General features: G+C 66.1%; 99 protein-coding genes, 4 pseudogenes and 2 riboswitches (2 of these 105 only partly in view). Of the genes and pseudogenes, 39 read left to right on the top strand and 64 right to left on the bottom strand.

Annotation, left to right across the window (positions count from 1 at the left end):
* Positions 1-263, top strand: the final stretch of a protein-coding gene (gene phnN / locus AC3WLE_RS11905; RefSeq protein WP_492356978.1) for a phosphonate metabolism protein/1,5-bisphosphokinase (PRPP-forming) PhnN. Its footprint begins 1543 nt before the window's first position; the window shows 263 of its 1806 coding nt (coding positions 1544-1806); its start codon lies beyond the left edge, outside the window; its stop codon occupies positions 261-263.
* Between the two features lie 43 nt (positions 264-306).
* Positions 307-1299, top strand: a complete 993-nt coding sequence (locus tag AC3WLE_RS11900; RefSeq protein WP_492352024.1) for a tripartite tricarboxylate transporter substrate binding protein — start codon at positions 307-309, stop codon at positions 1297-1299.
* Positions 1300-1457: 158 nt separating this feature from the next.
* On the opposite strand, the gene AC3WLE_RS11895 is transcribed toward AC3WLE_RS11900, so the two are convergent.
* The 13 genes and pseudogenes from AC3WLE_RS11895 to AC3WLE_RS11835 form a co-directional block, all read right to left on the bottom strand.
* The gene (locus tag AC3WLE_RS11895; protein ID WP_492356977.1) at positions 1458-3899 is read right to left on the bottom strand and encodes a TonB-dependent siderophore receptor; all 2442 of its coding nucleotides are present in this window, start codon (positions 3897-3899) and stop codon (positions 1458-1460) included.
* A gap of 10 nt (positions 3900-3909) precedes the next feature.
* A complete protein-coding gene (locus AC3WLE_RS11890; RefSeq protein WP_492356976.1) occupies positions 3910-6078 on the bottom strand; it encodes a TonB-dependent receptor in 2169 nt (722 codons plus the stop codon).
* A 157-nt stretch (positions 6079-6235) separates the two neighbouring features.
* Positions 6236-7252 carry a FecR domain-containing protein gene (locus AC3WLE_RS11885; protein ID WP_492356975.1) on the bottom strand — a complete coding sequence of 339 codons (1017 nt, stop codon included), beginning with the start codon at positions 7250-7252 and terminating at the stop codon, positions 6236-6238.
* A gap of 6 nt (positions 7253-7258) precedes the next feature.
* Complete coding sequence (locus AC3WLE_RS11880) at positions 7259-7768, bottom strand: sigma-70 family RNA polymerase sigma factor (RefSeq protein WP_492356974.1); 510 nt, start codon at positions 7766-7768, stop codon at positions 7259-7261.
* Between the two features lie 216 nt (positions 7769-7984).
* The gene (locus tag AC3WLE_RS11875; protein ID WP_492320685.1) at positions 7985-9130 is read right to left on the bottom strand and encodes a hypothetical protein; all 1146 of its coding nucleotides are present in this window, start codon (positions 9128-9130) and stop codon (positions 7985-7987) included.
* A gap of 514 nt (positions 9131-9644) precedes the next feature.
* Entirely contained in the window at positions 9645-10589 is a 945-nt protein-coding gene (locus AC3WLE_RS11870) for a glycosyltransferase family 2 protein (RefSeq protein ID WP_492320684.1), read from the bottom strand.
* Positions 10582-11814: an O-antigen polymerase gene (locus AC3WLE_RS11865; RefSeq protein WP_492320683.1), complete on the bottom strand. Its 1233-nt coding sequence runs from the start codon at positions 11812-11814 to the stop codon at positions 10582-10584. Before AC3WLE_RS11865 ends, AC3WLE_RS11870 begins: the two co-directional genes overlap by 8 nt.
* A complete protein-coding gene (locus AC3WLE_RS11860; RefSeq protein WP_492352019.1) occupies positions 11807-13075 on the bottom strand; it encodes a flippase in 1269 nt (422 codons plus the stop codon). The genes AC3WLE_RS11865 and AC3WLE_RS11860 overlap by 8 nt, the downstream gene beginning before the upstream one ends.
* Positions 13076-13280: 205 nt before the next feature.
* A pseudogene (locus tag AC3WLE_RS11855) lies at positions 13281-13478 on the bottom strand (nucleotide sugar dehydrogenase); the annotation flags it as partial.
* A gap of 450 nt (positions 13479-13928) precedes the next feature.
* A pseudogene (locus AC3WLE_RS11850) lies at positions 13929-14106 on the bottom strand (IS3 family transposase); the annotation flags it as partial.
* Between the two features lie 46 nt (positions 14107-14152).
* Positions 14153-15382 carry an RtcB family protein gene (locus AC3WLE_RS11845; protein WP_492352018.1) on the bottom strand — a complete coding sequence of 410 codons (1230 nt, stop codon included), beginning with the start codon at positions 15380-15382 and terminating at the stop codon, positions 14153-14155.
* 75 nt (positions 15383-15457) lie between these two features.
* On the bottom strand, positions 15458-16423 hold the full coding sequence (locus AC3WLE_RS11840) for a threo-3-hydroxy-L-aspartate ammonia-lyase (RefSeq protein WP_492320680.1): 966 nt from the start codon (positions 16421-16423) through the stop codon (positions 15458-15460).
* 78 nt (positions 16424-16501) lie between these two features.
* Positions 16502-18136 (bottom strand): methyl-accepting chemotaxis protein, encoded by a 1635-nt coding sequence (locus tag AC3WLE_RS11835; RefSeq protein WP_492320679.1) that lies wholly within the window; start codon positions 18134-18136, stop codon positions 16502-16504.
* Between the two features lie 387 nt (positions 18137-18523).
* Here AC3WLE_RS11835 and AC3WLE_RS11830 point away from each other — a divergent pair, with 387 nt between their 5' ends.
* Both AC3WLE_RS11830 and AC3WLE_RS11825 read left to right on the top strand, forming a co-directional pair.
* A complete protein-coding gene (locus AC3WLE_RS11830) occupies positions 18524-20248 on the top strand; it encodes a serine hydrolase (RefSeq protein ID WP_492356973.1) in 1725 nt (574 codons plus the stop codon).
* A gap of 6 nt (positions 20249-20254) precedes the next feature.
* Positions 20255-20353 (top strand): annotated as a pseudogene (locus AC3WLE_RS11825) (SAM-dependent methyltransferase); the annotation flags it as partial.
* A 37-nt stretch (positions 20354-20390) separates the two neighbouring features.
* Here the strand turns inward: AC3WLE_RS11825 and dmpG are convergent.
* The 17 genes from dmpG to AC3WLE_RS11740 form a co-directional block, all read right to left on the bottom strand.
* Positions 20391-21455: a 4-hydroxy-2-oxovalerate aldolase gene (dmpG, locus tag AC3WLE_RS11820; protein WP_492356972.1), complete on the bottom strand. Its 1065-nt coding sequence runs from the start codon at positions 21453-21455 to the stop codon at positions 20391-20393.
* Between the two features lie 17 nt (positions 21456-21472).
* On the bottom strand, positions 21473-22417 hold the full coding sequence (locus AC3WLE_RS11815; RefSeq protein ID WP_492320676.1) for an acetaldehyde dehydrogenase (acetylating): 945 nt from the start codon (positions 22415-22417) through the stop codon (positions 21473-21475).
* Positions 22418-22441: 24 nt separating this feature from the next.
* On the bottom strand, positions 22442-22660 hold the full coding sequence (thmT, locus tag AC3WLE_RS11810; protein ID WP_492320728.1) for a 2-hydroxymuconate tautomerase: 219 nt from the start codon (positions 22658-22660) through the stop codon (positions 22442-22444).
* A complete protein-coding gene (dmpH, locus tag AC3WLE_RS11805) occupies positions 22657-23445 on the bottom strand; it encodes a 2-oxo-3-hexenedioate decarboxylase (protein ID WP_035816275.1) in 789 nt (262 codons plus the stop codon). Before dmpH ends, thmT begins: the two co-directional genes overlap by 4 nt.
* Before the next feature lie 36 nt (positions 23446-23481).
* On the bottom strand, positions 23482-24264 hold the full coding sequence (gene dmpE / locus AC3WLE_RS11800; RefSeq protein ID WP_492356971.1) for a 2-oxopent-4-enoate hydratase: 783 nt from the start codon (positions 24262-24264) through the stop codon (positions 23482-23484).
* A 9-nt stretch (positions 24265-24273) separates the two neighbouring features.
* Positions 24274-25728 carry a 2-hydroxymuconic semialdehyde dehydrogenase gene (locus tag AC3WLE_RS11795; protein WP_492320674.1) on the bottom strand — a complete coding sequence of 485 codons (1455 nt, stop codon included), beginning with the start codon at positions 25726-25728 and terminating at the stop codon, positions 24274-24276.
* 48 nt (positions 25729-25776) lie between these two features.
* Positions 25777-26712 (bottom strand): catechol 2,3-dioxygenase, encoded by a 936-nt coding sequence (locus AC3WLE_RS11790; protein ID WP_492320673.1) that lies wholly within the window; start codon positions 26710-26712, stop codon positions 25777-25779.
* Between the two features lie 69 nt (positions 26713-26781).
* Entirely contained in the window at positions 26782-27105 is a 324-nt protein-coding gene (locus tag AC3WLE_RS11785) for a 2Fe-2S iron-sulfur cluster binding domain-containing protein (RefSeq protein ID WP_492320672.1), read from the bottom strand.
* 12 nt (positions 27106-27117) lie between these two features.
* Positions 27118-28194, bottom strand: coding sequence for an NADH:ubiquinone reductase (Na(+)-transporting) subunit F (locus tag AC3WLE_RS11780; protein ID WP_492356970.1), 1077 nt, complete (start codon positions 28192-28194; stop codon positions 27118-27120).
* Positions 28195-28231: 37 nt separating this feature from the next.
* The gene (locus AC3WLE_RS11775; RefSeq protein ID WP_492356969.1) at positions 28232-28591 is read right to left on the bottom strand and encodes a phenol hydroxylase subunit P4; all 360 of its coding nucleotides are present in this window, start codon (positions 28589-28591) and stop codon (positions 28232-28234) included.
* A 32-nt stretch (positions 28592-28623) separates the two neighbouring features.
* Complete coding sequence (locus AC3WLE_RS11770) at positions 28624-30144, bottom strand: aromatic/alkene/methane monooxygenase hydroxylase/oxygenase subunit alpha (RefSeq protein ID WP_492356968.1); 1521 nt, start codon at positions 30142-30144, stop codon at positions 28624-28626.
* 35 nt (positions 30145-30179) lie between these two features.
* Positions 30180-30461: an MmoB/DmpM family protein gene (locus AC3WLE_RS11765; protein WP_010810419.1), complete on the bottom strand. Its 282-nt coding sequence runs from the start codon at positions 30459-30461 to the stop codon at positions 30180-30182.
* A gap of 32 nt (positions 30462-30493) precedes the next feature.
* Entirely contained in the window at positions 30494-31489 is a 996-nt protein-coding gene (locus AC3WLE_RS11760) for an aromatic/alkene monooxygenase hydroxylase subunit beta (RefSeq protein ID WP_492352011.1), read from the bottom strand.
* A 50-nt stretch (positions 31490-31539) separates the two neighbouring features.
* Complete coding sequence (locus tag AC3WLE_RS11755; RefSeq protein WP_013952185.1) at positions 31540-31764, bottom strand: phenol hydroxylase subunit; 225 nt, start codon at positions 31762-31764, stop codon at positions 31540-31542.
* A gap of 521 nt (positions 31765-32285) precedes the next feature.
* A complete protein-coding gene (gene poxR / locus AC3WLE_RS11750; protein ID WP_492320666.1) occupies positions 32286-34013 on the bottom strand; it encodes a phenol degradation transcriptional regulator PoxR in 1728 nt (575 codons plus the stop codon).
* 143 nt (positions 34014-34156) lie between these two features.
* Positions 34157-35152: a tripartite tricarboxylate transporter substrate binding protein gene (locus AC3WLE_RS11745; RefSeq protein WP_492320665.1), complete on the bottom strand. Its 996-nt coding sequence runs from the start codon at positions 35150-35152 to the stop codon at positions 34157-34159.
* Between the two features lie 62 nt (positions 35153-35214).
* Positions 35215-36333, bottom strand: a complete 1119-nt coding sequence (locus tag AC3WLE_RS11740; RefSeq protein WP_492320664.1) for a muconate/chloromuconate family cycloisomerase — start codon at positions 36331-36333, stop codon at positions 35215-35217.
* A 111-nt stretch (positions 36334-36444) separates the two neighbouring features.
* Between AC3WLE_RS11740 and AC3WLE_RS11735 the strand changes: the two genes are divergently transcribed.
* On the top strand, positions 36445-37335 hold the full coding sequence (locus AC3WLE_RS11735) for a LysR family transcriptional regulator (RefSeq protein WP_492320663.1): 891 nt from the start codon (positions 36445-36447) through the stop codon (positions 37333-37335).
* A gap of 7 nt (positions 37336-37342) precedes the next feature.
* On the opposite strand, the gene AC3WLE_RS11730 is transcribed toward AC3WLE_RS11735, so the two are convergent.
* Together AC3WLE_RS11730 and AC3WLE_RS11725 are read right to left on the bottom strand one after the other, a co-directional pair.
* Positions 37343-38101, bottom strand: a complete 759-nt coding sequence (locus AC3WLE_RS11730; protein ID WP_492320662.1) for an enoyl-CoA hydratase/isomerase family protein — start codon at positions 38099-38101, stop codon at positions 37343-37345.
* Between the two features lie 77 nt (positions 38102-38178).
* Complete coding sequence (locus AC3WLE_RS11725; protein WP_492352008.1) at positions 38179-39159, bottom strand: quinone oxidoreductase family protein; 981 nt, start codon at positions 39157-39159, stop codon at positions 38179-38181.
* Between the two features lie 241 nt (positions 39160-39400).
* Between AC3WLE_RS11725 and AC3WLE_RS11720 the strand changes: the two genes are divergently transcribed.
* Together AC3WLE_RS11720 and AC3WLE_RS11715 are read left to right on the top strand one after the other, a co-directional pair.
* Positions 39401-40636, top strand: a complete 1236-nt coding sequence (locus tag AC3WLE_RS11720) for a CaiB/BaiF CoA transferase family protein (protein WP_492320660.1) — start codon at positions 39401-39403, stop codon at positions 40634-40636.
* A 55-nt stretch (positions 40637-40691) separates the two neighbouring features.
* A complete protein-coding gene (locus AC3WLE_RS11715) occupies positions 40692-41669 on the top strand; it encodes a Bug family tripartite tricarboxylate transporter substrate binding protein (RefSeq protein WP_492320659.1) in 978 nt (325 codons plus the stop codon).
* 25 nt (positions 41670-41694) lie between these two features.
* Here the strand turns inward: AC3WLE_RS11715 and AC3WLE_RS11710 are convergent, their stop codons facing one another.
* The gene (locus AC3WLE_RS11710; RefSeq protein ID WP_492320658.1) at positions 41695-42381 is read right to left on the bottom strand and encodes a GntR family transcriptional regulator; all 687 of its coding nucleotides are present in this window, start codon (positions 42379-42381) and stop codon (positions 41695-41697) included.
* Between the two features lie 387 nt (positions 42382-42768).
* Here AC3WLE_RS11710 and AC3WLE_RS11705 point away from each other — a divergent pair, with 387 nt between their 5' ends.
* Together AC3WLE_RS11705 and AC3WLE_RS11700 are read left to right on the top strand one after the other, a co-directional pair.
* Positions 42769-42978: a hypothetical protein gene (locus tag AC3WLE_RS11705; RefSeq protein WP_492356967.1), complete on the top strand. Its 210-nt coding sequence runs from the start codon at positions 42769-42771 to the stop codon at positions 42976-42978.
* A gap of 47 nt (positions 42979-43025) precedes the next feature.
* A complete protein-coding gene (locus AC3WLE_RS11700; protein WP_492356966.1) occupies positions 43026-45230 on the top strand; it encodes a phosphocholine-specific phospholipase C in 2205 nt (734 codons plus the stop codon).
* An 83-nt stretch (positions 45231-45313) separates the two neighbouring features.
* On the opposite strand, the gene AC3WLE_RS11695 is transcribed toward AC3WLE_RS11700, so the two are convergent.
* Entirely contained in the window at positions 45314-46285 is a 972-nt protein-coding gene (locus tag AC3WLE_RS11695) for an aliphatic sulfonate ABC transporter substrate-binding protein (RefSeq protein WP_492356965.1), read from the bottom strand.
* A 155-nt stretch (positions 46286-46440) separates the two neighbouring features.
* Here AC3WLE_RS11695 and AC3WLE_RS11690 point away from each other — a divergent pair, with 155 nt between their 5' ends.
* Positions 46441-46806: a glyoxalase superfamily protein gene (locus AC3WLE_RS11690; protein WP_492356964.1), complete on the top strand. Its 366-nt coding sequence runs from the start codon at positions 46441-46443 to the stop codon at positions 46804-46806.
* A gap of 40 nt (positions 46807-46846) precedes the next feature.
* On the opposite strand, the gene AC3WLE_RS11685 is transcribed toward AC3WLE_RS11690, so the two are convergent.
* The 5 genes from AC3WLE_RS11685 to AC3WLE_RS11665 form a co-directional block, all read right to left on the bottom strand.
* Positions 46847-48223, bottom strand: a complete 1377-nt coding sequence (locus AC3WLE_RS11685; protein ID WP_492356963.1) for a DUF1214 domain-containing protein — start codon at positions 48221-48223, stop codon at positions 46847-46849.
* A 177-nt stretch (positions 48224-48400) separates the two neighbouring features.
* Positions 48401-50197, bottom strand: coding sequence for an ATP-binding response regulator (locus tag AC3WLE_RS11680; RefSeq protein ID WP_492356962.1), 1797 nt, complete (start codon positions 50195-50197; stop codon positions 48401-48403).
* Entirely contained in the window at positions 50194-50883 is a 690-nt protein-coding gene (locus tag AC3WLE_RS11675) for a LuxR C-terminal-related transcriptional regulator (RefSeq protein ID WP_492320651.1), read from the bottom strand. The genes AC3WLE_RS11680 and AC3WLE_RS11675 overlap by 4 nt, the downstream gene beginning before the upstream one ends.
* Positions 50884-51008: 125 nt before the next feature.
* Positions 51009-52046 (bottom strand): hypothetical protein, encoded by a 1038-nt coding sequence (locus AC3WLE_RS11670; RefSeq protein ID WP_492320650.1) that lies wholly within the window; start codon positions 52044-52046, stop codon positions 51009-51011.
* Between the two features lie 96 nt (positions 52047-52142).
* Positions 52143-52751, bottom strand: a complete 609-nt coding sequence (locus AC3WLE_RS11665) for a glutathione S-transferase family protein (RefSeq protein ID WP_492320649.1) — start codon at positions 52749-52751, stop codon at positions 52143-52145.
* A 116-nt stretch (positions 52752-52867) separates the two neighbouring features.
* Between AC3WLE_RS11665 and AC3WLE_RS11660 the strand changes: the two genes are divergently transcribed.
* The 4 genes from AC3WLE_RS11660 to AC3WLE_RS11645 are packed head-to-tail and all read left to right on the top strand — an operon-like array spanning position 52868 to position 57827.
* Entirely contained in the window at positions 52868-53608 is a 741-nt protein-coding gene (locus tag AC3WLE_RS11660; RefSeq protein WP_492320648.1) for a DUF3348 domain-containing protein, read from the top strand.
* Positions 53609-53618: 10 nt separating this feature from the next.
* Complete coding sequence (locus tag AC3WLE_RS11655) at positions 53619-56495, top strand: DUF802 domain-containing protein (RefSeq protein WP_492356961.1); 2877 nt, start codon at positions 53619-53621, stop codon at positions 56493-56495.
* Complete coding sequence (locus tag AC3WLE_RS11650; RefSeq protein ID WP_492320646.1) at positions 56492-57139, top strand: OmpA family protein; 648 nt, start codon at positions 56492-56494, stop codon at positions 57137-57139. Before AC3WLE_RS11655 ends, AC3WLE_RS11650 begins: the two co-directional genes overlap by 4 nt.
* The gene (locus AC3WLE_RS11645) at positions 57132-57827 is read left to right on the top strand and encodes a DUF2894 domain-containing protein (RefSeq protein ID WP_492356960.1); all 696 of its coding nucleotides are present in this window, start codon (positions 57132-57134) and stop codon (positions 57825-57827) included. Before AC3WLE_RS11650 ends, AC3WLE_RS11645 begins: the two co-directional genes overlap by 8 nt.
* A 16-nt stretch (positions 57828-57843) precedes the next feature.
* Here the strand turns inward: AC3WLE_RS11645 and AC3WLE_RS11640 are convergent.
* Positions 57844-58467: pseudogene (locus tag AC3WLE_RS11640) on the bottom strand (zinc-dependent alcohol dehydrogenase family protein); the annotation flags it as partial.
* Positions 58468-58574: 107 nt separating this feature from the next.
* Positions 58575-59429, bottom strand: coding sequence for an amidohydrolase family protein (locus tag AC3WLE_RS11635; RefSeq protein WP_492356959.1), 855 nt, complete (start codon positions 59427-59429; stop codon positions 58575-58577).
* A 119-nt stretch (positions 59430-59548) separates the two neighbouring features.
* On the opposite strand from AC3WLE_RS11635, the gene AC3WLE_RS11630 reads away from it, so the two are divergent.
* The 3 genes from AC3WLE_RS11630 (at position 59549) to AC3WLE_RS11620 (ending at position 62355) form a co-directional block, all read left to right on the top strand.
* Positions 59549-60298: a GntR family transcriptional regulator gene (locus AC3WLE_RS11630; protein ID WP_492356958.1), complete on the top strand. Its 750-nt coding sequence runs from the start codon at positions 59549-59551 to the stop codon at positions 60296-60298.
* A gap of 25 nt (positions 60299-60323) precedes the next feature.
* Positions 60324-61304 (top strand): tripartite tricarboxylate transporter substrate binding protein, encoded by a 981-nt coding sequence (locus AC3WLE_RS11625; protein WP_492320642.1) that lies wholly within the window; start codon positions 60324-60326, stop codon positions 61302-61304.
* 61 nt (positions 61305-61365) lie between these two features.
* Positions 61366-62355, top strand: a complete 990-nt coding sequence (locus AC3WLE_RS11620) for a Bug family tripartite tricarboxylate transporter substrate binding protein (RefSeq protein WP_492320641.1) — start codon at positions 61366-61368, stop codon at positions 62353-62355.
* Between the two features lie 30 nt (positions 62356-62385).
* Here the strand turns inward: AC3WLE_RS11620 and AC3WLE_RS11615 are convergent, their stop codons facing one another.
* From AC3WLE_RS11615 to AC3WLE_RS11595, 5 genes are all read right to left on the bottom strand, one after another.
* Positions 62386-63390 (bottom strand): MBL fold metallo-hydrolase, encoded by a 1005-nt coding sequence (locus AC3WLE_RS11615; protein ID WP_492320640.1) that lies wholly within the window; start codon positions 63388-63390, stop codon positions 62386-62388.
* A gap of 39 nt (positions 63391-63429) precedes the next feature.
* Complete coding sequence (locus tag AC3WLE_RS11610) at positions 63430-64521, bottom strand: porin (protein ID WP_492356957.1); 1092 nt, start codon at positions 64519-64521, stop codon at positions 63430-63432.
* Between the two features lie 293 nt (positions 64522-64814).
* Positions 64815-65318 (bottom strand): TlpA family protein disulfide reductase, encoded by a 504-nt coding sequence (locus tag AC3WLE_RS11605; protein WP_492320638.1) that lies wholly within the window; start codon positions 65316-65318, stop codon positions 64815-64817.
* Positions 65315-66538: a sialidase family protein gene (locus AC3WLE_RS11600; protein WP_492352000.1), complete on the bottom strand. Its 1224-nt coding sequence runs from the start codon at positions 66536-66538 to the stop codon at positions 65315-65317. The genes AC3WLE_RS11605 and AC3WLE_RS11600 overlap by 4 nt, the downstream gene beginning before the upstream one ends.
* Positions 66539-66563: 25 nt before the next feature.
* Positions 66564-68891, bottom strand: coding sequence for a TonB-dependent receptor (locus AC3WLE_RS11595; protein WP_492351999.1), 2328 nt, complete (start codon positions 68889-68891; stop codon positions 66564-66566).
* 156 nt (positions 68892-69047) lie between these two features.
* Positions 69048-69146, top strand: a riboswitch (glycine riboswitch).
* A riboswitch (glycine riboswitch) is annotated at positions 69147-69265 on the top strand.
* Between the two features lie 11 nt (positions 69266-69276).
* Here AC3WLE_RS11595 and AC3WLE_RS11590 point away from each other — a divergent pair.
* A complete protein-coding gene (locus AC3WLE_RS11590; RefSeq protein ID WP_492320635.1) occupies positions 69277-70590 on the top strand; it encodes a D-amino acid dehydrogenase in 1314 nt (437 codons plus the stop codon).
* A gap of 351 nt (positions 70591-70941) precedes the next feature.
* Here the strand turns inward: AC3WLE_RS11590 and AC3WLE_RS11585 are convergent, their stop codons facing one another.
* Positions 70942-71535 carry a type VI secretion system amidase effector protein Tae4 gene (locus AC3WLE_RS11585; RefSeq protein WP_492320634.1) on the bottom strand — a complete coding sequence of 198 codons (594 nt, stop codon included), beginning with the start codon at positions 71533-71535 and terminating at the stop codon, positions 70942-70944.
* A gap of 454 nt (positions 71536-71989) precedes the next feature.
* Between AC3WLE_RS11585 and AC3WLE_RS11580 the strand changes: the two genes are divergently transcribed.
* Both AC3WLE_RS11580 and AC3WLE_RS11575 read left to right on the top strand, forming a co-directional pair.
* Positions 71990-72202 carry a hypothetical protein gene (locus AC3WLE_RS11580; RefSeq protein ID WP_492356361.1) on the top strand — a complete coding sequence of 71 codons (213 nt, stop codon included), beginning with the start codon at positions 71990-71992 and terminating at the stop codon, positions 72200-72202.
* A 261-nt stretch (positions 72203-72463) separates the two neighbouring features.
* Complete coding sequence (locus tag AC3WLE_RS11575) at positions 72464-73045, top strand: hypothetical protein (RefSeq protein ID WP_492356360.1); 582 nt, start codon at positions 72464-72466, stop codon at positions 73043-73045.
* Positions 73046-73055: 10 nt separating this feature from the next.
* Here AC3WLE_RS11575 and AC3WLE_RS11570 read toward each other — a convergent pair whose 3' ends face one another.
* Positions 73056-74228, bottom strand: a complete 1173-nt coding sequence (locus AC3WLE_RS11570; protein WP_492317959.1) for a M20 aminoacylase family protein — start codon at positions 74226-74228, stop codon at positions 73056-73058.
* 25 nt (positions 74229-74253) lie between these two features.
* Positions 74254-75597, bottom strand: a complete 1344-nt coding sequence (locus AC3WLE_RS11565) for a DUF3100 domain-containing protein (RefSeq protein ID WP_492317960.1) — start codon at positions 75595-75597, stop codon at positions 74254-74256.
* Between the two features lie 189 nt (positions 75598-75786).
* On the opposite strand from AC3WLE_RS11565, the gene AC3WLE_RS11560 reads away from it, so the two are divergent.
* Positions 75787-76707 carry a LysR family transcriptional regulator gene (locus AC3WLE_RS11560; RefSeq protein ID WP_492317961.1) on the top strand — a complete coding sequence of 307 codons (921 nt, stop codon included), beginning with the start codon at positions 75787-75789 and terminating at the stop codon, positions 76705-76707.
* Positions 76708-76710: 3 nt separating this feature from the next.
* On the opposite strand, the gene AC3WLE_RS11555 is transcribed toward AC3WLE_RS11560, so the two are convergent.
* From AC3WLE_RS11555 to AC3WLE_RS11525, 7 genes are all read right to left on the bottom strand, one after another.
* Positions 76711-77709, bottom strand: coding sequence for a Bug family tripartite tricarboxylate transporter substrate binding protein (locus AC3WLE_RS11555; RefSeq protein ID WP_492317962.1), 999 nt, complete (start codon positions 77707-77709; stop codon positions 76711-76713).
* Positions 77710-77739: 30 nt separating this feature from the next.
* Complete coding sequence (locus AC3WLE_RS11550; RefSeq protein WP_492351525.1) at positions 77740-78984, bottom strand: ABC transporter substrate-binding protein; 1245 nt, start codon at positions 78982-78984, stop codon at positions 77740-77742.
* Between the two features lie 80 nt (positions 78985-79064).
* Positions 79065-80171: a Bug family tripartite tricarboxylate transporter substrate binding protein gene (locus tag AC3WLE_RS11545; RefSeq protein WP_492317964.1), complete on the bottom strand. Its 1107-nt coding sequence runs from the start codon at positions 80169-80171 to the stop codon at positions 79065-79067.
* A 76-nt stretch (positions 80172-80247) separates the two neighbouring features.
* A complete protein-coding gene (locus AC3WLE_RS11540; protein ID WP_492317965.1) occupies positions 80248-80976 on the bottom strand; it encodes an SDR family oxidoreductase in 729 nt (242 codons plus the stop codon).
* 14 nt (positions 80977-80990) lie between these two features.
* A complete protein-coding gene (locus tag AC3WLE_RS11535; RefSeq protein WP_492356359.1) occupies positions 80991-82184 on the bottom strand; it encodes an acyl-CoA dehydrogenase family protein in 1194 nt (397 codons plus the stop codon).
* Positions 82178-83800, bottom strand: coding sequence for an AMP-binding protein (locus AC3WLE_RS11530; RefSeq protein WP_492317967.1), 1623 nt, complete (start codon positions 83798-83800; stop codon positions 82178-82180). The genes AC3WLE_RS11535 and AC3WLE_RS11530 overlap by 7 nt, the downstream gene beginning before the upstream one ends.
* Before the next feature lie 12 nt (positions 83801-83812).
* Complete coding sequence (locus AC3WLE_RS11525) at positions 83813-84901, bottom strand: cyclase family protein (RefSeq protein ID WP_492317968.1); 1089 nt, start codon at positions 84899-84901, stop codon at positions 83813-83815.
* Positions 84902-85043: 142 nt separating this feature from the next.
* Between AC3WLE_RS11525 and AC3WLE_RS11520 the strand changes: the two genes are divergently transcribed.
* The gene (locus AC3WLE_RS11520; RefSeq protein ID WP_492317969.1) at positions 85044-85844 is read left to right on the top strand and encodes an IclR family transcriptional regulator; all 801 of its coding nucleotides are present in this window, start codon (positions 85044-85046) and stop codon (positions 85842-85844) included.
* Between the two features lie 34 nt (positions 85845-85878).
* On the opposite strand, the gene AC3WLE_RS11515 is transcribed toward AC3WLE_RS11520, so the two are convergent.
* Positions 85879-87114 (bottom strand): CaiB/BaiF CoA transferase family protein, encoded by a 1236-nt coding sequence (locus tag AC3WLE_RS11515; RefSeq protein WP_492356358.1) that lies wholly within the window; start codon positions 87112-87114, stop codon positions 85879-85881.
* 125 nt (positions 87115-87239) lie between these two features.
* Between AC3WLE_RS11515 and AC3WLE_RS11510 the strand changes: the two genes are divergently transcribed.
* The 3 genes from AC3WLE_RS11510 (at position 87240) to AC3WLE_RS11500 (ending at position 90445) form a co-directional block, all read left to right on the top strand.
* Entirely contained in the window at positions 87240-88085 is an 846-nt protein-coding gene (locus AC3WLE_RS11510) for an IclR family transcriptional regulator (RefSeq protein ID WP_013952140.1), read from the top strand.
* A 123-nt stretch (positions 88086-88208) separates the two neighbouring features.
* Positions 88209-89207, top strand: a complete 999-nt coding sequence (locus AC3WLE_RS11505; protein WP_492317971.1) for a Bug family tripartite tricarboxylate transporter substrate binding protein — start codon at positions 88209-88211, stop codon at positions 89205-89207.
* A gap of 35 nt (positions 89208-89242) precedes the next feature.
* Entirely contained in the window at positions 89243-90445 is a 1203-nt protein-coding gene (locus tag AC3WLE_RS11500; RefSeq protein ID WP_492356357.1) for an acyl-CoA dehydrogenase family protein, read from the top strand.
* 28 nt (positions 90446-90473) lie between these two features.
* On the opposite strand, the gene AC3WLE_RS11495 is transcribed toward AC3WLE_RS11500, so the two are convergent.
* On the bottom strand, positions 90474-91385 hold the full coding sequence (locus AC3WLE_RS11495) for a LysR family transcriptional regulator (RefSeq protein WP_492317973.1): 912 nt from the start codon (positions 91383-91385) through the stop codon (positions 90474-90476).
* Between the two features lie 98 nt (positions 91386-91483).
* Between AC3WLE_RS11495 and AC3WLE_RS11490 the strand changes: the two genes are divergently transcribed.
* Both AC3WLE_RS11490 and AC3WLE_RS11485 read left to right on the top strand, forming a co-directional pair.
* On the top strand, positions 91484-93097 hold the full coding sequence (locus tag AC3WLE_RS11490; protein WP_492317974.1) for a sulfatase family protein: 1614 nt from the start codon (positions 91484-91486) through the stop codon (positions 93095-93097).
* Positions 93098-93159: 62 nt separating this feature from the next.
* Positions 93160-94128, top strand: coding sequence for a Bug family tripartite tricarboxylate transporter substrate binding protein (locus AC3WLE_RS11485; RefSeq protein WP_492351520.1), 969 nt, complete (start codon positions 93160-93162; stop codon positions 94126-94128).
* A 17-nt stretch (positions 94129-94145) separates the two neighbouring features.
* Here AC3WLE_RS11485 and AC3WLE_RS11480 read toward each other — a convergent pair whose 3' ends face one another.
* Positions 94146-95075, bottom strand: coding sequence for a LysR substrate-binding domain-containing protein (locus tag AC3WLE_RS11480; protein ID WP_492317976.1), 930 nt, complete (start codon positions 95073-95075; stop codon positions 94146-94148).
* 153 nt (positions 95076-95228) lie between these two features.
* Between AC3WLE_RS11480 and AC3WLE_RS11475 the strand changes: the two genes are divergently transcribed.
* From AC3WLE_RS11475 to AC3WLE_RS11425, 11 genes are all read left to right on the top strand, one after another.
* The gene (locus AC3WLE_RS11475; RefSeq protein ID WP_492351519.1) at positions 95229-96218 is read left to right on the top strand and encodes a Bug family tripartite tricarboxylate transporter substrate binding protein; all 990 of its coding nucleotides are present in this window, start codon (positions 95229-95231) and stop codon (positions 96216-96218) included.
* A 100-nt stretch (positions 96219-96318) separates the two neighbouring features.
* A complete protein-coding gene (locus AC3WLE_RS11470; protein WP_492356356.1) occupies positions 96319-97614 on the top strand; it encodes a hypothetical protein in 1296 nt (431 codons plus the stop codon).
* Between the two features lie 724 nt (positions 97615-98338).
* The gene (cqsA, locus tag AC3WLE_RS11465; RefSeq protein ID WP_492356355.1) at positions 98339-99631 is read left to right on the top strand and encodes an alpha-hydroxyketone-type quorum-sensing autoinducer synthase; all 1293 of its coding nucleotides are present in this window, start codon (positions 98339-98341) and stop codon (positions 99629-99631) included.
* An 8-nt stretch (positions 99632-99639) separates the two neighbouring features.
* On the top strand, positions 99640-100974 hold the full coding sequence (locus tag AC3WLE_RS11460; RefSeq protein ID WP_492317979.1) for a sensor histidine kinase: 1335 nt from the start codon (positions 99640-99642) through the stop codon (positions 100972-100974).
* A 456-nt stretch (positions 100975-101430) separates the two neighbouring features.
* Positions 101431-102456 carry an acetamidase/formamidase family protein gene (locus AC3WLE_RS11455; protein WP_035827381.1) on the top strand — a complete coding sequence of 342 codons (1026 nt, stop codon included), beginning with the start codon at positions 101431-101433 and terminating at the stop codon, positions 102454-102456.
* 32 nt (positions 102457-102488) lie between these two features.
* Positions 102489-102698: a XapX domain-containing protein gene (locus AC3WLE_RS11450; protein WP_010812532.1), complete on the top strand. Its 210-nt coding sequence runs from the start codon at positions 102489-102491 to the stop codon at positions 102696-102698.
* A 32-nt stretch (positions 102699-102730) separates the two neighbouring features.
* Entirely contained in the window at positions 102731-102922 is a 192-nt protein-coding gene (locus AC3WLE_RS11445; RefSeq protein WP_010812533.1) for a DUF1427 family protein, read from the top strand.
* Between the two features lie 97 nt (positions 102923-103019).
* On the top strand, positions 103020-105383 hold the full coding sequence (locus AC3WLE_RS11440) for an acetamidase/formamidase family protein (protein ID WP_492351517.1): 2364 nt from the start codon (positions 103020-103022) through the stop codon (positions 105381-105383).
* Between the two features lie 192 nt (positions 105384-105575).
* A complete protein-coding gene (locus AC3WLE_RS11435) occupies positions 105576-106262 on the top strand; it encodes a hypothetical protein (RefSeq protein WP_492317982.1) in 687 nt (228 codons plus the stop codon).
* Between the two features lie 231 nt (positions 106263-106493).
* A complete protein-coding gene (locus AC3WLE_RS11430; RefSeq protein ID WP_492317983.1) occupies positions 106494-106991 on the top strand; it encodes a hypothetical protein in 498 nt (165 codons plus the stop codon).
* 317 nt (positions 106992-107308) lie between these two features.
* Positions 107309-107530, top strand: coding sequence for a hypothetical protein (locus AC3WLE_RS11425; protein ID WP_492356354.1), 222 nt, complete (start codon positions 107309-107311; stop codon positions 107528-107530).
* 260 nt (positions 107531-107790) lie between these two features.
* On the opposite strand, the gene AC3WLE_RS11420 is transcribed toward AC3WLE_RS11425, so the two are convergent.
* Positions 107791-108747 (bottom strand): hypothetical protein, encoded by a 957-nt coding sequence (locus AC3WLE_RS11420; protein ID WP_492356353.1) that lies wholly within the window; start codon positions 108745-108747, stop codon positions 107791-107793.
* Positions 108748-109862: 1115 nt separating this feature from the next.
* Between AC3WLE_RS11420 and AC3WLE_RS11415 the strand changes: the two genes are divergently transcribed.
* On the top strand, positions 109863-111392 hold the full coding sequence (locus tag AC3WLE_RS11415) for a DUF1254 domain-containing protein (protein ID WP_492356352.1): 1530 nt from the start codon (positions 109863-109865) through the stop codon (positions 111390-111392).
* Positions 111393-111618: 226 nt separating this feature from the next.
* Here the strand turns inward: AC3WLE_RS11415 and AC3WLE_RS11410 are convergent, their stop codons facing one another.
* From AC3WLE_RS11410 to AC3WLE_RS11395, 4 genes are all read right to left on the bottom strand, one after another.
* Positions 111619-112575 (bottom strand): 2-hydroxyacid dehydrogenase, encoded by a 957-nt coding sequence (locus AC3WLE_RS11410; RefSeq protein ID WP_492317987.1) that lies wholly within the window; start codon positions 112573-112575, stop codon positions 111619-111621.
* Between the two features lie 79 nt (positions 112576-112654).
* Positions 112655-113116: a type II 3-dehydroquinate dehydratase gene (locus tag AC3WLE_RS11405; RefSeq protein ID WP_492317988.1), complete on the bottom strand. Its 462-nt coding sequence runs from the start codon at positions 113114-113116 to the stop codon at positions 112655-112657.
* 16 nt (positions 113117-113132) lie between these two features.
* Positions 113133-113753, bottom strand: a complete 621-nt coding sequence (locus AC3WLE_RS11400; protein WP_492356351.1) for a glutathione S-transferase — start codon at positions 113751-113753, stop codon at positions 113133-113135.
* Between the two features lie 13 nt (positions 113754-113766).
* On the bottom strand, positions 113767-114437 hold the 3' portion of the coding sequence (locus AC3WLE_RS11395; protein WP_492356350.1) for an NAD(P)H-quinone oxidoreductase. 328 nt of this gene lie beyond the right edge of the window; the window shows 671 of its 999 coding nt (coding positions 329-999); its start codon lies beyond the right edge, outside the window; it ends in the stop codon at positions 113767-113769.

Below are 114437 nucleotides of genomic sequence, written 5' to 3'. Positions count from 1 at the left end.
ATACGCTGGTCGTTCCCGCCGCCACGCAGGGCCGGGTCACGGGCGTCGATGGCCTGCAGATTTCCGGCGTGGCGCGCGCCGCCGGCGCGCCGCGCGATGGCGGTGCCGGGGTCGACATGCTGTGCGCGATCGGTGCAAGGGTGGCGCCAGGGCAACCGCTCTACCGTATTCACGCCGGCTTCGCTGAAGCGCTAGAGGCGGCTGCGGCACTGGTGCGCGCCGGCGGCGAGTGCTGCCAGGCGGTGCGTATAGACCCCGATTGACCGGCTTTCCCGCTTCCTTCACCCTAACCGACGAGGCATATCAATGAGACCCCTATCCGTCGTCAGCAGTCTGGCATCGCTCCTGTTTGTCGCAGGCAGCCTGGGCACCCTGCCCGGGCGCGCCGAAGCCAATATCGCCAGTACCTTCCCGCAAAAGCCGATCCGCATGGTGGTGACGTTCCCGGCCGGAGGGGGGACCGATTCTCTCGCGCGCCTGATCGGGGCCGACATCAGCAAGTCGCTGGGGCAGCCGGTGGTGATCGACAACCGGCCCGGCGCCAGCGGCAATATTGGCGCCGAGTTCGTCGCCAAGAGTCCCGCCGACGGCTATACGCTGCTCATCGTCAACAGCAGCTTTGCCATCAACCCGAGTGTCTTCAAGAAGCTGCAGTTCAATCCCAAGTCCGATTTCAGCGCCGTCATCACCTTCGCTTCGGTGCCATCGGTGATCGCCGTGCCATCGCACTCGAAACTCCGCACTTTCAGCGACCTGCTGGCGGCGGGCAAGAGCGCCTCCCCCCCCAGCTATGCGTCGTGCGGCAACGGCACCCCGCAGCATCTGGCAGGCGAACTGCTCAAGGTTTCGGCAAGGATGGACATGCTGCACGTGCCATACAAGGGTTGCGCCCCCGCCATCGCCGACGTACTCGGCAACCAGGCCGATGTCAGCGTCAACACGCTGACCAACACCATCCCCTACCTGAAAAGCAACAAGCTGCGCGCGCTGGCCGTCACATCGAAGGCACGCTCGCCGTTCCTGCCCGACGTACCCACCGTGAGCGAGCTTGGCGTGGCCGGCTATGACGTCGACCAGTGGTTCGGCATCCTCGCCCCGGCAAATACGCCGCCCGAGATCGTGCAAAGGCTCAACACGGAAATCGCCAGGGCCATCGCCAAGCCCGAGGTCAAGGCATCGCTGACGCAACTCGGCTTTGCCACGACGACAAGCACGCCCGCTGAATTCCAGAAGCTGGTGAGTTCCGACATCGATCGCTGGCAGAAATTCACGACGAAGATCAATCTGCTCGTCGACTGACCCGGCTGGGGCACCGGCCAGGCCACAGCAGGCGGATCCCCCCGACTTCCCGTAGTACATCGTTGCCACGCGGGCGCAAGCCAGCCCCCGTGAGAGCGTGTTCGTGCCTGCGGGATGGCCGCGACGATCCGGTGGCGCCGGGCCGCCTCCAGGCCGGATCAGAAGCCGACCGTCGCCGACATCATCAACGTGCGCGGCTCGCCAATGGCCAGGCCGCCATAGCTGTCCACCGCCGCCCAATAACGGCGGTCGAACACATTGCGCAGATAGAGGCGAAGAATCGCGTCTTTCCCGGCCATCCTGGTCCGGTAGCGCGCACCCAGGTCCACGCGCGTCCAGGCTGGCAAGCTCTGGGTATTGGCCTGGTCAACATACTGGCGCCCGGTGTAGGCAAGCGCGCCGCTCAGTGTCAGGCCGGGAAGCCAGGCGGCATCCCATTCGGCGCCAAGGTTCACCTGCAGCGACGGGGCGCCGATGACGGACCTGCCCACCGTGCCGGCGTCCGCGTCGCGGGTGATGGTTGCGTCAAGCAGTGCAGCGCTCGCCAGCAAGCGCACGTTGCTGGCGAGCTCGCCGTACAGCCCGAACTCGAGACCCCGGCTACGCTGCTCGCCGTTGACGGCGAACCACGAGCCAGCAAGCTCCCCGCCGGGCTTGCTGATCTGGAATGCGCTGATGGTGGCGCGCATGCCGCCTTGTTCCAGCTTTACCCCTACCTCGTACTGGCGCGACTTGTACGGGGCGAACACTTCACCGGCATTGCTGGCACTACCCGGCGCGATTTCGCCCTTGCTGAGCCCCTCGATACGATTGGCGTAGAACGATACCTGCTGCCAGGGCCTGACCACCAACCCCGCCAGCGTCGTCCACGCGCCCTGGTCGTAGCGCGAGGCCAGTCCTCCGTCCGCGTTGAAGTTGTCCGACTGCACACGCTGGCGGCGCAGGCCAAGCGTCAGTTGCAGGCGGCGGTCAAGGACCGAGAGCGTATCGGCCAATGCCACGCCGGTGAGCCGTGTCTTCGATACCGTCGGCACGCCAGACGGCGCCGGCACATCCTGGAACGGCAGCGTCGCGGGCGCGTAGAGGTTGGTCAGCGCGGTCGTGCTGGCAGTGTTGTACGCGCGCCCGAGCTTGTCGTGGTAGCCACTGGCCACGACGCTGAGCTGGTGACTCACGGGGCCGGTCTGGAAACGCGCGCGCACGCCGGTGTCGGCGCTGACACGCGCCACCTGGAAGCGATAGTTGGAGTCGGCTACCGCCACATCGCCCGCGGCATCGATGATGGTTGGCGTGATGGCAAACAGCCGCGCCACGTGCGTCTGCCCGCCACCGGCATCGGCAAACCAGGTCACGCCGTCGGCAAGGCCGTATTCCGCGCGCAGCAGCTGCGAGCCGTCGCGGATATGGGATTGCTCCCACGGCTGCGAGATATTGCGGCGGCCATCCGGCGCGTCGGGCACGGCGATGCCTGGCACGATATGCAGCAACCGCGACGGCGCGGAAATCCGTTCGCGCTGGCCGATCAGATCCAGCGTGGTGCGCAAGCGCTCGCCCTGGTAGTCCAGCGCCAGCGCGCCCGAGGTGGCGCGGCGCGACTGGTTGTCGAGCGCGGTACCGCCACCCAGGTAGCTGCCATTGAAGCGGATGCCGAACTGGCTGGCACTGCCCAGGCGGCGGCTGATATCCACGCTGCCCCCGAACTGCGACGCCGCCGCGTAGTCGGCCGTGAAGCGCGTCACGTCGACGGCACCCGCGCGCTTGGGCACGATGTTGATGCCGCCGCCCACGCTGCCGCTGGGCGCCATGCCGTTGAGCACCGCCGTGGGGCCCTTGATCAGTTCCACGCGCTCGACATAGCTGGTGGAAACGCGATAGTTGGACGCCACGCCATAGATGCCATCGAACGCGATCTCGCCGAAGTTGCCGTTGCCCACCGGAAACCCGCGGATGCTGAACGCATCCAGGATGCCGCCGGGCTGGCTGACATAGCGCACCGATGCATCGTTGGCCAGCACGTCGCCAACGGTGCGTGCCTGCTGGTTTTCGATGAAGCCGGCGCTGTAGCCCACGGCATTGAACGGTGCATCCATGTTGTCGGTGTTGCCGAGCAAACCCAGGCGCACGCCTTGCGTGACCTGTCCACCGGCCAGCAACGGCGGTTCGCTGTCATGCGTGCCGACGACGCGCACCTCGGGCAGCGTTGCGGGCGCGCGTTCACCTTGCACCGCGGCGCGGCGCACGGCGTAGCCGCCGCCGTCCATCGGCACAGCCTCCAGCCCGGTGCCGGCCAGCAGCACGTGAAAGCCCTCGGGAACGGCATAGCTGCCATGCAACCCCTCGCTGCGCAGCCCGGCCAGCTGCGCGGCATCGTAGGACAGATTGATGCCGGCGGCGCTGGCAAAGCGGTTCAGCGTGACCGTGAGCGGGCCGGGCGCGATGGCGAAGGCGCGCATGGCGGCGGCACTGCCCTTGTCTTGCCCCAGCGCCGGCAGCGCGGCGGTCCCCAGCGTCAGGACAGCAAGCCACGCCCCCGCGGCGGCCGAAGCGCTCCGCGTGCGCCACACCGCGCCCGGGGATCGTTGCGACTGCCGCTTCCTCACGCCGCTCCGCTCAGAAGTCCACGGCCACGGACGCCATGAGGGTGCGCGGGACACCCTGCGAAATGGTCCCGTACGATGCCACGCCCGACCAGTACTTGCGATCGAAGGCGTTGATCAGCGCCGCGCGGAAGGTGGTGGCATGACCGCTGACCTTGGTGCGGTAGCGCGCGCCCAGGTCCACCGTGGTCCACGACGGCACGTGCTGGGTATTGGCCTGGTTGACGTAAGCATTGCCGGTGTAGTTCACCGCGCCGGTCAGCGTCAGGCCCTGTACCCACGGCAGGTCCCACTCGGCGCCCGCGTTGGCCATCACCTTGGGCACGCCCACCGGGCGGTTGCCGAGGGTCGCGGCGCTGTTGGTCTTGGTCAGCTCGCCGTCCAGCAGGGTCACGCCGCCGAGCAGGCGCACACCCTTCCAGGCTTCCCCGGACAGCGTGAGCTCGATGCCCTGGTTGCGCTGCTCGCTGTCGATCGCATAGACCGTGCCGAACAGCTGGCCGCTGGGCTTGCTCATGCGGAACACCGCCAGCGTGGCCATGACCTTGCCGGCATCGAGCTTCACGCCCACCTCCTGCTGCTTGGTCTTGTACGGTGCGAACACCTGGCCCGCGTTCGACGCGGTGGCGGGCGCGATATCGCCCTTGCTCAGGCCTTCCACGTAGTTGGCGTACAGGGACACATGCTGCCAGGGCTTGTACACGATGCCGGCCAGCGGCGTGACCGCGCTCTCGTCATACGAAGCGGTCTTGGCGCCGCTGCTGCTGTAGTTGCCGGACTTTACCTGCTGGTAGCGCAGGCCCAGCGTCAGCTGCAGGCGCTCGTCGAATGCGCTCAGCGTGTCGGCCAGCGCCACGCCGGACAGCGTGGAGTCCGACACCTTGGGCACGGAGGCGGGTGCTGCCACGCTCTGCTCGGGGCTGGCGACCGGGTCATAGATATTGGACCGCACCGCCGTGCCCGCTCTGCTGGCACTCGCGATCCTGTCCGTGTAGAGGTTGGCCTGCAGCGCCAGTGCATGCCTGACTGAGCCGGTCCCGAATCTGGCCCGCACACCGGTATCGAACGAGGAGCGATTGATCCGGAACTTCCAGTTCTGCGGCACGGCCGAGGTGTCGCCGCCGGCGTTCAGGATGGTGGGGGTCTGGTCGGAGAAGCGCGCCACGTCCGAGCGGGTGCCGCCGGCATCGGCAAAGATGGTGACGTTGTCAGTCAGGCCGTACTCGGCGCGCAGCAGCGTCGAGAGGTCGTTGGACTTCCACCAGCCCCATGGCTGCGAGACATTGCGCCGGCCGTCAGGTGCCGCTGGCACCTCCACGCCCGGGGCGACAAGGAACGGACGCGTGGGAGCATCGACCCACTGGTACTGCTCGATCACGTCGAGCGAGGCGCGCAGGCGCTCGCCCTGATAGTCCAGCGACAATGCGGCCACCTCGGCGCGCGACTTCTGGTGGTCCAGCGGGGTCGGGCCCTGGCGGTGCAGCCCGTTGAAGCGCACCCCCCATTCGCGCTTCTCGCCGAAGCGGCGGCTCAGGTCGACGGCGCCGCCCACCTGCGCGTCGGAAGCATAGTCCAGCGTAAAGCGCGTCAGGTCCGTGGCCAGCGCGCGCTTGGGCACCACGTTGACCACGCCGCCCACGCCGCTGTTGGGCGACATGCCATACAGTAAGGCGGCCGGGCCCTTGAGCACCTCGACCCGCTCCAGGTATTCGGTGAACAGGTGATAGTTGGGCGAGACCCCGTAGACGCCGTCGAAGGCCACCTCGGACAGGTTGCCCTCGTTGATCGGGAAGCCGCGGATGTAGAACGAATCGGTCACGCCGCCGATCTGGCCGGTGAAGCGCGTGGACGGGTCGCTCCCCAGCACTTCCGCCAGCGTCACGGCTTGCTGGTCCTCCAAGCGTTGTGCGGTGTAGTTGGTCGTCGCGAACGGGGTGTCCATCACCCCCTTGTTGCCAAGCAGCCCGAGCCGGCCGCCGCGCGCGACCTGTCCGCCCGCGTACGCCGCGGGCAGGTCGCCGGCGCCATCGGCGCTGGCGCTGACGGTCACGGCCGGCAGCGTTTGTGGATCGGCGGCCTGCGCCAGGGCTTCAAACGGTGCCACGGCGGCCCCCAAGGTCAGGCAGACGCAGGCACGGTGCAGCGCGATGGCCAGCGGCCGGGGTTGCGGCGTGCAGGCCATGCGAGGCGACTTTGCAGGGCGGGCGTGGGTAAAACAAGATACAGACATCATTCTCTCCGGCAGCGACAGGTTTTGGTTTCCTATGCTGTTGGCCGGTCGAGAACCGGAATCCCCTCACTTTTCCTGAAAATATTTCTCGCCCGCCCGGCATCGTGGTTCAGCGCGGCCCCACGCTGACCCAGAAGCGCGTGCGGTAGCGAATGCTGATGGGCTGCGCCTGCGCAAGGAATGCCAGTGCCCGATCGGTGTCTCGCACCTGGTATGCGCCGGACACGCGCAGGTCCGCCACGGACGGGTCGCAGACGATGCGCCCGCTCCGGTAGCGCGACAGCTCGGCCAGCAGGTCCGCAAGCCGCATGTCGTTGCCGGCGATCACGCCTTCGGCCCAGCCGTCGTCCGTGAACGGCCGGGCCGGTGCTGGTGCGCTGCCGTCGGCTGCGAGCCACCAGTTCGTGCCGGCTCGCGCCACCTTTGCGTTGTGATCGGCGGCCCGGCCGTTGGCGGGATGCAGGGCGACCGCCCCTTCGAGCACGCTGACGCGCGCGTGCCCGTCCTCCAGCCGCACCACAAAGCGCGTGCCCAGAGCGCGTAGTCCGCCAAATGGCGTCTCTACCCAGAACGGCCGCATTGCAACGGGCGTATCGTGGCCGGTGGCAACCAGGATCTCTCCACGCCGCAACGTCACGACGCGTCGCGTGGCGTCGAAGCGGGTGCTGATCGCGGTGTCGGTATTCAGCACGATCGTGCTGCCGTCGTCGAACCGCACCGTGCGCTGCTCGCCGGTGGCGGTGCTGGCATCGGCCAGCAGGCGCTGCCACGGGGCCAGCTCGCGCGCTGCGCCGGCAGCCAGTACCGAAACACCAGCCAGCGCAAGGATCTTGATAGCCTGGCGCCGCCGGATGCCGCGCGTGCCACGACGCTTGCCCACGGTCTTCAGCGTATCGAGCGCCAGGGCCGGCGGCATCCGGCTGAAATCGTCCTTCAGACCCTGCACGCGTTGCCAGGCCACGCCATGCAGCGGACTGGCGGCCAGCCATTGTGCAAAACCCTTGTGCGCAACGGCATCGCCCTCGCCAAAGTCGAGCTTGACCATCCAGCGGATGGCCTGGTCGACGACATCGGACGGAACAGAGAGCTCAGGCCGCGGCTGCGCGGGCCTGCCTGGATCGGTCACCGGCGCCTACTCGCCAAAGCGCAGCGTGTAGCAATGCCGCAGCGCCGTGGCCACGTAACGTTCCGCCGTGGCCAGCGATACCCCCAGACGCTCGCCAATCTGGCGGCAACTCAGCCCTTCGAGCAGCGCCCACAGGAATGCGGTGCGCACCCGCGGCTTCAAGGCATCGAGGATGCGGTCGATCGCGATCAGCGTCTCGAGAAACTGGAGCCGGCTCTCAGGCGACGGCGCTTGTGGTTCGGGCAGCTGGGCCAGCGTCTCCAGCCACGCCAGTTCCAGTTCGCGGCGGCGCCAGTGCTCGATGACCAGCCCACGCGCGATGGTGCTCAGGTAGGTGCGCGGCTCGCGGATATCGCAGGGTTCACGCCGCAACAGGCGCAGGAATACGTCCTGGGCGAGATCAGCAGCGTCGCAGGCATTGCCAAGCTGACGGCGCAGCCACCCCTGCAACCACCGGTGGTGATCGCAATAGAGAACATGAACCTGCTGATTGCCCGGAATGTCGGCGGCGCCCACCTGCGAAACCCTCGTTCATTTCCGCACCCAACGATGCGCGCACTATGCAAATGAGAATTATTTCTATTTTAAGCGGAGATTCACGGATGCTGCAAGCGCTTCCTGGCAACGCTCGCCCCCTCACCCCTTCGCAGCGGCCCGCGGGCCGCTGCTGGGCGGAACCGCTCCCTCACGATCCCAAGTGAATCACGGCCGCGCTGGGTACCCAGCGCCCCGTCAGAACGTTTTTCTCTTTACATGCCAAGCGACGCTCGCACTTGACGTCGTAGCAGATGCAAAACCGATCGTGAATGTAGTAGGTGATACGGCCGCGATATACGGCCTGGCATTCGCTGCCTCTCGGTTGGTCGCTGTCAATACAATTTCGCTCTTAGACGGGGTATAGCTCAAACCATGCTTCACCGTCATGGCAGATGCATCTGCAGCTGCCATTGCCTCGCCACATCCCTCGGTAGCGAACCCTAGGTTGCCTTCAACCCTGGCGAATAGCGTAGATATCCGCAGCCCCCCAGTATCATTTCGACTCACGCCGTTGCTACTGTCACCATCCGCCGACTCAATGATTGCCATCGTGGCAGGCGAGCCCGCCCCTCGAGCCAGCGTGTTCTCGTTAACCTGGAAGCGTGTGCAGCCAGCGAAATCGATCCCAAACCGTCTAAAGAATGAAATCGTACAGTGCACCAAGAATCCCGAGGCCACGCCCCGCAGCCTGATGCAATCAGCTCCGGCACCGTTCGAATGGTTCAGTGCTGAAATAAAGCCAATCTTGAGATTTCTCGTGGGGTCGCCGTTGTCAGCCAAATTGACATCCAACGCGGGATTAGATCCCCCCCCGCGAAGCGCGCGACTTGATAGGTAGCACCCACCGTTGATCTCGACGCAGTCAACCCCACGTAGCACAACGGGGGCATCACAATAGTCAATAACCACTCCCCCAGTGATTGTTACCAAATCAGTTCCCTGCGAATAGACGCCAGTTGCACAGCCGATGGCGACACCGCCATTGATAACCAGACCAGCAGAATAAGGGCTGTAGTCACCGTCATCATTAACCATGTACGCCGTATTCTTCCAATTACAGCCTATAAGCTGCGTATTGACTGTCCTGACACGATAGACCCCCTTGTTACCAAACGTACCGTCAAAGGAACATCCAACTAGCGCCCCCTCGCGCACCCCATCGAGATACACGCCGTAGTCGGCATTCATGAATTTGACGCCGACCAGCAAGAAATCATCGTATTGAGTAGTGCTGGTGCCGGTCACCCACCTGACGCCGATACCCCGTCCAGTGAATCTGCCACCGCAGATTGTCAGCTTCTTTCCGTGATCGCTTTTCCTGATAGCTCCCTTGCCTTCCATGGCACATATGATTTCGGCCCCGTACGCAATGAGCGTGACCGCCTTTCCAGTAAGGTCCACCTCCGTCAGCCTGTAGCGACCGCCGGCCGGAAACACTAACGTGCCGCCATCCCTAATCCCCGCCACGGCAGCCGCGACGGCAGCAGTGTCATCGGCAACACCATCTCCCCGCGCACCAAACTTTCTTACGCTTGTCGGTTCATCCCCCGGACGATGCGACGGAGAGCGCTCCTCAGTGCCTGCGAGACTTGTTTGCCACCGGAGCAGCGAAACACCGATGCTCGTTGCAAGTCCTCCGAAAAGAATCCTCCGCCTATTACTCATATCCTGGCAACTCCACTCTCGCATCGATCAAGCTAGCTACCCGGTATCCACCAGAGCGGTATTCTTCCGTCAGCTTTTCATCGCACACTAATGGAGCGATGACGGGTTCCACGTCTTTCGCTTGATGCGCAGACAGGAATTGATACAAGCGCCTCCCCCGTTGGCTCATAGCGAGAGCGCACAAGTACTTTCACGGCCGGCTCGCCCTCATCAATATATCGCCGAGATCAGCAATCAGCATACGATAGGCCATCAACGTATTGCGAGCATCATCAATTCTACCGGCGATTAGCGAAAAACCTATGCGACTTAACGGCTCCAAGCAAAGAGTTACAAAAACCAACGTCCACGCAGGTATCCGCTTAAAATGTTTGAACCCGTAAAGTAAGCGGCTACGCAAAGAGTAAAACAACCGATGCCCCTTTACCTGTTGCGAGGTGCCGCCGCCAGCGTGATACGCCTGGACGTCAGCTATATACATGCTCCGGAATCCGGCTTGACGAGCACGTAGCGATAAATCAACCTCTTCAAAGTAAACAAAGAATCGTTCGTCAAATCCGTGCAGTGCCATAAATAGGTCACGACGCATTAAAAAGAAAGCTCCTATCACCTGGTCTACTTGCCTATTCGAATCGTGAGGCCATTCCACCATGGCTTGCGTCCATCGCTGCAGGCCTGGAAGGCGATTAAGTCCGGTAGCGTTGACAAAAAAAGATGCCACCGTCGGAAAACGCGAGCAACTGCGAGCCACCTGATTCTTCTCATCCACAAGTGAAACACCGACAATCCCCACGTCCGCCGCCCCAGGTTCCTTAAGGTAAGTCAAGGGTCTGAGCAACGACTCGGAAAATATTCTCGCATCCGGATTCAAGAAGAGCACAAACTCTCCCTCAGCAAGCGCCGCGCCTTGGTTGCAGGCCGCGCCAAAGCCGCGATTCCAGGTATTAACTATTACCTTTACATCAAATGGTGAATTAGACGCCACCACCTTTGCCAACGACAGAGAATCGTCACTTGAGGCATTATCGACAATAATTACCGATTTAACCAATCCGCCGTGATGCTGCACAATGCTTGTGATTGCATCCGAGAGTTGCCCTCGGCTATTCCAATTAACCAAAACAATATCAAGCATGACCGAGCCCTCCCTTTTGCCATCTGAATCGGTACGGTGTCATAAACAGCCAATACCAAAACCAGACCTGAATCCAGGTTGATAGCAACGAAAAATACTGATCCTGGAAGAACTGCATCACCAACGGGTACACCGAAGCCGAATAATAAAAGATCCAGACTCCACCGCTCGAACGCGCTCTCCTATACAACCAATAGTGCACCATCAAAAACACCGGCGGAATTAGCACGCCGATGTACGAAAAGTCTCGAAAATAAACCTCGTATACCGTATACACATTGGTTGGATCCGGTACGAACGCATATCCTTTGACCAAAGATACCGGGGCCTTATCTGAAATACCCAGGGCATATTGAAGGGACACAAACAAGCGAAACGTATTCTCCCCCCAACTTAAATCCGGATTCCATTCTACAAGTCGGGAAAATGCAAGAAACGGACCAACTACATAGCCTCTCAGGCTTTCGAGAAAAGACTCAATATTCTCCGCAATACCCTCATCCGCGGAAATCCCCTTCGCAGTCATCGCCGCTACAAATATCGATAAAGCCGCAAAGATAACCAGCGCGATGAGTAACCCACGCATACGAATTGCACCAACATTCATCAACGGAACAAGAGCCAGACACAAAAAGAACAAGATGTATGTCCGACCAGTGCTGAGATAGCAGTAACATAGACTCACCGCGACGGAAAGCCACAGGCGACCACCTCCCAAATTTGATTGGCGGTAAAGAAATATCGACACGGAGGTAGTCACAAAAGAAAGTACCCACAAGTATGCCAATATCCCATAACCTTCTCCATCCTCCGTTATCGCCGCACGGAGTTTTATATAACCCAACACAGTAAAAATGCTCTCACCATCCGCAATTTCCGTAGCTCGCCCGTAGACGAACGGGAGCGCAATGATCGCCACTAACTGCGCCAGGTCAATAAATCTACTCTTTCTCGCAATGACCCCGTGCCGCCAAACTTCTGCGCCCCCCACCCGAAGTCGGAGACAGCATGAGATCATAATAAACAACGCAAGAAGCTTTGCCGTCAAAATAATAAGGATAAATTCTACCGAAACCGAGATAAAAGTATCCCGAGACAAATAATATCCAAATAGCAAAAAGAACCAAACGAAGAAGTAAATCTGAAATGGATTCCCGAATCCCAATTGCCGCCGACTCGCTGTCAGCAGCCCCGCCAACGTAATGAGCAACAATATCTCAAACATTCCGCCTCCTGGAATAGTATGCTAACGCGCTGGCGTCGAAAATCATGCGACCCACCCAGGCCCAAGCCGCACCATGAATACCATAGTTATTCAGGAGAAAATATAGCGCAACAACAAAAAACGGCAATTCAATCACGTGCAATGTTGCGGTCAAATTGGCTCGCCCGTCCGCCTGAATCAACGCGTAAAACATGGAGCCGATCGCATTGGCAAAGACTCCGAGACACAGCACTTGACCGATTACAATTGACTCGGAATTTAGATGATCCTTTATCCACCATAAGAGTACCTCCGGCAGAAGCAAAGCCATTAATATGCTCACCACCGCCATTAATCCAATCATGATGTATAACCAGCGACGAAAATAGGCGCGCCACTCGCCAGGACGTTCACGCATCAACTGGCTCAAGGTTGGGAACATTACGGACGATACTGAGCTCACCAATATCAAGCTCTGCGTCACCATCTCGTACGGCAAAACATAGACAGTCACCGCTGCAGCAGAGATGACCGAGGCGATAACAAAACGATCCGCTTGGACTAAGATCGGGCTTACTATGCTACTGACCGTCACCCATCCGCCGAAAGCGAACAGTGATCGCGCGATCTTCGAAGAATAGACGCCCTTATATCCAACCCCACCAATCCGCATGCATCGGGCAGCTAAGTGATCAAATGCGAACAAGGCAAGAACCCTACTGACTACTAACGTTGCAATCAGCCACGGAAGTTGATTGGTGTAGAGGGTCACCAGATACGGCCCACCAAAATTGATTACGCCGAGTCCCGCGCGCAATAAACTAATGCCTTTGAAGTTCAGAAAGGCTTCGTTCATGCCGCGATAGGTGGCACTCATCGCCTGTGCCGGTAACGCAATCGCTAGCAATATCATGGCCGAGCGGATCTCAAGAGGGGGGGTACCATGCGCATCGATCCAAGCGTATCCACCCAGCAACGCGGTCGCCGCGACGAAACTACCACCGACCAGCCCTGTCACAAGAGTAATCCGCCGCGCTGTCGCCAGCACGTCCGGGATATCCGCTAGATCGTCTGCGCCCCGTAGACTGGATACCAACTGCGTCAGTGCACGACCGATCCCGAGATCTAGCGCACCCGCATAGCCGATCAATCCCCATGCCAGCGCCAGCAACCCAAACCGTTCGTTCCCGAGTTTCTGTATGAGTTGCGGGACCGTGACAGCGGCGACGAGTAATGGGAGCGCCAATCCAGCTAGATTCCACGAAATATGGGATAGCCGCATGATCTACCGATTTCAACCTGAGATCGAGCCTCGCAATCTCATCAGATACCATGGCATCGCCTGCTCAATGCCTGTTCTGACACGATATTTCGGATCGTAACCAATTAGATTTCTGGCTTTCACAATATCGGCCTGACTATCGCGTATATCACCAGGACGGAAGTTCCGATATCTCGGTGACTTACCATATGCAACGTCGCCAAGAGCTATTGTGCAAATACGCACAATTCTCCTTAAAGGTCAGTCCTAGGACGATCACCTTCGCACGCTTCACCGCGTTTCCAGACTGAATGATCTTCTTTACCGTCTGCTGTGCCACACACACCGCCATGCCATCATTGATGCAACCACCGGCCAGAATGACTTGCGGGTGATAGCCCAGCATCTCAGCCTTGTGGGTCAGGTCCGGACAAATGGATGTTCTGGCGTCTTCTCTTGTTTCAAGAATTATCGGCGGTGCTGGCAGCGTCAGAGAGTATTTATGTGCGGCACCACATATAAGCATTTCTTCGGTGCCGCATCGACGCCGCCATCGACGCACGGTCAGCAAGGTATGTCCGCGCGAAAGTCCAGTAGCAAGTTAATGCCAGGCGGTCCGCACGTTGGTGCTTCGCCCAGATGCCGGGGCCATAGCTATCTACGCGCAATTCTTCACTAACGCGACATATTTTGCTCATATATGTCTGGATTCGATCAGGAAACGCTCCAGCAAGCCCGGGGCAGCGGATCAGCCATTCGGCTGAACCACAAGCACAACTCGCTATAAGTTCCCCGTCCGGGCGAGCCCCTTACAACGATGAAAATCCGTACACTCTGTCGTAAAGAGAACTAAGAATCACCCACATGTGCCATGGCGGTAGCGCTGGCCGTGCACGCGCTCGTTCTTCAAGCTATTGAAGAAGCTTTCGCTGGGGGCATTGTCCCAACAATTCGCTTTGCGACTCACCGAGCAGACCATGCCATAGCCAGCAAGCTTGGCCTGGAAGGCTTGGCGGCCGCGGGTCGGAGTGGTGGATCAGCCCCGGCGCCGCAGCGCCGGCTTGCCAGAGGCCGCTCACGGCGGGGGGCAACAGCCGTTCAGCCTTTCACGCACACCACCTGCCGCAATGTGTGCACAATCTCCACCAGGTCAGCCTGCGCCGCCATCACCGCGTCGATGTCCTTGTACGCCATCGGGATCTCGTCGATCACCGCGGCGTCCTTGCGGCATTCGACCCCCTCGGTCGCATGCACCTGGTCGGCCACGGTGAAGCGGCGCTTGGCCTCGCTGCGGCTCATGGTGCGCCCCGCGCCGTGGCTGCATGAGCAGAACGATTCCGGGTTGCCCTTGCCGCGCACGATGAAGGAGCGCGCGCCCATCGATCCCGGGATGATGCCCAGCTCGCCCACGCGCGCACTGACCGCGCCCTTGCGCGTGACCAGCACGTCGGCGCCGAAGTGGTGTTCCTTCTGCACGTAGTTGTGGTGGCAGTTGACCGCCTCCAGCCGCGCCTGGAACGGCCTGCGCAGCACGCGCTGCGCCGCGGCCAGCACCGCCTCCATCATCAGCTCGCGGTTGCGGCGCGCGTAGGCCTGGGCCCATGACACGGCGAAGATGTAGTCCTCGTAGTGCGTGGAGCCTTCGACCAGGTAGGCCAGGTCGCGGTCCGGCAGGTTGGCGAGGTGCTTGCGCATGTCCTGCTGCGCCAGCGAAATGAAGGTCATGCCGATAGCATTGCCGACGCCGCGCGAGCCGCTGTGCAGCATGAACCAGACTGACTGGGCCTCGTCCAGGCACACCTCGATAAAGTGGTTGCCGGTGCCGAGCGTGCCCAAGTGATTGCGATGGTTGGTGCGCGCCAGGTGCGGATACTTGTCGGTGATGCGCTGAAAGCCCGGCGCCATTTCGGCCCATGCCGCGTCAACGGGCGCCGGCGCCGAGCCCCAGGCCCCCTGGTCGCGCCGCCCGCCTTGCGCGGTGCGCCCGTGCGGAACGGCGTGCTCGATCGCGCTGCGCAGTGGCCCGAGGTTGTCGGGCAGGTCAGCGGCGGTGAGCGAGGTCTTCACGGCCATCATGCCGCAGCCGATGTCCACGCCCACCGCCGCGGGAATCACCGCGCCCACGGTCGGGATCACCGAGCCGATGGTCGAGCCCTTGCCCAGATGTACATCCGGCATCACCGCAAGATGGCGGAAGATGAACGGCATCCGCGCCGTGTTCAGCAGTTGCTCGCGGGCAGCGCCTTCCACCGGGACGCCGCGCGTCCACAGCTTGACCGGCTTGCCGGCGCCGGTGTCCAGCACGTCATAGTGGCGCTTGTCCGTCATGGCCGCCCCTGGCTTTGTCGTCGCGGATTGCAGGTTAGACGGCCAGGGCCAGTCCAGGATTCCCTGCCGCCCGACTCAAGCCAACAGGAAGCTGCCGAAGGCGCCCAGGTCGACATTGCCGCCCGAGATGATGACCCCCACGCGCTTGCCCTTCACATCCAGCTTGCCGTGCAGCACCGCGGCGGCGGCCAGGCAGCCGGTGGGCTCAGCCACGATCTTCATGCGCCCGGCGAAGAACTTCATGGTATCGACCAGTTCCGCATCCGACACCGTGACGATGTCCGTCACCAGTTCGCGGATCACGGCAAAGGTGTGGTTGCCCAGGAACGGCGTCTGCGCGCCATCGGCGATGGTGCGCGGAGTGTCGATGCGGACGATCTCGCCGCTGCGCAGGCTGCGCTGGCCGTCGTTGCCGGCCTCGGGTTCGACGCCGTACACGGCGCAGCCGGGCGACATCGCCTGCGCCGCCACCGCGCAGCCAGACAGCAGCCCGCCGCCGCCCAGGCACACCACCAGCATGTCCAGCGGGCCGGTTTCCTCGAACAGCTCCTTGGCGGCCGTGCCCTGCCCCGCCATCACGTGCGGATGGTCATACGGCGGGATCAGCGTCATGCCGCGCTCGGCGGCGATGCGCCGGCCCAGCGCCTCGCGATCGTCCTGGTAGCGGTCGTACAGCACCACTTCGGCGCCGTAGCCGCGCGTGGCCTCGATCTTGATCGCGGGGGCGTCCTGCGGCATCACGATCACCGCCTGCACGCCCAGCAGCCGGGCCGACAGCGCGATCGCCTGCGCATGGTTGCCCGAAGAGAACGCCAGCACGCCACCCGCCTTCTGCTGCGGCGTGAACTGGGCGATGGCGTTGTAGGCGCCGCGGAACTTGAAGGCGCCGATGCGCTGGAAGTTCTCGGCCTTGAAGAACAGCTGCGCGCCGGTGGCCGCGTCAGCGGTGGCGGAAGTCAGCACCGGGGTGCGGTGGGCCGCCGCGCGAATGCGTTCGTGGGCGGCAGCGACGTCGTCGAAGGAGATAGGCAGGGCGGTCATGGCGGTGGCAAGGAGGCTGGGACCGGCCAGTTTACCCGCCCCGGGGCCACCTTGCAGCCACGCCGCCCCGGCGTGGCGCTATGCCGCAGCCAGCCTGTGCGCCGCGCGCCGCTGCGTGGCCAGCGTATCGGCACCCCGGTGCGAGGCGCCGCCTTCGCCCGGCAGGCGGAAGAACGCCACCACCTCAGTGAGTTCGCGGCCCTGCTCTTCCAGCGCGCGCGACGCATTGGCAGCTTCACTCACCAGCGACGCGTTCTGCTGCGTCACCTGGTCGATCTGCACGATGGCCTGGTTGACCTGCTCGATGCCGCGGGTCTGTTCGGCCGACGCCGTGGCAATCTCTTCCACGATGCCGGTCACGCGCGCCACCGCCTGGGTCACCTCGGCCATGGTCTGGCCGGCCTCTGCCGCCAGCGACGCACCGTCGTGCACCTGGCGTCCCGACGCCTCGATCAGGTCCTTGATCTCCTTGGCCGCGCTCGATGAGCGCTGCGCCAGGCCGCGCACCTCGCTGGCCACCACGGCAAAGCCGCGGCCCTGCTCGCCTGCACGCGCAGCCTCAACCGCCGCGTTCAGCGCCAGGATGTTGGTCTGGAAGGCAATGCCTTCGATGATGCCGGTGATCTCGGCGATCTTGGACGAGCTGGCACTAATGTCCTGCATCGTGCCGACCACGCGCTGCACCGTGGCGCTGCCGCGCTGCGCCACGTCGGCCGCGCTGCGCGCCAGCTCGCTGGCCTGGCGGGCGTTGTCGGTATTCTGGCGCACGGTCTCGGTCAGCTCTTCCATGCTGGCCGCGGTTTCTTCCAGCGACGCCGCCTGTTCCTCGGTGCGGCTGCTCAGGTCAGCGTTGCCGCGCGCGATCTCGCTGGTGCTCACGGCAATATTGCCGCTGCCTGCGCGCACCTGGGTAACGGTGGCGGTAAGGCGCTCGTTCATGTCGCGCAGCGCGGCAAGCAGGCGACCGGTCTCGTCATCGCGATCGACCTCGATGCGCGCGCCCAGGTCGCCGCTGGCCACGGCGCCGGCCACGTCCACGGCGCGCTGGATCGGCCGCGTGATGGCACGCGTAATCAGCAAGCCGCCAACGACGGCGATGGCCGCCGATACCATGGAAATCAGGATCAGCAGGTTGCGCTGGCGCTCATAATCCGCCTCCAGCCTGCGCTCCATCTCCTTCTGGCGCGCCAGGGTGAACTCGGCGTAGGCGTCGGTCGCCTTGATCAGCGCCGCCAGCAACGGGCGGCATTGCTTGTCGATACGGGACACGGCTTCCTCGATCTTGCGCTCCACCGCCAGGCCGACGATGCCCGTGGCGACCGGGCCGTACTGGGCCTCGACCTTCACCACATCCTCCACCAGCTTGCGCGCGTCGTCGCTGATGCCGGACTGGCGCACCATCTCGGTCAGCCGCGCCAGCCGGGTCTGCACGTCCTGGTGCGCGCGCAGGGCCTCGGCCTTCTCGCGCTCCAGCTCGCCCGCGTCGGTCACCAGCACCAGGTTGCGCGCCGCGATGGCACGCCGGTCCACCGCGCTGCGCACCTGCGCGGCCATGTCAGCGCGGGCATTCAGCCCGTTCAAATAGTCATTGAAACCTGCGGTCGCATCGCCGAGCGCATGCAGCGAATACGCCGACACCACCAGCACCATGCCCGCCAGCGTGCCGAACCCGGCCAGCAGCCGCGTGCGGATAGACAGACTCCTGAAATTCATGATCGCTCCCCTCACCGTCCAATAAGACGTATGCGCTTCGTTCGTTATGGATCCATCTTGCATGCCCCACGGCGGCATGCCACTGCGCGCCCGTTCCTGCTGGTCGGCCCGGCGTCCGCGATCTGGCCGGGGGTACTTTGCCCTGGCCACTTTCCGGCGTATCCGTGCTCTTTGTTGCGCTGGCTAACGGACGCGACGGGCCGAACTGATCCCTACCAGAGAGGGGCATGGAGTCGCCAGCAGGAGGAATGGTCGCATAGAGTGCATCAACAATCACAAGTGAGCCAATGACAACGCTGGGATGTCGCGAACAAGGCACAGTCACTTCGGCCAGGCGGCGACTGCGTCGCCAGGACATGGCAGCATACGGAGCCCGTGTCCCGCCCCATGCTGAACGGATTCGATGCACTGGTTGAAAAGTCGATGGCCGATTGGAAGATCCCCGGGCTTGCGCTGGCCGTGATCCGCGACGGCGAGCCTGTCCTGATGCGGGGCTACGGCGTCCGCGACAGCGCCGGACCAGCACCGGTGACAACGGCCACGCAGTTCATGCTGTGCTCGATCACCAAGTCCTTCACCGCCGCCGGCCTGGGCCTGCTGGTGGACGAGCGCAGGCTCGACTGGGCCACGCCCGTGCGCGACCTGATCCCGGGATTCCGGCTGCACGATGCCGTCGCCACCGAGCGCATCACGCTTCGCGACCTGCTCTGCCACCACAGCGGCATGCCGCGCCACGACTGGCTCCATACACCGGGTGACCTTGATACCAGCGAGCTGCTGGCACGGCTGTGCCACCTGGCGCCCAGCCGTGACCTGCGCGAACGCTGGCAGTACCAGAATCTTGGCTACGTGATCGCCGGCCATGTGGCCGAGCGCCTCAGCGGCCAGCGCTGGGAGGACTTCACCGAGGAACGCCTGCTGCGCCCGCTCGGCTTCTCACGCTTCGGTTTCTCCGCCGAGGCCCTGGCCGCCGCTCCCGACCACGCGCACCCGCATACGATGGTTGCAAGCGAGTGCTTGCGTGCAAACTGGTCCTCCATTGTGAAACCGGCCGGTGGCCTCGCCACCTCGGTGGAGGACCTGACGAAATGGATGCGCTGCCTGCTGGATGAAGGCAGGGTTGGCGGGCGAGCGCTGCTATCGCCGGCGATCGTGCGCGACATGATGACGCCAGGCGTGCATATCGGCATGTCGGAGTTCGCGGAAGTCGGCGATCAGCATTACGGCCTTGGCCTCAAGGTCGAGCAATACCGCGGCGAGCGCACGGTCTCGCACTCCGGCAGCTGGCTGGGCTGGGCGACGCTGATGACGCTGATGCCATCCAGGCGCATCGGCATTGCGGTGCTGACCAACCGGGCACCCAGCGCGGTGACCGCGCTGCTGACGTATGCGGCCCTGGACCAGTTGTGCGGGCACCCGCCCATCGACTGGTTCACCCGCATGCAGGCCCGGCGCCACGAAATGCTCGCGCAGCTGCAGATCAACCAGGCGGCACGGCAAGCGCGGCAGCATACCGGCACCAGCCCCAGCCATCCGCTGCAAGATTACGCGGGCGACTACTCGCACCCCGCGTACGGGCAGGTCACCATCGGTGTGGCTGGCGATACGCTCTCCTGGCGCTGGCGCGGCATGGCCGGCCAGCTCGCCCATCGCCACTACGATGTGTTCAGCACCGCCGAAAAGCCCGCCGAGATCTATCCCGACAACCTGGCCCTCACCTTCCTCTACAACCGGGAAGGCACCATTGACCGCATTGCGGCACCGCTGGAGCCGCTGGTCGACGATATTGTCTTCCACCGCATGGCAAGCGGCGACGCAACCACGGCCGCCTTCCGCGCACGCTGCGTCGGCGAGTACCGGCACAGCGTGCAGCGCATCGAGGTCGCACTGGATGCGGCCGGGCACCTGCACATGACCATTACCGGGCAACCCCGCTACCACCTGCTGCCGTCCGAGGGACGGACCTTCGAGATCGCGGAGTTGCCCGGCTGGCGCGTGGAGTTTCGTGCGCCGGCAGAAGGCTGCGTCGACGCGCTGGTGTTTTGCCAGCCGAACGGGACGTTCCTGGCGTTGAAGGCTGAAATCGACCTCCTTCATGGGGGTGCAACATGACTTGCGCACGCGGAGGAATGGGGACCGACTGACGCGCAGGTTGCCGCGCAGCCGGCCCTGGCCATGGAGCGTGAGCGCCCGATGCTGGCGATCGTTGCGGCAAGGGCCGCGCCGGCGTCGCCCCGACCGCGCCTGCCGACGGTCAGGCCACCGCCGCCGACGACACGCCCTGCCCCGCCTGCACACTGCGCCGCGCCAGCAAGTCCAGCGCCACATCCACGATCATGTCTTCCTGCCCGCCCACCATGCGCCGCCGGCCCAGCTCGACCAGGATATCGACCGTGCCCAGGCCGTAGCGCGCCGCGGCGGCCTCGGCATGGCGCAGGAAGCTGGAATAGACCCCGGCGTAGCCCAGCGCCAGGGTCTCGCGGTCGACGCGCACCGGGCGGTCCTGCAGCGGGCGCACGATGTCGTCGGCGGCATCCATCAGCGTGTAGAGGTCGCAGCCATGCTGCCAGCCCAGGCGCTCGGCGGCGGCGATGAAGACTTCCAGCGGGGCGTTGCCAGCGCCGGCGCCCATGCCGGCCAGGCTCGCGTCGATGCGGTCGCAGCCCTCTTCCACCGCGACGATGGAGTTGGCCACGCCCAGGCTCAGGTTGTGATGGGCGTGCATGCCGGTCTGGGTTTCCGGCCTGAGCACGTCCTTGAAGGCGCGGAAGCGCTCGCGCACGTCCTGCATGCCCAGCGCACCGCCGGAATCGACCACATACACGCATTGGGCGCCGTAGCTTTCCATCAGCTTCGCCTGCTGCGCCAGCGCCGCGGGCGTGGTCATGTGGCTCATCATCAGGAAGCCAACGGTGTCCATGCCGAGTTCGCGCGCATATTCGATGTGCTGGCGCGAGACATCGGCTTCGGTGCAGTGCGTGGCCACGCGCACCACGCGCGCGCCGGCGTCGTAGGCGGCGCGCAGGTCGTGCACGGTGCCCACCCCCGGCAGCAGCAGCGTGGCCACGCGGGCATGGCGCACGGTCTCGGCCACGGCGGCGATCCATTCCAGGTCGGTATGGGCGCCAAAGCCATAGTTGAAGCTGGAGCCCGACAGCCCGTCGCCGTGCGCGACCTCGATCGAATCCACGCGCGCGGCGTCGAGCGCGGCCGCGATGCGGCGCACGTGGGCCAGGCTGTACTGGTGGCGGATGGCGTGGCTGCCGTCGCGCAGCGTCACGTCCGAGATGTAGAGCTTCTTGGTGGGTTGTGCGGTCATCTTTGTCTCCCTGCGGCTCATGCGGACAGCCGGGTCTCGGCCAGGCGCTCGGCGCAGGCCAGTGCGGCGCTGGTCATGATGTCGAGGTTGCCGGCATAGGCCGGCAGGTAATGAGCGGCGCCCTCCACTTCCAGGAAGATCGAGGTCTTGAGCCCGCTCATCGGTCCCAGGCCGGGGATATTCAATGGCGCCGACGCGGCGATACGCTCGAACTGCACGCGCTGCTTGAGCCGGTAACCCGGTACGTAGCCCTGCACTGCCTGCGCCATCGCTTCGACGCTCGCCGCAATTTCCGCTTCATCGCCGTCCTCCGACAAGGTGAAGACCGTGTCGCGCATCATCAGCGGCGGTTCCGCCGGGTTGAGCACGATGATGGCCTTGCCGCGCGCGGCACCGCCCACCGAGCACAGCGCCTGGCTGGTGGTCTCGGTGAACTCGTCGATATTGGCGCGCGTGCCCGGCCCGGCCGACCTGCTCGAGATCGACGCCACGATCTCGGCGTAGTGCACTCTGGCCACGCGCGACACCGCCGCCACCATGGGGATGGTGGCCTGGCCGCCGCAGGTGACCATATTGATGTTGGGGGCGTCCAGGTGCTGGTCCAGGTTGACCACGGGCACCACGTACGGGCCGATCGACGCCGGCGTCAGGTCGATCACGCGCACGCCGTGCTGCTGCAGCACGCGGTTGTGGTGCGCATGGGCACCGGCCGAGGTGGCATCGAAGGCGATGTGGATATCGCCGAAGCCCGGCATGCCGACCAGCCCGTCGATGCCCGCGGCCGTGGTCGGCACGCCCAGGCGCGCGGCGCGGGCCAGCCCGTCCGACGCGGCATCGATACCCACCATGGCGCCCATCTCCAGGCTCCGGCCGTGGCGCATCACCTTGATCATCAGGTCGGTGCCGATATTGCCGGACCCGATGATGGCCACCTTGTGGCGGCAGCTTGTTTTCATGTCCATGTCGTTGTCCTTTTCGCGTGGGTGTCAGCGGCCCAGTTCCATGGCGGTCTTGCCGCCGATGCCGAACTGCGCCTTCGGCACCTCGGTGATCATCACGCGCACGGTTTCCACCGGCGCGCCCACCGCTTCGACCGCGGCATCGGTGAGCGCGCGGATCAGGCGCGCCTTCTGTTCGTCGGTACGGCCTTCGATCAGGAAGACCTGCATGATTGGCATGGTGTGTCTCCTTGCTACGCGGTTCAGGTGAAGCGCATCGATACCGTGCCCAGGTGCTGGTAGCGAACAGTGATGTTGTCGCCGGCCGCCACCGCGATGGCCTCGGTCACGCCGCCGGTCATGATGAAGGTGCCCGCCGGCAGCTCGCGCCCGCGCGCCCCCAGCATGTTGGCCAGCATGGCGACGCTGTTGGCCGGATGCCCGAGCACCGCCGCGCCGGCGGCGGTGGCCACCACCTCGCCGTTCTTCTCCAGCACCACGCCCAGGTTCTTCAGGTCCAGCCCCTCGGCGCCGCGGTGCGTGCCGCCCACGACGAAGCGCGCCGACGAGGTGTTGTCGGCAATCACGCTCTTCAGGTCGAAGCGGAAGTTCTCGTAGCGCGAGTCGATCACCTCCACCGCCGGCACCACGAAGTCCGTCGCGGCCAGCACGTCGCCGATATGGCAGCCTGGCCCCTTGAGGGGCGCCTTCAGCACGAAGGCGATCTCCGCTTCCACCTTGGGGTGGATCAGCGTGCCGGTATCGATGGCCGCGCCGTCCATGCAGGCGCCATAGTCGGTGAGGAAGCCGTACACCGGGTCGCTCACGCCCATCTGGCGCATCTTGGCGAACGAAGTCAGGCCCATCTTGAGCCCGGCGATACGGGTGCCGCGCGCCTCCTTGCGCGCGCGGATGGCGTCCTGGATGGCGTAGGCATCGTCCCAGTCCATGTCCGGGTATTCGTCGGTGATCTTGCGCACCGCCTCGCGCTGCAGCTCGGCGTTCTCCAGGTGCTCGGCGAGCCGGGCAATGGTGTCTTGTGTCAGGTTCATGGCTTGTCCTGCGCTGAATTGGAAAAAGGGTCGGGTTCAGACGAAGCGCACGCCGGCCGAGCCGATGCCGCCCAGGCTGATGCGCAGCTGGTCGCCGGCGGTTACGGGCACCATCGCGGCAAGAGAGCCGGACAGGATCACCTCGCCCCGCTTCAGGCCAATGCCCAGCCGGCCAAGGGTATTGGCCAGCCACGCCACCGCATTGACGGGATGCCCGAGCGCGGCCGCGCCGGCGCCGGTGGCGACGATCTCGCCGTTCTTCTCCAGCGTCATGCCGACCGTGCCCAGGTCCACGCTGCGCGGGTCCACCGCGGCATCGCCCAGCACGAACACGCCTGACGATGCGTTGTCAGCCACGGTGTCCTGGATGCGGATCTTCCAGTCGCGGATGCGCGAATCGACGATCTCGAAGCAAGGCAGCACATAGGCGGTGGCGCGCAGCACGTCGGCATTGGTCACGCCCGGCCCCTCCAGGTCTTCCTTCAGCACGAAGGCAATCTCGCCTTCGGCCTTGGGCGCGATCAGGGTGCCGGCGGGAATCGCCGCGCCGTCGGGGTAGACCATGCCGGACAGCAGGTGGCCAAAGTCGGGCTGGCGCACGTCGAGCATGTCCATCACCACGCGGCTGGTCACACCGATCTTCTTGCCGACCACGCGCTCGCCGGCGTCGAGCCGGTGCTGCACCATCGCCAGCTGGATGCGGTAGGCATCGTCGATGCTCAGCTCCGGCCACGATTCGGTCAGCGGCGCCACCGGGCGACGGGAGGCCAGAGCATGGTGCAGGCTGGCGCCGATCTCAAGGATAAGTTCGTTATGCATGACGGAACCTCACAGGCGGACGCAGACGTTGCGCAGCTCGGTGTAGAACTCGAGCGAATGGACACCGCCCTCGCGGCCGATGCCGGACTGCCTGGCGCCGCCAAAGGCGGTGCGCAGGTCGCGCAGGAACCAGGCATTGATCCAGCAGATGCCAACGTCCAGCGCGCTGCCCATGCGGTGCGCGGTGCCGAGGTCGCCGGTCCAGACCGTGGCGGCCAGGCCGTACGGGGTGTCGTTGGCCAGCGCGATGACTTCCTCTTCGGTGTCGAACGGGGCGATATGGCAGCAGGGCCCGAAGATCTCCTCGCGGATTACGGCGGCGCTTTCCGGCAGGCCGGTCCAGATGGTGGGCTGCACCCAGGCGCCTTCGGCCAGCGCCCCCGGCATCTGCGGCACGCCACCGCCGGTGACCACGGTCGCGCCGGCCTCGGCGGCCTTGCGGTAATAGGACAGCACCTTGTCGCGATGCTCGTGCGACACCAGCGGGCCCATGTTCACGCCGGGCTCGCTGGGCCGGCCCAGCTTCAGGCCCTCCGCCTTCGCCTTCAGCGCGGCGACAAAGCGCTCGAAGATCGGCCGCTGCACGTAGACGCGCTCGGTGCCCAGGCACACCTGGCCGCTGTTCTCGAACGCCGAGCGCATGATGCCGGCCACGGCCTTGTCGAAGTCCGCATCGGCGAACACGATGCCCGCGTTCTTGCCGCCCAGCTCGAACGACACCGGCCGCACGCCGTTGGCCGCGGCCTTCATGATGGCCTCGCCGGTGCGGGTCTCGCCGGTGAAGGTGATGCCGTTGACCTGCGGGTGCGCGGTCAGGAACGCGCCGGCCGAATCCGGGCCAAAGCCGTGCACCACGTTGTAGACGCCGGGCGGCACGCCGGCCTCGTTCATCACCTCGCCCAGCAGCGTCGCGGTGGCAGGGGTCTCCTCCGAGGGCTTGACCACCACGGTATTGCCGCAGGCCAGCGCCGGCCCGACCTTCCACGTCATCAGCAGCAGCGGCAGGTTCCACGGGCACACCACGCCGATCACGCCGCGCGGGCTGCGCACCGCGTAGTTGATGGCCTTGCCGCCATCGGGCGTGTCCATGGCAAAGCTCTCGGTCGGCACGTTGCGGATCAGGTCGGCAAAGACCTTGAAGTTGGCCGCGCCGCGCGGGATGTCGATATGGCTGGCCAGCCCGAAGGGCTTGCCGGTATCGGCAATCTCGGCCTGCACGAATTCGTCGAAGCGGCGGTTGATGCCGTCGGCCACCGCGTGCAGCAGCTCGACCCGCTGCGCGACGGTCATGCGGCCCCAGGGGCCGTGCAGCGCACGGCGCGCGGCCTGTACCGCGGCGTCGACCTCGGCCTGGCCGGCCTCGTGCACGTGGCCGATCACGCTGTTGTCGGCGGGGTTCCGGTTCTCGAACGTGCGTGCGGTGCCGACCCACTCACCGTTGATGAAGTTCTTGAAGTCTTTCATGTTGGTTCTCTTGAGTTTCAGCCTCTTCGATTGAGCCAGGGCGGGGACTCAGGTCAGCACATTCAGGAATGCTTCGTTCAGCTTCCTGTCGTGGTAGAAGATCGCGCGCCCGAGTTCGTTGTCGGTCCAGGTGATGGTGGGCTTGTCCGGATAGTGGATATAGCCGCCGGAGAAGACCTCGTTGCGGTTGCCGGAGGGGTCGAAGAAATAGATCGTCGCGCCGCGCGTGATGCCGTGGCGGGTCGGGCCGATATCGAGCGAGACGTCCTTCTTGGAGATGATGTCGGCCGCCTTCAGCACTTCGCTCCAGTTGTCGAGCAGGAACGAGGCGTGGTGGAAGCGGTTCTTCTCCGGGTGGCGGATAAAGGCGATGTCGTGCGCCTTGTTGGAGCAGGTCAGGAAGGCGCCGATCAGCATTTCGCCGTCCGGCCCCGCCACCACCTGCTCGGCCAGCGAGAAGCCCAGCACTTCGCGGAACAGCCTGACCGTGCCGTCGACATCGTCGCCGTACAGCAGGCAGTGGTCGAAGCGGCTGGGCGCCATGCCGCGCAGGTCGTCCGGCCAGGGATCGGGGTTGAGGTCGCCGGTGTTGCAGCCGAGCTTGTCCTTGTCGGCGAACAACTCGATGGCATGGCCGGTCGGGATGGTGAAGCGAAAGCGCACGCCGGTGTGCGGATGCTCGCCGGCGGGGATCCACTGGCAATCGGCGGCCAGGCCGGATTGCTCCACCTCCCGCGCCAGCCGCTCCAGCGTGTGGCCGCTGTCGACGCGGAAGCCCATGTAGTCCATGCCCGGGCTGTCGGCCTCGCGCAGCACCACGCTGTGATGGTCATGCTCGTCCCAGGCCTTCAGGAACACCCGGCCCTGCGCATCGCGCGCGGTTTCGATCAAGCCGAGCACCTCGGTATAGTGTTTCAGCGCCGGCTCCAGCTCCAGCACGCGCAGGGCCACGTGCCCCGGTCGCAATACGCCTGTCAATGCCATGATGGGTCTCCTGGTGTGGTGGTGGCGTTGTGTGGGTGCCACCTTCTTTGCTTGTGCTTCGTTCGCTTGCTACCGGCCCTGCTCGCGCCGCCACTGCTTTTCCAGGCAGCGCTGCAGCAGGGCCACCGGCTGCAGCCGGATATCGCTGTCCGGATAGGTCTTGCAGGCCAGCACCAGTCCGTCGCGCTCCTCCGCTTCGGACAGGCAGGCCCGGCTGACCTTGCCGGCGTGGTAATGCCCGGCCTCGATGCGGACCTTGCACACGCCGCAGCCGCCGCCGCGGCAGCCGGCGGGAATGCCGCGCCGGCCCAGCACTTCCATGGCCCGCAGCAGGTTCTGCTCCGGTGCGCACGGATAACGCAGCCCGCTGCCGGCGATCTCGACGGTATGCATGGCGCGCCTCCCTCAGATCTTGAACAGCGGGCTGCGCGCGCTGTTCTGCGCATCGGCCGCGGACAGGAACTTCTCGGTGTGGATGTCCGCCTCGAACAGCCGCCCCTGCATCAGCGTGCGGATACACGCTTCGATCATCGGCGGCGGCCCGCACAGATAGGCTTTGTGGCCGCGGAAGTCAGCGTTGCCGTCCTCGTTCCCGTTCGCGTAGAGCTGGCGCAGCACATCGTGCACGTAGCCGCGCGCGCCGTTCCAGCCGCTGTCTGCGGGTTCGTCCGACAGCGCCGCCACGTAGCGGAAGTTGGGGTGGGCCTGCGCCAGCGCCTGGAACTCCGCGTCGTAATACAGCTCGCTGCGGTTGCGCGCGCCCTGCACCAGCGTGATCGGCAGGGTTTCGCCGGCGGCCAGCAGGTCCAGGATCATCGCGCGCGGGCTCGACAGGCCGGACCCGCCCGCCAGGAACAGCATCGGCACCTGCGCCGACTTGCGCACGAAGAAGCGGCCATAGGGCGCCGAGAACGATAGTTCGTCGCCGACCGCCAGCTGGTCGTGCAGGTAGCCGGTGGCCTGCCCGTCCGGCACGTGCCGCACGTGCAGCTCGACCAGGTCGTCGCCCGGCGCGTTGGCCAGCGAGAACGCGCGCGGCTGGTCGCAGCCCGGCACGTTCAGGTTGACGTACTGACCGGCCTGGAAGGCCGTGCGTCCGCCATCCTTCACACGCAGCCAGATGCCCAGGATGGTGGGCGTCAGGGCGCGCGTCTCGACAACTTCGGCGCGATAGTCGGCCAGCGGCAGGCCCAGCGCATCGGCGTCTTCCTCGATGTCGGCCTCGATCACCAGGTCCGACTGCGCGGTCGCGCAGCAGGCCAGGCACTGGCCGTTGTCGCGCTCGAAATCCATCAGCGCGAAGCTGGAGGCCTCGCCCTGCTCGACCTCGCCGTCCACCACCTGCACCTTGCAGGTGGCGCACAGCCCGTGGCAGCAGGCATGGGGCAACCACACGCCGTTGCGCAGGCACGCGTCCAGCACGGTCTGCCCGGGAGCGATGGGGATGGTCTGCCCGATCGGTTCAATGGTCAGCGAATACATCTTGGTCTCCTTCCGGTGGTGCGTTCGACCATGCGCCTCAGCTGCGGCTGCCGCCGATGCCGTCCAGCCCCGGCGTGCGGAAGCGGATCACGTCCTTGTGGCCCAGGCCGTTCTCTTCCAGCGAGCGGTCCAGGTCGGGCTGCCAGGGCTGGCCGCCGCGCAGCCACTGCACCTGGCCCCAGTCGATGCGGGAAAAGTCGGGGTGGTAGCCGTAGACGCCGGGCAGCACCTTGTCGACCACGTCGCGCAGCGGCATGGACGGCGGGAACGGGAAGCAATGCGGCGCGCAGAACAGCAGGTGGCCGTCCCAGCCGATATAGAGCAGCCGGTTGCCGTGGAACACGGCCTCGCGGTCGGCCGCCTCGAAGGCGTAGTCGCCGATGGATACGACGGGCATGGTTGTCTCCTTGTCTTGTGATGGGGGCCGCTTCAGGCGGCGTCCGCGGCAGGCCCGATGCCCTTCCACGCGTTCCAGTTGCGCTGGTCCTGCGAGCCCTCGAAGTCCAGGTTGTCAGCGCCCGGGTCCAGCCGGTACCACTTGAGCACGTCCTCCAGCGTGGCGCCGCCGCAGTTGCCCTGGTAGATCTGGTGCACCGGCAGCCAGGCCTGCGCGTACTTGGCGGGCTCGTCGTCGAAGATGTCCTTGCAGCCGTCCGAGCAGAAGTGGAACTTCATGCCGTGGTAGGTGCTCTCGCGGTAGCAGGTCTGGGTCGGGTCGTCCGGCTCCGAGAACACCATCGGGATCTGGCAGGTCTGGCACAGCATCGGCAGCGTGGCGTTGTAGAAGCGGTCGCCGGCCTGCTGGCGCTCCTGCCAGTGGTCCAGGCGCGGCTTGTAGTAGCGCTCGAAGGTCTGCGGATACTTCTCGGCCAGCCATGCCATCTCGTCGGCCTTGGGCACCCAAGTGTGGAAGCCGGCCGCGCCCGCGTAGTTGTAGAAGGTGGCCCAGGCCTCGTGCGTGATGCGGTCCTTGGTCTGGGTGGCCACTTCGTGGTACTTGGGCATGCGCAGGCCGTAGCGCTCCAGGTCCTTGAACAGCGCCCCGCCCGCCTGCTCGAAGTACATCTCCCAGGCCTCGGCCCACGACATCACGCGCTTGGGCAGCATGTAGTCCATCATCATGCCGACCAGCGTGAGCAGGCGGAAACCGCGCCAGAACCACTTGTCCAGCCACTTCTGCAGGATCGGGATATTGCCGGGATCCTGCTCGCACAGGAACTTGACCACTTCCAAACCAAGCGTCATGTGGCGCGACTCGTCGGACTGCGCGGAGAAGCCGAAGGTCACCGTGGCCATGTCGCCGTTGTAGGCGGCGCCCGACATGAACGGCATGAACAGCAGGTTGGTCAGCACATACTCGAACGAGAACGAGATCGCGGTGATGAACTCGAACGGCCCCGCGCTCATCGCGTCCTCGAAGTAGGACTTTGGCACCGACAGGTACCAGACCCGGTCGTGCATGTGGCGCCATTCGCCAAAGCCGTGGAAGTACTTGTTGTAGACCGACAGCGTGTGCAGCTGGGTCTGGGCATGGCGCAGCTCGTCGACCGACTGCATCTGCGCCGCCACGCGCGCGCCGGCGCCGCGGAAATGCCGGCCCAGGTGCGCGTAGCCGCGGTGGGCGGCGTATTCCAGCGGCGTCACGCCGGTCAGGAACAGCCGCAGCGCGTTCAGGTAGCGCGGATCGGATACGTTCAGGTGGCCGTTGTTCTGCACGAACGAGTCGATGATCGCGTACAGCTTGCGCTCCTTCTCCGACTGGTATTTCCAGTAGGCATCCATGGTCATGCGGAACGGGTCTTCCCATTTGTCCCAGTCGTGGATGCGGATGCCCTCGTACTTGTCGAACGGGAAGACCTTGTCCATCGGCTCGTAGGTCGTTTCCCAGGCCAGGTCCCGCGTCATCGAGGCGTACTTCTCGCGCAGGTTGAGCTTCTTGCGTGCGTCCATGATGTCTCCGTGATGTTCTCTATGCCGCTGCCGGGTCAGGCGTTCCAGCGCAGCGTGAAGGCGTCTTCGTCCTCGTCGATGTTTCCGCACAGCGAGATCAGGTTCAGGTGGATCTCCTGCAGGTCCCAGTCGCGGCCGAGCTTGCCGGCCACCAGTTCGCGCACGATGGTCAGGTGGCCGGGGGCGTCGATCTTGACCATGGCGGGAAACTGCGACACCACCGCATGCGGGTTGGCTTCAGTGATGGCGTCGATGATGGGGCGGGTGTCGTCGTTGTTCTGCAGGGCGATGTAGACGTTGGCAGCGGTGGCTGACATGGCGTGTCTCCGTGGGGTTCGTTGTGGGCGGATCAGGCAGCCAGGCCGAGCTTGCCCAGGCGGACTTCGAACTGCTCGCGGCACAGCGCCACCATCTGCGCGCCGTCCTCGCCGGTGAGCGCATCGGCCACCGGCACCAGCGCCTGCGCCACCTCGGCGCAGGCGGCGCGCGCCCAGCCGGACAGCAGCACGCGGTTGGCGTCGGACTCGGCCGCGGCGGCCTGGATCACGGCATCGACCCAGCGTGCGTGCTCGTCGCGCCAGTCGTTCATGAATTCGGTCAGCACCGCCAGCCCGGTGCCGCAGGCGCGCGCGATCACCGCGTCGGCATGCTGGTAGACCAGCGGGTAGAGCAGCCCGTCGAGCACCAGGTTCTGGGCGACGAAGGTCTCGAACCAGTCCCCGGTGACAAAGGTGTGCTCGACAAAGCGGCGCAGCGGCTGCCACGCGGCGCTCTCCAACCAGGCCACCCTGGCACGCTCCAGCGCCACGCCGGTATTGCCGTCCAGCAGCATGCCGATGCGCGACAGGTATTGGGCGATACCCAGGCGGTCCATCGCGCAATAGGTGCAGGCCTGCGTGATGGCCGTGCCCCAGCCATAGTCGGCGCAGTAGAAGTTGTTCATGTTGGCGCCCCACTCCACATGGCGCAGCGGCAGCAGGCCGGTGGCCAGGCGTTCCTGCCATTCGGCCGGCAGCGCCTGCAGCAGCCCGCGCTTCTCGACGAAGGCAAAGCTCTTTTCGGTGGCATCCTGCTGGCGCCCGCGCGCGGTCACGTAGGCGCCGTAGTAGAACTGGCGCGGGTCCTTCAGCGCGTACCAGTCCTGCATCACGATCGCCGTGCGGCGCTTGTCATACAGCGCGAAGCCGGGGTCCCAGGTGGGGCGGTAGTGGAAGTTCACCTCCGACTGCACGTCGTAGGTCGCCTCCTGGTAGCGCGACGCCGGCTTGTCGCCGAAGCGGCGCGCGACATGGCCGTAGGTCTGGCGCAGCGGCTGGATCTGCTGGGTCTTGATATCGACTTGCATCGCTTGGTCTCCTGTATCCCTTCTCTCTTTGTGATGCGGTGGCTGCGGCGTCAGTCGTCGGCTTGCGGCTGCGGCGCGGCTTCCAGCGGGGGCAGGAAGCGCACGCGGTTGACGCAGCAGAAGGCTTCGAACATCGGCTCCGGCATGATCAGTTCGACGTTGAGCTCCGGGTCGGCCACGCTGAAGGCGAACTGCACAAACCCTTCGGGGGTGCGGCCCTCGACCCGCACATAGCGCGGCGTGGCTTCGAACAGGGGAACCGACGGGGTGTTCATGGCGCGCTCCTTTGCGTTGGCTGGACGCAGGCCTTACTGCGAAGACCGTGCCAGCGAGCGCGAAGCGTTGTGGGACAAGGGTTGCGGGGAATTGGCGATGACGAGCGTGCGCGTTAACCCGGAAAGGTCCGCGCGAAACCTGTCGATGAATTGATGAAGCTGTCCGCAAGCCTTGATCAAATGATCAAAAGCCGCGCCGGGCGGGCGTTTGCGGGCAGCGAGCCAATGCGGATGGGATTGCCCTGCGGCGCAGCAGCGTGCCTGGGCAAGCTGGGTGAGAAGACTTGATCTGGCAGGGAAAAATCGCTGGCGCGGTGCAGCATCGGGCAACTTCGGGCCGATGCGCGGCCGGCCGGGGCTGCATCAAATGATCAAGGGGGGAAATGCGAGGAGCCGGGAGAAGCGGAGGAGATGGGTGGCGCAGGGGATCGTGTGGACGCGCTTGATCTACGCGGGTGTGCTCCCTCTCCCGCTTGCGGGAGAGGGAGCACACCCTCAGCATTTGAAGCTTGAAAGCGGCCTCAGTTACCGTTGCCGTGCCCGTTGCCCCCACGCGTGCCGCGCATCTTCCACCGATACGCCAGCTGCGGCCGCGTAATGCCCAGCAACCGCGCCGCCTGGCTCATATTGCCGTCGGCCCGCTGCATGGCCGCCTCCATCAGCACGGTCTCGACGTCGCCCAGCGCCAGCTGCTGCTCTGACATCTGGTCCAGCAGCGCATGGACCGCGGCTTCGCGCAGGTCTGGCAAGGTGCCGCCCGCGCCCAGCCGCGGCGCGGTATCCACCACCGGTGCCACGGTGCCCGGCAGGAACAGGTGGTCGGCGGTGATCTGGCCGCCCTGGCTGGCCAGGATCACGCCGCGCTCGATCACGTTCTCCAGTTCGCGCACGTTGCCGGGCCAGTCATAGTGGCGCAGCTCGGCCAGCGCGCGGTCGGTGATGCCGACGATGCGCTTGCCGTGGCGCGCGCCGTAGCGGGCCACGAAGCGCTCGGCCAGCGGCCGGATATCGTCCAGGCGCTCGCGCAGCGGCGGGATCGTGACCGGGTAGACATTGAGGCGGTAGTACAGGTCCTTGCGGAAAGTGCCCTGCTTCACGGCTTCGGCCAGGTCGACATTGGTGGCGGCCACCAGCCGCACGTCCACCTTGCGCGTGCCGGTGCCGCCCACGCGCTCGACCTCGCCCTCCTGCAGCACGCGCAGCAGCTTGGACTGGGCCGAGGCCGAGAGTTCGCCCAGTTCGTCCAGGAACAGGGTGCCGCCATGCGCTCGCTCGAAGCGCCCGGGGCGCGACTGGCTGGCGCCGGTGAAGGCGCCCTTTTCCACGCCGAACAGCTCGGACTCGATCAGCTCATCGGGAATCGCCGCGCAGTTCACGGCAATGAAGGGCTTGTCGGCGCGCCCGCTCACGCTATGCAGCGCCTGCGCGAACCGCTCCTTGCCCACGCCGGTCTCGCCCAGCAGCAGCACCGTCACGTTGCTGGCCGCGGCGCGTTGCAGCAGGCTCCAGGCGGCGCGAAAGCCTGGCGAGGTGCCGACCAGGTCGGCCGGCGTGGCCGGGGTGCCCTGCAGCGCGCGCAGGTGCTCGACCTCGCTCTGCAAGGCGATGATGGTTTCGATCACGGGATCGGGCTGGTACAGCGCCAGCGCCTGCGCGCCGTCTTCCCAGGCTTCCACCGGCTTGCCGATGATGCGGCAGTGCGCGTGCCCGCAGGCGATGCACTCGACCTCGCGATACAGGATGGTGCGCCCCATCAGCGCCGAGGTGTAGCCGGTGGCGTAGCCGATCTGCATCCAGCAGGCAGGCTCGTCGACGATGCCGAACAGCTGGCGGTGGACGTCGCCCTCGAAGGAGTCTTCCCACAGGAATTCGCCATCGTAGATGCCGGCGGCGATGTCGATGTCGACCTTGACCGGCGTGACCCGCACCACCCCCTCGATGGTATGCAGGCAGGGCCCGATCTCCAGCTGGCCAAAGTCGCTGTGGCCTGCGCGCAGCTTGCGCGCGACCTCAGCGTCGCGCATGCCCGAATGGAAGCCCATGCGCATGAACAGGCCGCGCGCCCGCTCCATGCCCAGGGTGTCCACCAGTTCCTTGCGCAGCGCGCCCAGGGCGGCGGTATGGATCAGGATCATGCGCTGCTCGTCCAGCCAGATCGCACCCTCCTCCATGGCGAAGCGCAGGCGGCGGGCAAGATCGGCCAGGCCATCGCGCATGGTGGCCGAGAACTTGTCGGTTGAACTGCTCATTGTCTCCCCTCAGTGCCGGCGGGTGATCCGCTCGAGTGTGCCTTTCGGCTGGCAGCTTATGCACATTATGTGCCAAGGGAAACGGGGGTGGGCAATGACATTGCCCGGGGACTACCCCAACCGGCCGCGCTGGGCCGGGCCGTTCAATCCGCCCGGATACCCCGCTGGCGGATCAGCACACCCCACTTATCGGTTTCCTTCGCCAGGTGCTCGCGCAGCACCGCCGGTGAACTGCCGATCGGCTCGGCGCCGATCAGCGCCAGCCGCTTCTGCACGGCCGGCTTCCCCAAAGCCTCGAGCATGGCGCGGTTGAGCGCGTCGATGACCGGCTGCGGCGTCTTCGCCGGCACGAAGGCGGCAAACCACGGCGACAGCTCATAGCCCGGCAGGCCGGCTTCCGCTACCGTCGGCACGTTGGGCAGCGCACTGGAGCGCTTGCTGGTGGTGACCGCGATCGCCGTCAGCTTGCCCGATTCGATATGCGGCCTGGCCGAGGTGATGCTGTCGAACATGTAGTCGACCTGGCCGCCCAGCAGATCCGTCATGGCCGGGCCGCTGCCCTTGTAGGGGATATGCAGCATGTCGACGCCGGCCATCGAGGTGAACAGCTCGCCCGCCAGGTGGATCGAGGTGCCGTTGCCGGCGGAGGCATAGGTGTACTTGCCCGGCGCCGCCTTGGCGTGCGCCACCACATCCTTGACGGTGCTTTCCTGGCGCCGCGCCTTGCTGGCCACCAGCACGTTGGGCACCACCGCCAGCAGCGACACCGGCGCGAAGTCCTTGACCGGGTCGTAGCTCAGCCGGCCGTACAGCGCCGGGTTCACGGCCATGCCGTTGGCGACGATGATCAGCGTGTAGCCGTCGGCGGGCGCGCGCGCCACCAGTTCGGCGCCGATATTGCCGCCGGCGCCCGGCCGGTTCTCGACCACGATGGCCTGGCCCAGCGTGCGCGACATGTCTTCGCCCAGCGTGCGGGCGATGTTGTCCATGGCACCGCCCGCGGGGAACGGCACGATCCAGCGGATCGGATGGTCGGGATAGGCCGCGTGCGCGGCCGGCGCTGCGAACGACAGGCCGGCAGCCAGTGCCAGCGCCCCTGCGCGGCTGGTGCTTGCCAGCCGCTGGAATAACGTCTTCATTGGTCTCCTCACTTGATGCGTGCAGGCACCGGTGTGCCATGCGGGGGGCGCGGCCTGCCAGTTCAGCCGCGCCGGTAGTGCGCCAGCTTGTCTTCGTCCAGCGCCAGCCCCAGGCCGGGGCCTTCAGGCAGGTGCAGGCTGAAGTCGCGGTACTCGGGGCGCTGCTGCACGATATCGTCCTTGAGCAGCAGCGGTCCGAACAGCTCAGTGCCCCAGGCCAGATGCGGCAGCGTGCAGAAGCCATGCGCCGCGGCGATGGTGCCGACGCTGCCCTCCAGCATGGTGCCGCCGTACAGCGCGATGCCGGCGGCGTCGCCCACCGCGGCGGTGCGCAGCATGCCGAAGATGCCGCCGGCCTTGGCGATCTTCAGCGCGAACACGTCGGCGCCGCCGATGCGCGCCAGCTCCATCGCGTCTTCCGGGCCGCACACCGCTTCATCGGCCATGATCGGCACCACGAAGCGCGCTGCCAGACGCGCCAGCGCCATGCGCTGCTCACGCGGAGTCGGCTGCTCGATCAGGTCGATGCCGGCGGCTTCCAGCATGGCGATGCCGGTGGCGGCGTCGGCCTCGTTCCAGGCCTGGTTGACGTCGACGGTGACGCGCGCCCGCTCGCCCAGCGCGCGCTTGATCGCGGCCACGTGGGCCACGTCGTCGCGCACGCTGCGCCGGCCGATCTTCAGCTTGAAGGTATGGTGGCGGCGCTCGGCCAGCAGTTGCTCGGCCTCCGCGATGTCGCGGGCGGTGTCGCCGCTGGCAAGCGTCCACAGCACCGGCAGGGTCGAGCGCACCGCGCCCCCCAGCAGCGTGGCCAGCGGCACGCCCAGGCGCTTGCCCTGCGCATCCAGCAAGGCGGTCTCCAGCGCTGACTTGGCGAAGCGGTTGCCGCGCGCGACCTTGCCCAGGCGCGCCATCGCGCCATGCACGTTGGTGGCATCCTGGCCGGCCAGCGCAGGGGCCAGGTAGGTGTCGATGGTCAGCTTGATGCCTTCCGGGCTTTCGTCGCCATAGGACAGGCCGCCGATGGTGGTGGCCTCGCCGATGCCCTCCACGCCGTCGCTGCAGCGCAGCCGCACGATCACCAGGGTCTGCTGCTGCATGGTGGCCATGGCCAGCTGGTGTGCCCGGATGGTGGGCAGGTCCACCAGGATGGCCTCCACCGAAGTGATAGTCGTGGTCATACCTTGTCGATGCAAATGGATATTGGGGCCAAGTATGCGGCTTGACTTTGCCTGCGTCCAAGACCGATGATGTCTCGATCGATACCTTGCAGGTATGGAAACAGGACAGCAATGGAACTCCGGCACCTGCGTTATTTCCAGGTCGTGGCCCAGGAACTGAACGTCACCCGCGCCGCCGAGCGGCTGCATATGGCACAGCCGCCGCTGTCGCGCCAGATCCGCCAGCTGGAAGATGAAGTGGGCGTGGCGCTGTTCGACCGCGTCGGCCGCGGGCTGCGCCTGACCGAAGCGGGCCGCTTCCTGCTGGAGCAGACCACGCAGCTGACGCAGCGGCTGGAAGAGACCATCGAAGGCACGCGCCGCATCGGGCGGCAGGACAAGCGCTGGTTCGGCATCGGCTTCGTGCCGTCAGTGCTGTATGGCGTGCTGCCGGAACTGATCCGCGAGCTGCGCGAATCAGACCGGCACGACCAGCAGGTAGAGGTGGGACTGGCCGAGATGATCACCGTCGAGCAGATCGAGGCGCTCAAGGCCGGCCGCATCGACCTGGGCTTTGGGCGCATCGCGCTGAACGACCCCGCCATCCGCCAGCAGGTGGTGATGGCCGAACCCCTGGTGGCCGCGCTGCCGGCACGCCTGCCCGCGCCGCGCCGCAAGGCGCTGACGCCACAGGCGCTGGCGGCGCAGCCGTTCATTCTTTACCCGGCCCGGCCGCGGCCCAGCTATGCCGACCACCTGCTGTCGCTGTTCCGCGCGCAGGGCCTGCAGTTGCGTGTGGCGCAGGAGGCCAACGAGCTGCAGACCGCGCTGGGGCTGGTGGCGGCCGGCATCGGCATCACCCTGGTGCCGGCATCGATCCAGCGCCTGCATCGCGACGACGTGCGCTACTGCCCGATCGACGCGCCGGGCTTCGTCTCGCCGGTGATCATGAGCTATCGCGAAGGCGACACGTCACCGTTCCTGGCGCGGGCGGTGGAATGGGTGATGCGGCAGGCGCAGTAGGCCTACATCAGGTGCCGGTGAACTGCGGCTTGCGCTTTTCCTTCCAGGCCAGCGCGCCTTCGCGGATGTCCTGCGACTGCGTGGCCCGGCTGATGTCGGCGGCCAGCGCCTCGGCATCCAGCGCGCCGCGCCCGATCGCGTTCAGGTGCCGCTTCATGCCTTGCACCGCCAGCGGCGCCAGCCCGGCCACGGTGTCGCTGAGCTGGTCGGCGCGCTCGCGCAGGCGCTCCGCCGGCAGCAGCTCGGTCAGGAAACCGCGGCGGAACATCTCGTCGGCGTCGATGCGCTCGGCGGTCAGGAACAGGTGCTTGGCGTGGTTCAGGCCCAGCCGGCTGATATAGCGCTCCATGCCGCGCTGGTAGAAATGCAGCCCCAGCCGCGCCGCGGGCATGAACATGTCCGCCGCGGCGGTGCCGAGCCGGAAATCGCACGCCAGCGCCAGGTCCGTGCCGCCGCCGTAGACGCCGCCGTGGATCTCGGCAATGGTCACCGCACGGCAGTCTTCCACCGCGTTGACCAGGGTCTCGAAGCCGGCGCCGCGCTGCCCGGCCGCGAGCCTGCCGATATCGAAGCCGCTGCAGAAGTACTTGCCGGCGCCGCGCAGGCGCAGCACGCGCACGTCGCTGTCGTTCACGGCATCGACATGCCGTTGCAGCTCGGCCAGGTCATCCGGCCCGAGGCGGTTGGCCACCGCCGGGCGGCGCAGCGTGATCGTGGCGACATGACCGGCAATGTCGAGCGAAGGAAGGGAACCATCAGTGTGCATCGGGAAAACTCCAGGTAGGGATCATTGGGCACCGGCCTGCGGGGCGCGACGGCGATTCATCTTGTGCTCGCCGGGGTTCAGGGAATCAGCACGGCCGAGCCCGTGGTGGCCCGGCCCTCCAGGTCGCGGTGCGCGTCGCGCACGGCGGCCAGCGGGTAACGGTGGTTGACCTCCAGCCGCAGCTGCCCGGCAGCGACCGCGGCGAACAGTGTGGCCGCGGCATTGGCCAGCGCCTGCGGGCTCGCAATGTAGGTGCGCAGCGTCGGCCGCGACACGATCAGCGAGCGCGCGTGCAGCAGCTGCAGGTCGAAGGCCTCCACGTCGCCCGACGCGGTGCCGTAGTTGATCGCCATGCCGCACGGCCGCAGGCATTGCAGCGACGGCACGAACACGTTCTTGCCGACGGCGTCGTAGACCACCGCCACGCCCTCGCCGCCGGTCAGCGCCTGCACTTCGGCCACGAAGTCCGCCTCGCGGTAATTGATGACATGGTGGCAGCCATGTGCCAGCGCCACCGCGCGCTTGGCCTCGCTGCCCACGGTGCCGATCACGGTCGCGCCGAGTGCGCGCGCCCACTGCGACAGCAGCACGCCCATGCCCCCGGCCGCGGCGTGCACCAGCACGGCGTCGCCCGGCTGCACTGCGTAGAGCCGGCGCAGCAGGTACTCGGCAGTCAGCCCGCGCAGCAGCGTGGCGCCGGCCACCTCTTCCGGGATTGCGTGCGGCAAAGGCACGACCCGGCCCGCTGGCACGTTGCGCGTCACCTGGTAGGCGCCGGGATGCATGCAGGCGACGCGCTGGCCGACCTCGAACCCTTCTACATCAGGACCAACCGCGGTCACCTCGCCGGCGCCAACCGAGCCCAGCGTGACCGGGAACGGCGCCGCGGTGTGCGGGCCATGCGCGCCCTTGCGCTGGTAGATGTCCGCGAAATTCAGGCCGATGGCCGACTGGCGCAGCTGCAGTTCGCCAGGACCGGGCGGCGGTACGGTGACCTGGCAGGACTCCAGCACCTCAGGTCCGCCCACCCTGTTAATACAGACGGTATCTGTCAGCATACAAATCCTCAAATTCGGGCGTCGGTCGGACACAGGGTGATTGGACCCGGCCGCCTGGCCGCCGATCGCGCTATTCCATATGACTCGAATGGCATTTCCATGGGATCCAGGTGACGCAAATCCGCATGAATGCCCTCGCAGCCTACGCCTTCCCGCAGCACTCCGCATCGTGGAAACTCCGTATACGTATTTTTATGATTGTTATTTGTATACTTGCACAATCCATCGCCAAGGAACTGCCATGACGTCTTTGCCTCCCGGCACTGAAGCCGCCGGGCCTCACGCCCCCCCCGCGGACCTGCCGCTGTCCGGCATCACCGTGCTGGACCTGTCCATCGCCCGCGCCGGCCCGGCGGCGGTGCGCCTGCTGTCGGACTGGGGCGCCGACGTGATCCGCGTGGAGCCGCCCCCGCCGCAGGACCGCGGTTCCGTCACCGGGCGGCGGCGCGGCTCGGACGAGCAGAACCTGCATCGCAACAAGCGCAGCCTGTGCCTGGACCTGAAGACGCCGCAGGGCGCCGAGGTGCTGGCGCGCCTGGTGCGCCGGTCGGACGTGGTGGTGGAGAACTTCCGCTCGGTGGTCAAGGAACGGCTGGGGCTGAGCTATGAGCGCCTGAGCGCGATCAATCCGCGCGTGATCCTGGCCAGCATCTCGGGCTTCGGCCAGGACGGGCCCTATTGCGAGCGCCCGGGACTGGACCAGATCGTGCAGGGCATGTCGGGGCTGAGTTCGGTCACCGGCGAGCCCGGCAAAGGCCCGCTGCGCGTGGGCATTGCCATCTCCGACACCACCGCGGGCATGTTCCTGGGCCAGGGCATCCTGCTGGCGCTGCTGCACCGCGCGCGCACCGGCCGCGGCCAATGGGTCCATACCTCGCTGATCGAGGGCATGCTCAACAAGCTGGACTTCCAGGCCACGCGCTACACCGTCGACGGCGAAGTGCCGAGCCAGCAGGGCAATGCGCACCCGACGCTGGTGCCGATGGGCACCTACCGCTGCCGCGACGGCGTGGTCAATATCGCCGCCAGCACTGACCGCATGTGGGCCAACTTCTGCCGCACCGTCGAGGCCGTCTGGCTGCTGGAAGACCCCGCGTTCCAGACCGCCGCGGGCCGTGCCGCCGACCGCCACCGGCTGGACCAGGCCATCAACCAGTGCACCGCTGCTTTCACCGCGGCCGAACTGACTTCGCGCCTGAATGCCGCCGGCGTGCCGTGCGGGCCGGTGTTCGATATCGGCCAGGCCTTCGAGGATGCGCAGGTGCGCCACCTGCGCATGACCCGGCCCGCCGAGCACCCGGCGCTGGGGCCACTGGAACTGCTGCGTTCGCCGATCAACCTGTCGGCCGCGCCGCACCCCGAGCGCTTTGCCCGCGCCGCACCCGATCCCGGCGAGCACACCGACGAGATCCTGCGCGGGCTTGGCTATGACGAAGCCGGCGTCGCGGCCCTGCGCGAAGCCAAGGTGGCGTCCTGAGCGCCAGCGGCCAGGACACGCGATAGCGACAACGAGAACACAAAAGGAGACAGCAATGAAACACACCCTCGGGCGCGCCGCGATCGGCACCGCTCTTGCCACCCTGGCTGCGTTGCCCGGCATGGCCGCTGCGCAGGACTACCCGACCCGGCCGATCCGGCTGCTGGTGGGCTACACGCCGGCGGGCGCGGCCGACTATGTCGCGCGCGTGTTCGGCGAGGCCTTGTCGAAGGAGCTTGGCCAGACCGTGCTGGTGGACAACAAGCCCGGCGCCGGCAGCACGCTGGCTTCCGCGGCACTGGCGCAGGCGGCCCCCGACGGCTACACCCTGGGCCTGGCCACGGCCACGCTGTATGGCATCGACCAGCAGCTCTACAAGGCCCGCTACAAGGCGACCGACTTCACCCCGGTGACGCGGCTGACCGTGTCGCCGCTGATCCTGGCCGTCAACAAGAACCTGAACGTCAACGACGTCAAGACCCTGGTGGCCAAGGCGCGCGCGCAGCCGGGCAAGTTCAACTACTCGTCGTCCGGCATCGGCGGCTCGCCGCATATCGCCGGGCTGCAGTTCGAGAAGGCCACCGGAGTCAAGATGACGCACGTGCCCTACAAGGGCGGCGCACCGTCGCTGCAGGCCGTTGCCGCGGGCGAGGTGGAGTTGTCGTTTGGCACGGCGGCGTCGGTGTTGCCGATGGGCACGCAGGGTGTGGTGAAAATGATCGGCGTGACCACGCCCAAGCCATCGGCGGTCGCGCCAGGCCTGCCGGCGCTGGCGGAGATGGGGTTGCCGGGCTTTGATTTCACCTTCTGGTTCGGGCTGTACGGGCCGGCCGGGCTGCCCGACGGCATCCGCGACAAGCTCTTTGCCGCCACCGCCAAGGTGATGGCTGATCCGCAGCTGCGCGCGAAGCTCGCTTCCAATGGCAGCGAGGTCTCCACCTCGGCGTCGCCAGCGGAGTTCGGCAAATGGGCCGCGGCTGACGGCAAGTCGGCCGTGACGCGGATCGAGCAGGCCGGCGTCAAGCTGGACTGAGCCTGCCTGCCCCCGCGGTCATTGACTAGCGCCGGCCGCGCTTGCCGCCGGCCTCGTCGCCGGGCATGGAAGCGATCATGTCCGCGTAGACGTCGCCCCCGGTGGCGATATGCCGGACCATCGCGGCCGCGGCATCGTCCTCGTTGCCGCGCACGATGGCGCTCATCACCGCCTCATGCTCGGCCAGCGAGGCCAGGATGCGGGCGGGCTTCTCGAAGCGCAGGTCGCGCATGCCGCGCATGCGCGCGCGCATGGTGCGGATCTGCCGCGACAGGATGTCATTGCAGCAGGCCGCGTAGATGACGTCATGGAAGGCATCGTTGGCTTCGCGGTAGCGGTCGGAATCGGCACGCTCCGCGGCCGCGCGGCAGTCTTCGAACGCGGCCTGCATCGCCGTGCGCTGAGCCGCCGAGATACGGCGCGCCGCCAGCCGCGCCGCCAGCGCCTCCAACTGCACCAGGATCTCGTTCATCGCCGCGTACTCGCGCAGGGTGATCGACGATACGATCGCGCCCTGGCGCGGGACCAGGTCCACCAGGCCGGCCGACTCAAGCTGGATCAGGGCCTCACGCACCGGCGTGCGGGACACGCCGAAGCGCGCCAGCAGTTGCTGCTCTTCCAGCTGGGTGCCGCTGGGAAGCTTTCCAGAAAGAATCTCCTGCTCGATCGCGGCGCGGATGGTTTCGGACAGGCTCTTCTTTTCTTCAGACATGGACTGCGGCGGCGTGCGGAGGACGGGGATGGCGTGATTCTACCCTGCCCTGCGTATTCATTGATGCCTGTTGTGTGCACACGATGTGGCCTCACGGCACGCCAGCTTGACTAAGAGTGGGCGGGGCCAGCCAGCAATGGCAACTCTGCCAGTGCGACACTTTTGGTTACAAAACCAAATCGCCAAATGTGTTTGATGTCAAACATCTGACATTTGACCAATCAACAATCGCCCGCTGTCGCGACAAGCCAAGGCCAACCGCACCCGAACCGGCCAGTTCCCCGCACTTGTCGTCCGCGCTGCGGAAGTCCATGCGCCTGCATCTGATGTCGGCGCATGGGCTCGGCAATCGTTATCCCCCTCAACGACTACAAGGCAATGCACCAAATGAGACCCTCATTGCTGTTGCGTCCCACCCGCCCATGGCTGGCGGCCGGCACCATCACCCTCGCACTGATGCTTGCCGCCTGCGGCGGCGACGACTCGCCGGGCGCGAGCGGCGGCACCCTGCAGCCCACCGCCGCCAACGGCAACCAACCGGAAAACGCCGGCAAACCTGACCAGCCCGGCGCCTGCTCCACGCGTTGCGCCCCGTGAAGCGGGCCCCTTTTTCGATCCAGCGACAGACCGACCCAGCCACAGCCATGACCTTCAACCCGTCAAAAAGACAGTTCCTGAAGACCAGCCTCGGCACCGGCGCCGCCGCCGCGGTGCTGGCCAGCTTTCCGCCCAGCATCCGCCGCGCGCTCGCGATCGAGGCCAACAACGCCACCGGCACCATCCAGGACGTCAAGCACGTCGTGATGGTGATGCTGGAGAACCGCTCGTTCGACAATTACTTCGGCACCTTCAAGGGCGTGCGCGGCTACGGTGACCGCTTCGCGATCCCGTTGCCCAATGGCAAGAACGCGTTCTACCAGACCGATGCCAACGGCAATCTCCTGACGCCCTACCACCTGGACGAAACCCTGGGCAACGCGCAGCGCGCCGGCGGCACGCCGCACACCTGGCCCGATGCGCAGGCCGCGTGGGACCACGGCCGCATGGACCGCTGGCCGGTGGCCAAGAAGGCGCTGTCGATGGGCTACTACGATGACGCCGAGATCCCGTTCCAGCGCGCGCTGGCCGACGCCTTCACGCTGTGCGATGCCTACCACTGCGCGATGCACACCGGCACCATCCCCAACCGCCTGTTCTACTGGACCGGCAGCAACGGTCCCACCGGCGACAACGTCGCGGTGATGATCAATGAGTTCAACGCGGGCGCCGATGTTGGTCCCTCCACCGAAGGCTGGACCTGGAAGACCTACGCCGACCGCCTGCAGGCCGCGGGCGTGGGCTGGAAGGTCTACCAGAACGTGCCGGACAACTATGGCTGCAACCAGATGATGAGTTTCCGGCACTGGCGCGCCGAGATGGAGAAGATGCCCGTCGGGCGCAAGCTCTCCAACACCGCCGGCACCGGCGTCAACCCGCCCTACAACCCGGACATCGACGACCAGTACAGCCCGCTGGCCAAGGGCTTCTGCAACACCATGCCCGACGGCGGCTTCCTGCAGTCGCTGCGCGACGACGTGCTCAACGGCAAGCTGCCCGAGGTGTCGTGGATCATCCCGCCGGCCGAGTTCAGCGAGCACCCCGGCCCGTCCAGCCCGGCCAAGGGCGGCTGGTACGTGCAGGCCATCCTGGACGCGCTGACGGCATCGCCCGAGGTCTGGAGCAAGACCGTGCTGCTGATCAACTTCGACGAGAACGACGGCTTCTTCGACCACAGCCCGCCGCCGACCGCGCCGTCGCGCAACCTGGACGGCACGCTGGCCGGCAAGTCGACCCTCGACGACGCGCAGATGGCCTACGAGTACTTCAACTTCCAGCCCGCCACGGCCAAGCAGCCGCCGCAGGACGGCAAGCCCTTCGGCCCCGGCCCGCGCGTGCCGATGTGGGTGGTGTCGCCGTGGAGCCGCGGCGGCTGGGTCAACTCTGAAGTGTTCGACCACACCTCGGTGCTGCGCTTCCTGGAGGCGCGCTTCGGCGTGATGGAGCCGCAGATCAGCGCCTACCGTCGTGCCATCTGCGGCGACCTGACCAGCGCCTTCAACTTCGCCACGCCCAACACCGAGACCCTGCCCACGCTGGCGGGGCGCACCACCCGTGCCGACGCCACCAGCCTGACCGCCTGGCAGCAGACCCAGCCGGCGATCCCGGTGCCGGCCACGCCCGCGCTGCCGGAGCAGGACACCGGCACGCGTCCGTCGCGCAAGCTGCCATATGAACTGCACACCAGTGCACGCGTCGACGCCGCATCCAGGGCAGTCCGCCTGCTGTTCGCCAACGCCAGCACCAACCAGGCCGGCGCGCTGTTCCACGTCTATGACAAGCTGCACCTCGACCGCATTCCGCGCCGCTACGTGGTCGAAGCCGGCAAGACGCTGGACGATGCGTGGGACATCAATGCCGACGGCGGCAAGTACGACCTGTGGGTGCTCGGGCCCAACGGCTATCACCGCGCCTTCTCCGGCGACATCAACGAAGCGGTGACCACGTCCACCGAAATCCAGGTCTGCTACAACCCGTGCAAGAAGCCCACGATCCAGGTGAAGCTGCATAACGACAGCGACGCCGACGTGACCTTCACCGTCACGGCACTGGCCTACCGCGACGACGGCCCGTGGACGCAAACCGTGAAGCGCGGCAAGGTGGAAATGCTGGAATGGCCGGTGGCCGACAGCGGCAACTGGTACGACTTCGTCGTGACCTGCGAGGCCAGTCCGTCGTTCGCGCGGCGCTTTGCGGGGCGGATGGAGACCGGCGAGGACGCGGTCAGCGATCCGGAGATGGGAGTGGTTTGATGCGGCACGCCCCGGGGCTCGCGTTGAGCCCAGGGGCAGATTGTGCGACGCAAGTCGCGTAAGCGTGGCCGGCGCCCTGCCGGCTACGCCTTGCGCCAGACCGGCGACGCCGAGATCGCTACCTTGCGCGGCAGGATCTGCTGCGCGGTGAAGGCATCGGCGATGCGCTGCTGCTCGGCCAGCGCGGCGGCGTCGACCGTGTGCACCGCATAGCTGCGCCGCGCGTTCGCGGCTTCCACGGTGGCCGCATCCAGGCCGATCAGCGGCGCGTGCCAGCGCGCTGCCTCGGCCGGATTGCGCTTGACCCAGTCGCCCGCGTCGCGCAACGCATCGAACACCACCTCGAGCACCTCGGCATGCGCGCGCGCGAACGGCGTCGCCGCCAGGTAGAAGCGCCGATAGCTGGCCAGCCCCTCGCCATCGCGCAGCACACGCGCATTGGCCTGGCGCTGCACCGCGGCCAGGAACGGGTCCCAGATCACCCATGCCGCCACGCTGCCGCGCTCGAACGCCGCGCGGGCGTCGGCCGGGCTCAGGTATGCCGGTTCGATATCGCGGATCGACAGACCCGCGCGCGCCAGCGCTTCCAGCACCAGGTAGTGCGCGCCTGCGCCCTTGGCAAATGCCACCCGCTGCCCCTTGAGCTGCGCCACCTCACGGATCGGCGAGTCGCCACGCACGACAATGGCCTGTGCCTGCGGCGAAGGCGTCTCGCTGGCGTAGTAGGTCAGCGCGGCACCCGCGGCCAGCGCAAACGGCGGCACCGCATCGGCCACGTCGGCGCTCAGGTCGATATTGCCGAGGTTCAGCGCTTCAAGCAGCGGCAAGCCCGAGGTGAATTCGTACCACTGCACCGTCACCCCCTTGGGCGCCAGCGCCTTCTCCAGCGTCTGCCGCGACTTCAGCAGGATCATCAGCGTGGAGGACTTCTGGTAGCCGATGCGCAGCGCGGTCTGTCCTTGCCCCCAGCTGACGCCTGGCAGCACACTGGCGGCAGCCGCGGCGCCCGCTGCCGTCAGAAGCAGGCGGCGGCGTGAGTCGTGGGTCGGGTTCATAGCGGTGTTCCGGGATTTCACTGGAGCGCCAGCTTAGACACGGGCCCGCACAAAGCCAACGAAGATTGTCGCGGATGCTTATGCGCCGGCCGCGCGGATCACCGCGGGCCGGCGTTATCATCCGGCATTCCTGCGCAACTACCGAACGGAAAGCCATGAGCCTGTCTGCCGGCATCCCCATCCTCCGGATCTTCTCGGTCGACAAGGCCAAGGAGTTCTACCTCGACTTCCTCGGCTTCACGCTCGACTGGGAGCATCGGTATGAAGAGGGATTTCCGCTGTACGCGCAGGTCAGGCGCAGCGGCCTGACGCTGCACCTGAGCGAGCACCATGGCGACGCCACGCCCGGATCGGCGGTATTCGTGACGGTGGAGGATATCGATGCGCTGCAGCGGGAGCTGTCGGCCAAGGACTATCCGTACGCGAGGCCCGGTGTGGAGGATGTGGGCTGGGGGCGGATGCTGCAGGTGGCCGATCCGTTCGGGAACCGGCTGCGGTTTTGCGAGGTGGCGGAGGATTAGGTCAGCACTGGCAGGCGCCTTCCTGCCAAGACTGGCCCGCTCAGTTACGCTTGACCAGCGGCGCCGGGAACCACTCCCCGGACAGGACCGGCTGGTCCGCCCCATAGAGCCGGAACGTCAGGTGGTAGTTCTTTCCCTTGGGCGTGGGCAGCCAGTTGCCGTCAGGCGCATCTTTCGGCCTGGCAGGCGCGAAGTACAGCGTCAGCGAACCGTCCTCGCCATAGCTCAGCCTGGACTGCTTGTTGATCAGGAACCGGTTCTTCGCATTCGGGATCACGCGGAAGTTTTTGGCATCCACCGCAATCACCGACCAGAAGTATTTGACGTGGCGGGCGGGCAGCTCGTCCTTCGGGAAGGTGATGGTGTAGGTATTGCCGCCGTCGAGCTTGGTGCCGGTCCCGTCTGCATCCGTCTTGAAATAGACGACCTCATCGGTGCTGTTGGCCCAGATCCCGCCCAGGTTGATGCGGGTGCGGGTGTGGTAGTCGCTGCCGTACTTGCCGATGGTAGCGGGCCGGTTCCAGCCGTTCCTGATGGTACCTGCGGTGGAGAACGACTGTAAGAACGCCGGCAGCGTCTTCTCGCGGATGACCTTGTCCACCCGCGCGCGTTCGGCGGGGCTGCTGGCCACCGCGGCACTCACCGCGCGCACCTTGGCCTGGATGGGCTCCATGCCCGGATTGATGTCCGGCTCCGAGCCAAGCGCAACGGCTGCCGAGTCAAAGGCTTCAACGCCGGGGAGCTTGTCATTGCTGAAGGCGGGCGTGGCAGGCACCGGGGCAATCGTCGCCGTGCCAGTGATCCGTGTCGTGATCTGATGCTGCAGGGCAATGGCCTGCTTCTTGTCTGCGCCGATTTCCACCCGGGCCAGCACCCGTGCGGTCTTGCCCGGCAGGTCGATGCGCCTGGCATTGGGCGAAAGTGCCGCACTGGCACCCTTCAGGCACATCGCGAATTCGCCGCCTGGATGGTGCGGATAGTTGCGTTCGTTGATATTGGCGACGGTTTCGCCCCAGCCGTTCAGGAACTGAATGGTGTAGTAGCGCCCCTTGATGGCCGGCACGCTGAAGACCGTGCAGGTCTTTTCGTCGACCGCAACCCAGGCCTCGCTGTAGGCGACATCCAGGTTGGGGTTGGCCCACGACACACCGCCGACGTCGCGATGAATGATCCGGTTCCACTGGAAACCTTCCTTCCGGAAGTCGATTTGCTGCTGGCGCAGGACAAGCAGCCGGCCCAGCAGGTAGACGTAGGCATCGTTGATGTCCTGTTCCGACACCGCGGCCGTCGCGGAGCCCGACGTGACAGCCGACGCCGCAGCCAACGCCGCGGCCGACGGGCTATGGCATCCGGCGAGGCCCGCCAACATGGAAACGGCCAGCATGGAGGCAGCGACAGCGCGGTTTGAGATAGACATGGGCCCTCTCTTTCCAGTATCGCGATTTGCGGTCGCTAGACTGTCGCTGAGAGGTCGAAAAAAGTGAACTAAATAAATTCTTCAGGTGATCTGAATAAAATCGATCCGGACACTTCTTTCGCCCCGGAAATGCCTGAGTGGGACCACCGCCGCAGGCAGACCCACCAATCCATGCTGTCAGGCAGCACAAAGCCATTGGAACAACAGGGCATGCAGCTGCGACGGCTCCAGTGGCTTGTGCAGGACCAGGTAGCCTTCGCGCTCGGCCTGCTGGAGCGCCTCGGAATCGAACTCGCCGCTGACCATGGCGCCGCTTGCGTCCGGGCAGCGTTCGAACAGCGCCTTGAGCACCTCGAAGCCGCTCTCGCCGGAGCGCAGGCGCTGGTCGCACAGGATCGCCTGGGGCTGCAGGCCGGAATCGACCAGTGCCAGGGCTTCCTGCCCCGACGCCGCGCACGCCGCCTGCACGCCCCAGGCCTCCATCAGGCTGGTCCACGCGGCGGTCACCAGCGGGTCGTCCTCGACGACCAGGCAGACGCCCTGCAGCAGGGTGGAGGCCGACAGGCCATCGGGCTCGTAGACCGGCTCGATCGCCGCCGGCGCCAGCGGCTTCGCTTCGGGAAAGCGCAGCCAGAACCTGGAGCCGCGGCGCTCCACCGAGTCCAGCCCGTAGGTGGCGCCCATCAGCGTGGCGCAGCGCGCCACCACGGCAAGGCCCAGACCATGGCCCGCGCTGTCGATGCGCCACGCATGTTCGTTGCGATAGAACGGCGAGTAGACCCGCCCCTTCTCTTCGATCGCGATCCCCACGCCGGTGTCCCAGACCTCCAGCAGCCAGTGGCTGCCGCGCCGCCGCGCGGACACCAGCACCCCGCCGCGCTTGGTATAGCGCAGCGCGTTGTGCACCAGGTTGACCAAGGACTGGCGCAGCAATGCGGGATCGGCCAGCACCGCGGCGGCGCCTGCGGGCAGGCGCACGCGCAGGTCCAGGCCGCGGCTGCGCGCCTCTTCCCGGAACAGCGACGCCACCTCTTCGACCAAGGGCGCAAATGCCACGGCGGTATTGCGCGGGCTGGCAATGCCGCCTTCGATCCGGGACAGATCGAGCAGTGAGTTGAACATCAGGTGCACCGAGCGCACGCTGCGCCGCAGGTCGTCCAGCGGCGGGATCAGGGCCGGGTCGCGGTTGCGCCGCGCAATGGCTTCGATCAGGAAGCCCATGGCATGCACGGGCTGGCGCAGGTCGTGGCTGGCGGTGGTGAGAAACAGGTTCTTGGCATGCAGGGCTTTCTCGGCCTCTTCCTTGGCCAGCCGGTAGCGCTCGGCCAGGCGGATGCCGTCATCCTCCATCCGTACCTGCTGCCGGAAGAACTGGTTGGCGATCAGCGCGTGCCGGTAGATGGCCAGCGCATACAGCAACGCGAGCGGCAGCACGAACGGCCAGTGCTCGGGGAAGCTGCGCGGGGTGTTGACGATCTGCAAAGTCCAGCAGGCAACGAAGAAGCGCTGGAATACACCGAGGATCGGCGTCTGGTGCGTGGCATTGGCCGCCACGATGGCGGCGATGCTGATATACAGCAGCAGCTTGAAGTCAAAGCCCCCCAGGCTGGCCGTCAGGACCGCGGCCAGCGACAGGCAGAAACCGTGCACCAGCGCCACGCGCTGCACAAACGGCAGCCAGCGCCGGACCAGGGCGTCATCGTCTTCCCGCTCTTGCTTGTAGCGCCGGAAGCGCAATTGCATCCACACCGCCGCGGCGCCATACCCCAGTGTCCAGGCCAGCAGCGCGCCGCCGTCCAGCTTCTGGACATACAGCCAGATGACGAAAGGCACCCCTACGAACGGAATCGCATTGACGCTGAACACCAGGCGCCCGAACGTCATGTCCAGCAGCCGCGCACGCGCGCGCGGGCTGATGCCGGCATCCGCATCCGGGCGCGACAAGGCAAGCAGCCGGGCGAGGGCCTTCTTCAAGATTCCAGCCTGCGCCCGTGCAGCAGGGCGATGGCCTCGATCCGGTTGCGCACGCCAAGCTTGCCGAGGATCGCGGTGACGTGCTCCTTGACGGTCTGCTCCGACACCGACAGGGTCAGGGCGATGCGCTTGTTCGGCAGGCCGCGCAGCATCATGCCAAGCACCTCGGCCTGGCGCGCCGTCAGGCCCAGTTCGCTGGGCTCCAGCGGCAACTCGCGCCGCGCCGACGGCGGCCCTGCCTGCTGGAACCAGCGCCGGCCCTGGCGCAGCGACGCTACCGCGGTGGCGAACACCTCCGGGGGCTCGTTCTTCAGGATAAAGCCGTGCGCGCCGGCCTCGCGCGCCTTGATGCAAACGCGCGCATCGTCGTCGGCGCTCATCACCAGCAGCTTGCAGGCGGGCAGGCGCGCCGCGGCTTCGCGCAGCAACCCGACCGCGGTGCCGTCCGGCAGCCAGAAATCCACCACCAGCAGCGCCGGGCATCCCTCCCGTTCCGTCAGCGCCGCGCATTCCCGCGCATCGGCTGCATGCAAGGCAGCGTCAAACCCGCAATGCGCCGCAAGGTAGCCGGCAATGCCGCGCGCCATCAACGGGTGGTCATCCACCACGATGGCATAGTTGCGGCACGCGCTGGCGTCGATGTTGGCGCCGCTATTGTTCTCTGCGGCGCCTTGACTTCTTGTCATGAGTTTCCCACCCCGGTTCGCGCGTATGGACTTGTCGATTGGTCTCGTCGCCTGGTCAGGTGGATTGTATTACCTTGACTGCACATGGGCACGCCGGCGCCGGGGCAAGCCCCGGCGCCTGGCGCTTACAGGCCGAACAGGCTGCGCGTATCGCAGAGGAAGCCGGTGCAGCTGGCCGGTTCGAAGTAGAAGTCCCGGATGGTGCCGCTCGGCAACCCGTAGGCGCCCATCAGGCTAGAGCCCTTCTGCCCTTCGGCGTTGGCCTGGGCCAGGAAGCCCGCGCTGGTCTGCTGCGACGCGAAGTCGTAGAAGCGGAAGGTGCTGGACTGCGACAGGTCCTTCTCGTAGAGGTTGACCTGCGTGCCGCCGCTGACGAACGGCACCTTGAAGCGATAGCCGCGCGCACCCTGCGTGTTGATCTGGGCGACGACATCGCCGTCGCTGGCCGGATTCGACAGGACCTCATAGCCATAGCGGGCGCTGCCCTGCAGGTCCTTGCGGAAGATGGCCACGGTGCTGCTCACGCCGAACGGGCCCAGGTACGCCGGAACCGCCAGGTAGTAGCCGTCTGCGCCCAGCGGGTTGGCCTGGTTCTGGACAAAGGCCGACAGGCTGGCATTGGTGTCCACCACCATGACCTTGTACGAGAAAGTCGACGACGACCCGTTGTCCTTGCGCATCAGCGCATAAATCTGGCCGCCCACCATGTAGGGCCCGCCCCAGACGAAGCCGCGCGCGCCATGGCTGTTCAGCCAGGCCTCGTACGCCGTGGCCCACGCCTGGACATCGGCGCCGCCCGGTTCCTGCGGCAGTTCATAGGTATAGGTCGTCTGCGCGTCCTTGACGTAGACCCCCTTCTGCTCGGAACCTGCCGGGTTCCCGAGGAAATAGAAGCCGCTGACGAAACGGAAGCCACGTGCACCCTGGCCATTCAGCTGGGTCAGGAACTCGGCGCTGATCCCGGTCACGGGCGTATCCTCGAACATCACCGTCCGCGTTGCGGTGCTGCCGCCGGTGCCGCCAGTGCCGCTGGTATTGCCGCTGTTGCCAGTGCCGCCCGACGAGCCGCTGCCGCCGTTGTCGTCACCGCCCCCGCCGCAAGCGGCCAGGGCCACGCAGAGGACTGCGCTCAGGACTTTCAGGCGATGCAGTCTGGTCTTCATGTGTTCCCCTTTGAAATCGCGTTCCACAGGGGGACTGATGTTGCATCGGAATGCCTGCGATTGGCACCCTACCGCGGTAGGCGCGCCAGCAGCCACCTATGCGCAGGGCAATGCCTCAAATGCGGGCAGCCGCTCAAGTGCCGCGGTCAGCGCGACCAGCGCCGGATGCCGCGCCGGATCGACCGCGCCCGGCATCATGAACTGCGCGAAGGTCCAGCTGACCGCGGCGGTCAGCTCGGCCTGGCCGGTTTCCGCCTCGCCAGCCGGGACCGGACGCGTGGCGAGTTCCGCCTCCAGCAGTGCAAAGGCGCTCTCGCGCTGGGCATCGACACGGTCCAGCCACGGCTGGTGCAGCTTGCCCGCCGGCCGCTGGCTGTGCTCATAGAAGTTCTGCACCACCTTCTCGCTCGCCGCCAGCGCCAGCCCGACGATGCGCAGCGCGGCCTGCCGTGACGCGGTTTGCGCCGGCATCAGGCTGCGGCCCGCCAGCGACTCGGCATAGTCGATGATAAGCGTCGAGTCCATCAGCACGACCCCGTTGTCGCAGACCAGCGATGGCGCCTTGACCACCGGGTTGATGCCATGGAAACGCTCGAATTCACGGAAGACGGACACCGACTCATGCGTGAACGGCAACCCGAGCAGGCGCAGCGAGATCGCCGTGCGGCGGACATAAGGGGAATCAAGCATGCCAACCAGTCTCATGGTTTCACTCCGTGGTGGGATGGGTCCGGGACGGATTCCCGCCAATCATCCACCACGCCAGCCGGCCGCGCCACCGCGCGGGCGTGTAAACTGCTGGATTTTTCGAATCCGGCGCAATGTTACAAGTGCCCCGGCGCACAGGTTTCAGCGGCCCGACGCTCGTCCGCCTGCTGGCTCGCCTGACTGACGCCGATGCCCCTCCTCCTGCAAGCTCGCTCTCGAGCCAGCTGAGCCAATGGCTTGGCTGGGCGGATGCGATCGCGCTGTCATCGGCGCTGAAGGCCAATGCGCCGGCAACGCCGCCTGCCGCACGTGCTGCCGACAGCACTGAGGCACGCGAATGCGCGCGCGTGCGCGCCGCGCTGGCCGATGCCATCGTGGAAGACACCACGCTAGCCGGCAAGCGGCGCGGGCCGGCCCGGCCGTCCGCGCTGCCCGACCCCGTGGACGCGCAGGTCGACTACGCGGTCTATCGCCAGCGCTACCTCACGCTGCAACAGACCATGGAGACCTCGATCGGCGACCTGCGCGGGCGCCTGCGCGGCGCGTTGTCCGGCCACGCACCCGGCATGGCCAAGCTGGCCATGGTCGATGCCGTGATGGAGCGCGTGCTGGGCGCGCGCGAACAGAGCCTGCTGGGCGCCTTGCCGACGATGCTGGAGCCGCACTTCCAGCGCCTGCGCCAGGCCGAAGCCGCGGCGCTGGCCGAAGCCCAGGCCGCGGGACAGCCCGCAACGGCCAGGCCCGGTGCGTGGCTGGCGGTATTCCGCAAGGATATGCAGAGCGTATTGCTCGCCGAACTCGACATCCGCTGGCAGCCCCTTGAAGGCTTGCTGGCGGCGCTGCAAGACAGCTAACCAGAACATCATGACCCGATACCTTACCCATATTGTCGCTTTCCTGGCGGGCCTGGCCATCGTGTGCTGGATCGCCGCCGGCTATGCAGGCACGAACTTCCTGGCGCTGGCCGTGACGCTGCTGATCGGCGGCTGCTACCTGGCGGGGGCGTTGGAGCTGTACCGCTACCGCCAGGCCACCGCCACGCTGGCGCAGGCCGCCGCCGGATTGTCCGAAGCGCCGGCCAGCCTTGGCAGCTGGCTGGAACGGCTGCATCCCAGCCTGCGCGACAGCGCCCGCCTGCGCGTGGAAGGCGAGCGCGTCGGCCTGCCCGGGCCCGCGCTGACACCCTACCTGGTCGGCCTGCTGGTGCTGCTGGGCATGCTGGGCACGTTCCTGGGCATGGTGGCGACCCTGCGCGGCACCGGCATCGCGCTGGAGACCGCCACCGACCTGCAGGCCATCCGCGCCTCACTGGCCGCACCGGTCAAGGGCCTGGGCTTTGCGTTCGGCACCTCGGTCGCGGGCGTGGCCACGTCCGCGATGCTGGGGCTGTTGTCGGCATTGTGCCGGCGCGAGCGGATCCAGGCCGCGCAGGCGCTGGATGCCCGCATCGCCACCACGCTGCGCCCCTACTCGCGCGGCCACCAGCGTGATGAAGCGTTCCGGCTGCTGCAGCGCCAGGCCGACGTGATGCCGGCACTGGTCGAGCGCATGCAGGCCATGATGACCACGATGGCCGAACAGAACCAGGCCCTGACCGAGCGCCTGGCCGCCAGCCAGGACGCCTTCCACGGCAAGACCGAAGTGGTCTACACGCGCCTGGCGTCTTCGGTGGAGCAATCGCTGAAGGACAGCATTGCCGACAGCGCCCGTGCCGCAAGCGCAGCGATCCAGCCTGCGGTGGACGCGACCATGGCGGGCCTGGCACGCGAAACCACGGCCTTGCGCGACAACGTGACCCAAGCCGTGCAACAGCACCTGGATGGGGTATCGAGCCGCTTCGAGAGCGCCACCGCGGGCGTTGCGGATACCTGGAACCAGGCGCTGGCCGGGCATCAACGCGCGAGCGAGGCACTGGCAGCGGACCTGCGCACATCCCTCGACGGCTTTGCCCAGACCTTTGAACAACGCTCGGCCGAGCTGCTGGACAATGTCGCCACCCGGCTCGACACGGCAGCCGCCAGCGCTGCCGACGCATGGCGCGAGGCGCTGTCGCGCCAGGAGCGCACCGGCGAGAAGCTCGCCGGCGACAACCGGCAGGCCCTGACGGCCGCCGCAGCCGCGTTCGGCGAGCATGCGGCGACACTGGTGCGCACCGTGGGCGAGTCGCATGCCGGGCTGCAGACGCAGCTGGCCGCGCACGACGCGCAGCGCCTGGCGGCCTGGACCGATACGCTCGGCACCATGACGGCTGCCCTGCGCCAGGAGTGGGAGCAACTGAACGCGCATACGGTAAGCCGCCAGGACGAGATCAGCACGACGCTGGCGCAGAGCGTGCGCGACGTCTCGGCCCAGACCCAGGCGCATGCGAGCCAGACCCTTGCGGAGATCGACCGCCTGGTGCAAGCCGCGTCGGACGCGCCGAAGGCGGCCGTTGCACTGCAGGCGGAACTGGCTGCGCGCGATGCACAGCGCTTCGCCGCCTGGACCGATACGCTCGGCTCCATGACGACTGCCCTGCGCCAGGAGTGGGAACAGCTGAACGCGCACACGGTAAGCCGCCAGGACGAGATCAGCACGACGCTGGCGCAGAGCGTGCGCGAGATCTCGGCCCAGACCCAGGCGCATGCCAACCGCACCCTCGCTGAGATCGACCGTCTGGTGCAGGCCGCAACGGACGCGCCAAAGGCGGCCATCACGCTGCAGGCCGAACTGGCTGCGCGCGATGAACAGCGCTTTGCCGGCTGGACCGATACGCTCGGCACCATCGCCGCCACGCTGCGCCAGCAGTGGGAACAGGCCAGCACGCACGCCGCCACGCGCCAGCAGGAGATCTGCGAGGCGCTGGCGCAGACCGCGCGCGCGATCTCGACCGAGACGCAGGCGCATGCCAGCACCACCCTCGCCGAAATCGACCGCCTGGTGCAAGCCGCGGCCGAGGCACCCAAGGCCGCCACCACATTGCAGGCGGAACTGGCATCGCAGGACGCGCAACGCATGGCCGCCTGGACCGACACGCTCGGCACCATGGCCGCATCGCTGCGCCAGGAATGGGAACAGACCAGCGCGCACACCGTCAGCCGCCAGCAGGAAATCTGCGAGACGCTGGCCGTCACCGCGCGCGACATGGCAGCCCAGGCGCAGGCCCAGGCCACCGGCACCATCGCCGAAGTCGCCCACCTGATGCAGGCCGCATCCGAAGCGCCCAAGGCCGCCGCGGAGGTCATCGCGGAACTGCGCGAGAAGCTCACCGACGGCATGGCGCGCGACAACGCCATGCTGGAAGAACGCAGCCGCATGCTGGAAACGCTGGGCACGCTGCTCGATGCCGTGAGCCACGCCTCCACTGAGCAGCGCAGCGCGGTCGACACCCTGGTCGCCACCACGGCGGACCTGCTGGACCGCGTCGGCACGCGCTTTACCGACAAGGTCGAATCCGAAACCGGCAAGCTCACCGACATCGCCGCGCAGGTCACCGGCAGCGCGGTCGAAGTCGCGAGCCTGGGCGAGGCCTTTGGCGTGGCGGTGCAGCTGTTCAGCGAATCCAACGGCAAGCTGATCGACCACCTGCAGCGCATCGAGGCCGCGCTGGACAAGTCGATGACGCGCAGCGACGAGCAACTGGCCTACTACGTGGCGCAGGCGCGCGAAGTCGTCGACCTGAGCATGCTGTCGCAAAAGCAGATCCTTGAGGACCTGCAGCAGCGCGCCGGCCAGCAAGCGCCCAGCGCAGAGGCGGCATGAGAGAGGACCTTGACGCCGGCGTCGAGCCGACCGTTCCCGCGTGGGCCGTCTTTGGCGACCTGATGTCGGTGCTGCTGGGCGCGTTCGTGCTGGTCCTGCTGGGGGTCATCGGCGTGCAGATGGAACTGTCAGCCAGGCTGGAAGCCGAGGTGAAGCAGCGGCAGGAGGAAGCACAGCGCCGCGAGACGCTGGAAAAGGCACTGGCAGGGCCGCTGGCGGCCGGCCGCGTGACGCTGGTGAACGGCCGCATCGGCATCAGCGGCAACGTGCTGTTTGCGCTCAACTCAGACCAGCTGCAACCTGACGGCCGCGATCTGCTGAAAAGCCTGGCGCAACCGTTGTCGGCCTACCTGCGCAGCCGCGACGAGATCCTGATGGTCAGTGGCTTTACCGACGACCAGCAGGTGCGCGAAGGCAACCGCCGCTTTGCCGACAACTGGGAGCTGTCGGCGCAGCGCGCCCTGACCGTGACCCGCACCCTGATCGATGCCGGCATCCCGCCCACCTCAGTGTTCTCGGCCGCCTTCGGTTCGCAGCAGCCGGTGACACCGAATGCCGATGCCGAGGGCCGCGCAAAGAACCGGCGCGTCGAGATCTCGCCGGTGCCGCGCGTGACCGCAGGCACGGTGAAGGCACATGGCTAGCCTCGACGTGGCAGCCGATATCCGCGCGCAACTGGACGCCTGGCAGGCCAGCGGCGCCGACTATGCCGATCCCGTGCGCTTCCGCCTGATGCAAGCGCTGGCCCGCCGCGCCGCCGCACACAGTGGCGCGGTGCGGAGCTTGCTGGATGAGCGCCTGCGTGGCCTGGCCGCCGCGTATGCAGCCATCGTGCAGCGGTACACAGTTCAGGACAGCGATGTTGCCGATGGTGCCGCGCCGCCCACGCCAACAGCCGGCCCGGCAGCCAGCGCGCTTGGCGCACTCGTGCACGACATCACCGCGCGCGCCAGGCCCGCCCTCGCGGTTGCCTCAAACGATGCACGATCGCCCACGCCGGTGCCGGCAACCGCACCCCAGTCCGACGCGCCGCTGGTCGATGCCCTGGCCGACTACTTCCGCGAGACCTGGGCCAGGGTCAGCGTCGAGCAGCACTTCCGCCTGTCGCTGGAGCGCGTGCCGGAGAATGCCGGGCCGCTCAATACCGACCATCTCGTGCATCGTTCGCTGTCCCTGATGCGCGAGACGTCGCCGGAATACCTGCGGCATTTCCTGTCCTATGTCGAGGGCATGGCCTGGCTGGAGCAGTTGGGCGCGGCAGCAGCGGCCGAAAAAGAAGCGGCGCGCGCCGCCGCGGCCAAAAAGAGCGTGCGCGGCAAGGCTCGCAAATAGCAGTCCGGCCCGCGCCTCAGCGCAGCCGCCCCACCACCTTGCCGAAGGCCCCGCGTTCCAGGTGGTCGAGCGCCGCGGGCAAGTCCCCGAACCCATACTCGCTCTCGATCACCGGACGCAGCGCCAGCCAGTCCACGGCACGCACCAGGTCCTGCAGCGCGCGCCGGTGCGACACGCCGATCCCCTGCACGGTCACGCGGCCATGCAGCACCGGATAAGACGCTGGCGCGCAGCTCATCCCCCTGAAGATTGCCGATCACCGAGATCCGGCCGCCCTGCGCCAGCGCGGCAAGCGACCGGCCGAAGTTGTCTCCGCCAGCCAGTTCCAGCACATGGTCGGCACCGCGGCCGCCGGTCAGCTCGCGCACGGCAGCCGGCCAGTCAGCGGTGCGGCCGCGGTGGACGCCATGCGCCGCGCCCAGCTCCTGCACGCGCGCCAGCTTGTCGTCGCTGCCTGACACCACGATCACGCGCGCGCCCTGTGCGCGGGCGATCTGCACCGCAAACAGGGCCACGCCGCCGGTGCCGATCACCACGACGGTGTCGCCGGGCCGCGTCACCGTGGCCTCGGCCAGGGCTTGCCAGGCCGTCAGGCCGTCAGGCCGGCGCAGGTCAGCGTGCTGGCCTGCGCGGCGTCCAGGCCAGCCCGTTTCCTGCCGAACAAGCTGAGGGTGACGATCGATTTGCTGGTGGAAGCGATTCCCGGGGTGCTGGCGCTGGATTGAAGCCGGCGGCGCCAGCCGCCCGCTATCCCTTCACCGCAAACCCGTACAGCGCTGCCGCGTTGCGCCACCGGAGCGCAGCGGACAAGGCCGCGCCGGCCGCTTCGCTGTCACCGGGCGCCCCTTGCCCCGGCCATGCGGCAAGCATCCGGCACTCGTCGACCCGAGCCGGCGCCTCATGGTTGGTCCATGGCCAGTCGCTGCCCCACAGCAGCCGGTCAGCTCCCACGACTTCGTGCCATCGCTGCGCAAACCTGGTCCAGTCCTGAGGGGATGCAAGCCGGTACGGCGCGCTGATCTTCACCCAGACCTGGCGGCGCGCGCGCACGGCAGTCGCAACGTCGAAGATCGTGTCCTCGGCTCCCTCTGCACCTGGCCGGCCGAAGTGGTCAAGCACGACCGGCGCGCCGGCATTGCCAAGGGCCGCGTCAAGCTGCGCCAGCACCATGCCGCCATCACCGTTGCGGGTATGGAGTTCGACATGCCAGCCGAGCCCGGCGATCCTGGCGAACAGCCCGCGCCACGGCGCGGTGGAAATGCGCTGCCAGTCCGGATCGCCATACAGGTTCAGGCGGATGCCCCGCACGCCGGCCGCGTGCAACGTAGCCAGTTCCGCATCCGTTACCTCAGGGCCGACCACCGCGACGCCGCGCAAGCGCCCGGGCATGGCCTGCAGCGCGGCCAGCAGCGCCGCATTGTCGGTGCCGAGAAAACTGGTCTGCACCACCACCCCATACAGGTCCCCCAATCCGGCAAGCCGGGCGTGCCAGTCCTTCAGGTCAGCGGCATAGGGCGGCCGGTAGCGGGCCGATGGCGCGGCCACTCCGGCATCGAACACGTGGAAGTGGGTATCCACCAGCGGCAAAGCGCGCTTGCTCATCAGTCAGCCCCTCCGTGGCGCGGCTCAGTGGCGCGGGTATATCCGGATATGGCATCCGAACCCGCGTCAGTATTCTAGTCCTCTAGATGACATTGACATCAATTTAGCACGGGTTCGGCATGCCAGACAACGCGCTGCTCCAGACTACAACCACCGCCGCGGGCCTGAGCCGCTACGGCCAGATCGCGGCGGAACTGCAGGCAAATATTGTTTCGGGCGCGTGGGCGCCCGGCAGCGCCATCCCTGCGGAAGGCGCGCTGGCCAAGGAGTTCGGCATTGCGCTGGGCACCATCCGGCAGGCCATCGCCGTGTTGGTCCAGCAGGGTCTGCTGGAGCGCGTGCAAGGCAAGGGCACCTTCGTGCGCAAGGGGCTCAGCGGGGCCAGCCTGATGCGGTTTTTCCGCTTCGGCGGCGCCGATGGCGCGCCGGCGGTGCCGCGCTCGGAAATCCTGTCGTGCCGCACCGTGCGCCTGGACAAGGCCATGGCAACCCGCTTCGGGCTGCCGACCGGTGCGCGCGGGCTGGCGATCTCGCGCCGCCGCTGGCTGGAGGACACGCCCCGGCTGCTGGAATCGATCTGGCTGCCGCTGCCGCGCTGCGAAGCCCTGCAGCAACTCCCTGCGGCGCAGTGGGGCGACCTGCTCTACCCGCTGCTGGGCAGCGCCTGCGGCATCACGGTCCATCGCGCCGTTGACGAAGTGACCTTCCGCACGCTGGCAGCAGACGAGGCAGCGTTGCTGGACTTGCCGGATGCGCATCCGTGCGCGGTCGTGACCCGGCATGCCTTCGACCTGGGCGGCAACTGCATCGAATACCGGCTGACGCGGGGCGACGCCTTTGCCTTTCGCTATACCGCGGACGTCCGCTGACGGACCGCGCCGAGGAGACAGACCCATGCACGCACGCCACGCAATCGCCGCCACGGTCGCTGCCCTGATCGCCACCACCACGCTGGCGCAGGCCGCCGACACCGCCGCGGCCTGGCCGGCACGGCCCATCACGATCGTGGTGACGTATCCGCCGGGCGGCGGCGCGGACCTGATGGCACGGCTGATCGCGCCGGGTCTCGGGCGCGAGCTGGGCCAGACCGTCGTCGTCGAGAACCGCCCGGGTGCCGGCGGGCAGATCGGTGCCGCCTATGTCGCCAAGGCGGCACCGGACGGCTACACCATGATGGTCGATGCCTCCTCTTATGCGGTGAATCCCAGCCTCTATCCGCGCCTGCCCTACGATCCGGACAAGGCCTTCCGGCCGGTCGGCGTGCTGGCGCGCTATCCCAACGTGCTGGTGGCCACGGCGGGCTTTCCCGCCAGCAAGGTCAGCGACGTCCTGGCCATGGCCAGGCAAAAGCCGGGCTCGGTCGCCTTTGCGTCCTCGGGCAATGGCTCGGCGCAGCATCTGGCCGGCGTGCTGTTCGAGCAGCGCGCGGGGGTCGACCTATTGCATGTGCCCTACAAGGGCGGCGGCCCCGCCATGACCGATGTCATCGCCGGCCAGGTGCCGCTGTTCTTTGCCAACGTCGCTTCGAGCCTGCAGCACATCAAGGCCGGCAAGCTGAAGCCGCTGGCGGTGACCAGCCATGCCCGCACCCAGGCATTGCCGTCCGTGCCCACCATGCAGGAAGCCGGCGTGGCGAGCTATGAGGTCTATGAATGGAACGCGGCCTTCCTGCCCGCCGCAACGCCGGACCCGATCGCAGCGAAGCTCGCTGACGCCCTGCAGAAAGTCATGACCAGCCCCGAGATCCGGCAACGCGTGGCCGAGCTGGGCGGCGAGATCGTCGCTGCGCCGCCAGCACAGGCACGGCAATTCATCGACGGGCAGGCCCGGCTGTGGGCCAAGGTCATCCGGGACGGCAACATCAAGCCCGAATAGCACCAACTGGCACCGACTCTGCCCCACCACGGCCCAGCTACAGAACTTTCAGGAGAAATGCATGACCCCGATAAATCCCCTTCGCCGCCATCTGCTCAAGACCACCGCCGCACTGGGCGCGTGCGCGCTGGCGCCAACGCTGGCGCGTGCCCAGGCCTGGCCGGCCAAGCCGATCCGGCTGGTGGTGCCGTTCGCGCCGGGCGGCAGCTCGGAGATCGTGGCCCGCTCCACCGCGGCGGAGCTGACCAAGCTGCTAGGCGTGTCAGTCTTCGTCGAGAACAAGCCCGGCGCGGCCGGCAATATCGCCATGGGCGAAGTCGCGCGCGCCGATGACAACCACACGCTGATCCTCGGCCATATCGGCACGCTGGCGGTCAATCCGTTTATCTTCCCGAAGCTGCCCTATGACCCCGTCAAGGACTTCCGCGCGATCTCGCTGCTGTCCAAGGTGCCGAGCCTGTACGTGGTCCACCCGGACGTCCCCGCGAAGAACCTGAAGGAGTTCGTGGCGTTGGCCAAGAGCAAGCCCGGCAAGCTGAACTACGGTTCGGCCGGCAACGGCAGCGCCGGCCATCTGGCCTTTGAATACCTGAAGGCCGCGACCGGCACCTTCATCACCCATGTGCCGTATCGCGGCAGCGGTCCGCAGATCACTGACCTGCTGTCGGGGCGGTTGGACGCAGCCGCGGTCGGCGCGCCGGCGATCATCCAGTTCATCAAGGCCGGCAAGGTGCGCTGCATCGCCACCGGCACGACCCAGCGCATTCCCCAGCTGCCCGACGTGCCAACGGTTGCCGAACAAGGCTATCCCGGCTTCGAAATGACGCAGTGGTATGGCCTGCTGGCACCGGCATCTCTGCCCCAGGCGGCCGCCGACAAGCTGGCGGACGCCACCGTGAAAGCAGTGAAGAGCAAGTCGTCGGTCGAGCGCCTGAGCGCGGATGCGGCGATTGTGGTGGGCGACACGCCGGCGGAGTTCTCGCGCTTTATCGCGCAGGAGCAGCAGCGCTGGAAGCCCATCATTGCGCGCGCGGGAATCAAGCCGGATTGAACGCAAGGGGATGGCGCGGCGCGCCGGGGCTCACGGTCGCTCCTGCCACACCGCGACGCCACCCGGCGTCCCGGCACGGCCATCCAGGCTGATCTCCACGCGCGTCAGGTCCTCGCCGATCAGTAGTTCACCGGCATACGTCTTGCGGACCCGCTCGGCAATCTGCCCGACCGTGGCATCGCCGTTCAGGCCGATGTGACTGAACACCGCCAGCCTCGGCCCCGCAGCCTGGAAGACCCGCGCGGCATCCTCCGGCGAGGACAGGTGATCGTAGATGGCACGGTACGCGGGGTTGGAAGCCAGCAGCGCATCGGGGATCAGCGTGACGCAATGCACCAGCACGTCGGCGTTCTTTGCCTGCGCGACCACGGCGGGACTGAACCGGGTATCGCCCGACAGCACCACCACCCGGCCCCGATAGTCAATCCGGTAGCCATACGACGGCCGGATGTTGTCGCCGTGGTCGTTCTCGAATGCCGTCACGCGGACCCCGTCTTTTTCATAGACGACCCCGGGCGCGACGTCGCGGGCATCGATGGTGATGCCCGCAAGCGCGCTGCCCTCATCCTTGTGCCGGATGGCGATGTCCGCGGCAAAGGCCTGGCGCAGCCCATCGGCAAGCGCGCGCGTGCCCGCCGGGCCGTACAGCGCCATGGGCTTGTCGCGGCGGCCGTAGGGCGGCCGCAGCCAGCCAGTCAGCCACAGGTCGGGCAGTCCCACCAGATGGTCCGAGTGGAAGTGCGTCAGGAAGTGCGCGTCGACGCTGCCCAGCGGAATCCGCAACTGCCACAGGCGCACGGCCACATTGCGGCCAAAATCAAAAACCAGCTTCTGGCCGCCGGCCTCGACCAGCGTGCTGTAGCCAGCGCGCGTTGCCGAAGGCACCGGGGTGCCCGTGCCCAGCAGCGTCACGCGGAAATGGTCAGTGCGTTCCGGGGCGGCCGCAGCCGGGGCGGGCGTGGCGGCGACCGACAAGGCCGTGGCACACATCAGGGCGATGCCGGTCAGCATCGCCAGCAAGCGGGATGATTTCATCGTTCTACCTATTGAAAAGGGTGACAGCGCTGCAGCGCCTCAGAAGATCTGCTTGACGCCGAGCATCACGCCGGCCTGGTTGCCGCCCGCGCTGGGATTGCCGCCGGGGCTGCCGCCGCTGACCGACAGCGCCGACTGGCCGCCGTTGTCGATATAGCCCGCCGTGGCATACACGGAGGTGCGTTTCGAGAACGCGTAGGTGCCCCGGATCGCGCCAAGCCAGGCCTTGTTCGCGCTGCGCCGGTACTTCACGTAGAAGACTTCGCCGGCAAGGTTGAACGCGGGCGTGATGTCGTAGGACGCCCCCGCGAACCAGAGGTCGCTGCGCGGGGTGCTGCTTGCTTCGTTGTTGCGAGACAGCAGTCCCAGGCCCAGCTTGGTCCGCGGCAGCAGCATGTAGCCGCCCAGCGAGAAGCGGTCGTCCTTCAGGCTGCTCCGGGTCAGGCCACCAAAGGCGCCGGGGCCGCCGCGCAGCGAATCGTAGGCGGCGCTCACGCCCCACCAGTCAGTCTCGTACATCAGCATGGCCGACCATTCGCGGCAGGCGTGCGAGTCCGCGGGGTTCTCGCCCGCACAGTTGGTGCCGGCCGGGCCCGGTCCCGCATTGACGGTATCGCGGCCCAGGCTGTACGTGGCGCCAACGGTGACGCCACCGAACTTGCCCTTGTACGAGACCGCGTTGTCGGCGCGCGTGTTGGGGATATAGCTGTCAATCGAGCCGACACCGTAGACGTTGGAGGTAAGGATGTCGGTATCCAGACGCGCCCAGAACAGCATGGTGTACTGGCGCCCAAACCCGATCTGTCCCCACGGGCCGCTCAGCCCGACGAAGGCCTGCCGGCCGAACAGTCGCGCGCCCTGATTCGAGACGCCTGAATCCGGCGCGAAGCCGGATTCCAGCACGAACACGCTCTTCAGCCCGTTGCCGAGGTCTTCCGAACCGCGCAAGCCCCAGCGCGATGGCACAGTCGCAGCCAGCGACGGCTGGCGCACCAGGTCATTTCCCGCCGCACCCACGTGGTTGAGGTATTCCACACCCGTATCGATCACCCCATAGAGCGTCACCGATTGCGCCGCCGCCACCAGCGGCATGGCGGCAGCCAGGCCGGCCGCGTATCTGTTGAATTTCATTCTGTCTCCCCTGCTTCCTGTGGCGGCAACCTGCCAGGCACCCTGGCAGCCCCCATATGTTCATATTTGAACATCTGTTTCTTTATTGAACCACCACGGGCGAATACTACCGCCCCGTTTTATGGAGGCCGAGTGGGGAAACTACCGATGTGTGGGGAGGGGTTATGGCACGCCGCTGCGCTGCGCGTCACGCAGGCGCAGCCGACAAGAAAGGCGGTGAACCGCGTTTGCCTGAGGCGCGCTCCAGCGTGGGCTGCGGGCCCGCGCTGGCCTCATGGAATTCCGGTGCGCGCTCAGCCGGCGATGCCAGCCCAGCGCAGGTGCTTGCCCCAGTCGGCGTCGCTGATCACGCCGGACACGCCGTGCCGCTGGCCATCGGCGCGATAGAAGTAGGTGCGCGGCATCTCGCCCATCCAGTCCGGATCGACCGCATAGCGCAGCCGCTCCTGCGGCTCGTGCCCGAACACCCACGCGTTGCGCGTGAGCCTGACGCGCTGGAGCAATTGCTGCACCTGTGGCAGCGCGTCGGGGTTGTCCGTCGCCAGCGTGACGACGCGCAGGTCCGGATGCCGCGCGCGCAGCTTGCCGATGGCGTCGAAGTTGCGCTTGCAATAGACGCAGTCGAGCGACCACACCACCAGTACAAAGGGCTTGCCCTTCTGGCTGGCCGCCAGCTGGGCGGCGCTGGCCGATGCGAACACGGCGACGCGGTCGGCCGGTTGACTACCGGCATTGGCGGCCGTCATCGCCAGGGTCAGGACGGCAGCGGCGAGCAGCTTGCGGCGGGATGGCATCATGCACCCTCCTTGCCCAGCGGGAACACCTGGAAGCCCTCGGCCTCGGTACGCCACAGCACGTAGGCGCGGCCCGCATGCTGCAGCAGGTGCGGCTGGTCCGAGTCGCGCTCCGTGCCGGCCAGCTTGCGCGTCTGCCAGGTCTTGCCGCCATCGTGCGACAGCATCGCGGACAGCCGCGTCTGCTGGCCGTCGAACGATTTCCAGGCCACCGCGATCTCGTTGTCGTTCAGCGCGACGATGTCGGCATGCTGCGCGCGCGGGTCGTCCAGCGGGCGCTGTGCCTGCAGCTTGCCGTCCTTCCAGCGCCCCACCGAGACCGTGGGCTTGCCTTCGCGCACGTTGAACCAGACCATGTGCACCGTGCCATCGGGCGCCACCGAAGCGCCGGGGCCGTGGTGCGGGCAGGCGTCGATGCGCCAGTCGTCAAAGGTGGCGCGCTGCATCGGCGTGGCCTTGCCGTCGGTGCCCAGCAGCGCCAGCGCGTGGTCGCGCGCGTTGGGCGGGAATACATGGCGCCACAGCGCCAGCATCTTGCCGTCGGGCGTGGGCGACAGCGCGATGCGGCAGCATTCGCACGACTGGTCGGCAATCTTGTAGTCGCCCTGGAAGGTCTTGCCCTGGTCGGCCGAGACCGCGTAGTAGACCGCGGCGCCGGCGTACGGCCGCTTGCGCGCCTCGGCGGCAACCACGTCGCGCTTGTCGATCCAGCTGACGAAGACGCGCCCGGCGTTGTCCACCGCGATGGCGTCGAAGCGGTGGGCGATCTGGTCGCGGTTGGCATGCACCGTCAGCGGTTCGGCAAAGGACTTGCCGCCATCGGCGGAATGCGCAAAGCGGATAAAGCCGGTCCACGGCTTGGGCAGCGGCTGGGTCCAGGTGACGAAGATCTCGCCGTCGCGCCCCGCGGCGACCTTGGGCCGGCTTTCATGATCGGCGGCGACCTGCTCCGGCACGTTGTTGACATGCTGCGCCGGCCCGAAGCTGCGGCCGTAGTCGGTCGATGCACGTACCGCGACGTAAGGGCCGTCCTTGTAGGCGACCCACAGCTTGCCGTTTCGGTCGAACGCGGCGCCGGTGCCAAGCTCGCTCATCTTCGCGGCCTTGGCCTGCGCGCCGTGGCCGCTGTGATCGCCGTGCGTTTGCGCGGTCGCGGCCAGCGCGGCACCGGCCATCATCAGCCCGGCAACGATCAAGCGGAAACCGGGGCGAACGCCTTGCATGGATATGGTCAGCCTGTTCACGTGCTCAGAAGGAAAGTTTCGCCTCGGCGTAGAACGTCCGGCCCGGATACGGGTGGTAGACGTAGTAGCGCTGGTCGGTGAGGTTGTCGATGCCAAGCCCGAGGCGCACGTTCTTCGCAGGCCGGTACGTCAGCTTGACATCAAAGGTCAGGAAGCTGCTGGTGCCGCCGAAGGTGTCGGGATTGACGTCGGAATTGTCGAGCGTATTGTACTGCCGCCCCGAATAGGTCATGGCCAGCGTGCCGGCCCAGGCCGGCGTGATGCGATAGGTGCCCATCAGGTTGGCCCGCCACTTGGGAATGCGGTAGAAGTACTTGCCCACCGAGGCCGGGTTGTTGGCGTTCTCGAGCGTCTTCGAATGGTTGTAGGCCCCGCTGGCCGACAGGTCGAAGCCGCTGACGAACACATCGCGCGCGTCATAGGCCAGCTCGATGCCGCGGGTGCGCACGCGGTCGACGTTCTGGAAACTGGTGACGGTCGGGAATACCGTGGTATTGGTCTGGCTGACCAGGGCATCGCGGATATCGTCCTCATACACCGAGACCCGGAAGTACGACGAATCCAGCGTGCGCTCGAAGGTCAGGTCCTTCGAGAATGACCGCTCGGGCCGCAGGTTGGGATCGTTGTTGATCAGCGCGGTGCCGGTGATGCGGCCCTGGAACAGCTCGCTGACAGTCGGGTAGCGATAGGCCTGGCCCAGCGACAAGCGGCCCAGCCAGTCCTGCCCGAAGGCCTTCTCCAGCGCCAGCTTGGGCGACCAGTTGGATTCGCTGCGCACCGGGTAGCCGATGTCCACGCCGGGCTGGCTGCGGCTGCCGTCATAGGCGCGCCAGTGTTCGTAGCGCACGCCGGGGATCAGCTTCCAGTCCTCGGCAAAGTACCAGGCGTCCTGCGCATAGAGCGCCTGGGTCTCGGTCTTGCCGGCAAAGGCGTTGTTGAAGGCGGTGATGGTGACCGCCTGCCAGTCCGAGGTGTTGTAGGTGGTGTTGCTCAGCCGGTAATTGTCATAGTGGTAGCCGAACGTGACCCAGTGCCCGCCCTGCAGCAGCTGCGGGCGGTAGTCGGCCTTCAGGTCGAGCGTGCGCCAGCCGGTGCCGTCGCCATAGGTCACCGTGCCCGGCCCGCTGCCGGCGGTGTTGGCGCTGCGGCTGATGTCCTTGCTGACATCGAACAGCGACGCCACGCCCGAGAAATTCCAGCCGGTCTCATTGCGCGTGCGCAGCGACAGGCCATAGAGCCAGCGCGCGTCCTCGCCATTGCTGGGGGCAAAGGCGTTGGCGGGAATCACATAGCGATAGCCGCCGATATTCACGGGACCGCTCGACACAACATTGCCATCGGCATCGCGCAGGTAGCTGCCGGTGGCGCTGGAGCGGTCCTGCTGCCAGTAGGCCGCGGTGAACTGCGCCTGCAGGGTATTGGTGATGTCGTAGCCAAGCTTGAGCTTGAGCTGGTCCTGCACGGTGTGGGTGACGCCCTCGCTGTTCACGCCCATCACCACGCGGTCGCGGCCGGTCTGGTCCTGGTCGAAGTAGGCGCCGGTGACCGGCTTGTCGGCAGAAGTGGCGCGGGCCGTGGAGCGTGCCGCGGTATAGAAGCTCAACGGCTGGCTCTTGCTGTCCTGCCGGTCCACGCTGACCAGCCACGAGAACGGGCCGACGCGGTCGCCCACATAGGCGTTGGCGTGGACCCCGTTGAAGTTGTCGTGCGTGCCGTACAGGCTGAAGCGCTGCGTGAACAGCTGCACGCTGGCATCGCCCTCGAGCTTCTCCGGCGTGCGCGTGGTGATCAGCACCGTCGCACCCAGCGAGTTGCCGGGATATAGCGCCGAATACGGGCCGTACAGCACATCCATGCGCTCGATCTCGGCGCTGTTGACCAGCGACCAGCGCGGCGGGAAGCTGAAGTCCGACCCCAGCAGGTTGGACAGCAGCAGGCCGTCCGCATACACCAGCCCGCGCGCCGACTGGCGCGAACTGGTGCTGCGCACCGAGATGATCGAGTTCATATCGCCGATGAAGCGCTTGCGTACGGCGAGGTTGGGCGCGTACTTGAGGGCGTCTTCCGTGTTCACCACATTGAAGTCGGCCATGCGGCGGCTGCTGATGCCGTAGGCCGGCGAGGGCGTGTTGGGCGGTATCGCCGGCGTCTCGGCGCGCTCCGACTTGGCCGAGACCACCACCTCCTGCAGCGGCTCGGGCGCGTCCACCACCTGGGCGGCGGCGACGGCGGGGCCCATCAGCACCGCCGAAACGGCCAGTGCAATGCGATTTTTCTTCACTGGAAAACCTTGTTGTCGTCTTTTTCGACTCACTCCACCTGAGCGCAGCATACGGCGCCTCTCCCCGAGAGCGAGCGCTGACATTTTATGGGGCACGGGGACGCAGGCCGATGCGACATAGCGACGCGGGCGGCAGGCCGCCTAAGCGTTAACCCGCATATCCAACGTCGAGCCTTGTCACTACATTGCCCCGATTGGCATCAAGCCAATGTGATGCAGGGAGAGACTGTCGCGGCGCCCGCCGCGGACAGCGCCGAAGGAGCAACCGCCCCGGAAACTCTCAGGCAAAAGGACCGGCATCACCAGTCAGTGCACTCTGAAGAATGCCGGACGCTATCGTCCGCCGGCATACCGAAGGAGCAAGCGCGCCCCGCCCTCGCGGCCGGGTGTCGTGAATCTCTCAGGTCCAGAACAGAGGGGGCGTCCGCCACGCATATTGCGTCCGGGCTCCCACCATCGACGTTCCTGGAACCTGCAGATCATGAAATCAATCGCTGTCATCGGCGGTGGCATCACGGGTGTCACCACGGCCTACGCGCTGGCCCGGCGCGGATTCTCCGTCACACTGTTCGAACGCCACCGCTATGCCGCCATGGAGACCTCGTTCGCCAATGGCGGCCAGTTGTCGGCCTCCAACGCCGAGGTCTGGACCCACTGGTCGACCATCGTCAAGGGCATGAAATGGATGCTGCGCAACGACGCCCCGCTGCTGGTCAATCCCCGGCCCAACTGGCACAAGCTGTCCTGGTTCGCCGAGTTCATCGCCGCCATCCCCCACTACCGCCGCAACACCATCGAGACCGCGCGCCTGGCCATCGCCGCGCGTGAACACCTGTTCGCCTGGGCGGCGCAGGAAGGCATCGATTTCGACCTGAAGAAGGAAGGCATCCTCCATATCTACCGCGACAAGGCCGGCTTCGAGCATGCCGGCCGGGTCTCGGCGCTGCTGGCGCAGGGCGGGCTGGAGCGGCGCGCCGTGACGCCCGAGGAGATGCGCGCGATCGAGCCGACGCTGGCCGGCTCGTACTACGGCGGCTACTTCACCGAGAGCGATTCCACCGGCGACATCCACAAGTTCACCAGCGGCCTGGCCGCAGCCATCGATCGGCTGGGCGTGCGCTGCCTGTACGGCCAGGACGTGCAGGCGGTGAAGGCCGACGGCAGGCGCGCCACCGTGACCGTGCAGGACGGCGCCGACACGGCCACCTCCAGCTTCGATGGCGCCGTGATCTGCGCCGGCACCGCCAGCCGCGCGCTGGCCGCGGGGCTGGGCGACCGGGTCAACATCTATCCGGTCAAGGGCTATTCGATCACGGTCAACCTGACCGACGAGGCCAGCCGCGCCGCCGCACCGGTGGTCAGCCTGCTCGACGACGAAACCAAGCTGGTCACCAGCCGCTTGGGCGACGACCGCTTCCGTGTGGCCGGCACCGCCGAGTTCAACGGCTACAACCGCGATATCCGCGCCGACCGCATCCGCCCGCTGGTGGAATGGGTGCAGCAGTGCTTTCCCGGCGTCAGCACGCGCAGCGTGGTGCCTTGGGCCGGGCTGCGGCCGATGATGCCGGACATGCTGCCGCGCGTGGGGCGCGGGCGGGCGGCATGCATCTTCTACAACACCGGGCACGGGCACCTGGGGTGGACTTTGTCGGCGGTGACGGCTGATATGGTGGCGGGAGTTGTCGACCAGCATTTCGGCGCGAACGTGGCAGTCGCGCCGGGTGCGCCGCTGGCATTGGCCAAGGCCTGAGTTCGCGGGTGTTTTCTCCCACTCTCCCATTTGTGGGATAGGGGCCACTGTGCGCGAACAGCGCCGCGCCATGATGGAAGCATGGGGCGGCGCATGTATACGCTTGAAGAATAGTGGACGTGATGCCCTATCTTCGCCCGGATGAGTATCCAAGCCATCCACCAATTAATGAGGCTGCGACCATAGACACGAACCAGCCAACAAAGAACAGATTCGATGCATGCTGCTTCGTGTCGAACAAACTTCCTGTCCCGCGCAACACTACAATGCCGAAGAGATATAACCCGCCCCAAGCAGCAAGCGTAGCCAGGACAGCGCCAACAATAGCGCCGATGACTGCTCTCAGTATCTTCATTTTATGGGGAAGAAAATAATTGTCTTCGAGTTGCGAAAATCTGACCAAACACCTGGAACCACAATATTCCAACTTACTCTTAGACCAGTACCAAAGCCTGTAAGTTTTTCCCCATTCCATAAATCGATATGGCCTCCGCTAGCATTCCCTGCCGCCTCTCCGTCACGCGCCCAATAGCCATCGAACATTATTATTCCGGTTCGCCCCTTTACTTTGCCCACCCAGTCCCGCCCTGTAATATTCTCCGCCTTCCCTAGCCCGGCAAAAGGCTGCAATTTCAACCACTCCCCGAGTTCGTTTGCTCGCGTGGCAGTGGCCTTCCCGTCTGCCGGAAGAATAATACGCCCGATACTCGGCTGCCCGGACAGCGGCTTCACAAGCTTCGATGAAAAGGACTTCATCTCGATGCCGACCCGATGAAGAGTAACACTCATTCGGATCGCGCACTGATCGGAATAGGCCGGATTGTCATATGGATTGCCCGACGGATAGTTGGCCCAGAGTTCCTGAAACGTTACCACCTTAAGCTGCACCTCCTTAATGGAATTCGGTGTCGCGTTTGTTGTCACGATCGTTTTCTTATTGGGCATACCTCATACCTCTTCCTGTCTTGCTAGAGCGTCATCGCCCCAATAAATTGCGTACTCGTTGAGATTCTCTGTATATATGCGGGGTAGCTTGCCGCTTTCGTCTATACACCCAGAGAATGCTCGCCCGTCGGGCGTCTCGATGAAGTAGGGGTAGCCTTCCAAGGGTGTATTACCCGCTCGGACTCGGACTCGGACTTGCTCGTCGTAGTCACCTGTCGCGGGCGAAGTCAGGTTCGAAGAGGCCAAGGACGCGGACGATGGCGGCGGCGGCGCATTGCGGCCTCCCCGGTTCACCTCAATAATGAAATCCGTCCGCGAGTGGATGACAACCGGGTGAGTCGGGCACTTGCAATTGACTCGCGCACCAGTCACCAACATCTGTTTGCCGTCTATATCGACGGCCAATAACAGTCATTCATCACCGCCCCCCCACCTTGCAGGCGGGGCAGGTTGCATGGTCGCCTTCGACACCGACTATCAGGTCATGATGGAATATGCTGCGGCCCGTGGCGATGAGTATGCCGCCCGAGCTTGTCTTGTCTCCGTTCCGGAGTGCGTAGCGAATATCCGGCATGACGGCCTCTTACGCGCGCACGGCATGGTAGGCGGGATCGAGCAGGCCAGCTGCAACGTAAATCTTCTTGGTTTGCGTGTCTTGCATCATTGATCCCCGGTTGGAAATGGCATTTTTGCCGAGTACTATTGAGCCGAAATCGGCGGTGGGGATCAATCAGACATGGCCTAAATTTGGGGATGATTCTTCAAAAGCTTTGCATGCCGGCAGGGCGGTCTGAAGCCTATTGTTCGCGGGACGACCGCTGATGCCGGTCACCATTGACACGGATTCACCGAACCCGTTGAACCACTGGATGCCCGTCGCCGCCCACCGGCGGGCCCCTGGTCTTCAACCCCTCCTCCTGAGTCCAGCATGAACACCATCGCGCTTGCCACCGCCAAATCCCGTCTGGCCCAATATGTCGAGGCCAAGGACAACAACCGCTCGGCGCTGATCCACGAAGCCTTTGCCGCGGATGCGTCGCTGACCTTCTCGATCGATACCGACTCCATCAGCTTCCCGCCCAAGGCCGAAGGCGCGGATGCCATTGCCGCGACGCTGGTCAGCGAGTTTGCGAAGACGTTCGACCGCTGCCGGACCTACTACCTCGGCGACGTTGCGGCGGCGCTGGACGGCAACGCCATGACGATCCCCTGGCTGGTGGTGATGCGGGAAACCGCGGCCAGCGCCTTGCGCGTCGGCAAGGGCTATTACCGCTGGGGCTTTGCCGCCGGCGATGACGGCACGTACCGTATCGCCAGCCTGCATATCCATATCGAACGGATGGACACGATCGCCGATCCCGGCGCGGTCACGTTGGCGGCCTTGCAGGCGGCACTGCCCTATCCCTGGCTGCCGGCGCCGGTGCTTGCTGCCAGCATCCAAGCGCAAGCCAGCGCGCAACCCGCGCTGGGGTTCCTGAATGTGTTCGCGCAAGCGGCCCGCATGCCCTGACGGGCGCGGGTCATCTGGCCGGCAATTGCTGCGCGACCAGCGCCACCCAATACGCCGCGCCCAGCGGCAGGATCCTGTCATTGAAGTCGTAGTAGGGATTATGCAGCGGCGGGTCCTCCGCGCTTTCACCCGCGCCGATGCCGATATAGGCGCCGGGGCGCTTTTCCAGCATGAAGGCGAAGTCCTCCGATCCCATTGCCGGCTTGATATCGGTCTTCACGTTGTCGGCGCCCACCAGTTGGGCGGCGGCGGCAATGGCAGCGTCGGTCTCGGCGGGGGTGTTGACCACGCCGGGGTAGCCGGGGCGGTAGTCAATCGCGATCCGCGCGCCGTGGGTCGTGCCCACGCCCTCGCAGATCTGCCGCATCGCGGTTTGCATGCGGTCGCGCACCGCGGGGTTCAGCGTGCGGATGGTGCCGCGCAGCACCACCGACTCAGGCAGCACGTTCCAGGTATCGCCGCCGTGGATCTGCGTGATGCTGACCACGACCGCATCGGTGGGATCGGTGCGGCGGCTGGCAATGGTCTGCAGCGCGGTGACCAGGTGCGCGGACACGACCACGGAATCGATGCCGTGGTGCGGCTGGGCGCCATGTGCGCCCTTGCCGGTGATGACGATCTCGAAGTTGTCGAGGAACGCGGTCATGGTGCCGGCGCGGATGGCGAACTTGCCGCGCGGCAACTGGGGGAAGTTGTGCATGCCATAGACGGCATCGGCCGGGAACTGGTCGAACAGGCCCTCTTCCACCATCACGCGGCCGCCGCCTTCATTCTCCTCGGCGGGCTGGAACACGAAATGCACCGTGCCGCGGAAGGCATCGCGGTGGCGCGACAGGTGCGCGGCCGCGCCCAGCAGCATGGCGGTATGGCCGTCGTGGCCGCACGCGTGCATCTTGCCCGCGCAGGTGGAAGCGTGGGCGGCCTTGCCCAGCTCCTGCATGTTCAGCGCATCCAGGTCCGCGCGCAGCGCGATGCTGGGGCCGTCGCCGTTGCGCAGGGTGCCGACCACGCCCGTCGTCGCCAGCCCCCGCTGCACCTCAATCTCCATCAGGCCCAGCGCCTGCGCCACGATGCCGGCAGTGCGGTGTTCTTCGAATGCGGTTTCCGGAACAGCGTGGATGTCGCGGCGCCAGGCCAGCATGTCCTGGCGGATGTCGTCGGCAATGTCGGGGTCGCGGTACATGGGTAATCCCTGCTACGGGTGGGGTTCAGTGGAAGAACTCGGCAATCAGCGTGGCGCCGAGGAAGGTACCGGCCGTGGCCGTCAGCGAAACCACCACGATGCGCCAGCCGAGCAACCGGAACACCGGCAGGTCCTTGGCCACCGAGAAGCCCGCCAGCGCCAGCACCGGCGTGGTGAAGGTCATGAAATTGAGTTTTTCCGTCATGGCGATGACGGCGTCGGAGAACGGGAACATCCCCGGCACGCCGATCAGCGTGACCACCACCGACATCGTCAGCAGCAGCGGCACGCGCGGGAACACGCGCTTGAGCAGGTCGCAGGCCGCCACGATGGCAATGGCCACCAGGATGCCCTTGAGCGATACCGACAGCGGCACGTTGTATGACAACTTGTTGCCGATCAGCACGCCGGCGCCGACCACGAACCAGCCCAGCGCGGCATCCCGCGCCGAGGTGCCATGCGCCAGCGCGCCATCGAGCTTGACGTCCTGCACCTCGCGCATGGCGTCACGGCGCGAGAAGCGGCCCAGTACCGGCTCCAGCTTGCCGTACAGCCATGAGCACAGCGGCAGCGACAGGAACAGCGTGAAATAGAAGCCGGCCACCGAGGTCAGCAGGTTCGACGCCGCGGCAATCGCCATGATCTCGGAAGCCTGCCCGGGGTGCTGCGCGACGATGGCGCCGACGGCCGCCGCCATCAGGCTGCCCGAGCCCACGCCGGCACCCATGGCCAGCGAACGCGGATCGAAGATGCCCAGGCTGCTGACAAACCCCGACAGCACCGCGATGAAGAGCGCGCCCAGCACGGTGCCGGTGATGTACTCGGCCAGCACGCCGCGGCCTTCCGGCGACGCCATGCCGTATTTCTCGCCGATGATGACGATATTGCCCTCGCGCCCAACCGAGAAGGTCGCGCCGACGGCCTCGCGCTTGATGCCGAGCAGCAAGGCCAGCGGCAGGCCCAGCGCCAGCGTCCCGAGCGCGTGCCCGAACTCCTGGAACAGCAGCGCCCAGCCCGCGTCCTTGAGCTGCGGCAGCGCGCCGCCCACGGTCAGGCCGAGCTTCACCACGAACAGCAGCAGCCCGGCATTGAGCAGCCCGGTGGCAAGCGATTGCAGCGGCGCGTCGATGCGCACCGCGCGCGGCACGTTCCGGGCCGCGATGCCCCACGCCGCGGCCATCAGCAGCGCCCACAGCATCGGCATCAGCACGACCTTGCCGGGTCCCAGCTTGAACTGCACCGCGCCAATGGTTTCGGCAATCGCCACCACGGCCAGCGTGACAACGGCCAGTCGTACCTTGCCACTGCCGGTGACGGCGGCAATCGGGGAAGCGGACGCAAGCGCCGGCTGGGCAATGGGGTTGGTCATCGGGTGTCTCCGCGGGAAGGCTGCTTATGTCGCACAAACGTGCTCTCTTCGGCATTCCGGTTCGATCTTGACCGCTTACCGAGAAGGATCAGGCTAGTATTCCGGCGCCTGAGCGTTTCATCAATGATCGTGATATGGGAAACTTGTTGCATTCAATGCAACGCTCAAGCGGAGTGACACGTGCTTTCGATGGACGACAAACTGGACACGCGGCGCGTGCGCTACTTCATGCAGGTGCTCGACAGCGGCTCGGTCCGCGGCGCCGCCGAAGTCCTCGACATGGACCCCTCAGCCGTCAGCCGGGCCATCGCCGTGCTGGAGAAAGACTGCGGCACGCGCCTGCTGGAGCGGCATGGCCGCGGCGTGGTTGCCACCGAGGCGGGCGATCTGCTGGCCGCCTATGTCCGCAACCAGAACAACCAGAAGCAGCAGTTGCTGGCCGAACTCGACAGCATCCAGAAGGTGGCGCGCGGCCATATCGACATCGTGGCGGGCGAAGGTTTCGTGGAATGGCTGATGCGCCATAGCCTGCGCACCTTCATGCTGGCCCACCCGGGCATCACGGTGGACCTGTCGGTGGGCAGCACCGACGAGATCGTGCAGCGCATTGTCGATGGCAGCGCCCATATCGGACTGGTGTTCCAGCCGCCCAGGGACGCGCGGCTGCGCTGCCACCACGCCCATCCGATGCCGATCCAGACCCAGGTGCTGGCCTCGCACCCGCTGGCGCAGCTGGGCCGGCCGCTGGACCTGCAGGACCTGCTGCCCTACCCCGGCGCCACCCTGCACCGGACCTTCGGCGTGCGCCAGCACATCGAGGCCGCAGAGATCAGCGAGGGCGTGCGCCTGCAGTCGCTGCTGACCACCTCGTCATTCAATGCGCTGGGGCATTTCGCGGCGGCGGGGCTTGGCTATGTCCTGTGTACGCGCCTGGCCTTGTGGAACCAGCTTAACGAGGCGCCCGTGGTGTCGCTGCCAATGAAAAACCCCCTGCTTTACCAGGGGGAAATCCAGACCGTGTCGCGCCAGGGCCGGGTGTTGTCGCCGCCGGCGGCACGGCTGTTGCGGCAGATCGTGGGGGATTTCTCGGCGCTGATGACTGGGGAGTAGGCCCTACTCCGCCGTTGCGCCGGAGGCCTTCACCGCCTTGCCCCACTGGTCGCGCTCGCTGCGCATGAAGGCATCGAAGGCTGCCGGACCCAGCACGCCTGGCCGGCCGCCCAGTTGCTGCAGCCGCTGGCCAAACTCCTTGCGCGCCAGGATGGCGGCTACCGACCGGTGGACCGCATCGATCACCGGCTGCGGCGTACCGGCGCGCGCCACCAGCCCGAACCACCCGGTGACCACGAAGTCGTCCACGCCTGCCTGCGCCATGGTCGGCACCTGCGGCAGCCCGGGCACGCGCTCCGTGCCCGTCACCGCCAGGGCCCTGACGGTGCCCGCGCGCAGCTGACCCTCCGCCGACGGCAGGTTGTCGAACATGAACGCCACCTCTCCAGACATCACCGCCGCCAGGCCCAGGTTGGCGCCCTTGTACGGCACGTGCAGCGCGTCGATGCCGGTGCGTAGCTTGAACAGTTCGCCCGACAGGTGCGTGGTCTGGCCGATGCCGGATGAGCTGAAGGTGAGGCGCCCCGGCTGCGCCGATGCCAGCCGCTTCAGGTCCGCGACGTTGCGCACCGGCGAGTCGGCCTTGACCACCAGCACATTGGGAAACACCAGCACGTCGGCAATGCCGGCCATGTCGGCGGGCGTGTACGGCAGCTTGGGGTACAGGCTGTAGTTGATGGCATTGACGCCGGTATTGCCCATCATCAGCGTGTAGCCGTCCGCCGGTGCCCGCATCAGCGCCTGGGCGCCGACAATGCCACCGCCGCCGGGCCGGTTCTCGACCAGCACCGGCTGGCCCCAGCTGCCGGCCAGTTCCTTGGCCAGCAGCCGCGCGGTGATGTCGCCGCTGCCGCCAGGCGGGCCTGGCACGATCAGCGTGACCGGACGGTCGGGGTAGCCGGCGGCATGCGCCACGCCGCTGCAGAGCATCGCCAGCAAGGCGATGCCTGCCATGCGAAGCCAGGCAAGGCGGGCAGCGTTCCGATACAGGTTTGCATTCATCACGATCTCCTTGGGCGGCCTTGCGCCCGGTCAGCGACGCACCAGCGGACAGCCCGATTCCGCCAGCGGCTTGAAGGCCTTGTCGCCCGGAATGGTGGCCAGCAGCTTGTAGTAGTCCCACGGGTATTTCGATTCGGACGGGCGCTTCACCTCGAACAGGTACATGTCGTGCACCATCAGCCCATCGTCTCGGATGCGGCCGTTCTTCGCGTAGAAGTCCGCCACGGGCAGCTCGCGCATCTTGCGCATCACCGCGGGCGCCTCGGTCGAACCGGCGGCCTGCACGGCCCTCAGGTAGTGCAGCACGGACGAATAGACGGCCGCCTGGCTCATGTTCGGCATGGCCCTGACTTTGTCGAAATAGCGCCGCGAGAAGGCCCGCGTCTCCGCGTTCATATCCCAGTAGAACGCTTCGGACAGGACCATGCCCTGTGCGGTCTGCAGGCCGATGGCATGGACGTCGTTGATATACATCAGCAGGCTGGCCAGCCGCTGCTTGCCGCCGGCACGGATACCGAACTCGCGCGCCGACTTGATGACGTTGACCAGGTCGCCGCCAAAGCTGGCCAGGCCGATCACGCCGGCATCGCTGCCTTGCGCCCGCACCACCGCGGACGAAAAGTCGGACGCGCCCAGCGGGTGGCGTACCTCGCCGGCCACGCTGGCGCCCTCCTGCTCCAGCGCGGCCCGGGCCGCATTGACGATGTCATGGCCGCCGGCGTAGTCGGCCGTGATGAAGTACCAGCGCTTGCCGCCCTGCCTGGCCACGGTACGCGCGACCGAGTTGGCCAGCGCATAGGAGTCGTAGGCGTAATGCACGGAAGTGGCCGAGCACAGGTCGCCGGTCAGCCGGTCCGATGCCGGACCGCTGAGCACCAGCACCTTGCCTTTCTCGCGGGCGACGTTGAGCACGGCCAGCGCCGTCGACGAGCCCGTCACGTCATGGATGGCGTCGACCTTGCGCACGTCGAACCATTCGCGCGCCTTGCTGGCGGCAATGTCGGCGCGGCCCTGGTGGTCGGCCACCACCAGTTCCACGTCGCGCCCCAGCACCTTGCCGCCGAAGTCGGCAATGGCAAGCTGGGCTGCCGTGGCGGTGCCTTTGCCGGAGATGTCGGCGTAGACGCCGCTCATGTCCAGGATCAGGCCGATCTTGACGGACTCGGCGGCGCGCGCGGGCTGCGCCGCCAGGCCCAGCGCGGACCATACCGTCACGCATACACATGCCGCGGCAAATCGGCGCGCGCGTGCCAGGCCCTGCCATTGAAGTTGCATAGCTGTCTCCTCGCCGTACGATGCGGCGTTGTCGGGTCTTGCGATGGGGTGGGAGCGTCTTGCGTCGCTGGTGCGGACGGCTACCCGGCCATCAGTCCGGTGTCGCGGATCATTGCGGTCCAGCGCTCGCGCTCGGACTGCAGGAACCTGGCATAGCCGGCAATGGTGCCGCCGGTGGGCGTGACCCCCAGCGCCACCATGCGCTCGCGCATCGCGGGCGCGCCGATGGCCGCTGCCGCCGCCGTGTGCAGGCGCTCGGCAACCGGCGCCGGCGTCCCGGCCGGCACGAACAGGCCGTTCCAGATCGGCACGGCATAACCGGGAAAGCCCAGTTCCGCCACGGTCGGCACGTCCGGCATGCTGGCCGTGCGCTCGGCGCTGATGGTGGCAAGCACGCGCACGCGGCCGTCCTGCACCAGCGGGCGCGTGAATGGCACGGTCATCACGGCCACGTCGATGCGGCCTTCCAGCAGGTCGGCCAGCGCCGGGCTTTCGCCCTTGTACGGCACGTGCACCATCGATACGCCGGCACGCTTGCTCAGGTATTCGAGTGCGACATGCAGCGGACCAAGCATGCCGGTGGACATGTAGGAAACCGCCCGCGGCCGCTTGCGCGCCGCCGCGAGCAGATCGTCGAGCGAGCGGTACGGGCTGCCGGCTGCGACCGTCAGCACATAGTCGACATTGCAGAGGTAGGCCACCGGCATCAGGTCCCGCACCGGGTCATACGGCAGCGACGGCTGCGTGTAGGCCAGCACGATGTTGGTGCCCACGCCCCCGAGCAGCACGCTATAGCCGTCAGCCGGGCTCTTGGCCACGGCCGTGGCCCCGATGGCGCCCGCCGCTCCAACGCGGTTGTCCACCACCATCGGCTGGGCCAGCGAGGACTCCATGGCGCGGCCCAGCAGCCGGCCCAGCGTGTCGGTGGCGCCGCCGGGGGCGAACGGAACGACCAGGCGCACCGGCCGGTTCGGATAGGCGCCGGCACCGGTCGTAGCCAGCGCCGACGTGGCCGGCCAGCCCAGCGGCGCCAGCAGGCCGGCGGACAGGCCGCGCAGCACGCTGCGCCGCCGCGCTGACACACCGCGCTCCCGCGCGCTCCCCTTGCCGCTCGCGGCGCCCACATCATGATCGCCACCCGTCTCGGTGCCGCCTTGGCCGCGGCCCTCTGCATCCAGCACTTTCATGTCGTGTCTCCTCTCTTTGCGTGGCCCGCGCACGGTTCGGTGCCGGCGTCGGGAAATCACTGGCGCCCGGCCCGGCTCAGACCCGGACCGCGCTGACCGTAAGGCCGCCGTCGATATGCAGCGTCTGCCCCGTCATGAACCCGGAACGCTCGTCCAGCAGGAAGGCGATCGCATGCGCGATCTCTTCCGGCGCGCCCACGCGCTGAACCGGCACCGCCGCCATCAGCGCCCGGGTCTTGGGGTCGTCCGGCGGGCTGGCCGTGCGGAACAGCTCGGTGGCGATCGGCCCGGGGGCGATCACGTTCACCGTGATGCCGGACGCCGCCAGCTCCAGCGCCCAGGTGCGGCTCATGCCGATCACCGCGGCCTTGCTGGCGCTGTACGCGGTGCGGTTCACCTTGCCCAGTGCCGCGCGCGACGACAGGTTGACGATGCGCCCGGCGCCCTGCGCGCGCATGCCCGGCAGCAGCGCCTGGGCGCACACCAGCGCCGCATTGACATTGACGCGCATCGCGTCGTCCATGTCGGCGAGCGAGGCGTCGTCCAGCGAGGTGGTCGGCGCCATCGCCGCATTGTTGACCAGCGCATAGAACGGTTCCTGCGCGGCCAGCCGCGACACCAGCGCCCGCGTCTGCGCCAGGTCGTTCAGGTCGCAGCAATGAAAGGCCGGGTCGTCAGCCAGGTCTGCCGGCCGGGTCCGTGCCAGGCCAATGGCCTCATATCCATCCTCGCGCAGGCGCGCCAGCGTGGCGCGCCCGATACCCTTGCTCGCGCCGGTGACCAGCACGCGTCGTCTCGTAGCCATCGATACTCCTTGTATTAAGAAATGCGGTGCGGTCCCTGGCGCTGTGCGCCCAGCACCTTGCGTCCGATGATCAGCTTCTGGATCTCCGAAGCCCCTTCGTAGATGCGCATCGGCCGCACGTCGCGGAACAGCTGCTCGATCACGCACCCTTGCGTGATCCCGAGCGCGCCGAACAGCTGCACGGCGCTGTCCACCACGCGGAACGCGGCCTCGGTCCCGCCCAGCTTGGCCATCGCGGCCTCGCGGGTGATGGTGGCCTGGCGCACGTCGCGCAGCCACGCGGCGCGATAGACCAGCAGCGCGGCGGCTTCCATGTCCAGCGCCATGTCGGCCGCGCGCATGCGCACCGTGTCCATCTCGGCCATGGGCTTGCCGAACAGCGAGCGGCTGCCCATGCGCGCCACGGTCTCGTCCAGCGCGCGGCGCGCGATCCCGACGGCGGCGGCGCCGACCGACGAGCGGAAGATGTCCAGCACCGACATCGCCACCTTGAAGCCGTCGCCCGGCGCACCCAGCAGGTGGGCGGCCGGCACTTCGCAATGGCGCAGGTGCAGCGTGGCCAGCGGGTGCGGCGCGACGATCTCCAGGCTGGTGTCGATGGTCAGCCCGGGGCTGCCGGCTTCGACCAGGAAGGCGGACAGCCCCTTGGCGCCGGGCGCCTGTTCGGAGCGCGCCACGATCACGTAGTAGTCGGCAATGCCGCCGTTGGAGATATACGTCTTGGCGCCGTCCAGCACATAGACATCGCCGCGCCGCGTGGCGGTGGTCGCGGTAGCGGCCACATCCGATCCGCCCTCGGGCTCGGTCAGCGCAAAGGCCGCAATCTGCCCGCCTTGCCGGCAGCCGTCCAGAAATCGCTCGCGCAAGGCGGCGCTGCCATGCAGCCACAGCGGGGCGGCACCGATGCCTTGCATCGAGAACACAAAATCCGCCAGCGCCGAGCCATACGACAAGGCTTCGCGCACCATGCAAACCGAGCGCAGGTCCAGCGCCGGGCCTGCGTCACCTTGCAGCGTAGGCACCGAGTAGCGCAGCAGCCCGGCCTGGCCCAGCTCGGCGGCCAGGCGGCGGCATTGGGCCGGCAGCGGCAGGGCCTCCAGTTCCGGCGCCAGCGCGGCCTGGCGCTGCTGCCAGTCATCGAGTTCGCGCGCCAGGGCGGCATGGCTGGCGTCGAAGAAGGGAAGATCCCAATGGGTCCATTTCAGCATCGTGCAGTCTCCTCGGCCGCCAGCATCTGCTGGGCCATCGTGCGCAGTTCGTTCTTGCGGACCTTTTCGCCGTTCGGGCTCGGGGTCACCGGAAAGGCATCGACCCGGAACACGCGGATCGGCACCTTGAACACCGCCAGCTGCGCCTTGCATGCGGCCAGCACCGCGGCCTCGGCATGGGTATAGCCGCTGCCGCCCATGACGAAGGCCACCGGCCGGGCGCTGCCGTGGGCCTCCACGGCGACCACCTGGCACGCAGCGGCGCCGCTGGCCGACAGCACCACCTCTTCGATCTCCAGCGGATTGACCAGGTAGCCGCCGATGCGAAGCACATCGCCGATGCGCGACAGGTGCGTGAAGCCGCCATCGCCGTTCAGGTAGGCCAGGTCGCCGGTACGCAGGTACCCATCGTCGGTAAAGGCGGCGGCAGTGGCCGCGGCGTCATCGAGATAGCCAAGCATGACGTCGGGGGTGAGCAGCTCGAGTTCACCGGATTCACCCGGCGGCAGGCACTCGCGGGTCTCCAGCGAGCGCACGCGCACGCGCGCCGCCGGCGCCAGCGGCACACCTCCCGATTGCTCGCGCCGCGCCAGCGGGGCTTGTGCCGGCTGGCTGGCGAACAGCGCCAGGGTTTCACTCAGGCCATAGCAGCCGCGCATGGCAATGCCGCGCTGCTGCGCCCGTTGCGGCAAAGCCGTCAGCCCCGGCGTGAAGTTGGCATGCCCGTACATGCGCAGCACAGGCGGCTTCCATTCCGGGCCGCCCGCGTCCAGCAGCTTGTCCAGCATGTCGTTGGTGCCGAACATGTGCGTGATGCCGTCCGCCACCAGCAGGCGCGCGGTCTCGGCCGGCTCGAAGTTCTCGACCAGCGTCAGCGGCGCCTGGGCGGCCAGCGCGGTCATGGCAACGGTGTAGCCGAAGGCGCCGCAAAGCGGGATCGCCAGCAGCAGCCTGGCGTCGCCGCCCTGCATGGCAAGGGCGGCCGCCACGTCGCCCGCGTGCCGCGCCACCCGGCCCTGGCCATGGACGATCAGCTTGGGCTGGCTGGTGGTGCCGGACGAGGACAGGATGATGCACGCATCGCCGGGCTCGCCACCGGCAACAGCATCTGGCGCAGCGCCAGCCAGGTCATCCAGGTCAACGCGCGCCAGCCGTGGCCACGGGTGCGCCACCGCGCCGGCGCGGCCCAAGGGCGCGTGCACCGGCGTCTGCAGCAATGGCACCGCCAGCGCAAGCGTGGCGAGGCTGTGCGGCTCCACCGCGCCCATCAGGGCGTCATAATCCTTGCCCCGGTACGCCGGCATGTACACCAGCGCCTTGCAGCGGGCACGGCGGATGAAGTCGCCGGCTTCCATTGCGCCATACCGCATGTTCAGGCTCATGACGCTTGCGCCGATGCGGGCGCAGGCAAAGGCAACGCCAAGCCAGTCCGGCACGTTCGGCAGCCACAGGCCCACCACGTCGCCGCGGCCTATGCCATGCCGGCGCAGGCCGCCGGCGATGCGCAAGGCGCGCTCGCGCAGCGCGCCGTACGTGATCGCGCTGCCCTCGAAGCGCAGCGCCACCGCATCGGCAGGCGCGGCGTCAAGCAAGTCGAACAAGGTACGTTCCACCATGATCGCTCCCGCTCAGACCGTGCCAACCGGTGTCACCGGCGAGCCCACCGCGCCAGGCAGCCGCAGCGGCGGCGCGGTCAACAGGAAGCGGTTGCGCCCGTTGGCGCGCAGCCATTGCGCCAGGGGTGTCAGGTACCAGAGCTCTCCAAACGGCATGCCCAGCTTGAACAGGCATAGCTCATGCAGCGGCAGGAAGGCGCACGGGCCCGCCTGCGGGCGCGCGGGGATGGCCTCCACGCCGTAGTTGTCAGCCACGATGGCGGCGATCCCGCTGTCGATGATCCACTGGTGCAGCTCGGGGTCGCGCCCGTCAAGCGCCGCGCCGAAACGCTCGGCCATGTCCGGCTCAGGCTGGCGGTTGCGCTTCAGCAGCAGTTGCGCAAACCCCGTGTGCAGGCAAAGGATGTCGCCCGGCTCGACCGTCACGCCATCGTCGCGCATGATCTGCGCCAGTTGCCGGTAGCCAACGCGGGTATGCCCGTCGCCAAGGTGCGCGCGCAGGTCCACCATCACCGCACGGCCCTGCACGCCGTGCTCGGCAATCTTCTCGATGCCAAGCGCCAGTGCGCGCGACTGGCCGTCCAGCGCCGGATCATCGTCCGGCCCCTGCACGTCGATGCCCGCCCGGAAGCCGTTGTAGTAGACCATCTCGCTGACGCCGTCGCCGTCGGCGTCAAAATGCCCGCCCACGTGCGCCAGCGCATCCCATTGCGTCGAGTACTGCAGGAACATGTGCACGTAGTCGTCGCAGACCACGTCAGTGAGGTCGGCGTTTTCGCGCGCCAGCGCGAAGTTCATGCCCAGCCCCAGCGCGCGCGGCGTCGGCTTGATGACGGGCGGGTGGCGCCGCGGGTTCAGGGCGTTGCCGCCCGGGAAGTCCAGCGGCAGGCTCAGGCAGAAGCGCAGCCCTTCCCTGACCTCCGCCGCGCCCTGCCTGACCTTCTCCGGCGTGATCAGGTTGAGGCGGCCCAACTGGTCGTCGGGCCCGAAATCGCCCCAGTTGGATTGCTCGGGCCGTTGCTGCCAGCGCGCCGTGCGCCGGGTTGCGGCACCTTCAACCGGCCGGGCATGGGGGGCGTGCACGTACTTGTACTGGGTCATGTCGTCTCCTCTGGAATGGTGGCCACTGGCGTCCCGGTGCCGGGCGCGGCTCCCGGACGCTGGCCGTGGTCTCTGTTTTCTATTCCAGCGGAACGTCGATTACACTACAAGCAATTTTGATTAGTTTGATTACATTGTGATCATGACCAAAAACCAGGCTGCCAAGGGGCCGGCGGAAACCGGCGTGGCAGGCACCCAGAGCCTGTCGCGCGCACTGGCTCTGCTCAAGTGCATCGGCGCCGCCCATGAGCGCGGCATCGAACTGGCGGAACTGCTGGCGGCAACCGGGCTGGACCGCAGTACCGCGTTCCGGCTGGTGTCGGGGCTGGTGCATGCGGGCTTTGTCGAGCGCGAGGCGGACACCAAGAAGTACCGCCTCGGCATCGAATCCATGCAGCTTGGCCTGACTGCGATGAGCCGGGCGCCAGTGCTGGTCAGTTGCCGCCCGATGCTGCAGTCGCTGGCCCGCCAGACCGAGGACACGGTGTTCCTGGTCATCCGCAACGGCGACTACGGACACTGCCTGCATATGGAAGAAGGCAGCTACCCGATCAAGGCCCATACCCTGATGGTCGGCAGCCTGCGCCTGCTGGGGATCGGCACCGCCGGGCTGGCCTTGCTGGCCAGGCTGTCCGATGCGGAGATCGACGCGCTATACCGGCGCCATCGCGACGAATACGACGCCGCCGGCCTGACGCGGCTGCGCCTGCTCGAACTGGTGGAGCGCACGCGGCGCCAGGGCTATTCGGAAAGCGAAAACCTGGTGACCGCGGGCGCCGGTGGGGTTGGCGCCGCGTTCGAGATCAGCCAGGGGCACTACGCCGCCTTGAGTGTCGCCTCGGTGATGTCCCGGATGAACAAGGCCAGGCGCACATGGGTGGCCGGGTTGGTGCTTGAGGAAGTCCGGAAGGCGGAAATGCAGTTGCGCGCGGCGCTGCAGTGAAACGGTCCGCGCCGCTGAACTCGCCGAGCGCCGATCAGACCACGCCCTCTGCCCGCAGCCGGGCCAGCTCCTCATCCCCGATGCCAAGCCGCCCATAGACCTCGGCATTGTGTTCGCCCACATCCGGCCCGGTACGCGGTGACGGCGGCGCATAGCCCGAGAAGCGCGGCACCACGCATGGCGCCGGCACCGAGCCCAGATCCGGATCGGGCAGCCGGACGATGGCCTGGCGCGCCGCCATCTGCGGATCGTCGACGATGTCGGCGATGCTGAATACCTTGCTGAACGGCACCTGGCACTGCACCAGCCGCGCCGCCACGGCGGCATAGGGCTGCGCGGCAAACCACTCCGCAATGCTGCCGTCCAGCGCTTCGATATTGCGCACGCGCCCGGCGTTGGTGGCGTATTCCGGCGCCTGCGCCAGTTGCGGCGCGTCCATGGCCTCGGCGAGCCGGCGGAAGGTGGCGTCGGAGGAGGCCACTACCGTGACCCAGATCTCGTCCGCGGTGCGGTACATGTTGGACGGCGCCGCGTAGGTGGTGCGGTTGCCGGCGCGCTGGCGCACATGCCCCAACTGTTCATATTCGATGGCCAGCGGATCCAGCAGGCGGAACAACGCCTCGGTGGCGGCCAGGTCGATCTCGCGGCCGCGCTGGCCGGGCCTGGCGTGCTGCTCTGCCACCGCAGTGGCAATCGCAAAGGCGCCGAACAGCCCGGCAATCATGTCTCCCACCGGGTAGTTCATATGCATCGGCCCGCTCTGCGCGGTGCCCGCCAGGTTGGTGAAGCCGCTCCTGGCTTCAAAGATGCGGGCAAAGCCCGGCCGCGCCGCATCGGGCCCGGTCTGGCCGAAGCCGGTCAGCCGCAGCACGATCAGCTTCGGGTTAGCCGCATGCAGGGTGTCGAGATCCAGCCCCCAGCGCGCCAGCGTGCCGGTGCGGAAGTTCTCGACCAGCACATCGAACTGGGGCAGCAAGCGCAGGAAGATCTCGCGGCCGCGCGGCGTGCGCACGTCGAGCGAGATGCCGCGCTTGCCGCGATTGGTCACCTTCCAGTACAGGGCGTGGTCCTCGGTAACCGGCTCCAGCCCGCGCAGCGGATCGCTGCCGTCGGGCAACTCCAGCTTGACCACATCGGCGCCCATGTCGGCACACAGCGTGGCGGAAAACGGGCCGGCCACCACGGTGGCCATGTCGAGGATGCGCAGTCCGCCCAGCGGGCCCGTGCAGTGTGCGTCTGGCGATACAGCGTGTGTGTCCTGGTCTTGCATGGCGGGCCTCCGGCGGCATTGGCGTCTGCTGCAAGGTGGCAGGCGGCTGGCCCGGATGCAAGCACGGTTTCGCTGTGCGGAACGGTCGTGCTACAACATTGACGCCCCCATCTCCGGATCCCAGCATGGAACCCAAGCAACCACCGCACAGCATGGACCGCAACCCGGAACACCTGCCCCTGCCAGGCCTGGCCAGCGAAGATGCACTGGCCACTGACCGCCAGTTCGCCACCAACCTGGCGCGCGGGCTGGAGGTGCTGCGTGCCTTCACGCCGTCCAGCCCGGTGCTGGGCAACCAGGACATCGTGGCGCGCACGGGGCTGCCCAAGGCGACGGTGTCGCGGCTGACCTACACGCTGGGGCTGCTCGGCTTCCTGAGCCGCGTGCCCGGCAACCAGAAGTACCGGCTGGGCGCCGGCGTGCTGGCGCTGGCCTACCCGATGCTGGCCGGGCTGGCGATCCGCCAGGTGGCGCGGCCGTATATGGAGGCGATTGCGCGTGAAACCGGCTGCACGGTGAACCTGGGCATGCGCGAGCGGCTGTCGGTAGTGTACGTGGACAGTTGCCGGCTGGATCCCGGCAACCTCTACCAGCCGGACATCGGCAGCACCCGGCCGCTGCTGGCCAGCGCGATCGGCCGCGCGGTCTTGCTGGCCTGCAGCGCCGACGAGCGCACGGCACTGCTGAACCGGCTGCGCGTGGACGATCCGGAGCGCTTCAACGTCGAGCGCCAGATGTGGGCGGACGACCAGAAGCACTTCCGCGCGCACGGTTACTGCCTGAGCCGCGGCGAGTGGCGGCCAGAGATCCACGCGATCGCGGCACCCGTGCGCCAGTCGCTGCACGAAGACCCGTTTGCGCTGAACTGCACCATCGCCGCATCGCGCAACCGCGACAACATGCTGGAGCGCGAGGTGGCGCCAAGGCTGCGCGAGGCGGTGCGGCAGATCGAACTGAGCTGCGCGCGCTAGCCGACAGGACGCAGCAATGCAGTCCGCCGGCGATGTCGCCGGCAATGACAAGCGGCCCGCCAGAGGCCCGCATGAAAACGCGCCGCGGGAAATCCCCCGGCGCAGGCAACCCAAGGAGACAAGATGGATGCCATCCAACCGTTGCGCCAGCTCGCTGCCGGCATGCTGGCCTGCGCCGCGCTGATGCCGCTGCCATTGCCGGCCGCCCCTGACAATGCGGCGCGCTTCCCGGACCGCCCGATACGGATCATCGTGCCGTTCTCGGCGGGCGGCGTGGTCGACTCCGTCACCCGCATCACCGCGGATAACATGGCGCGGGTGCTGAAGCAGCCCGTCATCGTCGAGAACAAGACCGGCGCCGGCGGCGCCATCGGCGCGGACTTCGTCGCCAGGTCGCCCGCCGACGGCTATACGCTGCTGGCGGTCAGCCCCAGCTATGTGGTCGGGCCGCTGCTGAACCCGTCGATCCAGGGCAAGAGCGGCAAGGACTTCCGCGCGGTGGCGGGCATTGGTGCCGTACCCAACGTGATCGTGGTGCCGGCTTCGTCGCCGCTGCGCACGCTGCCTGAACTGCTCGATGCCGCGCGCAGCAAGCCCGGCACGCTGACCTACGCCAGCGCGGGCGTCGGCACCTCGAACCATCTCTCGGCGGAACTGCTGGCGCAGATGACGCAAGTGAAGCTCACCCACGTGCCCTACAAGGGCCAGCCCGAGGCCATGAGCGACCTGCTGGGCGCGCGCGTCTCGATGATGGCGCTGACCTCGGCCATTGCCCGCCAGCAGGTGCAAAGCGGCAAGCTGCGCGCGCTGGCGGTGACTTCGGCAAAGCGCTCGGCCGTGATGCCCGACGTGCCCACCGTGGCCGAAGCCGCGCGCCTGCCCGGCTATGAAGTGGGCGGGTGGTTCGGCCTGGTCGCGCCGCAGGGCACGCCGGACGCGGTGGTGCGCAAGCTGGCCGAGGCCGCCGCGCAGGCCACATCGGACCCCACCACGGCACGCCGCCTGGCCGAACTCGGCATGGACCTGGCACCGCAATCCACCGCCGCATTCGACCGCTTCCTGGACACGGAAACCAGGAAATGGACCGGCGTGCTGAAGACCGCCGGCATCACGGCACAGTAGCCGCATACGCTCATCCAACCTACCGGAAACATCCCATGATCCGCGACTCCGCCCGCCAGCAAGCGCTGCTTGCCGATATCCGCCGCTTCGTGCTCGAAACCTGCATCCCGCTAGAGGCGGAGATCGACCGCACCGATGTCATCCCCGAGCCCGTGGTCGAGCAGATGCGCCGCCTCGGCCTGTTCGGCCACAGCATCCCTGAAGCGTACGGTGGCGCAGGGCTGACCACCGAGGAACTGGCGCTGGTGAACATCGAGGTCTCGCAGGCCGCCACCGTGTTCCGTGCCCGCTTTGGCGGCAACACCGGCATCGCCTCCGAATCGCTGGTGGCCGACGGCACCGAAGCGCAGCGGCAGCGCTACCTGCCGCAACTGGCCTCCGGCAAAGTGACCGGCTGCTTTGCGCTGACCGAACCGGAAGCCGGCTCCGATGCGACATCGCTGCAAACCACCGCAAGGCAAGACGGCGATCACTACGTGCTGAACGGCAGCAAGTGCTTTATCACCAATGCCCCGATCGCGCACCTGTTCACCGTGTTCGCCCGCACCGATCCCGATACGCCCGGCGCGCATGGCATCAGCGCCTTCCTGATCGAACGCGGCACTCCCGGCCTCAGCACCAGCGAACCGGAACGCAAGATGGGACAGCACGGCTCGCCGGTGGGCGATGTCTACCTGAAGGACTGCCGCGTGCCGGCCAGCGCCATCGTCGGCGGCAAACCCAATGTCGGTTTCAAGACGGCGATGAAGGCGCTCAACAAGCAGCGCATCAACCTGGCCGGCTTGTGCGTGGGGCCCGCCATCCGGCTGGTCGACGAGATGGTCCGCTACGCGGCGCAGCGCCGGCAGTTCGGCAAGCCGATCGCGGACTACCAGCTGGTGCAGCAGATGATTGCCGACAGCAATACGGAACTGCACGCCGCCCGCGCACTGGTGCTCGACACCGCGCGCAAGCGCGACGCTGGCGAAGACGTGACCATGGAGGCGTCGATGTGCAAGCTGTTCGCCTCGGAGATGGCCGGCCGCGTGGCCGACCGCGCGGTGCAGGTATTTGGCGGCAGCGGCTACATGGCACGCACCGTGGCCGAGCGCTTCTACCGCGATGTGCGGCTGTTCCGGCTGTATGAGGGCACGACGCAGATCCACCAGCTCAATATTGCGCGCAGGACGATGGAGGCGCGGGGGGCGGCGCTGGAGGGGAGCGGGCCTGAGCCAGATGCGAGGCAACCGGCGCGGTAGCCGGATGGCGTCCTTGCTGACTATCTGACTATCCGTGCGCGCTGGCAGCCAGCGCGTCCATGAACGCCTGCCGCAGCGGCGTCTGCTCGGTGTCCCGGCGCCGGAGCACGCCGACCATGCCCTCGCGCCGGTATGGCAGCCGCAATATCGCCACCTGCCCCAGGCGACTGAAGAATGCTGCCATCCGGCCTGACATCACGGCCAGCAGCTCTCCCTGCTGCAGCAGCGACACGTTGGCAAGCAACGTCGCGCTCTCGATCCGCACGCATGGCGCGGGTTCGCCGGCCAGTGCCAGTTCGTAGTCCAGCTCGCGCCGGATCTGGCTGGTCACGGGCGGCCCCACCCAGGTGTAGGCGCGCGTATCCGCCCACCCGACCTTGCGCTTGCGCGCGAGCGGATGCGTGGGGCCGGCGATCACGCGGATAGTCTCCGGATATAGCAGGTCGCAGCGCAGCGCGCCGTCGATGCCCTGCACTTCGGTACGTCCCATGACGAAGTCCAGCCGCCCTTCGCGCAGGGCCGGCAGCATCTCTTCGACGGTGCCCTCTGCCAGCGTCAGGTGGGCATCGGGAAAGCGCTCGCGAAACCGGCTGATCGCCGACGGCAGCAGATCGACCGATACGGTTGGCGTCGCGCCGATCGCCAGTTGCCCGGCCGCGCCTTCCGCCATCACGCGAATGGTGGCCTGGGTGCGTTCGATCTCATTGAGGATGGTGCGGGCATGCACCACCAGCGCTTCGCAGAAGCGGGTCGGCACCAGGCCGCGCGAATGCCGCTCGAACAGTGCCACCCCCAGTTCACTCTCCAGCTCGGCCAGCCAGCGGGACAGGGCCGGCTGGGTCATGTTCAGGCGCGCAGCGGTACGGCTGACATTGCGGGTTTCATGTAGCGCCACCAGCACATGCAGCTGGCGGATACGCATCCGTTGGGTCCAATCCATGGTATGAGTTTCAGGTTATAGCAGAGGTCATATTAATCATTTCAATGGAATCGCGGACGATGCAATAATTTTTCCATCCCCCGCAAGCCGCCATTGCCATGCCCCCGTCCAGCATTCCCGCCAGCGCCCGCCCCAATTTCCTGCTGTTCATCACCGACCAGCATCGCGCCGACCATCTCGGCATCTATGGCAACGCCGTGGTGCAGACGCCCAATATCGACCGGCTCGGCAGCCATGGCTGGGTGGCAGAGCGCTGCTATGTGGCCTCGCCGATCTGCATGCCGAACCGCGCATCGCTGATGACCGGGCGCATGCCGTCGGTCCATGGCGCGCGCCACAATGGCATTCCCTTGCCGCTGTCACAGACGACGTTTGTCGAGCGGCTGCGCGATGCCGGCTATCGCACGGGGCTGGTCGGCAAATCGCATCTGCAGAACATGACCGGCCTTGCGCCAGTCTGGCCACGTCCCGGCGATCCGCGCACGGAGGGCGAAGCGCGCCGGCCTGAAAGCGGGCGCTTCGACCAGGAATGGGGACCGGCCTGGCGCGACGATCCTGACTTCGCCATGTCACTGCCGTATTACGGCTTTGCCGACGTGCAGCTGGTGACCGACCATGGCGACACGGCCGGCGGGCATTACCGGCGCTGGCTGGAGCAGCGCCATCCCGAGGTAGCGCGCGCGTGCGGCCAGGAGCATGCCATCCCGACACCTGGCTATGTGTTGGCCGAAGCGCGGCAGGCCTGGCGCACGCGCGTACCGGAAACGCTGTCGACCACGGCATGGATCGGCGATCGCACCATTGACCTGCTCGGGCAATACGCGCAAGAGGACGCCCCCTTCATGATCCAGTGTTCGTTTCCGGATCCCCATCACCCGTTCACGCCACCCGGCCGCTTCTGGGACATGTACCGGCCCGAGGACATGGCCCTGCCGCCCTCGTTCGACGCCGATCCGGCGCTGGCGCCGCCGCACCTGCGCTGGATGCACGCGCAGCGCGACGCCGGCCGCGCCGTCAAGCATACGCCGGCGATGTTCGCCTGCACGGCGCGCGAGGCCCGCGAAGCGCTGGCGCTGAACTATGGCTCGATCGCGCATATCGACGACACCATCGGCCGCGTGATGACGCACCTGGCCGCGCTCGGCCTGGATCGCAACACTGTGGTCCTGTTCACCAGCGACCATGGCGACTTCTTCGGCGATCACCAGTTGCTCTGGAAAGGGCCGCTGCACTACCAGGGCCTGATCCGCACGCCGCTGATCTGGTCGGAACCCGCAGCGCGCACGGCCACCGATGCCCGCGCCGCGCGCAGCCAGGCACTGTGCTCGAGCATCGATATCGCGCCGTCGATCCTCGCGCGCGCGGGCTGCGCGCCCTACAACGGCATGCAAGGCCTGTCGCTGCTGCCCGCCATCGCCGGCGAGGCATTGCCGCGGGAAGCCCTGCTGATCGAGGAAGAGAATCAGCGCACCATGTTCGGCTTCCCGATGCGCACGCGCATGCGGACGCTGCAAACCGCGCGCTATCGGCTCAGTGTGTACGAAGGCGCGCCGTGGGGCGAACTCTACGACCTTGAAAGCGACCCAACCGAATCGCACAACCTGTGGGATGCGCCGGCGCTGGCAGGCACGCGCCAGGCGCTGCTGCACCAGTTGCTGGTCACGATGATCTCGCACAGCGACGCCAGCCCCAATCCAACCGCGCTTGCCTGAATCTGGTCCGCCCGCACCACCAGCGGCAGCATCCCATGACAACAATATCCACGGAGACAACCATGACACCCCGTCCCTTCAGAATGCTGATCGCCGCAGCCATGCTGGCGGCCGCGGTCCCCGCCTGCGCGCAGGATGCCTACCCGGCCAAGCCGGTTCGCCTGATCGTCAACTTTCCTGCAGGTGGCCCGCTCGACACCGTGGCACGACTCATTGCCGAGCGTGCCGGGCGCGACCTGAAGCAGCCGGTCGTGGTGGAGAACCGCTCCGGCGCCGGCGGCAACATCGGTGCCGAAGCCGTCGCGCATGCGACGCCGGACGGCTACACGTTGCTGATGTCGACTGACACCGTGGTCACCGTCAACCCGTTCGCCTATCGCAAGATGTCGTTCGACCCGGTCCGCGACCTGGAGCCGGTTGGCCTGGCCGGCACCTTCAATCAGGTGCTGGTCACGCATCCCGGCCTGAAAATCCGCGACCTGAAGCAGTTCCTGGCTGCCGGCAAGGACAAAGACCTGTCCTATGCATCGGCTGGCGTAGCATCGCCGGGCCATATCGTGTTCGAGATGCTGAAGGCGCGCACGCAGATCCGGGGCACCCATGTCCCCTACAAGGGCAATGCGCCAGCGCTGAGCGACGTGCTCGCGGGCCAGGTACCGGCAGGATTCCTGGCCACGCCGACCGCCGTGCAATACATCAAGGGCGGCAAGCTGGTCGCGCTTGCGGTGTCCGGCCTCAAGCGCGACCCCTTGCTCCCGGACGTGCCGACGGTGGCAGAGACCGGCATCGCCAACTTCGATGCCGAGTTCGCCTTCGTCATGTTCCTGCCCTCAGGCACGCCCGCAGCCATCCGTGCACGCTGGGAGCAGCAGCTCAAGACCGTCTTCGCGGACGCGGATTTCCAGAAGAAGCTGCTGGCGCAGGGCGTGCGGCCGCAGACGAGCAACGGCGCAGCGGCAACGCAATGGCTCGCCGCGGGGCGCACGCGCTGGGGCGAACTGATCCGCAAGCTCGGCGTGTCCCTGGACTGAGCGACTGCCCGGGGCCTTCAGCCCCGCCCCCGCCCCGCCTTCTCCGCCAGCGGCGAGCGCACGCGAAAATGCGCCGCCAGCAGCGCCGCGAATTCCTCCGCGATCTCCGATGGCGCGGAATGCCCGGAGAACGCCATGCGCACCTCCACCGGGCAGCGCGGTGCGAGCGGCACCACCCGCAAGCCGTGCCCGAATACCGCCGCGACATAGGGATTGACGATCCCTATGCCCGCCCCTTCGGCCGCCATCGTGCAAATCGTGCCTGAGTAAGTGGTCTCGATGGTCGCCGACGGCTCGACGCCGGCTTTTTGCATGAGCCGCTGCACCGCCAGGTGCAGCGCATCGTCTGCGTTCAGCAGGATCAGGAACTGCCCGCGCAAGTCGCGCACGCGAAGGGTGTCGCGCGCCGCCAGCGGGTGTTCCGGGTGCATGACGCACACCGCTCCCGACTGATGCACCACGTTGACATCCAGGTGCGGATGGTCGATCTCGCTGGTGGTCAGCACCAGGTCGTACAGGCCATGCAGCAACCCTTCACGCAGCTGGTGCCCGCCGACCGTTTGCAGGCTGATATGCACGTCCGGGTGCCGCTCCGTGAACGGCCGGATCACCTTGGGCATCACCCCCAGCCCGAGCGAAGGCGTGCAGCCGATACGCAGCACGCCGGTGCCGGACTTGCGCAGCACCGCCACGTCCTGCTCGATCCGCGCCAGCCCCTGGAAGTGGTTCTGCACCGTGTCGAACAGGCGCCGCGCCTCCTGCGTCGGCCGCAGCCGGCCCTTCTGGATATCGAACAGCTTCAGTTCAGTCGCCGCCTGCATCTGGGCCAGCAAACGGCTCACGGACGGCTGGGTCGTATGCAGCATGGCAGCGGCCGCGGTCGTGGTTCCGGTCAGCATGACCGCGCGGAACGCCTCGATCTGGCGGAAGTTAAGGGGACGGGACATGGCATCGGCAAGGGACGGGCGAGTCGGGCAATGTATATCAAATCTGCATAGGGTGCATTGAACAAAGAATTATTCAGAATGCCAACCCCTCCTCTACACTCGCTTCGCATTGCCGCTTCCAGACGGCAGGACCAGAACCCAAGGAGAAAAGTGATGAAGCGGCATTCGCCCCGGAATGTTTGGAAAGGCGGGATCGTTGCGGCCGTGCTGGCCATCGCCGGCACCGGCAGCGCGCTCGCCCAGCCGGGTTATCCGGACCACACGATCCGGATCATCGTGCCGTTCAGCGCGGGGGGCAGCTCGGACCTGCAGGCACGCATGCTGGCCGACCGGCTGGGCAAGCTCTACAAGCAATCGGTAGTGGTCGAGAACCGGCCCGGCGCCGGCGGCCATATCGGGGGCAAGGCCGTGGTCGATGCGGCGCCCGACGGCTACACGCTGCTGCTGGGCTCGCTGGGCCTGCACGCCACCTATGCCACCTTCAAGAAGCTGAACTACAACCCCGCCACCGACCTCAAGGTCGTGACGGTGCTGGCCGAGATGCCGCACGTGGTGGTGGTCAACCCGAAGCTGGCGGTGAACAACCTGCAGCAACTGGCCAGCCTGGCGCGCCAGCAGCCAGACACGCGGACCTTCGGCTCGGCCGGCGTCGGGTCCTCGGTGCACATGATGGGCGAGCTGTTCCGCCTCAACGCCAATGCGCCGATCACGCACGTGCCATACAAGGGCAGCTCAGCGGCCATGACGGATCTTCTCGGCGGCCAGATCGACATGATGTTCGAGAATCCGCCCACCACGCTGGCCTATATCCGCTCCGGCAAGCTCAAGGCGCTGGCGGTGACCGGCAAGACCCGCTCGGCCGCGCTGCCCGATGTGCCCACTGCCAGCGAAGCCGGCTACCCGTCGTTCGTGGCGACTTCCTGGACCACGGTTGCGGTTGGCGCCAGGGTGCCCGATGCGATCGCGGACAAGCTCAACGCCGATATCCGCCAGATCGTGGCCACGCCGGAGTTCCGGCAGGGACTGCAAGAGCAGGGCATGACCCCGGTGGCCAATACGCGCGATGCCGCGCAGAAGTTCGTCGCCGCGGAGAAAGTGCGCTGGGACCAGGTGATCCTGAAGGGCAAGATCACCGCCGAATAAGCGGCTTCCATCCGCGCACGGACACTCCCCTTCATGGCTGGACGCGCGGCCAGCCATTGAACTTTCCAGACTTCAGCTTCAACACGGACACACACGCTTCATGTCAACGGAACGCATCATTGCCACGCCGCTGCCCTGCCGCCGCGTCGGCGCGGGCGAGCATCATCACTTCTTCGGCTACTACAACAAGACCAACTGGGACCGCAGCGGCCGCTACCTGCTGGCGCAGCGTGTGCCGATGGCAGATGCCGACCTGACGCCCGGCCTGGTTGCCGAGATCGGCTACTTCGACCTGCATGACAACGACCGCTTCCATCGCGTGGGGGAAACCACCGCGTGGAACTGGCAGATGGGCTCGCAGCTGCAATGGCTGGATGGCGAAGCACAGCGCCAGCTTGTCTACAACTGCCGCAGCCGGGACGCGAAGGCCTTCTATCCCCACCTGGGCGCCACCATCTTCAACCTCGACACCGGCGAAGCGCGCCAGCTGCCGATGCCGGTCTATGTGGTCGCGCCGGACAGCCGTTACGCGCTGTGCGCGGACTACCGCCGCCTCTACGTCACGCACCAGACCATCGGCTACAGCGACCACGGCACCCAGCCCGCGCTGGACAATGCGCCCGCCGACGACGGCATCCACTACATGGACCTGCGCACCGGGCAGACGCGCCTGATCGTGAGCTACGCTGACCTGCGCAACTTCCATCCGCGCGCCTCGATGGACAAGGCCATCCACTGGGTCAGCCACATCGAAATTAACCCGTCCTCATCGCGCGTGCTGCTGCTGCACCGCTGGACCGAACGGGTCGAGGACGAAACCTGCTTCCTGCACCGGCTGATCACGGTCAATCCGGACGGCAGCGACATGCGCTTGCTCGAATGCTCCGACCATCCGCTGCCGCAGCTTGCCGAAGATTTCGATCCGAACGCGGTCGGCACCTTCGACTATGAGAAGTCCGAGTACCAGATCTCCCATCCGCTCTGGCAAGACGATAGCAGTATCATCGTGTGGGGACCGCACGCGGGCAGCATCCACTACCACCTCTACCACGACAGCCCCGGCGGCAAGGTTGAAGTCATCGGCGACGGCATCCTGACCGAGAACGGTCACATGACCTTCTCGCCCACCAACAAGCGCTGGCTGCTCAGCGACACCTATCCCGACGCGCACACCAACGAGCGCGTGCTGTTTCTCTTCGACATGGCGCAGGGCGTGCGCCATGACCTGGGCAGTTACTACACCAGCCCGGTCCTGAAGAAGGAAAACCGCTGCGACCTGCACCCACGCTGGAGCCGCGACGGGCGGCACGTGTGCATCGATTCGATCCACGACTCCGAGCGGCAGATGTATATCGTCGACGTTTCCGCGCTGACCGACGAGGCAGGCCAGGCGTAAGACGCCTCCCCCCCGACACAAGCGTCGCAGCACGCTGCTGCCCTGTACCCCTGCGCCAAAGGCACCAGCCTGGAAGCGCATGGGCAGCGCCCTCTCTCCGAAGCCCCCCTCCCCCACACGCCGCCAGCCGGGTCACGCTGGCGACAATTGCCGCCGGCCGCAACCTGCGTACCTGGCAGTCCCCTTGTCTCCCGCCCTTGGTGCCAAGTCCGATGTTGCCCCGCTTCCTGGCTATGGCGCGCTGCCGCAGCCGCCTGCCTGTAAACAGGGCGTGCAAAAAGGGCGTTCTTCACCAAAACTGATGATGAGCATTCGGCAGTCCCGGGCCTGACAAGGTCCCGCCAAGCGCGAGCCACGCCCGGTCCGGGCTTCAAGGACCGGCGCAGTAGGTAGCGCAAGCATCACAAAAGTGATGCAAAAAGCATTTTTCAGTGAGAAATCGGCCTATCGGCCGGCGAAGGTGCGGCCACGACGCGGCTGTCTCAACCCGGCACCCCCCACTCCAAACGGACGTTGGATTGGGGGAAGTCCGGTCACAATCGCTGAGCAAGGCTGGCACAGTGGTCGCTACGTCAACAGGACTCCCCCGACTTGTCAGCAATGGCACCTCGCCGGAAGGACTGGGTGCGGCCGCGTCGCGCGCGAACGGCAGCTTTTGCCGCAACCGCCATGCAGAGCCTTGCCACCGATCTCACTGATTACCCGACCTGTAGAAGGAAAGCCGATGTTCTCCGAAGCCGAGCCTCCGCACCCGATGCGCCACGCCTCTCGCGCCAAAGCCCCCACGCTGCCGCCATGGATCACGGCGCGGATGGCACAACATTTCGACGAGCGGATGGGCAAGCTCTGGGGCGGCGATCATCTGCTTCACGGACGCACGCCCGGGCCCGATGCGCTGCACCTGAGCAGCAACGACTATCTCTGCCTGCTCGGCGAATCCTCGCTGGTACAGGCGCAGGCGCGGGCCTTCCTCAATGAGGAGCCGGAGTTGCTGATGTCGTCCGTGTTCCAGCACGGCGACACCCCGCAGCGGCGGGTCGAGCGCAAGATCGCAGACCTGATGCAGGCCGAGGACGGGCTGATCGCCCAGTCCGGCTGGGCCGCCAACGTCGGCCTGGTGCAGTGCATTGCCGGCCCCGGCATTCCGGTCTATATCGACATGAACGGGCATGCCTCCCTTTGGGAGGGCATCATCGCCGCGGGCGCGCAGGCCGTGCCGGTGCGCCACAACGATTGCGAGCACGTGCGCCGCCAGCTGGAGCGCTTCGGCCCGGGCGTGATCATGGTGGACTCGGTCTACAGCACCACCGGCAGCGTGGCGCCGCTGGAGGACTATGTCGCCCTGGCCGAGGCATCGGGCTGCGTGCTGGTGGTGGACGAGTCGCACTCGCTCGGCACCCATGGGCCGTCTGGCGGCGGCCTGGTGCGCGCGCTCGGGCTGTCCGAGCGCGTACACTTCCGCACGGCCTCGCTGGCCAAGGCGTTTGCCGGCCGCGCCGGCTATGTTGCCTGTTCGACCGACTTCAAGGACTTCTTCGCGGTTGAGTCCCGGCCGGCCATTTTCAGTTCCGGGCTGCTGCGCCATGAGGTTGCGTGGTTCGATGCCGTGACGGATTTCGTCGCCACGGCGGATGAGCGCCGTGCGCGCCTGCACGCCATCACCCGCGACACCCGGGCTGCGATTGCCGAACTGGGCTACAACATCAGCGAAGGCTCCGAGCAGATCATCGGCCTGGAGGCGGGAACCGAGCCGCAGGTCAAGGTGCTGCGCGATGCGCTGCAGAGCCGCGGGATCTTCGGCGCGGTATTCTGTGCGCCGGCAACACCCAAGAATCGGGCATTGATGCGACTTACGCTGCATGCGAAACTTGCCGCCAATGAAATCGACCGCCTGGTCGGCGTGCTCGCCAGTATCCGCGACGAAGTCCGGCTGGATGAATGGTCCTCGACGCGCCGGGCCCGGCGCAAGTCTCAAAATCCCACAAGCGGGCCGCTGGCAGGCTCCCGCGAGGAGTAGTCCTGGAGATGGATGCAAAGGTAGCGCAAGCGGAAGACGGCCGCACCTCACTTGCCGGCGTCGCCCGCCATGCGTGGCAGACCGTGTTCGAGACCGCCGCGCGGGCCACCCTGCTGGACGAGGAGAGCGTCATCCGGCTGCGCCGGATCCAGATGGTGGGCGCGCTGGGCGTGATCGGACACCCGCTGTACTACGTGATCTGGTCCTACATCTTCCCGCAGCCCTATGAAAACCTCTGGCTGCGCCTGGTCTGCACCGCGCTGTTCGTGCCGCTGCTGTTCGCCTCCGCCTTCTCGGACCGTCGCTGGCTGCCGCCCTATGCGCTCTTTGCCATTACCGTAGGCCTGCCGTTCGCCTTTATCTTCTTCTACCTGGAGAATGGCGGCTCCATGGTGTGGGCCGAATCGGTCATCATCGCGGTGGTGATCCTGTATCACTTCAACACCGCGTTCGCGACCATTGCCTTGTTCTCAGGGGCCGCCGCAGCCATCGCCCTGTTCGTGCTGGCGGGCAACTCCATGGGCGTAATCCCGTGGGAGCCGGTACTGCTGCAGCTGCCGGTGATCGGCTTTGTCATCGCGGTGCTGGTGGTGATCAAGCTGGACCGCCAGTTGCTGGCCGAACAGAAGCGGCGCGGGATGGCCGCCGCGCTGGCCACCGTCGCGCACGAATTGCGCACGCCGCTGACCAGCCTGGCCATGACTGCCAGGGGCCTCAAGGCGCGGCTGCCGGCGGCCCTGGACCAGGACACGCCGCAGCGCGACGGCCTGATGCAGGCCGTGGCCCGGATGGAATCAGACCTGGCCCATATCAGCAACAGCATTGAACTGCTGGTCGCCAACTCCAAGAACCCGGACAACGCCACGCAGGAGCTGTTCGAACTGGGCGGTGTGATCCGCGACGCTGTCGGCCGGTTTCCGTTCGAGCACAGCGACCTGGATCTGGTCACCGTCGACCTGCCTGGCCCCGCCTACGTGATGGGCAACGCCCAGTTGTTCGGGCTGGTCACGACCAACTTGCTGAAGAACGCGCTGGAAGCGACCAAGCGCGCCGGCAAGGGCACCATCCATATCCGCTGCGAGGTCCGGCCCGACGCCGTCCATGTAATGTTCCGCGACACCGCCACTGGCGTGCCGCCGCAAGTGCTGGCCCGGATGTTCCAGCCCTTCTTCTCTTACCCGGCGCATCGCGGCACCGGCATCGGACTGGCGTTTTGCCAGAAGGTGCTGAACAGCTGGGGGGCAAGCATCAGCTGCCGCTCCGAAGAGCACGTGTTCACCGAGTTCGATATGCGCTTTCCCCGCAAGGGGAAATGGCCCGAGGCGCCATCGCAACAGCAATAGCAGGCGCCGGCATTGCCGGCGCCGCACAGCCACTTACACCACCCCCGGCGGCCTTCAGCCCCGCAACCTGCGCGGCATCCATCCCCGGGGCCCCTGCCATCCTCAGCATCAGCCCCGGGCGCTGCCGGGCTTCTGCACTGTCAAGGCGTTGTCGACAATTCCATAGATCGTTGACACGATGTCAACCAAGAATTAACAGTCCGCCGCGACCCGGCATCGTGCAGCGGGTTTACCTTAGTACGCAGCAACACAAGAGTTTGGGGTGAATCGCCCTACTGCCCCGCAACGCCCTGTCCCTAGTATTGACTCACCGCGCGGCGCCAGCAGGACTGCCGCGCGGTACCAGGCATACCCCGCCTGCCACGCAAAGCCAGTGTCCCTGATTACCTCATCGAATCCAGCCGCTCACCGGGTGAACGGCTGCGGACACGGCTGCAAGAAAACATAGGAGACAACATGCTGCACGACCTGCCCGCCCGCCCCGAGACCGTCCACTGGGGCTACTTCGATGCCGCCAAGGCGCCCGCCCTGACCGTGAAAAGCGGTGACCTCATCCGCGCCGAAGCGGTGACCCACCATGCCGGCGATGCCCCCGACCTGATGATGGACGACGCCATTCGCGAGATCTTCCGGGCGATTCCCCACGACGACCGCAACCCCGGCGTGCACATCATGACCGGCCCCATCTATGTCGAAGACGCCAAGCCCGGCGACGTGCTGGAGGTGCGCTACCTGCAGATGATTCCGCGCTTCCGTTTCGGGGCGAATGCCGCGGCCCACTGGGGCCAGCTGTACAAGGAGTTCGAGAAGGAGCGGGTCACCATCTATGAGCTGGACCAGCGCTCCAACACCGCGCATGCCCTGTACGCCTTCGACTACCCCGGCAAGATGACCATCCCCGGCAAGCTCGTGGATGACCGGGAATGCTGCCGGCAGCCCGCGCTGGCCGGTGTGCGCGTTCCCGTGCGCCCGCATCTTGGCACGGCTGGCGTCGCGCCCGACGCACGCGGCCGCGTCACCACCGTCGAGCCCGGCCTGCATGGCGGCAATATCGACAACTGGCGCATCGGCGCGGGCGCCACCATGTACTACCCGGTGCAGGTGGATGGCGCGCTGTTCTCGATCGGCGACCCGCATATCTCGCAAGGCGACGGCGAGATCAGCGGCACCGCCATCGAGGCCTCATTGAACGTCCTGTTCCAGATCGTCCTGCGCAAGGACTTCCACTTCCCGTCGCCGCTGCTGGAAACGCCGGATTGCTGGGTCGTCCACGGCTTCCATGAAGACCTGGATGAAGCCGGCAAGAACGCGGCCCGCGACATGATCCACCTGCTGACCGAGCAACAGGGACTCTCGCGCGACGATGCCTATTCGCTCATGAGCGTCTCGGCTGACTTCGGCGTGACGCAGGTCGTCGATGGCACCCAGGGCATCCATTGCACCATGCCGCGCTCGATCTTCCCGCCCAAGGACAAGGGCTGAGCCGTCAACTCAATACAAAGGGAGAGCGCCGCATGCAATACGTCTATATAGGACGCAACGAACTGGTTGCACTGATTGTCGGCCTGGTCACCGGCACGCTGTATTCCTGGCTGAACCTGCCGATCCCCGCGCCAAACGTCACCGGCGGGATCTGCGCCATCCTCTTCACCTACATCGGCTATCTGATCGTGCACGCGTGGCGCAGGACCATCGCCTTCGGGCGGCCGCCGGAAAGCCGCTGAATCACGCGCAATTCATGAGATGGGGGAATGACATGGTGGAAATTGCATTGGGCAGCACCGAGCTGCAGGCGGCAGCCGTTGGCTTGGTGACTGGCGTTATCTACACTGCGGTACGTGCGCCGATACCGGCCCCGAACGTGCTCGGCGGGATCTTCGCCATCTTTGGCACGTTCGCGGGATTCGTACTGGTGGCCGCGATGCGGGGGCAGTTGCTGTTCGGCTAGCGGAGGGCCTGGCCTTCGCAAGAAATGCTTTGGATGCGCGGCGGACAGCAATGTCCGCCCGTTTTCGCTGTTGCAGCGTGATGCCAGGGAGGCTCAATTGCACCTTTTGCGTTTTTCCACCGAAGCCTATCCACGCAACCGGCGCGGCGCAGCCTGGCGTGACGAACTCCGCGCCGCACGCCTGCATTGCGAAAGCCTGTGCGCGGATCACACCCTGCACGGCACGATCGAGTCGCGGACCACCCCCGCGGGCATCGAGCTGACCTGCATTGCATCGGTCCCCCAGACGCTGGCCATCACCAGCGGCGACGGCCGCGGCCTGATGCTGCTGATGCTGACCGAAGGCGAAGCGCACCTCGCTGCGCCGGAACTGCGTGAACCGCTGCGGCCGGGGCAGGTGGTCTGCGTGCCGGAACACGCCGCCCGCAGGCTGGCCCTGGCCACCAGCTTCCGGATGCTGATCGTGCACATCGGCCAGGCATTGCTGAGCGCACGCATCACCGCCCCCTTGCCTCGCTCCGCGCTGGTGCTGAGCGGCGACGCCGCGGAACTGTTTGCCCGCCTGCTCCAGTCCATGGCGGCCAGCTTCGACACCATCGTGTCCGCAAACGCCAAGGCCATCCAGCCCTTCGACAACACCATCACCGCCTGCCTTGACGCCGCGCTGGCCGACAGCCAGCCCAGCGCACCGCCGGACATGACGCCCTCGCGCGCGGCCGTCTTTGCGCGCGTCTGCAGCCGCATTGACGCACGCCTTGCCGAGCCGGAGCTCAGCCTCGCCGCCATCGCCGCAGACGAGCGCATGTCGGCCCGCTACCTGCAGAAGCTCTTCGAGAAATCCGGCAGCAGCTTTTCCGCCTACCTGCGCACCAGCCGGCTTGAGCGATGCCGGGCCGACCTGGCCAACCACCAATACGACAAGCTCTCGGTCTCCGACATCTGCTATCGCTGGGGCTTTAACGACCCTTCGCACTTCAGCCACGCGTTTCGCGAACAGTTCGGGATCTCGCCCCGCGCCTACCGTGAGCAGGCCGCGAACACGCCCGAGCATCGCCCACCGCAGAATGTCTCCCGCGGGCTTCCGGCCCATGCGAAACGCGCTCCGGCCAGTCCTGGCGCGCCCGCGAACGATGGCTCTGCTGCGCGCCTGCAAGCGGCGCCCACCATCGTCCCCATCACCCAGGCCCGCTCGCACGCCGCGCGCCCGGAAGGCCGGCACCACTGGCTGCAGGCCACGGACAAGACCGTGCACTGGGGCTATCTCAGCCACGATCTGCCGCCCGTGCTCGAGGTCATGCCCGGCGACACCGTCACCATCGAAACACTGACGCAGCACGCTTCTGACGACCGGGAACGCATGATCGACGGCGACGCCGGCGCCGAAAGCGTCTTTCACTGGACCGCTGAGCAAAAGAACGTCAACCGGCGCGGCGCGGGCCCCATCGACGCCTCGGTCTATGGCCGCGGCGCGGGCGAAGGCTTTGGCGTGCATATCTGCACCGGCCCGGTCGCGGTGCGCGGCGCCATGCCCGGCGATGTGCTGGAGGTGCGCATCCTGGACGTGCGCCCGCGCCCGTGCTGCAACCCGCGCTTTGCCGGCAGGGCCTTCGGCAGCAACGCCGCGACCTGGTGGGGCTTTCATTACCGCGACATGCTGACCGAGCCGCGCGAGCGCGAAGTGGTCACCGTCTTCGAGATCGATTGCGAACGCGCCGACAGCCGTGCGCGCGCAGTCTACAACTTCCGCTGGACGCCGCAGCGCGATCCGTTCGGCGTGCTGCACCCGACCATCGACTATCCCGGCGTGCCCGTCGATCACGACACCATCGTCAAGAACTACGACGTGCTGCGCGATATCGAGATACCGGTCCGCCCCCACTTCGGCGTCATCGCCGTGGCGCCGGCGCAGGACGGCCTGATCGACTCCATCCCGCCCTCCAGCTTCGCCGGCAACCTGGACAACTGGCGCGTCACCCGCGGCGCCAGCGTCTACCTCAGGGTAGCCGTACCGGGCGCCCTGCTGTCGATTGGCGATCCCCATGCCTCCCAGGGAGACTCCGAGCTGTGCGGCACGGCCATCGAATGCTCGCTGACTGGTGACTTCCAGCTCATCCTGCACAAGAGCACCTTGATCGACCGCGACGCTCCCTTCGCCGACCTGAGCTACCCGCTGGTGGAAACCGCCGACGAATGGATCCTGCACGGCTTCAGCTCGCCGAACCACCTGGCTGAACTGGGCCAGATGGCGCAGAGCCATATCTACCTGAAGTCCACCCTGGACGACGCCATGCGCGACGCCTTCCGCAAGACACGCCGCTTCCTCATGTCGGTCAAGGGGCTGAGTGAAGATGAGGCGGTCGCGCTGATCTCGGTTGCGGTGGATTTTGGTATCACGCAGGTGGTCAATGGCAACTGGGGCGTGCATGCCATTATCAGGAAGTCGATGTTCAGCCGCGCCTAGCAGGCTGTCGCACGGCGCAAGACCCATATGCGTATCCGACGCTGGCCGCGAACGGCAGCCTGCTGGGCTGTCCCGTGATCGATAGCGCAAGCGCCCCGGCTACTGCCGGCGCGGCGCTAGCCATGGCATCATCGGCGGAAGCCTAGGTTATTGGGGCGCGGACTGGGTGGTCGATCAAATGGAGTGAGATAAGTGCTCAAGAAATTGCGCGACATGTTGACTCACAGGCGTATCGCCGAGGAGCGGAATCGAGCTCTCCGAGCACGCTTCGGACGCTCGCGGGAAGAATTGCAACGTTTATTTGCTCGTCCGCTAGATGCGATGCAACTATCAGTGACTGAAAAGAGGCCATCTAAGTACCCTGAAATTTCCAGCTTATTACCCGGAGCGGGCATAAATGCCTTTTACGCTCACTTTCAGCTGGAGTCGGATAAGGTGCATGGGTTTATCGAAGACATTAAAATCGGATTCGATAAAATTGATGAGCACTTGTATATAAAACGCAGCGGCAATGAGGCTGTAGATTTTCTCATTTCCATTGCGTTCAGTAATGAGTTTACTGGATCAATAGTGTCAGTGATGACCAACGATACTTCGGTGTTTGATCGCATAGTAGTGGCCAACTCAAGTCCACCGCCTCCGTGGGTCGCCTTCCCGGAGATTAGCGAACCGCTTAAGCTGGGATTCCTGCAAGGCGACCTTGAATATTGGTGGGATAACTATTGGTCTCCATTCTGGGAATCCTTAACCGCCGAAGAGCGCGAGGCATATTTAGGAAGACACGGAGCCACCGAAGAATGGAAGCGTTGCATTTGGCTTCATGGAAGGGAGGCACGTGAGCTACTGGAAAGCGCGCTGTTTGAGAAGGATCAGGGATAGCATGACCTTCCGGCATGTTCCTGAAGGTGCGTCCGCAATGCGAGCATTACTCCTGAATTTCAATCGACCGATGACTGTCGAGCGCTTGATGAAGGAACTCATTTAAGAGGGGAGCAACCCCGCCGCCGGCCGGCCTTTCAGCAACTGCCGGGCGCCAACGCGCACGGCCGAACGCTGCCTGCCGGCCCCTATAGTATCCTCGCGGGTTCCCCGACCCGTACCACGAGATTGATGCACCACACCGACGACGCGCTCCCCGAGCACGAATCCACCGCCATCCACGAACCCCGCCTCTGGCGCGACAAGGGCTGGACCGCCCGCGTCATCAAGAACGAGGATGGCGACGGCTGGGCAGTCGAAATGATCCGCGACGGCAGCGCCGAGCCCGCGCTGGTCGGGCCCTGGACCATGGGGCGGAACAAGGTCGATCCCAAGCCGCTGGATGCCACCGCGCACCAGACGCTGGTGAAGACCGCTTCAGAGGTGATCCGGCGGCATGAGCAGCAACTGCATGCGCAGCTCAACAAGCAGGTCAGTATCGAGTCTGAATCCGGCACTGTGATTGTGAAGCTCGTCATTACGCCGGACGAATTCGAGCCCTTTGGCACGCTCACGGCTGAAGATGCCTTCGGCGATGTGCTGGCGACTGTGAAGGTGCGGCCCGACTTTCGGCTGACGCGGGACAGCGCCGAGCGCTGGGCCGCTGGCGGGTTCGACAGGATTCGCTAGGCAACTGCCTGACAACGAAGCGCCGGAAGATTGCGAATCGTCTGATCGCCATAGACGACAGAGATGGGGACACTAGAGCCATCACCGAGACAACGGTGATCGGGCGTACCAACCCGGATCTCATTACAGGTGGCCGTCTCATGCGGCCAAAGTCGCACGTCCACATCCCTCAGTTTAATGGCGGGCCGGGGCGGGGCAGCCGCAAGGCTGGCCGGACTATCCTGTTAATGAGCCGGTATTGGTACCCCCGCTGTCAGGCCCGCCACCCTTTTAATGCAGGTATCAGGCGGGACTTCCAACTTTGATAGGAGCTCGCAATGGAAGAACAAACCGCGTCGAAACAACAAACCGTCTTGATCGCCAATCTGGAAGATTGTCGCGAATCGCTGAATTGCATCAGTGCTGGATTGGACAGGGTGCTGGTTCTGTTGGAAGTGGAAAGCGAATGTTCGGATGCTTGCTTTGGTATCCGGTGCCTGGTGGAGATGATCAAGGCGAAGTTTGATCGGACGGCGGCGGAGATTTGTCCGGTGGCGTGAATGGGGATGCTGATGTGGCCGGGGGTGTAGCTCCGGTGGGATGGAATAACCGCAGCTTCGGCTGCGGTTATTTTTTTGGGAGGGACGGTACGAGGTTGGCTGCCTGCGAGGAGCCACGAGAGCAGTCGCCTGACGACGATTACTACGACGACCTCTATGATGATCTATGTTTCAAGAAAGACTTAACCCCGGCGGCCCAGCGCCCCGGGGTTTTGTCGTTTAAGGTTCCTGCATTGCATTGAGAATCGCGCGGTACAGGATCAGTTGATCCGCTTCAACACTGCCGGGGTACACTGCGAGCAGGACTTGTGGGAGATCGTCTTGTAGTTTGCGCTTATCGTGCCACTCCTTGGCGCACTATCCATCCAGCTTATCGAAGTACCATTGATGGAAATGTTGCGAACTGCATCGCTGGCCGTGTAGCCCGACGCATTCCTGACGACGTAGAGTCCCGTTCGGCCATCGGCATTGATAACGAGCCGGTGTTGCTGACTACTACCCTTGTTTCCCACGTACGTTCCCGCGGCTGGATGGGCGTTCGGTTTGCATGCCGGAAGCATCATCCAGTTGTGGTTGAGATTCTCGAGCTGGCTTTCCGTTCTATCGCGTGCGCGCACCACCTTCCTTCGGTAACGCGAAACCGATTGGTCATAGGCGCCGAGCGCAGGCCGCACCCCAGCTTCCAAGGCATACCAGTCCCACACAAAGGTTGATCCGATCACCGGGACATGGGCGGCTTGCCTCGTCATGTCGATCATGTACTTAAGCGCTTCTCGATTGCTGTCGATGCGCTTCTTCTGCTCATCTAGATCGCGCAATTCGCTCTTGTGAGCGGCTGCCTTACTGCTCAGCGCCTTCGCATTCTCCCTGAGCACCTCCACGGCTGCAGGTCGCGATGAACACTTGGCCAACGCCTCGGCTGAGACAGGTGTGAGCACTACATCTTTGTAGTCGCCCTCGCTTGCAGCGTCGAGTTTCTGTCCTGCTCGCCGGTAGCCGTCGACGAGCTTGCTCCAGTCGCTTCCAAAATGCTCGGCTCCAGGGTCTTCGCCGTTCTCAATGCGACGAAGAATCTTCTCGACGCTCACAATGTTCTCGTACGCCTCGTTTGCGTCGACTAACGCCTGTGGCAGGTCTGGCGGAACCTGCGCGAGAGATTGATGCCCTTGCAGAACAAGCATTGCAAACACCAAAACGTATCGATTCAGGTTTCTCATTTTTGCTCCTCCTCTATGGCTGCTTAACCGCCGACGCGTTTATACCGCATGTCTGTCACGTCAATCGCACCTGCGCGGAACCCCCCTCCCAGCGCACCAGACAGACTACCTCCGTTGCGCACCGTTCGACTGCTGGACCAGGTGCGCAGGCGCATTCGCTTCCTGCGCCACGACCCGCGCACGGAGCAGGCGCGGCTGTTCGCCGCCTGGTTGACTCTTCTGAGCTTCCGGGTCTGGCCGATTACAGGACCATTCCTCCTCGATGGACCGCAATCGCTGCAAACCGGTTATGGAGTGCGTGAGGAGAAATTTGGGGTCGATAGGCGACCCTGGGTTTCCCTTACCACCGTAACTTCACAAGTTCCGTGAGCGTGGGAAATGGCCAGTCCTCATCGTCAGCCGAATTCGTCAAGCTTGTAGCGAGGGGAGTAAATGGCATTTGCCATGCGTTCCACAATGTCACCGGCCCCATGGACCAAATATGCCAAAGTTTCTCGCACCCGCTTTGGGTCGTTGAATGTTGGGAACTGTCGCTTCCACGTGGCAAGTCCTCCGTCGAAGAAGCGGAATCGATCGTGGAATGAATGAAGGGTCGCCAAGGCGTCGAACAAGTCGGAGTCGTTAGCCTCCATGATCGCCTCGCGGGAACCAAAGACGCGTTTGAGCCGGGGGTAGTTCGTGCCGACTATGCCCGCAGACGGCCAGTAGCGGTCATCGGGAAATTACAGTTGAGTGACTGCTCCTTAAGCTAGTTGCTGCCCCCTCGAAGACCGACAGACTACGTCTGCTGTCGTTGAACCAGTCATTCGGCACCTGTCGAGTCGCCGACTCGTTGAACCAACGACGGATATTTTTACTTCGCAACACTAAATCTTTCAATTGCCGAAGAGAGGATCCTTAAAGGATGATCCGTAACGTCATTGTGCCAATATGTGCCGCGAAACACCGCGGACGACTCGTAGCGAATAATGTGCGCGGGGCGCGGGGTTCATCATTGCATTTTCTGTGAGACGAAAACTATAGGATGACTCTTCGGGGTCGCCCGCGTTTTGGTCCCAAGCGAGCTTTTCGGCGCCTGAAGGCGGAGATCCGGAAATGATGAGAAGGAGGCGTTCATGTTGAACCGCTCGGAAAGCAGTCCAACGGTACTAAAGAGGGCTGTACTGGCCGTCGCAATAGCCACCCTCGCCACGCCGTCCGCCAGTGCCGACGAGCGGCAGTACAAAATGACGACGCTTATTCCGCCGCAGATCACGACGCCGGACAAGGTTGAAACGCGCATCGGCACGCTGCGCTTCTTCGATGGTGTGCCGACAGAGGATACCGCTTCCAAGGTCTATGATCAGCTGGATTTCAGCCGCGGCATCGAAGCTTTTCTCAACGGTATTCCCGGCGCCTCCATGGTGGGCCTGCGCACTGGCAGTCGCGCCGTCGGCGCAGTCAACGGAACGATCGGCATCTTTCAGGACCTGATGGATTCAAGGTCGCTGTACCTGACGGCCAATACCGAAAGCATTTACTACGCAACGTGGATTGACCTAAAGAACGGCCCCGTCGTCATCGAGAGTCCTCCTAACGTGCTGGGCGTAGTCAACGACTTCTGGTTCCGCTATGTTGCCGACCTTGGCAATGCCGGCCCTGACAAGGGCAAGGGCGGGAAGTACCTGATCCTGCCTCCGGATTACAAGGGCGCCGTGCCGGAAGGCTATTTCACCTTCAAATCCCCGACCTACGGCAACCTGGTGCTGGGTCGCGGCTTTATGAAGGACGGGTCGACCCGGGCGGCAGTGGACAGCATCCGGCAGCATATGCGCGTCTACCCGCTCTCCGAGGCTGGTCGGCCGCACGAGCCGAACTTCGTCGAACTTTCTGGCCGGGAAATGAATACGGTGCACGCCAACGATTTCAGCTTCTTTTCCGAGCTTAACCAGATCGTCCAGGAAGAACCTGAGGATTCGTACGGCCCCGACATGATGGGCATCTTTAATGACATCGGACTGGTCAAGGGCCAGCCCTTTGCGCCCGATGCCCGAATGAAGAAGATCCTCACCGACGCAGTCGCCACCGGGAACGCCATTGCCCGTTCGATTGATTTTCGCAGCCGAGCCAAGGAAGCAAGAATCTATCCTAATGCCCACTGGAATACACCGTTCATTGGCGGCAGCTACGAATGGCTGACCAAGGGCGGGGCGCGCAATTTCGACGCGCGAACCATGTTCTTCTATGCGGCCACGGTCAACACACCCGCAATGGCCGTAGCGATGCCGGGGGTTGGGTCACAATACGCATCGGCCAATCTGGATGCGAACGGCCAGGCTTTCGATGGTGCAAAGACCTATCGTTTGCGCGTTCCCGCCGATGTGCCGGCCAAAGATTTCTGGTCGGTTGTCCTGTATGACACACAGACGCGCTCCATGTTGCAAACTGATCAGCGCTTCCCCAGCCTCTCCAGCCAGACCAAACCAAAGGCGAATCCGGACGGCAGCGTGGATGTCTACTTCAGCCCTAAGCGACCCACGAATGTTGACAATTGGGTACAGACGGTTCCGGGCAAGAGTTGGTTTACGATTTTCCGCCTCTACGGTCCGCTGCAGCCCTGGTTCGACAAGACCTGGAAGCTGCCGGATATCCAACGTGTCGGGTGATGTGCCCCTCTGCGTGATGACATGTCACCCAGCGAAACAGCAGTCTGATGTAGACGCCCGCTATGGAGAAAGCAGCCGGTCAGGGTTACTTGCCTGATTGGAACAAGCCGGGCTCGCGACCCGAGTCCCTTCTTCGCCGCCAAGCCAGAACCGCTTCGCTCCATTTTGATCGCGTCTCTCACCCCTTCCACGTGTCCGGCGCATTACGCCGGACGTAGTCCATACCTCAATATCCACGTGCTGGATCGATGATGCTCTCCGGCAATTCCCCGGCAGAAACGCGAATAATATTCTCCGCAATCTGCCTCGCCGCAGACGACGGAATCGCCACCGAAGCCAGGTGGGGTGTGATCAGCACATTAGGCATGCTCCACAGCGGATCCCCGGCAGGCAAAGGTTCGCGCTCGAAAACATCCAGGGTTGCCCCGCCGATGTGGCCGCTTTGGAGCAGGTCCGTAAGCGCCGCCTGATCGACCAGTGCGCCCCGCGCGACGTTGATGAAGGCCGCGCCTCGCGGCAGCCGCTCGAGTCGCGCCCGATCCAGGATGCCAGCCGTCTGCGGCGTGAGCGGCAGCATCACGACGACAATGTCCGCCTGTCCGAGCACGGTGTCGAGCGTTTCCAGTCCGGCAAAGCATTCCACGCCTTCGATCTGCGCCGGGCTGCGCGACCAGCCGATCACCTCGAACCCCTGGCGCTGCAGTTCGTGGGCCGCTCTCGCGCCCAGCTGACCGAGCCCCAGAACCGCCACGCGGATGTCTTCCGGAGAACGGGGATGACGGTAGGCCCACTCGCCCCGCCGCTGCGCCTGCTCGAAGTACGGGATGTCCCGGGCGTGCCGCAGCACAGCGAACAGCACGTACCCCGCCATCATGCGCGCCATCTGCGGGTCCGTGAGCCGTGTGATCGGAATGCCTTGGGGAAGGTCCTGCCGCTGAACCAGTGAATCAACCCCCGCCCCCAAATTGACGATCAGGCGCAGGTTCGTCATCCCGGCAAAGAAATTCTCCGGCGGTTTCCAGGCGAGCGCGTAGTGAATGTCGGCCGGCCGGGTGATTTCGCTGGAGTGAATGACCTTCAGCTTCGGGAGCTGGGCCTGTAGCGCGCGCTTCCACGTGTCGAAATCGTCGAATGCGCTGTAGAAGGCCAGCGCGCCCGACGGGGTGTCTTCAGAAATTGGCATCTTGGCAACTGCATTGAGAATAATGGCAAGGACGACAGCGAGAGTACATCTTGCTGCCGTTCCGCGTGCGCATGGGAAATCAGACCGCTGCTCTGCCCTTCTGCACCAGCCGCGTGACGGCCTCGATGGCAAATTCGTAGCCGTCGCCGCCCAGCCCGGCGATCACGCCATCCGCCACCTTGGAGATGTAGGAGTGGTGGCGGAACGGCTCGCGCTTCCAGATGTTGCTCATATGGGTTTCAATGATCTTGCCGGGGAAAGACAGCAAGGCATCGAGGATCGGAATCGACGAGTAGGTCAGGCCGGCCGCATTGATGATGATGCCGTCCGCCACGCCGCGCGCTTCCTGGATCCAGTCGACCAGCTGTCCCTCGTAGTTCGACTGCAAGAAGCGCAGGTCGGCATTCAGGGACGCGGCCTTTTTCTCGCATCGAGACTGCAGCACCGGAAAGCTGTCGCTGCCGTACGTCTTGTTGGCGTCCAGGCCATATAGATTGGCGTTGGGGCCGTTCAGGAACCAGATGGTGATTCTCTCGCTCATGTTCTGCCTCTGTATCTCAACCTTCGTGGGGGCGCGTGGCCTGCATGGCGGGCAGGCTTTGGAAAGCCTCATTCCAGCGTGCCGCGTTGCGGTATTGGGCGCGCCAATCGAATTCGGGAAACCGGAAGTCCAGATACCCCAGCGCGCAGCCGATGGTGATTTCACCGATGGTGGGCTGTTCTTCCGCCAGGTCCGGTGCGATGGCGTCGATTGACTCGAGGCAGGCGCTGACTTTCGTCAGCAGCGCTTCGCGCCACGTGGGCCACTGGACTTCCTCGGGGCGCGCCGTCCGTTCGTAGCGCGCGAGCAGCGCGGCGTCGAGCAGGCCATCGCCGAGCGCCTGGCGGGTCAGGGCCGTCCAGCGCGCGGGGCCGGAGGCGGGAAAGATGTCCGCGGCGTCTGCCCGGCTGGTCAGGTACTCGCAAATCACCCGGCTGTCATAGATGGACTGGCCATTTTCCAGGATCAGCGTCGGGACTTTGGCGAGCGGGTTGTGGGCCGCGATGCGCGGGTCGCGCCGCACCGGATGGGCGGCGCTGTCCAGCAGCTCGATGGATTCGGCCTGCCCCGTCAGGTGTGCGCAGACCATGACCTTGCGCACGAATGGCGAGGTCGGAGCGAAAAGGAGTTTCAGCATGGTTAATTGGCCTCTATGGGATCAGGACCAGCTTGCCGAAGACCTTGCCGCTTTCCAGCATCTGGTGGGACGCGACCGCCTCCGCGAGCGGGAAGGTGGCGTGGATGCGCGGCTTGACCCGTCCGTTCTTCAGCAGCGGCATGACATGGCGGGCAAGGCTCTGGGCCATCCGGGTCTTTTCGTAATGGCTCTGGGGGCGCATGGTGGACGAGTGCAGGCTCAACTGGCGCTGCATCAGCGTCAGCAGTTCGACATTGACCGCCGAACCCTGCATGAAGGACAGGCTGACATGGCGGCCGCCGAAGGCCATGGCGGCAAGATTGCGGCGGACATAGTCGCCGCCGACGATATCGATGACCACGTCGACCCCGCGCCCATCGGTGTACTCCAGGCAGGCCTTGGTGAAATCGGTGGTGGGCCAGCAGATCGTCGCAGCGGCGCCCATGGCGCGCAGTTCCGGAAAACGGCTTTCGTCGTTGTCCGTGACGATGACGGTTGCGCCGGCGGCATGCGCCATGCGGATCGTGAGCGTGCCGATGCCGCCGGCTGCACCGTGGATCAGGACGGTTTCGCCCATGGCCAGGCGGCCCAGCTCGAACAGGTTGTGCCACACGGTGAACAGCCCCTCGGGCAAGGCGGCTGCCTCAACATCGGAAAGCGTGCCGGGCACGATGAAGGACTGAT

Source organism: Cupriavidus sp. FW306-1B-F12B (assembly GCF_058781795.1).
The sequence above is the reverse complement of the archived record's forward strand: the minus strand, read 5'-3'. Positions and strand labels throughout refer to the sequence as shown.

What these genes read in the sequence shown, in the direction of transcription:
- AC3WLE_RS11430 (WP_492317983.1), top strand. Translation starts at nt 106,494, where the DNA reads ATGCACCACACCGACGACGCGCTCCCCGAGCACGAATCCACCGCCATC.
- AC3WLE_RS11765 (WP_010810419.1), bottom strand. Translation starts at nt 30,461, where the DNA reads ATGTCAGCCACCGCTGCCAACGTCTACATCGCCCTGCAGAACAACGAC.
- AC3WLE_RS11445 (WP_010812533.1), top strand. Translation starts at nt 102,731, where the DNA reads ATGGTGGAAATTGCATTGGGCAGCACCGAGCTGCAGGCGGCAGCCGTT.
- AC3WLE_RS11585 (WP_492320634.1), bottom strand. Translation starts at nt 71,535, where the DNA reads ATGCCCAATAAGAAAACGATCGTGACAACAAACGCGACACCGAATTCC.
- AC3WLE_RS11865 (WP_492320683.1), bottom strand. Translation starts at nt 11,814, where the DNA reads ATGTTTGAGATATTGTTGCTCATTACGTTGGCGGGGCTGCTGACAGCG.
- AC3WLE_RS11870 (WP_492320684.1), bottom strand. Translation starts at nt 10,589, where the DNA reads ATGCTTGATATTGTTTTGGTTAATTGGAATAGCCGAGGGCAACTCTCG.
- AC3WLE_RS11455 (WP_035827381.1), top strand. Translation starts at nt 101,431, where the DNA reads ATGCTGCACGACCTGCCCGCCCGCCCCGAGACCGTCCACTGGGGCTAC.
- AC3WLE_RS11460 (WP_492317979.1), top strand. Translation starts at nt 99,640, where the DNA reads ATGGATGCAAAGGTAGCGCAAGCGGAAGACGGCCGCACCTCACTTGCC.
- AC3WLE_RS11695 (WP_492356965.1), bottom strand. Translation starts at nt 46,285, where the DNA reads ATGAACCCGACCCACGACTCACGCCGCCGCCTGCTTCTGACGGCAGCG.
- AC3WLE_RS11600 (WP_492352000.1), bottom strand. Translation starts at nt 66,538, where the DNA reads ATGCAAGGCGTTCGCCCCGGTTTCCGCTTGATCGTTGCCGGGCTGATG.
- AC3WLE_RS11495 (WP_492317973.1), bottom strand. Translation starts at nt 91,385, where the DNA reads ATGGATTGGACCCAACGGATGCGTATCCGCCAGCTGCATGTGCTGGTG.
- AC3WLE_RS11735 (WP_492320663.1), top strand. Translation starts at nt 36,445, where the DNA reads ATGGAACTCCGGCACCTGCGTTATTTCCAGGTCGTGGCCCAGGAACTG.
- AC3WLE_RS11745 (WP_492320665.1), bottom strand. Translation starts at nt 35,152, where the DNA reads ATGAAGACGTTATTCCAGCGGCTGGCAAGCACCAGCCGCGCAGGGGCG.
- dmpE (WP_492356971.1), bottom strand. Translation starts at nt 24,264, where the DNA reads ATGCATAACGAACTTATCCTTGAGATCGGCGCCAGCCTGCACCATGCT.
- AC3WLE_RS11565 (WP_492317960.1), bottom strand. Translation starts at nt 75,597, where the DNA reads ATGACCAACCCCATTGCCCAGCCGGCGCTTGCGTCCGCTTCCCCGATT.
- AC3WLE_RS11500 (WP_492356357.1), top strand. Translation starts at nt 89,243, where the DNA reads ATGATCCGCGACTCCGCCCGCCAGCAAGCGCTGCTTGCCGATATCCGC.
- AC3WLE_RS11790 (WP_492320673.1), bottom strand. Translation starts at nt 26,712, where the DNA reads ATGGCATTGACAGGCGTATTGCGACCGGGGCACGTGGCCCTGCGCGTG.
- AC3WLE_RS11665 (WP_492320649.1), bottom strand. Translation starts at nt 52,751, where the DNA reads ATGAGACTGGTTGGCATGCTTGATTCCCCTTATGTCCGCCGCACGGCG.
- AC3WLE_RS11510 (WP_013952140.1), top strand. Translation starts at nt 87,240, where the DNA reads ATGGAACCCAAGCAACCACCGCACAGCATGGACCGCAACCCGGAACAC.
- AC3WLE_RS11650 (WP_492320646.1), top strand. Translation starts at nt 56,492, where the DNA reads ATGAGAGAGGACCTTGACGCCGGCGTCGAGCCGACCGTTCCCGCGTGG.
- cqsA (WP_492356355.1), top strand. Translation starts at nt 98,339, where the DNA reads ATGTTCTCCGAAGCCGAGCCTCCGCACCCGATGCGCCACGCCTCTCGC.
- AC3WLE_RS11835 (WP_492320679.1), bottom strand. Translation starts at nt 18,136, where the DNA reads ATGAATTTCAGGAGTCTGTCTATCCGCACGCGGCTGCTGGCCGGGTTC.
- AC3WLE_RS11615 (WP_492320640.1), bottom strand. Translation starts at nt 63,390, where the DNA reads ATGAAATCATCCCGCTTGCTGGCGATGCTGACCGGCATCGCCCTGATG.
- AC3WLE_RS11560 (WP_492317961.1), top strand. Translation starts at nt 75,787, where the DNA reads ATGGACGACAAACTGGACACGCGGCGCGTGCGCTACTTCATGCAGGTG.
- AC3WLE_RS11545 (WP_492317964.1), bottom strand. Translation starts at nt 80,171, where the DNA reads ATGAAAGTGCTGGATGCAGAGGGCCGCGGCCAAGGCGGCACCGAGACG.
- AC3WLE_RS11535 (WP_492356359.1), bottom strand. Translation starts at nt 82,184, where the DNA reads ATGCTGAAATGGACCCATTGGGATCTTCCCTTCTTCGACGCCAGCCAT.
- AC3WLE_RS11645 (WP_492356960.1), top strand. Translation starts at nt 57,132, where the DNA reads ATGGCTAGCCTCGACGTGGCAGCCGATATCCGCGCGCAACTGGACGCC.
- AC3WLE_RS11610 (WP_492356957.1), bottom strand. Translation starts at nt 64,521, where the DNA reads ATGAAATTCAACAGATACGCGGCCGGCCTGGCTGCCGCCATGCCGCTG.
- AC3WLE_RS11400 (WP_492356351.1), bottom strand. Translation starts at nt 113,753, where the DNA reads ATGCTGAAACTCCTTTTCGCTCCGACCTCGCCATTCGTGCGCAAGGTC.
- AC3WLE_RS11845 (WP_492352018.1), bottom strand. Translation starts at nt 15,382, where the DNA reads ATGACGGACAAGCGCCACTATGACGTGCTGGACACCGGCGCCGGCAAG.
- AC3WLE_RS11785 (WP_492320672.1), bottom strand. Translation starts at nt 27,105, where the DNA reads ATGCATACCGTCGAGATCGCCGGCAGCGGGCTGCGTTATCCGTGCGCA.
- AC3WLE_RS11685 (WP_492356963.1), bottom strand. Translation starts at nt 48,223, where the DNA reads ATGTCTATCTCAAACCGCGCTGTCGCTGCCTCCATGCTGGCCGTTTCC.
- AC3WLE_RS11425 (WP_492356354.1), top strand. Translation starts at nt 107,309, where the DNA reads ATGGAAGAACAAACCGCGTCGAAACAACAAACCGTCTTGATCGCCAAT.
- AC3WLE_RS11635 (WP_492356959.1), bottom strand. Translation starts at nt 59,429, where the DNA reads ATGAGCAAGCGCGCTTTGCCGCTGGTGGATACCCACTTCCACGTGTTC.
- AC3WLE_RS11890 (WP_492356976.1), bottom strand. Translation starts at nt 6,078, where the DNA reads ATGGCCTGCACGCCGCAACCCCGGCCGCTGGCCATCGCGCTGCACCGT.
- AC3WLE_RS11775 (WP_492356969.1), bottom strand. Translation starts at nt 28,591, where the DNA reads ATGCCCGTCGTATCCATCGGCGACTACGCCTTCGAGGCGGCCGACCGC.
- AC3WLE_RS11780 (WP_492356970.1), bottom strand. Translation starts at nt 28,194, where the DNA reads ATGTATTCGCTGACCATTGAACCGATCGGGCAGACCATCCCCATCGCT.
- AC3WLE_RS11605 (WP_492320638.1), bottom strand. Translation starts at nt 65,318, where the DNA reads ATGATGCCATCCCGCCGCAAGCTGCTCGCCGCTGCCGTCCTGACCCTG.
- AC3WLE_RS11520 (WP_492317969.1), top strand. Translation starts at nt 85,044, where the DNA reads ATGACCAAAAACCAGGCTGCCAAGGGGCCGGCGGAAACCGGCGTGGCA.
- AC3WLE_RS11670 (WP_492320650.1), bottom strand. Translation starts at nt 52,046, where the DNA reads ATGAAGACCAGACTGCATCGCCTGAAAGTCCTGAGCGCAGTCCTCTGC.
- AC3WLE_RS11490 (WP_492317974.1), top strand. Translation starts at nt 91,484, where the DNA reads ATGCCCCCGTCCAGCATTCCCGCCAGCGCCCGCCCCAATTTCCTGCTG.
- AC3WLE_RS11760 (WP_492352011.1), bottom strand. Translation starts at nt 31,489, where the DNA reads ATGCAAGTCGATATCAAGACCCAGCAGATCCAGCCGCTGCGCCAGACC.
- AC3WLE_RS11530 (WP_492317967.1), bottom strand. Translation starts at nt 83,800, where the DNA reads ATGGTGGAACGTACCTTGTTCGACTTGCTTGACGCCGCGCCTGCCGAT.
- AC3WLE_RS11700 (WP_492356966.1), top strand. Translation starts at nt 43,026, where the DNA reads ATGACCTTCAACCCGTCAAAAAGACAGTTCCTGAAGACCAGCCTCGGC.
- AC3WLE_RS11415 (WP_492356352.1), top strand. Translation starts at nt 109,863, where the DNA reads ATGTTGAACCGCTCGGAAAGCAGTCCAACGGTACTAAAGAGGGCTGTA.
- AC3WLE_RS11725 (WP_492352008.1), bottom strand. Translation starts at nt 39,159, where the DNA reads ATGCTGACAGATACCGTCTGTATTAACAGGGTGGGCGGACCTGAGGTG.
- AC3WLE_RS11555 (WP_492317962.1), bottom strand. Translation starts at nt 77,709, where the DNA reads ATGAATGCAAACCTGTATCGGAACGCTGCCCGCCTTGCCTGGCTTCGC.
- AC3WLE_RS11900 (WP_492352024.1), top strand. Translation starts at nt 307, where the DNA reads ATGAGACCCCTATCCGTCGTCAGCAGTCTGGCATCGCTCCTGTTTGTC.
- AC3WLE_RS11655 (WP_492356961.1), top strand. Translation starts at nt 53,619, where the DNA reads ATGACCCGATACCTTACCCATATTGTCGCTTTCCTGGCGGGCCTGGCC.
- AC3WLE_RS11470 (WP_492356356.1), top strand. Translation starts at nt 96,319, where the DNA reads ATGTCAACGGAACGCATCATTGCCACGCCGCTGCCCTGCCGCCGCGTC.
- AC3WLE_RS11570 (WP_492317959.1), bottom strand. Translation starts at nt 74,228, where the DNA reads ATGTACCGCGACCCCGACATTGCCGACGACATCCGCCAGGACATGCTG.
- AC3WLE_RS11485 (WP_492351520.1), top strand. Translation starts at nt 93,160, where the DNA reads ATGACACCCCGTCCCTTCAGAATGCTGATCGCCGCAGCCATGCTGGCG.
- AC3WLE_RS11795 (WP_492320674.1), bottom strand. Translation starts at nt 25,728, where the DNA reads ATGAAAGACTTCAAGAACTTCATCAACGGTGAGTGGGTCGGCACCGCA.
- AC3WLE_RS11480 (WP_492317976.1), bottom strand. Translation starts at nt 95,075, where the DNA reads ATGTCCCGTCCCCTTAACTTCCGCCAGATCGAGGCGTTCCGCGCGGTC.
- AC3WLE_RS11595 (WP_492351999.1), bottom strand. Translation starts at nt 68,891, where the DNA reads ATGCTGCGCTCAGGTGGAGTGAGTCGAAAAAGACGACAACAAGGTTTT.
- AC3WLE_RS11840 (WP_492320680.1), bottom strand. Translation starts at nt 16,423, where the DNA reads ATGACCGCCCTGCCTATCTCCTTCGACGACGTCGCTGCCGCCCACGAA.
- AC3WLE_RS11505 (WP_492317971.1), top strand. Translation starts at nt 88,209, where the DNA reads ATGGATGCCATCCAACCGTTGCGCCAGCTCGCTGCCGGCATGCTGGCC.
- AC3WLE_RS11575 (WP_492356360.1), top strand. Translation starts at nt 72,464, where the DNA reads ATGAACACCATCGCGCTTGCCACCGCCAAATCCCGTCTGGCCCAATAT.
- dmpG (WP_492356972.1), bottom strand. Translation starts at nt 21,455, where the DNA reads ATGACCGCACAACCCACCAAGAAGCTCTACATCTCGGACGTGACGCTG.
- AC3WLE_RS11740 (WP_492320664.1), bottom strand. Translation starts at nt 36,333, where the DNA reads ATGACCACGACTATCACTTCGGTGGAGGCCATCCTGGTGGACCTGCCC.
- dmpH (WP_035816275.1), bottom strand. Translation starts at nt 23,445, where the DNA reads ATGAACCTGACACAAGACACCATTGCCCGGCTCGCCGAGCACCTGGAG.
- AC3WLE_RS11875 (WP_492320685.1), bottom strand. Translation starts at nt 9,130, where the DNA reads ATGGAAGGCAAGGGAGCTATCAGGAAAAGCGATCACGGAAAGAAGCTG.
- AC3WLE_RS11475 (WP_492351519.1), top strand. Translation starts at nt 95,229, where the DNA reads ATGAAGCGGCATTCGCCCCGGAATGTTTGGAAAGGCGGGATCGTTGCG.
- AC3WLE_RS11705 (WP_492356967.1), top strand. Translation starts at nt 42,769, where the DNA reads ATGAGACCCTCATTGCTGTTGCGTCCCACCCGCCCATGGCTGGCGGCC.
- AC3WLE_RS11620 (WP_492320641.1), top strand. Translation starts at nt 61,366, where the DNA reads ATGACCCCGATAAATCCCCTTCGCCGCCATCTGCTCAAGACCACCGCC.
- AC3WLE_RS11625 (WP_492320642.1), top strand. Translation starts at nt 60,324, where the DNA reads ATGCACGCACGCCACGCAATCGCCGCCACGGTCGCTGCCCTGATCGCC.
- AC3WLE_RS11405 (WP_492317988.1), bottom strand. Translation starts at nt 113,116, where the DNA reads ATGAGCGAGAGAATCACCATCTGGTTCCTGAACGGCCCCAACGCCAAT.
- AC3WLE_RS11710 (WP_492320658.1), bottom strand. Translation starts at nt 42,381, where the DNA reads ATGTCTGAAGAAAAGAAGAGCCTGTCCGAAACCATCCGCGCCGCGATC.
- AC3WLE_RS11410 (WP_492317987.1), bottom strand. Translation starts at nt 112,575, where the DNA reads ATGCCAATTTCTGAAGACACCCCGTCGGGCGCGCTGGCCTTCTACAGC.
- AC3WLE_RS11815 (WP_492320676.1), bottom strand. Translation starts at nt 22,417, where the DNA reads ATGGACATGAAAACAAGCTGCCGCCACAAGGTGGCCATCATCGGGTCC.
- AC3WLE_RS11515 (WP_492356358.1), bottom strand. Translation starts at nt 87,114, where the DNA reads ATGCAAGACCAGGACACACACGCTGTATCGCCAGACGCACACTGCACG.
- AC3WLE_RS11755 (WP_013952185.1), bottom strand. Translation starts at nt 31,764, where the DNA reads ATGAACACCCCGTCGGTTCCCCTGTTCGAAGCCACGCCGCGCTATGTG.
- AC3WLE_RS11860 (WP_492352019.1), bottom strand. Translation starts at nt 13,075, where the DNA reads ATGCGGCTATCCCATATTTCGTGGAATCTAGCTGGATTGGCGCTCCCA.
- AC3WLE_RS11580 (WP_492356361.1), top strand. Translation starts at nt 71,990, where the DNA reads ATGGTCGCCTTCGACACCGACTATCAGGTCATGATGGAATATGCTGCG.
- AC3WLE_RS11770 (WP_492356968.1), bottom strand. Translation starts at nt 30,144, where the DNA reads ATGGACGCACGCAAGAAGCTCAACCTGCGCGAGAAGTACGCCTCGATG.
- AC3WLE_RS11720 (WP_492320660.1), top strand. Translation starts at nt 39,401, where the DNA reads ATGACGTCTTTGCCTCCCGGCACTGAAGCCGCCGGGCCTCACGCCCCC.
- AC3WLE_RS11630 (WP_492356958.1), top strand. Translation starts at nt 59,549, where the DNA reads ATGCCAGACAACGCGCTGCTCCAGACTACAACCACCGCCGCGGGCCTG.
- AC3WLE_RS11675 (WP_492320651.1), bottom strand. Translation starts at nt 50,883, where the DNA reads ATGACAAGAAGTCAAGGCGCCGCAGAGAACAATAGCGGCGCCAACATC.
- AC3WLE_RS11420 (WP_492356353.1), bottom strand. Translation starts at nt 108,747, where the DNA reads ATGAGAAACCTGAATCGATACGTTTTGGTGTTTGCAATGCTTGTTCTG.
- AC3WLE_RS11450 (WP_010812532.1), top strand. Translation starts at nt 102,489, where the DNA reads ATGCAATACGTCTATATAGGACGCAACGAACTGGTTGCACTGATTGTC.
- AC3WLE_RS11550 (WP_492351525.1), bottom strand. Translation starts at nt 78,984, where the DNA reads ATGCAACTTCAATGGCAGGGCCTGGCACGCGCGCGCCGATTTGCCGCG.
- AC3WLE_RS11715 (WP_492320659.1), top strand. Translation starts at nt 40,692, where the DNA reads ATGAAACACACCCTCGGGCGCGCCGCGATCGGCACCGCTCTTGCCACC.
- AC3WLE_RS11690 (WP_492356964.1), top strand. Translation starts at nt 46,441, where the DNA reads ATGAGCCTGTCTGCCGGCATCCCCATCCTCCGGATCTTCTCGGTCGAC.
- poxR (WP_492320666.1), bottom strand. Translation starts at nt 34,013, where the DNA reads ATGAGCAGTTCAACCGACAAGTTCTCGGCCACCATGCGCGATGGCCTG.
- AC3WLE_RS11540 (WP_492317965.1), bottom strand. Translation starts at nt 80,976, where the DNA reads ATGGCTACGAGACGACGCGTGCTGGTCACCGGCGCGAGCAAGGGTATC.
- AC3WLE_RS11730 (WP_492320662.1), bottom strand. Translation starts at nt 38,101, where the DNA reads ATGCACACTGATGGTTCCCTTCCTTCGCTCGACATTGCCGGTCATGTC.
- AC3WLE_RS11830 (WP_492356973.1), top strand. Translation starts at nt 18,524, where the DNA reads ATGCTGAACGGATTCGATGCACTGGTTGAAAAGTCGATGGCCGATTGG.
- AC3WLE_RS11525 (WP_492317968.1), bottom strand. Translation starts at nt 84,901, where the DNA reads ATGACCCAGTACAAGTACGTGCACGCCCCCCATGCCCGGCCGGTTGAA.
- AC3WLE_RS11660 (WP_492320648.1), top strand. Translation starts at nt 52,868, where the DNA reads ATGTTACAAGTGCCCCGGCGCACAGGTTTCAGCGGCCCGACGCTCGTC.